Here is a 114,872-nt window from a genome sequence, read left to right as displayed (position 1 = left end):
CGGTCCCGTCGGCCAGCACGTCGCCCACGTGCCGGGTCTGGAAGAGCGTGGTCTCGGTGTCGTTGACCGCGTCGTCGTTGGTGATGCCGGTGCCGAGCGCGACCACTCGCTCGTCGAACAGGAACACCGACTTGCGGGCCCGGTGCGAGCCCTCGTACCTGGGGTGCTCGCGCAGGTCCATGGCGAACAGGCCGTGCTTGTCGTCGATGCTGCACGAACCGGCGAAACGCGAGTCGGTGAGCAGCATCTCCTCGATCGCCCCGGTGAGATCCCCGCGGAGCCGGTCGAGCGGCTTGTGGATGGTGGTGGTGCCCGGCCGCCGGTTCCAGTCGTAGCCGTTGTGCGCGTAGCCGCTGTCGAGGTTGGTCACCGGCTCGCCGCGGTGCAGCACCTGGATCTGGCCGTAGGTGTTGTAACGGCCGTACCAGTTCGCGCCGACGTAGATCTCGGTGCTCCACAGGTAGCGGTTGTGCCCGCGCACGCTGACCTGCCAGTCGCCTCGCCGGTGCACGTTCAGCGCGGCGTAGTTGAGCGTCCAGTTGCCGGTCGGCGACGCCTCCGCGGTGATGCCGCGCGCGGCCAGCCGGGCGGCCAGCGCCTTCTGCGCGCCGCTGGGGGAGGCGGGCAGCAGTCGCAGGAACGCCGCCGCCAGTTCCGGGTCGGGCTCCCCGGCGGCGTCGACGGCCAGCCACTGGTACGGCACGACGGACAGCCCGGTGGTGCCGATCGGGTTGCGCCCGCTGATCGAGATCGGCCAGTGGTTCTTGTTGGCGTAGACGCGCATGGTGAGCAGCGCCTTCTTCAGCCAGCCGTACGCCTCGGCGGACAGGGCGAAGGCGCCGCCGCTCATCACGTGCACGATCGGGGCCAGCCCGCCGAACCCGTCGCGGACGTAGTCGGGGAAGAAGCCGACGTGGTGGAAGGCCGTCCCGTCGGCCTTGAGCCCGTCCTGGATGCCGGTCGTCGGCAGCAGCGACTCGCTCAGCCAGTCGCGCAGCACCCGCAGGTAGGCCACCTGTTCGGCCTCGGTGTCGCGCAGCAGCACGGCGGCCAGCATGCCGCGCGCGGTGGTGTTGTGGATGTCCATCGTGCTGCCGTGCGCCATCCGGTGCTTCCAGCCGCGGAAGATCCGGCCCAGGCCGGTCAGCCAGTCCAGGTCGGCGCGGATCTCCTCCAGCATCCCGGCCTGGCGCAGCGCCTCGCGCATCAGGTACACCGAGTCGTAGTAGCCGCGCGCGTCGTAGCCCAGGTGATGGATGGTGCCCTGGCAGCTTCCCCTGGTCCAGCCCTGCTCGCGCAGGTGGCCGACGATCCTCAGGTAGAGCGCGGCCAGCGCGGGCCGGTCGGCGGGGCCGGCCTGGTGGGCCTGGGCGACGCTCTTCATCAGGTCGGTGCAGACGCGCAGGGTGACCGGGTTGACGAACGCCTTGAGCTCGGCGGCGATCTCCACCGGGTAGATCTGCGCCTGGTAGGAGTGCACCGGGCGGCCCATCAGCGCCTCGGTCTGCGCGGTGAGCGCGGCCACGTCCACCTTGACCGGCGCGATCAGGTAGCCGTCGTGGTAGCGGGTGTGCAGTGCCCGCAGCGAGGCGGTCTCCTCCGCCGTGGGCGGGGCCGAGTCCGGTTCCGCCTCGGACAGCAGCTTGTCGAACAGGTAGAGCGCCTGCCAGTGCTGGTTGTCGTAGTCCGGGCCCTCCTTCGCGATGTCGGGCACCTGCGCGTCGCCGCACGGCGCGTCCGGCCGCAGCGGCACGTTGAGCATCAGCTGGTCGAGGTGCAGGACGCCCGCCCGCTTGGGCGCCACGATGCGCAGCGTGTCCATGTCCCGGTGCGGGCGGCCGTGCATGTCGTAGGCGTAGCGCACCCATGCCGTCCGCCAGCCGGTGAAGCCGAGCCTGAACGCGAACCAGACGTCGGTCCGTTCGCCGCGCCCGAACTCGAAGCGGACCACGTCGTCGACGGGCGTCTCGTTGTGGATCCACACCGCGAACGCGTCCACCAGCCCCTGCCAGGCCTGGTCGTCTCCCGGCCGGTAGGGGTCGGGGGCCCAGCGCAGCGGCGCCTTCACGGTGATCGTCGAGCGCTCGCCGTACTCCCAGCGCAGGGATCGGGTGCCGCACACCGCCACCTGTTCGCTGATCGTCAGCGTCGAGCCGCGGCCCGCGGTGAAGTGCGGCGGCACGGCGGACTCCAGCAGGAACACCGGCGGCCGCATGGCCATCGCCCGCTGCTCCAGGTCGCCGTCGACCACGGCGCCCGCCCGCCCAGGCGGCAGCAGTACGGCTCCCGCGGCTCCCGCCGCCCCCGCCATGAGCGCGGTCCTACGAGTGATCTCCGGCATGCGGCCTCCCTCGGCTCGGTTGGCCGTATCCAACGGGACGACTAAGGGATGAATAAAGACGTAATCCCGAGCAGTTCCGCGGGCAGGTGGCAGCATCCGCGCAGGTCCGCAGATTCATCCCTAATTCATGGTGTTGACTCTGTAATGAACGGGCGAGCAGGATGACCGAAACCCCTCCCCACCCTCCCGGAGTGTTCGATGAACGCATCCCTGCTGAAAACCGTGACCGCGGTGGGCGCGCTCGCTCTCGGCCTCGCGGCCTGCGGCGGCTCGTCCAAGGAGGCCGCCGACGAGCTCGTCTACTGGTCCATGTGGAAGGCCGGCGAACCCCAGGCCAAGGTGCTGGAGTCGGCGATCGCCTCGTTCACCAAGGAAACGGGCGTCAAGGTCAAGGTCGAATGGAAGGGCCGCGACGTCGCCAAGCAGCTCGCCCCGACCCTCAACACCAGGAACGTGCCCGCCGACCTGGTCGACTCCGCCGACCGGTTCGTCAAGTCCACCTTCGTCGCCACCGGGCAGGGCCGCGACCTGACCGGCGTGTACGCGCGGGAGATCCCCGGGGAGACGGGCAAGAAGGTCGGGGACGTCATCGACCAGAAGTACCGGGACTACGCCACCCAGGACGGCAAGGCGTGGCTGGTGCCGTACGAGGTGCTGGCCGAGCAGATCTGGTACGACGGCAACGCCCTCAAGGACGTGGCCGCCGCGCCGCCGCAGAACTGGGCGGATTTCGTCGCCCTGCTGGACAAGCGCAAGGCCGCGCGCGGCGGAGGACCGCTGGCGCTGGACGCCGACATCGCCGACTACTCCGCCTTCTGGACCTACCACGCGGTGCTGCGCGACCTCGGGCCCGGCGCGTTCGGCGCCGCCGCCACCGACAAGACGGGCGCGAAGTTCGACGACCCCGCGTTCGTGACCGCGATCCAGAAGATCGAGCAGATCGTCAAGGGCGGCTACTTCGTCAAGGGCTACGACGGCAGCAAGTTCCCCGCCATCCAGCAGAAGTGGGCCGGCGGCGACGCCGACTTCCTGCTGCTGGGCACGTTCGCGCCGAGCGAGACCAAACCGTCGGCCAAGGAAGGCTTCGAGTACCGCTCCTTCCCCTTCCCCAAGGGCGCCACCGGGCAGCAGACCCAGGAGATCTCGCTGATCGGCTTCGCCATCCCGGCCCAGGCCCGAAACGCCGACGCGGCGGAACGGTTCATCGCCCACTTCATGAACAAGGACCGCCTGTCCAAGATCGCCTCGGAGGCGAACAACATCACCCCGCGCGCCGACATCGACGTGCCCGCCGTCCTCGCCGACGTCAAGAAGACTCTGGACACCGCCGAGACGCACGCCGCGCTCGACGGGGTGAAGATGGATCACGCCGACTGGTACACCAAGGTCTTCCAACCGGTGAACACCGACCTGATCACCGGGAAGCTCTCCGCCGCCGAGTTCGTCGCCAAGCTCAAGAGCACCTCCGTCGACTTCTGGAAGCTCAACGCCTGATGACCGTCACCGCAGTCAGGCGATCCAAGACCACCGGTCCCGCGCCCGCCGCCCCCGCCGAGCGGACCAGCCCGCTCGCCCGCCGGCGGCGCCGCCTGTTCTGGCCGTTCGTCGCGCCCGCGCTCGTCCTGTACGTCGTCTTCTACATCCTGCCCACCCTCGCCACCGCCTGGATCAGCCTGAACACCTGGGCGGGCGCGGGCCCGATGGAGTTCGCCGGGATCGACAACTACCGGCGGCTGCTGCTCGACCCGATCTTCCACGACTCCTTCCTGAACACGCTGACCATCCTGTTCGTGGTCGGCGGCGCCACCTTCGCGCTCAGCTTCCTGCTGACGATCATCCTGCGCGAGATGACGGGCCGTAAGGCGGTCCGGGCGATCATCTTCTTCCCGAACATCGTCTCCGGCGTCGTGCTGTCCATCCTGTGGGGCTTCCTGTTCCAGGCCGAAGGCGTCGTCAACCAGGCGCTGCGGGCCTTCGGCGTGGACCAGCCACCCAACTGGCTGGGCACCGAGAACCTCTTCACCGTCATCATGATCGGCCTGGTATGGGTGCAGACCGGCTTCTTCACCACGATCCTGATGGCCGCCGTCGACCGCATCCCCAAGGACCTGTACGAGGCGTGCGACCTGGAGGGCGCCAACGCCTGGCAGCGCTTCAGGCACGTGACCTTCCCGCTGATGTGGGACGTCGTCGGAGTCTGCGCGGTGCTCTGGAGCATCAGCGCGATCAAGATCTTCGAGTTCATCTACGCGTTCGCCGGAGCCGCCGGGCAACTCCCCCCGACCAAGGTCTGGAACACCGCGCTGTACGCCTACGCCGAGGCCTTCTCCAGCGGCGTACCCAAGTACGGCTCCGCCGCCGCCACCGGCATGGTCATGCTCGCCCTGGTCGGCGTGCTGGTCGTGGTCCTGCGCCGGCTGTTCCGCCGCGACACGGTCCAGTTCTGAAAGCAGGCCCCGATGAACGCACTCCGCCGGCTCCCCGGCCCGGCCAAACTGCTCGGCTCGCCCTTCGCCTGGCTGTTCGCCCTGTTCAGCGTGGCCGTAGCGATCTGGATGCTGCTGACCTCGCTCAAGTCCACCCGCGACATCTTCGCCGCCCCCTGGGCGCTGCCCACCGACCCTCACTGGGACAACTACTCGCGCGCCTGGACGGCCAGCGACTTCGGCGGCGCCACCGTCAACACGCTGCTGCTGACCGTCGGCACCGCCGTGGCCACCATCGCCCTGGCCGCCCCCGCCGCCTACGCCCTGAGCCGCATCCTGACCCGCTGGAACAGCGGCATCACCGCCTTCTTCGCCCTCGGCCTCGGCATCCCGTCCCAGGTCATCGTGCTGCCGCTGTACGTCATGATGAACCAGCTCTACCTTGTGGACAGCCTCACCGGACTCTGGATCCTCTACGTCGCCACCTCGATGCCGTTCACCGTCTTCTTCCTCACCGGCTTCTTCGGCTCGCTGCCCAAGGAACTGGAGGAGGCGGCGGCCCTCGACGGGGCCACGCCCAACCGCACGTTCTGGCAGATCATGCTGCCGCTCGCGCGCAGCGGCATCATCACCGCGATGATCCTCAACATCATTCAGCACTGGGGTGAGACCCTGTTCGGGTTGATCTTCCTGCAGAGCGAGGAGAACGCCACCCTCTCCCTCGCCCTGCTCGGCTTCCTGCAGCGCATGCAGTACAACGGAGCCGACTGGGGCGGCCTGTTCGCCGGAGTCTGCACGGTTGTGCTGCCCGTTCTCGCCTGCTACGTCTGGCTGGGCAGAAGGATCATCGAGGGCATGACCCTGGGGTCGGTGAAATGAGGACGGACGTCGTGCACATGGCTCGTGAGCTCAAGTTCCAGCGGCTGGCCGCCGAGCTGCGCGCGGAGATCCGCTCCGGCGTCTGGCCCACCGGCGCGAAACTGCCCACCGAGCAGGAGCTCGCCCGCACCCACGAGGTCAGCCTCACCACTGTCCGGCGGGCGGTCGACGAGCTCGTCGGCGAGGGTCTGGTGATCAGGCGGCAGGGCGCGGGCACCTTCGTCGTCGAGCACGCCTCCGCCGTCAGAGGCGAGGCCGCGCTGGTCGGCGTCATCGTCCCCGACACCACGCTGTACTACCCGCGCGTGCTCGAGGGCATCGAGGAGACGCTCACCGGCGCGGGCGCCAGGCTGATGCTGGCCTGTTCCCGCTACGAGCCGACCGAGGAGGAGGCGGCGCTGCGCCGCATGCTCGACTCCGGCGTCGACGGCCTGCTGGTCGTGCCCACCCTCATCGGGCGGGGCGATCCGGCGGCCGTGGTCGGCAGGCTCACCGCGCTGCCCGTGCCGGTCGTGCTGATGGAACGCGGCCTCGACGACGGCGACGACCCCAGCGAGCACGTCCGCACCGACCACGAGGCCGGCGGCCACCTGGCCGTACGCCACCTCGCCGCCCTCGGCCACACCCGCCTGGCCCTGCTCACCCGGTCGGGCAACCCGACCGCCGCCCCCGTCACCAGAGGGTTCACCACCGCGGTCGCCGCACTCGGGCTGGGCGCCGCCGAGCCGTTCGCCGCGCCGCAGAGCGAGTGGAATCCGCGCGTCGCCGACGAGCACGTGCGGCGGATCACCGCCGACGGCGTCACCGCGGTCGTATGCTTCGGCGACCGCGAGGCCACCTTCGTGGCCTCGGCCGCCCGGCGGCTTGGCCTCGACGTGCCCGGCGACCTGGCGATCGTCGCCTACGACGACGAGATCGCCGACCTGGCGGAGATCCCGCTCACCGCGGTCTCCCCGCCCAAGCGCCACCTCGGCCGCCATGCGGCCGAACTCCTGCTACGCCGCTTGCGCGAACCCGGCCTGCCCCGCCACCAGGTACGGCTTCGCCCCGGCATCGTCGTGCGCCGCTCCTGCGGCGCCTCCTCGGGGGAGACCACCATTGACTGAACTCCGTCTCGGACTGGTCGGCGCGGGCGCCGTCGGCGCTCTGCACGCCGAGGCCGCGACCGCCGTGCCCGGCGTCCGGGTGAACGCCGTCTGCGACCCGAACCTGGAGGCGGCCCACCGCCTGGCCGCCCCGCACGGCGCCCGCGTACACGCCACCCACCACGACCTGATCGCCTCCGGCGAGGTGGACGCGGTCCTCGTCAACACCCCGCACGCCCTGCACACCGCGATCGTCCGCGACGCGGCGGCGGCGGGCCTGCACGTGCTCGTCGAGAAGCCGATGGCCACCACGCTCGCCGACACCGACCTGATGATCGACGCCTGCGCCCGCGCCGGGGTACGCCTGGCCGTCGGCCACATCCAGCGCTTCCTGCCCGCCAAGGCCGCCGCCATGGCCGCCCTCGCCGAGGGCGAGATCGGCGCACCGCTGCTGCTCTCCGACCGGCGCGGCTCCGACTACCGTCCCGGCTCACGCCCCGCCTGGTTCCTCGACCCGGCCGTCTCCGGCGGCGGCGTGCTGATCAACATCGGCGCGCACTGCGTGGACCGGCTCCTCTGGCTGACCGGCCGCCGAGCCGAACAGGTCGAGGCCACCGTGCACGGCTCACCCATCGAGACCGACGCCCTGGTACGGCTCTCGCTCACCGGCGGCCTCACCGCCCAGATCACGGTGACCAGCACCGGCCCGCCCCCCGCGCACGACGAACTCACCGTCGTCGGCGAGCGCGGCTCCCTGGTCGTCTCCGCCTCGGCCGGCGCCGCCCTGCACCGCGACGGCGCCACCACCTGGCTGCACCGGACCGCCCCCGGCGACATCGCCGCCGCCTTCGCCGCCCAGCTCACCGACTTCGCGCACGCCGTACGGCACGGCGTCGAGCCCGCCGTGACCGGCGCGCACGGGCGGCACGTCGTGCAGGTCGTGCTGGCCGCCTACGCCTCGGCCGCCGAGGGCCGCCCGGTCGCCACGGAGGTGCTCGTTGGCCAGCCGTGACCCGCTCCGGCCCAATGTCCTGTTCATCCTCAGCGACGATCAGGGGCCGTGGGCGCTCGGCTGCGCGGGCAACCCGGAGATCAGCACCCCCCACCTCGACGCGCTGGCCGCCGAGGGGGTGCGGTTGCCGAACTTCTTCTGCGCCTCCCCCGTCTGCTCGCCCGCCCGCGCCTCGCTGTTCAGCGGGGAGATCCCGTCGCGGCACGGCGTGCACGACTGGATCAGCCGGGGGCACGCGGGGCCGGACGGGGTGGACTTCCTGGCCGGGCGGCGGCTGTTCACCGACGACCTGCACGAGGCCGGGTACCGTCTCGGGCTGGTCGGCAAGTGGCACCTGGGGGCCAACGACCGGCCCAGACCGGGGTTCGTGCGATGGCTGGCGCACGAGAGCGGCGGCGGGCCGTACCGCGGCGCGGTGCTCTACGACCAGGGCGTCCGGCGGGACGAGCCCGGCTACCTGACCGACGTGTTCACCGGCGAGGCGTGCGCGTTCCTGCGCGCGGAGGCGGAACAGGACGCGCCGTTCTACCTGTCGCTGCACTACACCGCTCCGCACAAGCCGTGGCAGGGGCAGCATCCCGCCGCGTTCGAGGCGCTCTACGACGGGTGCGCCTTCGAGTCGTGCCCGCAGGGGGAGCCGCACCCCTGGCAGAAGTACGGCTCCCGCGGGGCTCCCGTCGGCGGTGAGCCGGACACGCGGGCGGCGCTGACCGGCTACTTCGCGGCGGTGTCGGCGATGGACGCCGGGATCGGGCGGGTGCTGGCCACGCTGTCCTCGCTCGGCCTCACCTCCTCCACGCTGGTGGTCTTCACCAGCGACAACGGGTTCAACTGCGGGCACCACGGGATCTGGGGGAAGGGCAACGGGACGTTCCCGCAGAACATGTACGACAGCTCGGTCAAGGTGCCGGCGATCGTCAGCCAGCCGGGCAGGGTGCCAGGCGGGCGGGTGTGCGAGTCCCTGCTGTCGGCCTACGACATGCGGCCCACGCTGCTCGATCACCTCGGCCTCGGCGGCGACGATCCCGACCTGCCCGGCCGCTCGTTCGCCGGGGTACTCGCGGGTGCCCCGGGGGACCCGGACGCGTCGGTGGTGGTCTTCGACGAGTACGGCCCGGTCCGCATGATCCGGACCAGCCGCTGGAAGTACGTGCACCGCTACCCGTACGGTCCGCACGAGCTCTACGACCTGGCCGTGGACCCGGGCGAGGAGCGCAACCTGGCCGGGACGCACGCCGTACAGGACGAGCTCGCGGCGCGGATGGACGCCTGGTTCACCGCCTACGCCGACCCGGCGGCCGATGGGCGGGCGCTGCCCGTGACGGGGGCGGGGCAGACCGCCCCCGGCGCGGCGGGAACGGCGGCCTTCGAGCCGCCGCCGTTCCCGGTGGTCCCGCACTACGGGAGCGCCTAGCTCCGCAGCCTGGCGCCGTCGGTGTGGTCGAACCGCCCGAAGGCGCTGGTACTGACCGACGATCGCGTGGCCGGCCGGAACCACGTCTTGCAGCGGTGGCTTGTCGCCGCGCGGCAGTGCCGCGGCTGATCGCGTTGCGGGGGGCTGCGACGCGGCGAGAGCTCGATGGGCGGGACGTCCTGAGGCCCCTGTGTCGTGGGAGGCTGTTCATGCCAGCAATTTTAGTCTAGTCTGAAATTGCTGGCATTCTGGATGACCTAGAGGGATCGCATGGCAGGGGAGCGGACCGGGCGGACCCGCCCGGCCAGGGAGTCCATCGCGGTACTCGAGCAGGCCGATGCCAGGGGCGTCACCCAGAACCTCTGAACCCGGGGCACGCCCGGCTCTGGCCCGGCGCCGCCGGGCCACTTCTTCGGCGCGCCCGGACCCGTCCTTCACAAGGAATGACACCATGAACGATCTGATCTCGGTCGCCGGCCTCACGAAGTCCTACGGCGCGACGCGCGCACTGGACGGACTGGACCTGACCGTCCGCCCCGGCGAGGTGCACGGCTTTCTCGGCCCGAACGGCGCGGGAAAGTCCACGACCATCCGCATCCTGCTGGGCCTGGTACGCGCCGACTCCGGCCGAATACGGCTGCTCGGCGGCGACCCCTGGCAGCAGGCCTGCGAGCTGCACCAGCGCCTGGCGTACGTGCCCGGCGACGTGACCCTGTGGCCGGCCCTCACCGGCGGCGAGGTGATCGACCTGCTCGCACGCTCGGGCGGCGGCCTGAACGAGCGACGCCGCGCGGAGCTGACGGACAGGTTCGAGCTCGACCCGCGCAAGAAATGCCGGACCTACTCGAAAGGCAACAGGCAGAAGGTCGCCCTGGTCGCCGCCCTCGCCTCCAACGCCGAACTGCTCATCCTCGACGAACCCACCTCGGGCCTCGACCCCCTCATGGAGGCGGCCTTCAGCGCGTGCGTCGCGGAGGAGAAGCGGGCGGGCCGTACCGTGCTGCTGTCCAGCCACATCCTGTCCGAGGTCGAGGCCGTGTGCGACCGGGTCAGCATCATCCGCGCCGGCCGTAACGTGGAGTCGGGCACCCTGGCCGAACTGCGCGAGCTCACCCGCACGTCGGTCACGGCCGAGCTGGCCGGGCCGCCCGACGGCCTCGACCGGCTGCCGGGCGTTCACGGGGTGTCGGTGACGGACGGCCGGCTGACCTGCCTGGTCGACGCCGACGCGCTGGACGCGCTGCTCGCCAGGCTGGCGGTCATCGGCGTGCGCGGCCTGACCTGCAACCCGCCGAGCCTGGAGGAACTGTTCCTGCGCCACTACCAGAGCGCGGGAGCGGCCCGATGACCGGCACCGGCCTGCTGCTCGGGCTGGTCGTGCGCGGCGAGAGGATCCGCTCGCCGCTCTGGATCCTCGTCGTGGTCCTGCTCGCCACGGGACTGCTCACCTACATCAACGGCTACTTCCCCACGGCGCACGACGTGCGCGTCTACGCGGAGCTGATCTCCGTCAACCCGGTGTTCCTCGGACTCGGCGGGCCGGTGCCGGAGCCGTCCGCCGCGGCGATGGCGGCGTGGCGCAGCGGCGGCATGTTGTACCTGCTCACCGCCTGGATGGCGATGACCATCGTCCTCCGTCACACCAGGGCGGAGGAGGAGGACGGGCGCCAGGAACTGCTACGCGCCGGCGTGATCGGCCGCCACGCCCCGCTGACCGCCGCGCTCGTCGTCGCGGCGCTCGCCTCCCTGCTCTCCGCGACGCTCACGGCCGCCGCGCTCGTCATGAGCGGCGTCGAGGTCCAAGGCACGCTGGCCTACGGCGGGGCGATCGCGGCCGCCGGCCTGGTGTTCGCCGCCGTGGCCGCCGTGGTCGCCCAGCTCACGCAGACCATGCGGAACGCGACCGGGCTCGGCCTGCTCGTACTCGGCGTGTCGTACGTGCTCCGCTACGTCGGCGACGCCTCGGGTCTGACCTGGCTCGCCTGGCTGTCGCCGCTCGGCTGGAGCCACCTGGTCCGTGCGTACGCGGCCGACCGCTGGTGGGTGCTCGCCCTGTCCGCCGTGACCGGCGCGGTCCTGCTGGCGCTCGCCTACAGACTGGCCGCGCGCCGCGACCTGGGCGCCGGACTCCTGCTCGAACGGCCCGGCCCCGCCACCGGCCCGCGACTGAAAGGCCCGTTCAGCCTGGCCTGGCGGCTGCAGCGGGGCATGATGCTCAAGTGGGCCGCCGGCGTCGTGGTGGCCTCGGTGCTCTTCGCGAGCCTCAGCGGCGCCGCCCCGCGCCTGGCGCAGCAGCCCGCGGAGGTCCTGGCGGGCTTCCTTCAGCGGTACGGCGGGCCGTCCGCCGACCCGGTCGACGCCTATCTGTGGGTCATCGTGCTCATGCTGGCGTACACGATCGCCCTCTACCCGGTGGTGGCGACGCTCCGGCTGCACCAGGAAGAGCGCTCCGGCCGTGCCGAGGCGCTGCTGGCCACCGCGGTGAGCCGTACCCGCTGGGCCGCGGCGCATCTGGCCGTGGCCGCCGCGGGGACGCCGGCGCTGCTGGCGCTCGGCGGGCTGGTCACCGGGCTGGTCTACTCGCTGATCCTCGGCGATCCGGCCGCCGACCTGCCCCGGGTGCTGCTGGGCACGCTGGCGCACGTGCCGGCCGCCTGGCTCGTCGGGGCGGTCGCCGCGCTGGCCGTGTGCGTGCTGCCGCGGGCGTCCGTCGCGCTCTCCTGGGCGGCGTGGGGGTTGGTGGTGCTGATCGGTGACCTGCTCGGGCCGCTGATCGGCTTGTGGGGATGGAGCCGGGCCGAGCCGTTTCACCACACGGCCAACACCGTGGCGGGAGCGTCGTTCACCATCGTTTCCCCGGTGGTCATCCTGGCCCTGACGGCGGCGCTCGGCGCCGTGGCTCTGAACAGACTCAACCGCCGCGACCTCGGCTGACCACGACGAGCACCCCCGGGCCTCGCACGTCAGGGACGTCTCTTCCGACGTCCTGCCCCTCGCCCCGGACGTCGCCACGACGGGCCGATCCGCTGGCTCGCCTTCGACGTCCTCGGGCCGGCAGCCAAGATCGCTAGGCGCTCGTTCTCAAGGCTCGCGTGGTCGGTGCGTGTCCAGGCCCGGATCTGTTCAGCCGGTCAGTGAGATCGGCGAGCCGGAGATGGGGATATGCGAGGGCGCAGGCGGTCACCGCCGCGAGCCCCTGCGGGAGTCCCGCGCTCCATTCGACGAGCTTGTCCGCGGCCATGGATTCCGCCACGACTCTGTCCGCGCCGAGACGATGGTTCAGCATTTGCCGAGCCTCTTCTCTCGTGAACGGCTCCAGCAACAGCAGGTGGGCATCGGTCGCCGCCACGAGATCGATCAGCCGATTCCTGCTGGTGACCAGGGTCAGGGACCCCGGCGCGCCGGCCAGGAGTGAGCGTGTCGGTGCGGAGTCACTGGCGTCATCCAGCACGATCAGCACCTTCTTGGTCGCCAGCAGGCTGCGATACATCCCGATCTGCGCGTCGAGCTCCGCAGGTATCCGCCACGACGGCACACCCAGCGTTTGCAACAATCCGCGTACCGTGGTCGGGCTGGACGCTGCGAACGCCCGGAGGTCCAGATATATCTGACCGTCCGGAAATTCATCGCGAATCGCATGCGCCCAGTGGACGACCAGCGACGTCTTCCCGATGCCGGCGGATCCCGAAATGACGACCACCTCCGCCTGCCTTCTTCCGGCAAGCAGAGTGTTCAATCGCCGTAGCTCTGACTGGCGGCCGATGAACCTTCTGATGTTCGCCGGAAGCTGCTGAGGAATCACGGAGCCGGTTGTGTCGATCTGGGCTTTCTGTGGCATCCAGCCGTCGAAGGGCTCTCCTGCGAGCATGTTCTGATAGAGCTGCCGCAGGCGCGGGCTGGGATCGATGCCCAGCTCGTCAGCCAGTTTCCGGCGAATGTTCTCGTAGTGAAAGTACGCCTCGGCCTGGCGGCCACTGCGATAGAGCGCGAGTATCAACTGCCCGGCCAGTCGCTCATCCAATGGATGGTCGGTGATCAGGGCCAGGAGGCCGGGGAGCAGCATGATGTGCTCGCCGCGCCGCAACTGTATGTCGTGGTAGTCCAGCGCTGCCGCGAGACGTTCGGCCTGCAGTGCGTTTCTGAGCTGATTCAGCCACGTGCTGTCCAGGTTGGCGAACGCCTCACCCCGCCACAGACCGAGCGCCTGCTGATACAACAGCACCTGATCCTCTTCGCCGCTCACGGCACGGGCACGTCCGAGAAGCCCGCGAAATCTGTGCAGGTCCACTGCCATCTCTTCGACGCGTACGACATAGCCACCGGAACGGCTCTCAATGGCCCACTCCTCGGTCGGCAGCACCGCACGGAGCCGGGAAAGATAGCTACGCACCGTTGCCGCCATGTGCTCGGGCGGATCCTGACCCCAGACTCGGTCCGCAAGCTGACCCAGGGAGACCGTGTGATTGGCGTCCGCCAGGAGCGCGGCGAGCACGGATTGCTGCCGGGCCGGGCCGAGATCGACCTCTTTCCCATCCACGGACGCACAAAGCTCCCCGAGCACCCCGAATTCAATGTGCACGCTGCCCCCTCCATGTCTTCCTGCGAACATCGCGGCAGGCCCCTCTGCCGCTCCGGGTGAAAAATGGAGAACGAGATTCTGGCGCGGTGAATCACCCGGCCCGTTCGTTCAGCAGCCAGGCGCCGCCTCGGCGATCTCGTCCCGGGGGAGTGCTCGGGCCTGTCGGCAATCCAGATGCCGCTCGTGCCGGCTGCCTGCACCACACGAGCGTATTCACGGCCGATGGCACGGTCCTGTACCGCAGCCCGGCCGGAGAAATCCCAGGCCAGCCACCGGGTTCCGCCGCCTGACCGGCAGAACCCGGTGCCGCGGCGGACCAACGGCCCGGACGGAGACCCGGCCTCCCCGGAAACTGCCTCTTCCTCGGCAAAGCCCCAGGCTGAGCGATTGCAGGGCGGTACAGGAATGTGCCGGTCCATACTCATAGCCTTGGCATCGCGTGCTGGATCGTCTGCCGGTCCTCGGGGGACTAGGTGATCATGAAGACTTCATCGGGTGAAAGCCTCAGAGCTGAGCGGGTCAAGCAGAGGCTCTCCCAGCGTGAACTCGCGTCGAAGGCCGGCGTGAGCGTCCGTACGATACGTGCGATCGAGAACGGCTCGGTCGCCCATCCCCATCCGGAAACCCTGCGGAAATTGACGGCGGTACTCGGAGAGAGCGCTTCTGTGCTGTCCCAGACAGCTGAGCTCAGCATCCACATACTCGGACCTCTACGGGTGTACAGGAACGGCGAGCCGGTCGCCATCGAAGCCGAGAAACAGCGGAGGCTTCTCGGGTTGCTGGCTCTTCGGCCTGGCCGCGTCGCCACTCTCGACGGCATCGCCACGGTCCTGTGGGACGATTCCGCACCCAGATCGTGGCAGAGCCTCATTCACACCTATGTGGCCCGGCTCCGAAACGCATTGGGGTCGGAAACCGCCATCCTCACCGCCCGTGGTGGGTACGCGCTCCATGTCGACGACGAGCACATGGACGTCATGCGGTTCTCCAGGGCTTTTGACGACGCGCTGCGCTGCCGGCGCACGGGCGATCTCGAGGGCATGGCCCAACGGTTACGGCAGGCGCTGGACCTGTGGCGGGGGCAGGTGCTCGACGGATTGGCCGACCGGCTGCGTCCGCATCAAGCCGCGATCGACGAGTTGACCCACGATCGGCTGAGGGCCGCTCTGGCATTCGCGGACGCGGTCATAGCGCTGGGCCGGCCTGGGCAGGCGGTAGGCGTACTGGAAGGTTTGGCGCGGGAACAGCCTTTGCACGAAGGAGTGCACGCGCGGTTGATTCTCGCTCTGGCCGGTGACGGGCGGCAGGCCGCCGCGTCGACCACCTACGCGCACATCCATGAACGGCTGGCCGAAATGGGGCTCGAACCGGGATGGGAGCTTCGGGAGGCACGAATCCGGGTGCTGCCTCAGGATATGCCGGGGTGCGGAGTGGCCGTTCCCTTGGCGCTGGCGGAATCGCCCGCTGAGGCCGCCTCCTTCGTCGGACGTACGGCAGAGGGGGATGAGCTGTGTGAGCTGCTGGCCCACGGCGGAGTGGCCACGATCACCGGAGCCGCGGGTGTGGGAAAGACCGCGCTGGCGATCCATGTCGGACACCGGGTCGCGCGGGACTTTCCCGATGGACAGCTCTATCTGAACCTGCGGGGAGCAGTCCCGGGTAAGGCGCCGCTGACGGCGGGCGAGGCGCTGGGCGCACTCCTGCGTTCGCTCAAGGTGTCCGATTCGGCGATTCCGGTGACCGACGACGAAGCGGCGCGGCGGTTCCGGTCGCTCGTCGCCGGCAAACGGATGCTGCTCGTCCTTGACGACGCGCGCGACGCGGCGCAGGTTCGGCCGCTTCTGCCGGGAGGCGCCGGTTGCGGGGTGCTGGTCACCAGCCGCCGGACGTTGACCGCGCTGGACAGCGCCGCTCATCGCGAGCTCGACGTACTGTCCGAGGGCGAGGCCGTGAACGTCCTGGTTCGCCTGGTGGGCGCCGGCCGGGTCGAGGCCGATCCCCGGGCGGCGGCCGACCTGGTGCTGCTGTGTGGCCGGCTTCCGCTGGCGGTCCGCATCGTCGCGGCACGTCTGGCCGCTCGCCCCGCCTGGCCGCTGCGTGGCCTGGCCGACAATCTGGCGGCCGAACATTCCCGGCTCAACGTGCTACGGGTGGACGATCTCGAGGTCCGCGCCAGCTTCCTGTGCAGCTACCGCGATCTCGATGCCGAAGCGGCCGCGATGTTCCGGTCGCTGGCGTTGCTCGACGGCCCCGATGTGAGCTTGGAGGTGGCCGCGTCCCTCGCCGATCTCGATACGGACACGGCCGGCACCCTGCTTGAGGTGCTGCTGGACAGGCATCTGGTCGAAGCGCACGCGGCGGACCGCTATCGGATGCACGACCTGCTGCGGCTCTTCGCACTGGAGCGTGGGGCGGACGACGATCGCCCGCCGGCTCGGAAGGAGTCGGTACTACGGGCACTGCATCTGTATCTGGCCACGGCACGGGCGGCCAGCGAACTGGCCGGGCTCGGTCAGCCGTGGCGTCAGGAAGTCGGGCCGGCCACCCGAGGCGTACGCCGGCTCTCGCTGAAGAGCAACGCGGACGTCAACACGTGGATCAACACCGACTCCGCCAACCTCATCGCCGCCGTCGGGCAGGCCGGTCGCATGGGCGAGCATGAACTCGCTGTCGCGCTGGCCACGGCGTTGTCGTTCTCGTTCTATGACCAGGGCCGATGGCGCGATCTGCTCTCGCTGGGCGAGATCGCGCTGGACGCGGCTCTCAGGTCGGAGGACGGCCGGCTGGAGGCGTACGCACGCACCGATCTCGCCTGGGCACAGCATCGGCTCGGCCTGCTCGACGCGGCCGGGCAACACCTGACCCGCGCGTTGTCGCTGATCGGCGAGCACGACCTGGACCACTTGAAGCCGCACGCCCTGGTGGGGCTGGCCGGCGTTCATCAGAGGGTGGGACGGCTCGACGAGGCGATCGCCTGTTTTCGGCTCGCGCTCGCCCTCAACCGGGAGCAGGACGATCCGGTCGGTGAGGCCTTCAACCTCACCAATCTGGGCGCCGCCTACACCCAGCTGGGCCGGCTCGACGACGCCATCGAAACCCTGACCCGCGCCGTGGTCCTGGCCGAGGAACACGGCACTCGTGCCAGGGTGTGCGCGGTCGGCGATCTCGCCGAGGCCCATCGGCTGGCCGGCGACGCGCGGCAGGCCGCCGCCCACTTCGAGAAGGCGATCACGCTCAGCCGTCGCGAGGGGCTGGTGAACACCTACGCGGAAGCGGAGAGCCACTGGCGACTGGGCTTGGCACTGCGCGACCTCGGCCGGCAGCAGGAGGCGGAAGTCAACTGGCGCAAGTCAGCCGACATCCTCCGGCAACTGGGGCTCACCCCGATCGACTCCACCCCACCTGGCGGCCACGCTTGATGGGGTTACACAACGCCGAGCCGGGTGAAGATCTCGCGCGCTTCTTCGAGTTCGGTCCGTCCCCTGCCGACCTCTCCCTGACGCATGTGCACGTTGCCCAGGACGGTCAGCGCGCGTGCCGTGTTGAAGGCATCGCCGATTTCCCGGACGATCGCCAGACTCCGCGTGGCATGTTTGATCGCCTCGCCGTCCTCGCCGGCCAGGAAACACGTATGGGCGATCTCGAAGAGGATGTTGGACCTTCCTCGGCTCCTGCCGGTGGCGGTGTCGAAGGCCAAGGTCTTGCCGAACGCCTCCACGGCCTCGGCGTACCGGCCCTTTCTGCGCAGGAGAATTCCGTGGGCCTTGGCGAGGTTGGCCGTGATGCCGGGGTCGTCGCGCCCTTCTGTGAGGGCGTGGACCTGCTCCAAAGTGGCCCCGGCTTCGGCGCTTCGCCCGGCCTGGTCAAGAGCCTCGACGAGATCTAGAAGGGCGTTGGCCTCACCGCGAAGGCGTCCGAGCTTGGCGAACTGAGCAGCCGCTTCGCGCAAGGGGCGAATGGCCGACTGCGGACACCTCTGGACGATGAACAGCATCGCCCGCAGGTGGCGTACTTCCGCGAGCAGCGTGCCGTCCCCCGTGGCCTGCGCCAGTTTGATGGCGCGGTCGCAGTGCCTGGCGGCGGTGGGCGGCTCCGATCGGGAGTAGGCGAGTTCGCCGAGCAGGACCCTGGCCATGGCCTCGCTGCGGTGATCCCCGGTGTTCTCGCCGGCCTCAACGACCGTGTGTGCGGCGTGAGCGATCGCGTTCCAGCTGATTCCCGCCCGGATCAGCCATTGCAGACTGTAGGTGAGGTCGGCGGCGATCCCGATGGCCTCTTCCGCGATCTCCGTGGTCTGGGTGATGGCCGCCAGCACATGCGGCGCCTGTTCGTGCAGCCACGCGGTCGCCGCCGCCGAGTCCTGGAACCGGAGTCCGGGGCTGTGAGTGTTGAGAAGCTTTTCCGGCCAGCCCCAGTTGGCGTCCACCGTGTTCACCGCGTTCCTGGTGGTCGCGGCGTAGAGGTCGAGGAGCCGGCGCAACGCGGCGGCTCGCTGATCCGGCGCGTCCTCCTGGTCGGCTCGGGCACGCGCGAACAGACGCAGCAGGTCGTGGTAGCGGTATCGGCCCGGGGCGCGGGATTCGAGCAGGTTGAGGTCGACCAGGTTCTTGAGCACTTCCTCGGCCCGTTCTTCGGGCGTGTCGAGCACGACCGCGGCGGCAGCGGCGTCGATGTCGGGCGCGTCGGGCAGGGCACAGAGCCGGAAGGCGCGGGCGTGGGTGGCGTCGAGGTCGCCGTAGCTGATCCTGAACGTCACGTCCAGGTCGAGATCGCCTGCGTGAAGCTGATCGAGGCGCCGCTGGTGCAGACGCTCGACTATGGAGCTCAGGGTCCAGGCGGGGCGGGCGGCCAGCCGGGCCGCGACGATCCGTAATGCCAGCGGCAGGCCACCGCACAGCCGTACCAACTCCCGCGCCGCATCGGGTTCGGCGTCCATCCGGCCCTCGCCGAGCAGGTTGCGGAGAAGGTCGATCGCGTGGGTCTCGGCGAGCACGTCGAGGTGTTCTTGGACGGCGCCGAGGCCGGGCAGGATTCGCCGGCTGGTGATGAGCACGCCGCAGGAAGGAGCACCCGGGAGCAGGAGCCGTACCTGCTCGGCGTCGGAGGCGTTGTCGAGCAGGATGAGCAGGCGCCGCTCAGCCGCCAGAGAGCGGAAGCGGGCGGCCGCCTCCTCGGTGACGCGCGGGATGTTCTTCACGCCGAGGGAGCGAAGGAAGTAGCTGAGCGCGTCGTGCGGATCGACAGGTCTGACGTCCGGGGTGGTCCCTCGCAGGTCCATGTAGAGCTGGCCGTCAGGGAAGTGGCCGGCCAGTCGCCAGGCCACATGGACGGCCAGGGCGGACTTGCCGACTCCGCCGCCCCCACTGATCGCCGGCACCGATCCGGAGCCGCTGAGGAGCAGGTCCCGCAGCCGTGCGCTCTCATCGGCGCGGCCCACGAACCCCGCCACGTCGGCCGGCAGTTCCGCCGGTGTCACCCGGGGTGACGTCGAGGCGAGTCCGGGACGTGAGGCCGGAATCTCCTGCCGCAGCACCCGCAGATGGGCCTGCGTCAGCTCGGGGCCCGGATCTACTCCCAGATCGGCCGAGAGACGATCGCGGATCCGGGTGAACAACGCGAGTGCGTCGGCCTGTCTGCCCTGTCCCGCCATCGCCAGCATCAGGCGCGCATGGACTCCTTCGTGCAGCGGAACCGCCGCGGCCACGGGCTGGAGCGCGGACACCGCCGCCTCGAACTCGCCGCGTTCCAGGCTCACATCCGCGAGCCGCAGCGCGGCCGCCGCCCGCCGATCGCACATCCTCACCGTGGCCGGATCCTCCGACAACGCCGAAGGAAGATCCGCCAGTACGGGCCCGCGCCACAGGCTGAGCGCCTCGGTCAGCAAGGCCACCGTCTCATCCGGATCGTCGCAGGACAGACCCCGCTCGGTGAGCTCATCGAATCGCAGCGAATCCAATGCGGTGGCGGCTACGCGCAACGTATATCCATGGTGCGTATGAGTAAGGAGCGCGTCCGGCTCCACCACGCTCCGCACCCGCGCCACGTAGGTGTGCACCAGTCCCCGCCACTTGGCCGGGGCTCCGTCCTCCCACAGTGTTTCCGCGATCCTGCCGAGTCCTACCGCCTGGTTGGGGTGGATCGCCAGCAGCCCCAGCAGAAGGCGCTGCTTCAGCGAGGCCACGTTGACGGTCTCACCGCCGTTGGAGACCTCCATCGGCCCCAGCACGGCGATGGACAGGCCGGCGTGGATCGCCTGATCGCCCAGGCCCAGCACGGCGGCGATCCTCATCACCGTCTCGTGCCGGGGGCGGGCCACACGGCCCAGCTCGATCCCTCGCAGGGCACGGGGGCTCACTCCGGCGCGTGCGGCCACGTCCTTCTGCGACAGTCCCAGAGCACGTCGTCGCTGCCGGGCGACCTGGCCGAATGACATCGACTCCACTCCGTATCCCACACGTCAACCGGGACCGGCTGAACGCGAAGAGCCTCTCCCGGGATGTTATAGGGGCTGTGCTCGACATCGCCCCGGAATTGATCACGGGGCAGGCGGCCGGCCATGCCGGCGTCGAAGCCGCGCCGGATCGGTCCGTGCTCCCGGGCCGAGTCCGTCCCCCACCGGTCACCGCAATCCGCCGGGACCGGGGGCGCAACGTGGCCACAACGTTCCTACAACGCGGGTCGGCCATGCTGAGTTCGAACGGGGAAACGATCTGGAGGGTGCGCCATGTCCACACCGACGACCGAAGACATCTTCGACCTCGACATCGACCTCATCGCCGGCGAGGGTGTGCGAGCCCCGCAGGCCGGGGTGACGAACTACTGCGGTCTCAACTCCTTCGTCCTGACCTACACCTGCGCGTGGTCCTGCACCGGCCGGACCGGCGTGCCCTGCGCCTGCTGATCTCCTTGGCCCACGAACCGTACGTCGCCGGGCCGGTGTGCTTCGTGCGCGCCACCACGCTGCCGGTCGGCGAGGCCGTCCGCACCCACCTCGACGTCGAGGTCACCGATCCCGGCTCCGCCGGCCCGCTTCTCGCCCGGTTGCGCGAGTGGTGGGCGATCCCGGCGGTGCCGGAGGCGATCCTGCTGGCCAGCGCCTCGCTGTACCGGTCGATGGACCGGCTCTCGCAAGGCGGGCAGCCGGGTCACAAGGAACTGGTGCGCCTGTTCCGGTCCATGGCCGGCTACCTGCTGCGCATGAGCGGCCGGCCGACGCCGTTCGGCACCATGGCCGGTGTGGCGATGGCCCGCGTGGCCGGGCCGGGCGAGCCCGCGGCCGCCCGGTTCGGCGCGGACCATCTGCGCTGGGCCCGGCCCGACTGGGGGTGGCTCATCACCCTGCTGGCCGACTGGGAGAGCGAGCCCGACGTGCTCGAATGCCTGACGGTGGTGCGCGGTAACCTCGGCTTCCGGCGCGGGGACCGCTGGGTCAACCCCCATCCCCAGGAGTTCCACCCCGTGCCGGACTCGCATCCCGCCGAGTCGTCGGTACGGCTGACGCCCGCCCTGGCCTACGTCCTGAACCGCACCCGGACACCGATCCCCGCCACCGACCTGATCCAGGGCCTGCTCGCCGAGCTGCCCTCTGCCACGGCCGACGGCGCCAGGGCGTTCGTCGCCACGTTGCTGCGGCAGGAGTTCCTGGTCAGCGACCTGTTCCCGCCCTTCCACGAGCCGGCGATCCTCGACCACGTGCTGGCCGTACTCGACCGCCACCCAGGGGCGAAACGCCGGCGCGAACGGCTGGCCGAGCTGGCCGAGTCGCTGGCGGGCTACCCCTCGGCGCCCGCCGGGGATCGGGTGCCGCTGCTTCGGGGCGTCGAACTGCGGATGGCGGACCTGGTCGTGGTGGATCACGCGTACCTGCAGGCGGAGCTGAGACTCGACGCCGACGTCGTCATCTCGCGCGAGGTGGCGCGGGAGGCGGAACGTGCGGCCGACGCGGCCCACCGGGCGAACCCGGTGCCGCGCATGGCGGCGCACCTGCGTGGCTACTACCACGATTTCGTGGCGAGGTACGGCATGGCCACGGTCGTGCCGCTCACCATCGCGCTGGACGCGGAGCGGGGGATCGGGGCACCCGCCACCTACGAACGGCCGGTCAGCCCGCGGCGGCAGGAAGGGGAGCTGCGGCCGCAGACGGTGATCGACGCCGATGAGGCCCGTTCGCGCCATCTGCGGGCACGTCTGCAGGACGCGTGGATGTCGGGCGCTGAGGAGTTGCGCCTCACCGAAGACGATCTGCGGGCCATGCGGCCCGGGGACGCCCCTTCCGCCGGGCTGCCGTACGAGTTCGGGTTCCACCTGCTCGCGGGATCCACGGCGGCCCTGGACGAGGGTGACTTCGAGCTCATCTGGGCGCCGTACCTGGGGGCGACGCAGCTGCTGACCGGGTTCGGGCGGTTCTTCCACCTGCTGGATCGTGCGGCCGTGACGGAGACGCTCGGGCACATGGAGAGCGCGGCGCACGTCTCGTTCCATGTTCCGTCGATCCGCGCCACGAACGTCGCCCGGCACGCGGCGGTCTTCGACCGGACCATTCACGTCGGCACCTTCCACGATCCCACCGAGCCCGGGGTGGTCGATCTGGCCGGCCTCGGCGTCTGCGCCGATCATGAGAGATTGCGCCTGGTCTCGATGGAGACCGGGGACGAGGTGGTTCCGCGGGCGTACACGATGCTGAACCCGCACGCCACGAACAACGTCGTGCGGTTTCTGCGGGAGTTCGCGCCCGACCGCGAGCGGACCGTATGGAACTGGAGCTGGGGACCGTTCGAGGAGTTTCCGTACCTGCCGCGCGTTACCCACGGCCGCACCACCCTGGCCAAGGCGCAGTGGACGCCGCCCGCCGGCCTGGCGAAGGCGCCGGAGCGTGATCGGGTGATCGGCGAGTGGCGGGAGCGGATGCGGGTGCCGAGCGCGGTTCAGCTGGCGATGGGGGACCAGCGCATCGCACTGGACCTCGACGTGGCCTCGCACCGCGACCTCCTCGCCTGGCACTGCCGCCGCCCCGGCGCCCTGATCTACGAGAACCGGGAGAGCCTCGCCGAGAACCTGGGCTGGTGCGACGGCCGGGCCCACGAGATCTATCTGCCGCTGCGCCCCACGGCACCCTCGCCGTCGACCGGCCGTCCCCTGGTCACCGTGCGGCACCAGCCGGACGTGCACCGGCCCGGCGGGCACTGGTACTACGCGAAGATCTACGTCTCGGCGGATCTGCACGACTCGGTGCTGCGCGGACCGGTGCGCCACCTGATCGACGAACTGCCCGGCGAAGTCGACCGCTGGTTCTTCATCCGGTACGGCGACGCCGCCCCCCACCTGCGCCTCCGGATCCACTGCCCCGATCTCGACGGAGCGGCCGAGGTCCGCAGGCTGGCCGAGCGGCACCTGCGGGCGATGTGCGAGCACGGACAGGCCGCGCACTTCCTCGTCGACACGTACGCGCCGGAGTTCACCCGCTACGGCGGCCCCGGCCTGATGCCCGCCGCCGAGCGCCTGTTCTGCGCCGACAGCCGCGCGGTGCTCGACCTGCTGTCCGCACCCGAACGGGAACTGGGCGGCCTGACGAGGTCCGAGATCGGGGTCCTCGCCATCCTGACGATCGCCGAGCTGATCGCCCCCGGCGAGGAGGCGTCATGGCTGGTCGCGCACTTGCCGCAGGGCGCCGAGACGAAGCGGCGGCGTGAGGTCAGGAGCCGCATCGAGGCGGTTCTGCACGCGCCGCCGCCGGAGCCGGCGAGGATCCTCGGCGCGCTCCGGGCGGCCGGGCTCGACTACGGCGAGCGCGTCCGCCGGCTCGGCGATCCCCGGGTGGCGGCCGACATCGGGCTGGCGCTCGCGCACATGCACTTCAACCGCCTGGTGAACATGACGCGCAGCCGCGGCGACGAGGACGAAGGGCTGGTGCTGGCGCGCCATCTCGCCAAGCACGCCTTGGGCGCCGGCCTGAAGCTGAGGATGTCCGATGTCGCGGGCTGAGGCGGCGCGGGCGACGGCGGTGCGGCTGGCGGAACGGCTCGCCGACCCCCGGGAGGTCGCCGCGGTGGCGCGCCGGTCCCAGGGCGACGGCTTCGTGACGTGGACCGGGTTCTCTTTGGCCGGTGGTCACGCCGGTGTGGCGCTGGCGCTGGCGGGGTTCGGTGACGCGTATCTGCCCGCGGCCCGTGCGCACGTGAGTGCGGCCGCGGGCGAGCTTCGGTCGCACGGCGCGTACGGGTCGGGGCTGTACGAGGGGCTGGCCGGGCTGGGGTATGCGGCGGCGGCCATCGCCAGGCGGCCCGGTGACTGCGCTCGGGTCCTCGCGACCTGCACCGCGGACGCGGTCTCGATGGCTCGTGAACGCGCGGCCGTACTCGGAAAGCAGGATGACGAGCGCACCTTCCTGCACTACGACGTGATCGAGGGATTGTCCGGTCTGGCGCGCTTCCTCCTGGCCCGCGACGGCGCGGACGGGCCGGAGACCGTCGCGGCCGTGACCGGGCTGGCCAGGTTTCTGTGCCCGCCGGTTCCGCGCGCGGACGGCCTGCCGCCCTGGCTGGTGGGAGGAAACCCGGCGCTCCTCGACGGCGGGCACGATCCCGGCGAGAACCGGCTCCTCGATCTCGGGATGGCGCACGGGGTGGCGGGGGCGATGTCGATGCTCGCGGTCGCCAAGCTGGAGGGAGTCCGGGTTCCCCGGCTCGACGAGGCGATCGGCACGGCCGCCACGTGGCTGGCCGGCTGGCGCGGGCGAGCGGCGACGGACGGCTGGCCGACCGCCGTGTGGCCGTCGGAGGAGGCGGCCGGGCACTCCGCGATGCTCGACCGCATGGCCTGGTGCTACGGCACCCCCGGAGTCGCGGCCGCGCTCTGCGTCGCGGGGCGCGCACTGGGCCGCGACGAACTCGGCGCGCTGGGACGGCAGGCGCTCGTGCGGGCCTGCGACTCGCTGGCCGCCAAGGCAGTGACGGACATGGGCATCTGCCACGGCTGGGCGGGGATCGCCGCCATTCTGATGTCGCTGCGCGACGGCGGGCCCAGTCCGGAGATCGAGGCGCGCCTCGACGGCGTGATCGACCGGATCGTCGCGCATCAGGACGACGAACTGCCGTTCCTGTACCGCTACCCGCACGCCCCGGCGAGCCCGGACGTGGACGACGCGACCTTCCTCACGGGCGCGGCCGGCACCGCCGCGATCCTGTACGCCTACAGCCAGGGCGGGATGTCCTCGACGCCGTGGCGCGACGTGCTGATGCTGGGCTGATGGACGGCCGCGACGTGCTGTGGGAACTCGCGCGGCGCCTCCACAGCGACGAGACGCTGCGGTCGGCCTTGGACTCCTACGCCGCGACGTCGAGGTTCGCCGCGACCGTGCGGTGGACGCCCTCCGGCTGGGGTTTCGGCGGCGCGGGGCTCGCGATGCTGTGCGCGCAGGCGCACCGCGCGGGCGGCGGTGACGTCTGGGCGCGTCGCGCCCACGAGCATCTGAGGTACGGCGTGGCGGGGCTGGCCGCCGAGCGGGGCCTGGGCTTGTTCGACGGCGCCACCGGGTTCGGTTTCGTCACCGCCACCTTGGCGGAGGAGGGTTCGTACACCACGCTGGCGGCTCAGCTCGCGCGGCGGCTCGTGCCCGCCATCGGCGCGGCGGCGGCCGCCGGGGCGGGGCCGTTCGATCTGCTGTCGGGGCTGGCGGGGCACGGGGTCTACCTGAACGCCGGCGCGGGGGACAGGCAGGCCAGGCTCGCGGTGCGGGAGGCGTGCGATCGCTCCCTGCGGCTGTCCGGCGCCCACCCGCTCGCCGTCCCGGTCGCCGCCGAGGACGGTTTCCCCGCGCGCGTCGCGACCTCGGTGCGGTGCGGCATGGCCCACGGGGTGGCGGGCCTGATAGCGACGCGGGCCCGGCTGGCCTTGGCGGACGGCGAGGCCGGGCCCACGCTGGACACCCTCCGCGCCGCGACGTCCTGGCTGATGGCGCAGCGGACGGACACCCTGCTGTGGCCGAGGGCCGTGCTGTTCGACCGCGGTCACCGGGCGTGCGGTCAGGTGCCGGCCTCGTCGTTGAGCTGGTGGTGCACGGGCAGCGCGGGCATCGCGCGGTCGCTGTGGCTGGCCGGCACGGCCACCGGAACGGCGCAGCCGTGCGAGCTGGCCATGGACGTCATGGCGCGGCTGGCGGAGGACCGGTCGTCCTGGCCGTCCACCCCCGGACTGTGCCACGGAGTGGCCGGCCTGCTCGTGATCGCGCGGGAGTTCGCGCGGGACACGGGCCGGGCGGAGGTCGTTCAGCTCGCGGACGCGCTGACGGACCTGCTGGTCGAGCGGTTCGACGAGGCCGCTCCGCTGGGCTTCAGGAACGTCGAGTCGTCGGGCCTGGCCGTCGACGACCCCGGTGTGATGTACGGCACGACCGGTGTGGCGCTCGGGCTCGCGTTCTCGTCGGGCCGGTCGGGCTGGGTTCGAGCGATGGGACTGTGACACGTGACTTCGATCAAGATTTCGGCGCTCGAACTGGCCGTTGCCTGGGAGGGGCGCGACGCCGGGCAGGCGCTGCGCGCGGTCGTCGAGGACGCGAGGCGGCTCGACCGCCTGGGGGCGCACCGGTTGTGGGTGGCCGAGCACCACAGCAGCGCCGTGATCTCGTCGTCGTCCCCCGCGGTCCTGGTGAGCCGCATCGCGGCCGCGACCTCACGGATCAGGGTGGGCTCCGGCGGGGTCATGCTGAACAACCATGCGCCGCTGGCCGTGGCCGAGCAGTTCGCGACGCTTGAGGCGCTGTTCCCCGGCCGCATCGACCTGGGGATGGGACGCGCGTCCGGCACGGATCCCGACACGGCCCGGATGCTCCGGCAGGGCCGGCCACTGGACCGCGACGAGTTCGAGAGCCGGCTGGTCGAGGTCCGATCACTGCTTCGGAACTCGGCGGGCGTCACCCCGCGGCTGGACCACGCTCCGGCCATGTACGTGCTGGGCGGGAGCCCGGCGACGGCCGAGCTGGCCGGGCGGCTCGGGCTCGGCTTGGCGCTCGCCCACCACCTCGGCGGCGCGCCGCTCGAACCGGCGATCGCCAGGTATCGCGAGTGCTTCGAGCCCGGCCACGGCGAACCGCACGTGATCGCGTCGGTGACCCTGGTGCTCGCCGACACCGCGCGGGAGGGGGCGCGTCTCTACGACGCCGTGCTCCGCATGACCGTCGACGCCTCTCGCGGCGGTACGGCGGGCCTGCGCCGGCCGGTTCCGGGGATGTGCGACGACCTGACGGAAGAGGAGCGCCGCGCCGGTGCGGAATACGCGGCGGCTCAGCTCGTCGGCGGGCCGGATGAGGCACGGGAGGGTCTGCGCCGCCTGGCCGCCGCGGGTGTCGACGAGGTGATGGGGCTCGCGACGATCGTCGACGACCAGGCCAGGATGAACAGCTACGCGGTCGCGCTCGCCGCGGCCGGGCAGGGACCGCCGCCCTGATAGGACGCGAGCAACCACCCGACCTTGACCGATGGGGACGCACTCGTCCCGCGGAGCAGGGAAGATCACCAGAGTTTGGCCTGGACGGAGATCAGCGCCGCCCTTTCCCGAGCTATGCTGCCCCCGGCTCTGACCGGACCTCGCCTGATGAGCCGCCTCATCGCCGGGACCTATCGGCTGGAGATTGCCCCCGGCCAGACCGCCACCGCCACGTTCACGGCCACCGGCGACGGCGCCGCCCTCACCATCGAGCGCCCGTGCCAGGACGCCGCCTTCACCTCCGGCCCGCGTACGACGCGAGCCGGGGCGGGTGGCCGGTGCGCGCTTGTCAGGGGTGGAGCAGGGTGGTCGCGAGGATCCTGGCGAGCCATTCCTCGTACGCGGTCTCGGTCCACCCGCAGACCTCGGTCAGTTTCTCGAAGTTCTCCGTCGAGGTGAGGACGTAGATCTGCGCGGCTGCTCCGGCGGGTGTGAGGCCCGGCCGCAGGGCGCCGAGCTCGTGCAGGTGGCGGGCCGGTGCGTGGCTGCCCTTCAGCCTTTCGTGTTCGATGTCGGCGAGGACTTCCTGGAGTCCCGCGTCGGCTGGGGCGGCGGCGGCCGCCGCGCGCAGGACGCGGTGCACGGGCTGGACGCGCCGGAGGATGCCGGTGGCCATCGTGGCGTATCCGGCCAGCTTGCGCACGGGGTCCGGCTCGTCGATGATCGCCTGGATCTCGGGGCGGCCGCTCTGTGGCAGGGGGCGGGCGTCGCCGGCCAGGGTGATGTCGTAGACGAGCTTGGCCAGGGCGGGTTTGCCGCCGGGGGAGGACGTGTACAGCGTCTGGAGTGCCACGCCGGCCTCGCGGGCGACCTCGGCCATGGTCGTGTCGGCGTAGCCCTTTCCGATCATCAGTTTCCGCGCCGCGTCCGCGATCTTCCGCCGCGTGGCCTCGGCCTGCTCCTGGCGTAGGGCGCTGGTGTACGGGCGGCGCTTGCTCTGCTCAGTCATCGCGCACCATGATTCCAGAGACATATTGACTGTATAAGCATCTAATGAAAATGTGTGCGTCTAGTTAACTTGTGACAGGGGAGGGTGTGCCGTGTCCTCGGTGTACGCCGCGTCCAGGGTGATCGCGCTGCTGCTGGTCGGCCTGTACGCGGGCGGCGTGGTGTTCGTGGTGCTCGCTCCGTCCGTGGCGCGCCTGCCGGGACCCGCGTACGTCCGGTATTGGCAGGCGCTCAACACCGACTACGGCCGGGCCATGCCACCGCTGATGCTGGCCGGCATCGCTGCCCTGGTCGTCGTGGCGGCCTGGTCGTGGCGCCGCGGATGGTTCGCCTTCGGCCTCGTCGCGGCGGCCCTGATCATGGTGATCCTCGCCGTGGTCCTCACCTTGACGGGCCTGGATTCCCTCAACCGGGTCGTGGACGGCTGGGACCCCGACCTCCTGCCCGACGGCTGGGAAGAGAGCCGCCGGCGGTGGCTGGGCCTGCACCTCGTCCGTAGCGCACTCGCGTTGGCGGCGTTCGCCTGCCTGGTCATCGCCCAGACCTTCGACCGCGGCTGAGTGCCGGAGGTCCCGGCGATCGGATCAGTCGCGGCCGGGACGGGCGAGGGCGTCCACCAGAGCGCGGAGCCCGGTCAGGAAGGCGGTCTCGTGATCGAAGGCGCGGAACACGCGGTGGATGCGTTCCGGATCCTCCGCCGCGGACGCCAGCAGTTCCTCGCGAGAACCGCGTCGTTCGGGGGTGGCGGCGGGCAGGTAGCTCAGGTGGCCGAGAACGTACCACCAGAGCTGGAGGTAGGCGTCGGTGGCGCGGTGGTCGTCGAGGCCGAGGTCGCCGAACCGGTCCAGGGCCCAGGTGAACATCAAGGTGGCCCGCGGAGCGAACCATTCGCCCTGACGCAGGATCTCGACGACCCACACATGCCGCGCGAGATAGGCGTCCAGCCCGGCGAACGCGGTGACCAGGCGCTCCTGCGGCGTGCCCTCGTCGCCGGGTAGCGGCGGCAGCCCTTTCGCCACGTCGTCCAGCAGGGCGAGGATCAGTGCGCGCTTGTCCTCGACATGCCGGTATATCGCCATCGGCGCCGCGCCCAGTTCGGCGGCGACCCGGCGGATGGTCAGCCCTTCGATGCCCTCGGACTCGGCCACCCGGCGCCCGGCGGCCACCACCACCTCGCGGGTGAGGAACTGGCGGCGTCGGCTGGCACTCGAACGGGCGATCACTCCCTCCACTGTAGTGGCGCGAGCCTACTGCCGATCCTGAAGTAAGGCTACCCTTGCTTTAGTGTACTAAGTACGCAAGAGTTCGCGGAGCGAGACGCTCTAGCGCTCGAAAATGATTATCGTTACTCTCTCGCTGTCCGGCTTGATGAGAAAGGTGTGGGGATGTCCTTGATGTCAACGGCGCAGCGGGCGCCATCGGTGCTGGCTCCGGCACGCGCCACACTGATCGGCTGCGGTCTCCTGACCGCGGTCAGCGCGCTCGCCGGCATGGCGCCTCTGGTGGCCGTGGTGGAGATCAGCCGGCGCCTGCTGCGCGGGGACACGGACGTGTGGCCGATCATCGTGGTCGCGCTCGTGGCGCTGGCGGTCAAGCAGCTCGGCACCTTCGGCGCGGGCGTTCTGACACATCTGGCCGACATCCGGGTCTCCTTCGGCATCCGCCGCGCCCTGCTGGGCAAGTTGCGCAGGCTCCCCCTCGGCTGGTTCACCGATCGCAACTCCGGAACGGTGAAGAAGACCGTCGAGGACGACGTGGCGGCGCTTCACCAGCTCATTGCGCACTCCGTGGTGGAGGTCACCGCGGCTGCGGTCCCGCCGGTGGTGGCGATCGTGTACCTCGTGGTCGTCGACTGGCGCATGGCCCTGGTCGGCCTGCTGCCCATGGTGGTCGGGCTGGTCGTCTACCAGCGGGCGATGGCCGACGCGGGCACGAAGTACCCGGAGTTCATGGAGTGGCTGACCCGCCTCAACGGCGCCGCGGTCGAGTTCGTCAACGGCATCGGCGTCGTGAAGGCGTTCGGCGTGCCCGGCGCCGCCAGCAGCCGCTTCCAGGAGGTCTCGCGGAGCTTCGCGCGGTTCTTCCTGGACTGGGCCCGCTCGACGAGCTCCGCGGGCGTCATCGCGGAGATCCTCCTGTCGCCGCCCAGCGTGCTCGTCGTCATGGCGAGCGCGGGAGGCGCGCTCACCGCGGCGGGTCAGTTGCCGGTCGAGAGCTTCATCGCCTTCCTGGTGTTCGGTACGGTCACCACCGCGGGCTTGATGACGGTCATGATGTCGATCCATCCATTGGTCACGGCCATGAGCGTGGCCCGGCGCATCCGCGACGTGCTCTCCGGCCCCGAACTGCCCGTCCCGGCCCGCCCGGTCGTGCCCGACCAGGACACGCCCGGCCCCGTGGTCAGGATGCGCGGGGTCCGTTTCACCTACGGCGACACCGTGGCGCTGGACGGAGTCGACCTCGACCTCGAACGCGGCACGGTGACCGCGCTGGTCGGCCCGTCCGGATCCGGCAAGTCCACGCTGGCCAAGCTGCTGCCCCGCTTCGACGACCCGCAGGAGGGCTCGGTCGAGCTCTACGGCGTCGGCCTGCGTGACATCGACCCCGCCGAGCTGTACCGCCACGTGGCCTTCGTCTTCCAGGACGCGGCCCTGCTGCGCATGAGCATCAGGGACAACATCCGCCTGGCCCGCCCGGACGCCGACGACGCGGCCGTTCGCGCCGCCGCCGCCCAAGCACAGATTCTGGACCGCCTCGACGAACTGCCCCGCGGACTCGACTCGGTGGCCGGCGAGGACGCCGAGTTGTCCGGCGGCGAACGGCAGCGGGTGTGCATCGCCCGCGCGATCCTCGCCGACCGGCCGGTGCTGGTGCTGGACGAGGCGACCGCGAGCGCCGACCCGGAGAACGAGGCCCGCATCCAGGACGCGCTGAGCGAGGTCGCCCGCGACCGCACCGTGCTGGTCATCGCCCATCGTCTGAGCACCGTCCGCGGCGCCGACCGGATCGTCGTGCTGGACGGCGGCCGGGTGGCGGAGCGGGGACGGCACGAGGAACTGCTGGCTCTCGACGGGCTCTACGCGCGCCTGTGGGAGCACGACCAGCGCACGCGCGAGGACATCGTGGCCGGAACGGAGACGCGCTGATGATCACCATGATCCGATACCTGTCCGAGGTGCTGGACGAGAAGGGCAGACGGCATCTGCGGGTCATGCTCATGGCCCAGGCGGCGCAGGGAGTCCTGCAGGGACTGGGCTTCCTCTTCGTGGCGCCCCTCGTCGCCACCCTGACGAGCCCGCCCGTGGACTGGAGCCGGTTCTGGCTCTGGCTGGGCGCGATCGCCGCCGCGGTCGGCGTCCATCACGTGCTGCTGGCCAAGAGCACCTCGCTGGGCTACCTCGTCGGCACGGACGTGCTCACCAGCTTCCACGAGCGCATCGGCAACCACCTGGCCACGCTCCCGATCGGCTGGTTCGGCGGCGACCGTACCGGACCGGTCGGGCGCATCCTCGGCAAGGGCACCATGGACGTGGCCAACATCCCCGCCCACCTGCTGAGGCATGTCGTCGTCGGCGTGACCGCGCCCACGGTCATGATCATCGGCAGCTACCTGCTCGACTGGCGGATCGGCCTGGCCTTCACCGTCGGCGCGGTGGTGTGCGCCCTGGCGCTGCGGCTGCTCATGGTGATCGTCCGCCGTAACGACGACGACTACGAGCACGACATCGGCGCGACGTCCTCCCGCATCGTCGAGTACGCCCGCCAGCAGCCGGTCCTGCGCGCCTACGGTGTGCTCGACCGGCCGGAGATGGGCACGCTGGAGGAGTCCCTGATCCGTCAGGAAGGATCGCAGTCCCGGCTGACGATCCGCGGCGCGTGGGGGCTGATCGTGTTCTTCGGCACCCTGCAACTCGTGGTCACGGCCGTCATCGCGCTCGCGGTCGCACTCACCCTGCAGAGCACCATCGCGCTTCCGGTCATGATCGGCGTACTGATCGTCACCCTGCGCATGCTGGATCCGATCACCCAGCTCGGCGAGCTGGCCGGGCACGTACAGGTCAACGCCGACGCCATCGGGCGCGTCCGCGCGCTGCTGGCGGTGCCACCGCTGCCCGAGCCGGAGCGCCCCGCCGAGCCCGCGGGCTCCGGCATCGAGCTGAGCGGGGTCCGCTTCGGCTATGAGGACGGCCCGGTCGTCCTGGACGGCGTCGACGTGACGATCCCGCCGGGGAGCTTCACCGCCATCGTGGGGCCGTCCGGCGCGGGCAAGAGCACGCTGCTGAAGCTCATCGGCCGCTTCTTCGACGTCGACTCGGGCACGGTCGCCATCGGCGGGCGGGACGTCCGCGAGCTCGGGAGCGCGGGCGTGTCCCGGCTGACGGCACAGGTGTTCCAGGACGTCTACCTGTTCGAGGGCACCATCGCCGACAACCTCCGCATGGCCGCGCCGGACGCGAGCGACGCCGACCTCGGCCGCGTGGCCGCCATCGCGCGGCTCGACGAGGTCGTCGAACGTCTCCCCGACGGCTGGCACACCCGGGTCGGTGAGGCGGGCTCGACCCTGTCCGGCGGGGAGAAGCAGCGAGTATCGATCGCCCGCGCTCTGCTCAAGGACGCTCCCGTCGTGCTCCTGGACGAGGCCACGGCCGCCCTCGACGCGGCCAACGAGGCCGCCGTCGCCGACGCCATCACCGAACTGGCCCGCGACCGCACCGTCATCGTCGTCGCCCACCGTCTGTCCACCGTGGTCGCCGCCGACCGCATCCTCGTCCTCGACCGAGGAAAGATCACCGAGCAGGGCGACCACGACACGCTCCTCGCCGCGGGAGGCACCTACGCCCGCTTCTGGAACGAGCGGGTACGCGCCCGCGGCTGGCAACTCGCCTCGAAGGGAACACCGTGACCACGACCACTTCGCCCGAGCGCCGTCTCGACCCGCGCATGAGCCCGAGAGACCTCATCAACATCGGCGTCTTCGGCGCCCTCTACCTCGCCGTCGTGTTCGCGATCAACATGCTGGGCTTCCTCAACCCGGCCGTCATGCTGGCCGCCCTCGTCGCGAGCATCGTGGCCGCCGGAGTCCCTTTCATGCTGTTCCTCACCCGGGTACGGCACGCGGGCATGGTCACGGTCTTCGCGATCATCACCGGTGGGTTCCTCATGCTCACCGGGCATCCGCTGATCAGCTTCGTGATCACCATCGGCTGCGCGCTGGCCGCGGAGCTGATCATCTGGGTCGGCCGGTACGCCTCACGCCGCCTGAGCGTGCTCGCCTACGCCGTCTACTCCGCCTGGTACGCCGGGCCGATGATGCCCATCTTCTACGACCGCGACGCCTACTTCGCCGGCCCTTCGATGCAGGCGATGGGCGCCGACTTCGTCAGCCAGATGCGGACGCTGCTCTCCCCGCCGGTCCTGCTCGCCTTCGACGTCTCCACGATCGTCTTCGGCCTGCTCGGCGGGCTGCTCGGCCTGCGGCTGACCCGTAAGCACTTCGAGAAGGCGGGCCTGGCGTGAGCACCGGCGCCATGGCGTCGCGCGGGCGCGCCACGACGGCGGCTCGCCCGAGCCCGCTGCTGCGGCTGGACCCGCGGACCAAAGCGCTGCTCGTGCTCGCGACGAGCCTGGTGGTCATGGCCCCGCAGGGCGCCGCGTTCGTGCCCGCCGCGCTCGTCCTCGGCGTGCTACTCGCGCTCAACGAGGGTGCCTGGGTACGCGCGCTCGCCCTGCCGGCCGGTGCCGCCGCCATCGGAGCCGTCGCCCACCTGCTGCCGGTGCTCCTCCCGCATCCGGCGGTCGGCATGGTCGCGACCCTGGCCGCGTACCTGGTCCGCTTCGTCGCCATCGGCGGCGTGGCCCTGCACCTGATCTCCACGACCTCTCCCACGGAGCTGACGGCGGCGCTGCGCGCCGCCCGGGTGCCGAGGGCGATCACCGTCTCCGCGGCCGTGATGCTGCGGTTCCTGCCGACGATCTTCGCCGAGGCCCGCGCCGTGTACGACGCCATGCGGCTGCGGGGGATAGGCGGATGGCGTGGCATGCTGCGCCACCCCGTGCTCGGCATCGAACGCTTCACGGTCCCGCTCATCGCCTCGAGCCTGCGCGTGGCCGAGGACCTGTCCGCCTCGGCGCTTCTGCGCGGGCTCGGCTCGCCTTCCCGCCCCAGCTCGATGCGCCCGCCACGGCTCGCCGCCGCCGACGGCGCGGCCGTTCTCGTCGCCCTGGCGCTGGGCACGGCCACGGTCCTGTGGTGATCCGGATCGACGGGGTGCGCTGGACCTACGCCTGCGCGACAAGCCCCACGCTCGACGGCCTCACCCTGCACGTGCGGCGCGGAGAGACGGTCGTGCTGTGCGGGCCCAGCGGGTCGGGCAAGAGCACCGCGCTCAGGCTCATGAACGGCCTCGTTCCGCACTTCCACGACGGCGAGCTCGACGGCGCCGTGCACCTCGACGGGCAGGCCGTCGCCGACCTGACGCTCGACCAGCTCGGCCGCCGCACCGGCACCGTGCTCCAGCATCCCCGGCGCCAGTTCTTCACCGACGAGTGCGAGGCCGAACTCGCCTTCGCGATGGAGAACTTCGGCGAGCCCGCGGAGCGAATCGGGGAACGCGTCAGCGCGGCCGCCGCAGAACACCACCTGCGCCCTTTCGCCGGACGCAGGCTGCAGAACCTGTCAGGAGGACAGCAACAGCAGGTGGCCTGTGCCGCCGCGGCCGCCCACGGTCCGTCGTTGCTGCTGTTCGACGAGCCCACCTCGAACCTGTCCGCCGCCGCGGTCGAACGCTTCACGGCCACGCTGGCCCGGCTCCGCGCGAGCGGCGCGACCATCGTCATCGCCGAGCACCGCCTGCACTTCCTGCGCGGCGTCGCCGACCGCGTCGTCGCCCTGCGCGGGGGCCGCGTCGACGCGCAGTGGCGGGGTGCGGAGTTCGCCGCCCTCGACGACGACACCCTGGCGGCCGAAGGGTTGCGTTCCCTCGACCCCGTCCGGCGTCCGGAGGCACCCCGCGTCTTCGCCCGGGGCCCCAGCGTCGACCCGGGCACGCCTTCGGCGCGGCACTCGGGGGCAGGCGTGACCCTGCGCGGCGTCCGGTGCGCCTTCCGCGGCCGCCGGGTGCTCGACATCGAGGAGGCGTACCTGCCGGCCGGCGCGATCACCGCCGTGACCGGCCAGAACGGCGCCGGCAAGAGCACGCTCGCCCGCGTACTGACCGGCCTGCAACGACACGAGGGCGAGGTGTCGCTGGACGGGCGGCGGCTCGGCCGGGCCGAACGCCAGCGTGTGAGCGGCATCGTCATGCAGGACGTGCAACGGCAACTGTTCACCGACAGCGTGAGCGCCGAGCTCAGGCTCAGCGGGTCCGGCGCGCCGCAGGTCGGCGGCCTCCTGCGTGACCTCGACCTCGAGTCCCTGCGGGACCGGCACCCGTTGTCCCTCTCGGGCGGGCAGCAGCAACGCCTGGTCGTCGCCGCGGCCCGGCTCGGCGCTCGCCGGATCGTCGTGTTCGACGAGCCCAGCTCCGGCGTCGACCGCCGTCACCTGCACTCCGTCGCGCGGATCATGCGCGAGCTCGCGGCCGAAGGCGTCACCGTGCTCGTCATCAGCCACGACGACGATCTTCTGGCCCTCGCCGCCGACCAGGAGCTCAGGCTCAGGGCCCTCGGTGGAGCGTGAGCGAGAAAGGTGCCGATCACCTGGCCGGCCGGGCCATCCGCGTCGGTGGGGTCGGGTCGGACCCGCCATGCGCCTGTTGAGGTATGCGTTGGGCCAGCTCACGGCGAGGTTGGCCGTGCACGGCGTGCGCCGGCTCCGCCCCTCAGGAGAGGGTGCCGCTTCGCCTGGCCCATCTCGCTGCAAGCCGGCCTGACCGGGAACTTGGGGTAGGTTGCCGTAGTTATCGCGATATATCTTGACTTGGAGTGCAACGCGACATATCGTGACTTCCCGGCGATGCGTATCGACCCCTGGAGGGACGATCTCATGAACGAACTGGTGCCTGTCCTGGTTGTCCTCTTCATCGTCGTCCTCGTGCTGCTGTCGGTCTTGCAACTGGCCCTCGTGTGCGGCGCGCCATGGGGGAGCCTGGCATGGGGTGGGCGGCACCGGGTCCTACCGGGACCACTGCGGGTTGGCAGCGGTATCGCGCTGGTGCTCTATGTCGCGTTCGCAGTCGTGGTCGTGGACCGTGTCGGATGGATCGACGTGGTGGCAGACCCCGTCGCGGGTATCGGCACCTGGGCGGTGTTCGGGTTCGCCGTGCTCAGCGTCATCCCCAATGCGGTGTCCCGAAGCAAGCCGGAGCGGTATGTGGGAACATCCGCCGCGTTCATGCTCGCCGCGGCCAGCCTCGTCGTCGCGCTCAACGCGGCGTCGATTTCGTAAGCCGTCCTCGAACACTGCGGCTGCCGACAATCCCGTCCGGCCAGGTCGTGGTCTTGGAACGGCAGCTCGGCGCCGATGCGCGGGTGAGGTTCGCTCCCGAGGACCGCTTCTTCCCGGCGGAGCTCCTGACCGCACTGCCCCGCGCGGTCCTGCACAGGCTGCGGCTTGTGGTCGGCCCGGACGCCATCCTGCGCCGGCACCGCGAGTCCGTGAGGCAGCAGCATGCCCGGACCTGTCGGCCGAAGCGGCGAGGGCGCCCAGCCGCAGTCCGTCATCTCCGCCGCCACGGCCGCCCAGGCCCACGAGTTCGGGACCCGCCTGTCCGGCGGCCGGCGCCAGCGCATCGCCATCGCCCGCGCCATCCTCAAGGACGCGCCCATCCTCGTCATGGACGAAGCCGTCTCCAGCCTCGACACCGAAAGCGAGCAGGAGGTCGCCGCCGCCGTGGCCTCCGTCCGTCGCGACCGCACCACGCTGATCATCGCCCACCGGCTGTCCACCATCCTGACCGCCGACCGCATCGTGGTACGGGAATCCCGCCGCGTCGCCGAGACCGGCACCCATGAGGCTCCTGACCGGCGATGGCGCCTACACCCGCCTCATATCCGCCCAACTGACCGGATCCGTGTCATGATGGCCGGGTAAAGGCGAGCGCGGACTGAGGAAGCCGGTGTGACTCCGGCGCGGTCCCGCCACTGTGATCGGCGAGCGGATCCCCTCGACGCCACCACCCTTCCCCGGGGGTGGGAAGGCGGGGACGAGCATCGACCCGAGAGCCAGGAGACTCACGCGGTCGCCTCCTCGACGACCTGGGGCGGATTTCCCCGGAGAGGAGCAGGCCATGGCGCCTGAAGAACGATGGCGTGCCGTCGGCCGCTCGATCCCGCCGTGAGTAGTCCCTGATCTCTCCAGAAACTGCCGGATTTGCCGTCCGGCCATTTAGTCATTCCCTTTTTGAGAATGGAGCCTGGAGTTATGGAAGCGGCGTCGGAAGAGTCCGTCCGCAGCACGCTCGAGGAAATCGCCGAATTCGGTTCGTTCTTCGCTCCGCACCTTGGCGGCGACCCCGCGGGATGGCACGACGTGAGCGCCGACTACGCGCGCGGACTCACCGATCTGGTCGAGGCGACCGCCGCCAGGTACGACACCGCCGAGTTGCGCATCGGCGCCTCCATCGCCCAGCTGAGCCACGCCGCGCGCCTCTGGTCGCCTGTCGTGGGCGCCGTGCTCACCCGCGGAGTCATCCCCGACCTGACCCGGCTCGACCGCGCCGACGACGACTCACGCCTGCGGCTGCCCACGCTCGCGGGATGGCATGCAGGGACGGAAGGCCAGGTCGCCGCCCTGCTCTACGACATGGTGGTGCGCCGCCACCTCGAACCGTTCGCGCGCGGCCTGCGGGTGAAAGTCGCCCCCGGACTCCTGTATGGCAACGCCGCCTCGGCCGTCGCCGAAGCCGGACGTGCCGTGGCAACCGCCCGCCCGGAGCTCGCCCCCCGGGCCGCTCGGCTGGTGAACCTGCTGCTGGCCACTGGCGGGCTGGCCGGGAAAGGCTCCCTCACCTCTCCAGAACTCGCGTTCCGGCGCACCACGTGCTGTCTCTATTACCGGGTGCCGGACGGCGATAAATGCGGGGACTGCGCCCTGCTGGACAAATGAATTCTTGAAATCCCGGTGAGCCTGTGCCTAAACTTCTTGCGAAGAGTTCGCAACTGCATCACTTGTGCAGAATGCCGAAGGAGGACGCACATGGCGCACCACGGTTTCGCCGAACCCGATGACCCGCAGACCTGCCTGAAGTCCCACACCCCCGCGGTGGACTCGCCGTTCGAGTGGCGTGAGGACGACGACGAGTAAGACCTGATTTCCCGGTCCCGGCACACCCAGGAAGGTCTTGCTCATGATCCGCGAAGTGCGCCGGGACCGGCCACGCCACCCTGTCGTCGCCAGCATGGTCTCGTACACCGCTGTTCAAGGGACAGAGGTGACCGGTGGCGCGGCCCTCGGTGACGAAGACGCAGCTCGCCTGGCCGCGATCGGGGAGGCGATCGAGCGCCATTGCGCCAACCAGGTGCCCGGCGGCCTGACCCGAGCCGCCCACCGAGATCTGACCGAACCCGCACTCGACCCTCGGGACTTCGCCCTCTATTCTCCCGCCCAGTACGCGGCCAAGGGCTTTCCGTTCGTCCCGATGACCCGGGAACTGGAGATCACCTGGGTGCCCGCCGAGGACCTGACCTCGGGGGAGCGGGTCCTGGTGCCCGCCTCGCTGGTCTACGTCAACTACTTCACCGGCCCACGCCGCGGCGAGCCGTACACCAACTACCCGGTCCTGGCCGGTACCGCCGCCGGCCCGACGCGGGAGCAGGCGAGGCGGGCGGCCCTGCGTGAAGTGCTGGAACGTGACGCGGTCACGCTCTGGTGGGCCGGCCGCCATGAAGCCGCCCCGCTCCCGGTGCCCGAGACGGGCCCGCTGGCCACCGCGCTGGGCGAGGCGGCGACGTCCGGGCTGACGGTCACGCCGCTGGAGATTCCATCGGAATTCGGGGCGATCGTCGCCGGGGTCTTCGTCGAGGACCGCGAGCGCGGGATCGTGGGATTCGGCAGCGCCTGCCGGGAGACCGCTGAGGAGGCCGCAGCCAAGGCGTTCACCGAGGCCATCGGCACCTATGAGACCGGCCGCGTGCTGCTGCGCCTGGATCCCGGACCACCGTACCTGCCACGCCGCGCCGACCGCCGCTACCTCGACGACCTGCGGCGCGGCTGGCGTTCGGTCAACGACGTGCGCCTGCACGTCCAGCTCTACCTGGATGTACGCCTGCGGGGCGAGACGCTCGACCGCTTGCGCCACCCCGCAGGATCGCCCGCCAGGGGCGCGGCGACCTTCCGGGCCTACGCCGTGGACCTCACCGTCGCAGGCATGGACCTGCACGTCGCCCGGGTCATCGTGCCCGGCCTGTCCTGCAACGCCCCGGCCGCGTTCCCGTTCATGGGCGGGAGCCGGATCCCGCCGTCATCAGATCTGACACCGGTGCCCCTGCCCTTCGCGTGAACCCAGGAGGAGACGAAGACATGCGGCTCGGACTTGCGATGGGCTACGGCGGCGAGCCGATGGAGGAGGTGCTGCCGGCGATCCGGCACGCCGAGAGCATCGGCGTCGACTCCGTGTGGAGCGTGGAGGAGTACGGACCGGACGCCGTCAGCGTGCTCGGCTACCTGGCCGCCGTGACCGAGCGCATCGAGCTGGGCACCGCGATCATGCAGATCCCGGCCCGTACACCGGCCGCCACGGCGATGACCGCGATGACGCTGGACGTGCTGTCGCGCGGCCGGTTCCAGCTCGGCCTCGGGCTGTCGGTGCCGTGGATCGTGGAGGGCTGGCACGGCCTGCCGTACGACCGGCCGCTGCGCCGCACCCGGGAGTACGTCGAGATCGTGCGTAAGGCCATCGCGCGCGAGGAACGGGTGGAGTACGCCGGCGAGCTGTACCGCCTGCCGTACACGGGTGCGGGCTCCACGGGGCGGGCGCGGCCGATCCGCTCGGAGATGACACCGCTCCGGCCGCGCATTCCGCTGTATCTGGCGGCCATTGGGCCCGGCAACCTGTCGCTCACCGGTGAGCTCGCCGACGGGTGGCTGTCGGGGATGTACGCGCCCGAGCACGAGGCCGCGATCCTGGCTCCGCTGGACTCGGGCATCGCCGGGGCAGGTCGCGCGCCGGGGGATGTGAAGATCTGCCCCATTCTGTACGTCGCGCACGCTGACACGGTTGAGGCGGGGCGGGAGCGGTTACGCCCGCTCTACTCCCATCTGATCGGCGCGGCTTCGCCTGGCGTGCGTAACACCTATGCCGACGTGGTCGTCCAGATGGGGTACGAGGGCGCGGCTCACGACATCCGTAAGCACTTCGCCGCCGGTGACCGTGATGCCGCCACGGCCGCGGTGCCCGACCGGCTGCTCGACGAGGTGGCCTTGATCGGCCCGATCGAGGCCATGACCGAGCGGCTCGCCGTGTGGCGGGAGTCCCGGGTGGACACGGTCATCCTGCTCGACCGCGACCCGGCCTTCCTGGAGGCCGCACGGGCCGTGCTGTGAGACGGATGTGGGCGCTGACGGTGCCGTTGCTGGTGGCGGGGCTGACGCAGATCGTCGTCAACGTCGTCGACACCGTCATGCTGGCCCGATACTCCACGACCGCGCTGGCCGCCTTCGCGCTGGCCGCGCCCGTCTACCTGATCGCCCTGGTCGTGGTGCGTGGCTGGGCCACCGCCGTGCAGATCAAAGTGGCGCAGGCGCATGGCGCCGGCACACCCGCGGCGGTGATGCGAGTCGTCCGCGTGGGGTTGGGCACCTCGATCCTGGCCGGGGCCGCGATCGGCGCCGTCCTGTACGCCGTCGCCGGATCGGCGCTGACCCTGCTGGGTGCCTCCGCCGAGCTGGCGGGGCCGGGGGTGGAGTACCTGCGGGTGCTGGCGTTCGCGGTGCCGTTCGCCGCCGCCTCCTTCACCCTGCAGAGCGCCTGCTCCGGAGTCGGGGTGACGCGGGCGGCGATGTGGCACGCGCTGCTGGTCAACGCGGTGAACCTGCCGCTCGGGCTGTGGCTGATCTTCTCCGCGGGTCTCGGCGTCACCGGCGCGGCTCTGGCCACCCTGGCGGCCACCGTCGCCGGCACCGCGTTCCTGCTGGTGTACGGCCGCGCCCGGTTGCCCCGGGTGGCCGCCGACGGCCGGCCCGTGGCCGGGGAACTGTGGCGGATCGGCTGGCCGGAGATGAGCGCGATGGGCGTCGGCTACCTCAACGAGGCGCTGCTCGCAGGCTTCGCCGCCCGGATGGGCACTCTGGAGCTGGCCGCGTACCGGATCGTGGACAACCTGCTGCTCATCGTCTTCACCGTGATGGCCTCGGCCTCGGCGTCCGTAGTCATCCTGGCTGGGCAGGAGATCGGCGCGGGCCAGACGGACCGGGCGGTGCACCGGCGGCGCACCGGGACCCGGCTACTGCTGATCGTCTTCGCCGTGCCGGCCGGGTCGCTCCTGCTCGGCGGTACCACGGTCCTGTCGTGGTTCAGCGACAACCCCGAGGTCGTCGCCCTGGCCTGGCAGGTGGTGCCGCTGGCCATGCTGAGCCTGGCGCCCATGGTGCCCGCGATGGCCTCCGGCAGCTTCCTGCGCGCCCAGGGCGACACCCGCTCGGTGATGCTGGCCAACGTCGCCTGCGACTACCTTCTGCTCATCCCACTCTCCTGGCTGCTCGGCCTGACCTTCGGCCTCGGGCTGCCCGGGATCTATCTGGCGTGGAACGCCTTCGCGATCCTCCTGGCCGTGCTTCTTGGGCTGCGTGCCCGGCGCGGCTCAGTGATGTCGACCACCCATGAACGGGGAGCATGATGAGATGGGTACGTCGGATCGCCGCGTTCGGCCGGTATTCCACCAGCCCGGCCGGTGTGGACGCGACGGCGGTGAGGCGCTCGGAGAAGGCTGCGCGAGAAGCGGCCACCTGAGCACCTCCTTGGCGGAAAGCGGAGATGAGCACTCTCGGCGGCCGGCGCAGCTGTGACGAACCCAGGCCTGTCATAGGAGGTAGCGCAGCCACAAGTAAGGGGTGACCAGCGCCACGGTGACCAGGGCGACGATCAGTCCGTACTTGGTGAACTGCCAGAAGCTGATCGGGGTGCCGTTGCGGGCGGCGATGCCGATGACGACCACGTTGGCGGCAGCGCCGACGGCGGTCGCGTTGCCGCCCAGGTCGGCGCCGAAGGCCAGCGCCCACCACAACACCTGAGCGCTGTCGTTGCCGCCCGAGGCTTGGACGAGGTCGGCCACGATCGGGCTCATGGTGGCCACATAGGGGATGTTGTCCACGATGGCCGACAAGGCGGCCGAGGCCCACAGCAACACCATCGTGGCCAGCCCGAGCTGACCGGCGGTGGCGTCGACCGCCATGCGGGAGACCTGGCCGATCACCCCGGTCTCGACCAGCGCGCCGACCATGACGAACAGGCCCATGAAGAACACCAGCGTGGGCCATTCGACCTCGGCGATGGCCTGCTCCGTGGTCACCTTGGTGGCCGCCACCAGCAGACCGGCGCCCAGGACCGCTACCACCGAGGGTTCGTAGTGCAGCACCGGATGCAGCACGAACGCCGCTATCACCAGGCCCAGCACAGCCAGGCTCTGCCACAGCAGAGCGCGGTCGGCGATCGCCTCCCGCTCATTGAGCCCCATGATCTCGGCGGCGCGTTTCGGGTCGTAGACGAACACCTTGCGGAACAAGATCCTGCACAGTCCGGCGAACACCACCATGAGCACGGTGACCATCGGCGCCATATGCACGAGGAAGTCATTGAACGACAACCCGCCCCGGCTGGCGATGATGATGTTGGGCGGATCCCCGATCAGGGTGGCGGCGCCGCCGATGTTGGAGGCCATCGCTTCGGCGATCAGGTACGGCACCACCGGCAACGCCATCCGCTGGCACACCAGGAAGGTGACCGGCGCGATCAGCAGCACCGTGGTCACATTGTCCAGCAGCGCCGACGCGCACGCGGTGATCACCACCAGCAGTACCATCAGCCGGTACGGCCGGCCGCGGGCACGCTTGGCCGCCCAGATGGCCAGGTACTCGAACACGCCGGTCTGCTTGAGCACCCCGACGATCACCATCATGCCCAGCAGCAGGAAGATGACATTCCAGTCGACACCGGTCCGCTCGGAGAAGAACGCCGCTCCGGCGTCGCTGGCGTGGATCAGCAGCATCAGGCCGGCGCCGCCGAGCGCGGCGGCGACCCGGTGGATGCGTTCGGTGGCGATCAGCGCGTAGGCGCCGAGGAAGACCGCAACCGACAGCCAGGCCAGCACGGTCACCGGGCCAGCAGCCCGTCCATGAGCGCCTGCAGAGTGACCGCCCCCAGCAGACGATCCCCGCTGACGATCGCGACCAGCGGGCTGTGCGTGCGCGCCATCAGCGCGGCCAGCTCCAGCGCGGTGGCCTCCGCGTCGGTGACCGGCAGCTCGCGGGCCTGGGCGGGCAGCGCCTCGCGTACGGTCCGGCCGGTCAAGGAGGTGAGCAGGGCATCGGCGTGCGCTTCGTCCACCACCCGAGCCAGCGCGGGATCGTCCTGGCAGTAGCCGGGGACGGCCAGGCGAAGTACCTGGGTTCCGGGCAGGATGCTGGCCGGCAGGCCGGACTCGTCGACGACGATCAGGCCGGGCAGATCTTGGTCGGCCAGCAGCCGGGCGGCATCGATCACCGCGGTGTCCAAGGTGACTGTGGGGAAGTCGGTGAGCAGATCGAGAGCGCGCACGGCGGACGCCTTTCCAGGGGTAGACGGCAGAAATTGCCGACCAGACTTCCCGGCGCACCTGTAAGGAATCTATCAATCAGCGTCGAGATCGGCGAGAGCCCCGCCATGCCCGCGCCGACGGCCTTTCGGCCGAAGTGAACGACGACCTCTTTGGGGATCCCGTGCAGGCCCGCCGGATCCCGGCGTGTGATCGTTTCTGTGCACTCGATCTTCCGTTTCCCCGACTGCGACACGACCCGCGAGGTGGTGCCGAGCTGCCCGTGCTTCCCGTACACGGGCTCGTGCAGCACCATCCCTCGCGGCCCTTTCGGCAGGCGTGCCGGGTCGGCGAGCAGTGACAGGTCTACTTGTCAGCGCGCCAGCGCGCGATGTCCTCATCCGTGACCTCGACGGGACCCGCCGCCTGCTGCGTGATCCTGATGTGGTTGCCGAAGGGGTCACGCAGCGCGCAGTCGATGCCGTACGGCTGCTGCGTGGGCATCTCGGTGAATTCAACACCTTTGGCACGGAGGGCGTCGTAGGTCTTCTGGCAGTCGTCGGTGCTGAGGATCGCGGCGACGCCAAGGGCGCCCTTGGTCACCAGGTCGCGGACCTGGGCGGCGGACTCCTCGCTGAGCGACGGCGGACCCGGCTTTTCCAGGAGGATCGACCGGTCCGGATCGGACGGCAGAGCGACGAGGAGCCAGCGCATGAATCCCATATCGACGTCGGAGGTCACCTGGAAGCCCAGCTTGCCGACGTAGAAGTCCAGCGCCTCGTCCTGGTCGAGCACGTACACGGAATGAATGCTGATACGAGAGAACATGCCTCGAACCCTACGGACGGTAAGGGCGTAACGACTTATCCGAAACGACTCGGTCTGGTCCACGCCTTGATGAAGCACACCGGGACATCGACCGGTGACGTGCCTGCCCGGAACTCGGTGGGGGACATGCCGACGATGGCCCGGAACGTACGGCTGAACGTCCCCAGACTCTCGAACCCGACCTGCGCGGCGAGGTCGGTGATGCTGACCGACGTGGACCGCAGCAACGCCATCGCACGTTCGATCCGCCGCCGTTGCAGGTACCGGTGCGGTGTCTCGCCGAACGTCGCCCGGAACGACCGGGTGAAATGGGTGGGAGACATCAGGGCGATGCGCGCGAGCGCGGGTATGTCGAGGGCGTGGGCGAATTCCCGGTCCATCGCATCCCGTGCACGCAACAGCCGCCGGTTCTGGTCCTCACCCGGGCTGAGCACGAACCAAGCGTAGTCAACGCGGGCAGGCGACGGGCAGGCGACCCATCGACGTGCGGTACGGGCCGGCATCGTAGCCCGCGCGCGCCCGTGGGCTCCTGGAGCTGGGGCGGGGATGCCCGGCCTGAAACCGCACCAGCTCCACCGAGGGTGAGCGCGCCGGCGAAGATCACTGTGCCTGCTCCTGAAGGACGGACAGGGCTTGAGATGGGCACAAAGTGACGGCGTGGTGTGCCCGCGTGGCGAGCTGGTCGCTGGGCTGGTCGGTCAGCAGGGCCACGATGCCGTCGTCGTCCTGGTCGAAGACGGCCGGTTCGGTCAGGACGCATTGGCCGGAGCCGACGCAACGGCCGGTGTCGGCTTTGATCCGGATCATGTCCCGCTCACCAGGTGACCGGGAGTTCGTGGACGCCGTAGACGACGGCGTCCGTCTTGTAGGGCAGGTCCTCTGCCGGTACGGCGAGCCGCAGGGCGGGGATGCGGCGGAACAGCGTGTCGAAGACGATCTGCAGCTCCACCCGGGCCAGGTTCTGGCCGAGGCACTGGTGCGGGCCGAATCCGAAGGCGAGGTGGTGGCGGGCGCCGCGCTCGACGTCCAGGTTGCCCGGCTTCGTGAAAACCGCCGGGTCCCAGCTGGCCGACAGGCCGGAGACGATGACGCCCTCGCCGGCCTTGATGCTCACCCCGCCGATCCGCACGTCTTCGGTGGCCAGCCGGGAGGTGACGGTGTCGGCGATGGTGAAGTAGCGCAGCAGTTCCTCCACGGCCATGGCGGTCTTGTCCGGATCGGCGGTGATCAGGGCCAGTTGCTCCGGATGGGTGAGCAGCGCGACCACGCCGAGCGAGATCATGTTCGCGGTGGTCTCGTGTCCGGCGGTCAGCAGCAGGAAGGCCAGGCTCACCAGGCCCGTGTGATCGACGGCACCGTCTTCCCGGCGTTGCCGGGCGATCTGCCGGCTGAGCAGGTCGTCGCCGGGTTCGGACTCTTTGCGGGTGACCAGGTCGTCGAGGTAGGCGCGCAGTTCGATGAAGGCGCGATTGCGGTCCGCGGTCGAGGTCCGGCTCACCATCATGGTGGTGCGGCTTTGGAAGAACTCGTGGTCGGTGTACGGCACGCCGAGCAGTTCGCAGATCACCAGGGAGGGCACCGGCAGGGACAGCGCCTGCACCAGGTCCACCGGCCTCTGGCCGGCGGTGAGCATGTCGTCGATGAAATGGTCGACGATGTCCTGGATCCGCGGGCGCAGCGCGGCCAGGCGCTTCACGGTGAACTCGCTGATCACCGGGCGGCGGGCCGCGGAGTGCTCGGCGCCGTCCATACTGAGCATCACCGGCGGCTGGCTGCGCTGCAGTCGCAGGGTGGCCGCATCGAGGTTGAACAGGGGGAAGCCGTCCTTACGTTTGTCGGAGGAGAAGCGGGGGTCGGCGAGGACGGCGCGGGCTTCCTCGTGCCCGGACACCCACCACGCCTGGCCGCCGCTGGTCAGGCGTACCTTGCTGATCGGCGCCTGCTCGCGCAGCCGTTCGTAGGCGGTGGGCGGGGCGAACGGGCAGCCACGTGAGACCGGCAGCTCGAGGCCGGCGCGTTCGTCGGCAACGCTGTTCGTCATGAAGAACCTCCCAGTATGAGATCTGGCTCGTCGTTGGGGTTCATCGCAGGGTGAGCGGGGTCTCGGCGGCGATGCGGGTCAGCTTGTGTGGGTTGCGGACGTAGTACAGGCCGGTGATGCGGGCGTGCTCGACACGCGCCGCGATGACGCCGTCGATCTCGCCGTCCATGCGCAGGAGGAGCGCGGGGTTGCCGTTGACCACGGTGGGCTCGCTGGTGAGCGCGATCTGGGCCTTGTCGAGGCCGTTGACGATCATGTGGGCCACCTTGCCGGCGCCGGTGATCGGCCGCGGCACCGCCTGCTTGACGCCGCCGCCGTCGCTCACCAGGACGACCTGCGGGGCGAGCACGTCGAGCAGGCCCTGAAGGTCCCTGGTTTCCAACGCGCGCCGGAACGACTCCAGCACCGCCCGGACTTGGCTCGGGGAGACCGCCTCACGCGGCCTCCGGGCGTCGACATGCCGGCGGGCGCGGTGCGCGATCTGCCGGACGGCCGCCGAACTCTTGCCCACGGCGGCCGCGATCTCCTCGTGACTGATACCGAAGACTTCGCGCAGCACGAAGACGGCGCGTTCGGTGGGCGAGAGCGTCTCGAGTACGAGCATGAGCGCCATCGACACGCTCTCGGCGAGCTCGACGTCCTCGGCCACGTCCGGCGCGGTGAGCAGCGGCTCAGGCAGCCATGGGCCGACGTAGTCCTCCTTGAGGCGCCGCATGGTGCGCAGCCGGTCGAGCGCGCGCCGGGTGGTCACCCGCACCAGGTAGGCGCGCTGGTCGCGCACCTGCCTCCTGTCGACCTTCATCCACCGCAACCAGGTTTCCTGCAGGGCGTCCTCGGCGTCGGCGGCCGAGCCGAGCATTTCGTAGGCGACGGTGAACAGCAGATTGCGGTGGGCGAGGAACACCTCGGTCGCCTCGGCGGCGCCGTCCATCGGCTCGGCCGGGCCCGTCGTCGCGCTCCCGTGCTCGTCCATACCTGCCTCCCGCCTGGTCCCCGCGACTCTTGCTCTATGCACAAGGCGCCGGTGCCTGCCGCTGTGTGACACCTGTGATCGGTGACACACGTCACAGGGCCGCACCGTCACAAAGCCCGGGGCGCCGACGCCGCATGGTCATCAGGACACCACGCGACCGCCGCCACAGAAGGAACGGAAAAGACATCATGAGCAAGGTCTGGTTCGTCACGCGGCCTGGGCCGCGATTTCGTCGAGGCCGTCCCTGTCGCGCGGCGACCAGATGACCGCGACCGCGCGGAACACCGCAAGCCTTGACGAGTTGGCCGCCGCCTACGGCCAGGCGGTGCCGGCGCTGGAGCTGGGCGTGACCGACAAGGCCCTCCCCTGCGGATGCTCTTCGGCCACGGCTTCTACCCGATGCTCCAGCAGGTGTACGCCGACTGCCAGGACCTTTCGGCACAGGCGCGCGGCGACCTCGATCAAGGAAATCGGCGACCCAGCGGCAACAAGCCCGAAAGGAGCACCACATGAAGCACCGGATCGTCGTTCTCGGCGCCGGCTATGCCGGGGCCTACGCGGCTGGAATCCTGGCCCGCCGGCTGTCCCCGTCCGATACCGAGATCACCGTGGTCAATGCCGTGCCGGACTTCGTCCAGCGGATGCGGCTACCCCAGCTGGTGGCCGGTCAGGAGGTCGAGGCTCCGAAGCTCGCCGACATTTTCGCGGGCACGGGGATCCGGCTGCGCCTGGCCCGTGTCACCGCCATCGACCCCGAACGCCAGGTCATCACCATGTCCGACGGCGCCGGCGGACTCGGCTACGACACGCTCGTCCACGCGCTCGGCAGCCACGGCGACGTCGAGGGTGCCCCCGGCGTGGCCGAGCACGCTTTCGACGTCGCCGCCCGGCCCTCCGCGCTACGCCTGCGCGAGCGCCTGGCCAGCCTGGACAGGTGGGGCGAAGGCGGGAATGTGGTGGTCGTCGGTGACGGGCTGACCGGCATCGAGACCGCCACCGAGATCGCCGAATCCCGGCCCGGCCTGTCGGTGGCGCTCATCGCCCGCAGGCAGCTGGGCGCCCGGCTTTCGGCCGGAGCCCGCGGCCACCTGCGCCGGGCCTGCGACCGGCTGGGCGTCACCGTCCTGGAGCACACCAGCGTCCAAGCCGTCGAAGCGACGCGGGTGCTGTGCGCCGACGGAACCACCCTGGCGTCCGACGCGACCGCGTGGACGGCCGGGTTCGCGCTCGACCCCATCGCCGCCGCCGCCGGGCTAGAGGTCACCGGGAACGGCCAGATCATCGTCGATCGCACCATGCGGTCGGTCTCACACCCGAACGTGTACGCCATCGGCGACAGTGCCCACGCCATCGGCGACAACGGCCGGCCGATGCCGATGTCCTGTGCCTCCGCCGGCTACACCAGCCGGCAGGCGATCGAGGCGATCGTGGGACGCCTGACGGGCCGCACGATCCCCCACACGAAACTGATCTACACCTACAACCAGATCAGCCTCGGCAGAAGGGACGGGATCCGGCAGACGGTCGACGACCAAGGACAGGCCAAGCCGGCGTACGAGGGCGGCCGCAACGCCGCACGCGTCAAGGCGGGCATCCTCACGATGGCGCTGTGGGCCACCTCGCACCCGACCTTCGGCATGCCCAAGCGCAAGCACCGCCTGACCCCCGCACCGGACACGACCACCGAGAGAACGCCCGCGTAGCCGCCCGCGAATGCGCCGGCGACGGCTGCCGGCCTGGCACCTCGAACAGTTCCAGGCCGGCTGTCCCCGCAGTGGCCTCGCGTTCGTCGCCTGAGTATCGGCCCGAGCGAAAGCAGCCCGCATGAACGGGTTCTGTGATCGGGCGGGCCCCCGGCCTCCCGCGAGAGGAGGCGGTCCCGGCCAGCAAAAGATCTTGAGTCGCCCCACGCAATAGGGAAAGGAACGCACATGAAGGGTAAGACCGCTCTCATCGCCGGCGCCCTGTCGCTCAGCTTCCTGGGATTGGCAGGCTACGGGCCCGCCGCCCAGGCCACCGCAGCTCCCGTGGCAGCGCCCGGCGACGAAGTCTCCTACGAGGTCGTCGGGGGAGTGGCCGTGCGATCAGCCGCGTGTGCCAACAACCGCCTGTGCCTGTTCGAGCACGACGACTTCCGAGGACGGACCTATATCCAGATCAGGATGCCCGCGCCCGGTAGATGCGGGACCCTGCCGAACAGGTACAACAACTGGGCGAGCTCTCACAAGAACACATACAACCGGAAGATCCGCTTCTACGACCGCCGTAGCTGCGCCGGAGCCTCCGGATACGCCGCACGAGCCGAGAGCCAGGACAAGGACCTCACCAACAACGGCTTCGACAACAAGACCACCTCGCTGAAGCGCTGACATGACCTGCGCAGAGGCGGCGTCCACCCGGCGCAGGCGATGATCGATCCGCTCCGGCGATGGAGCATCGCCCTGGCATCGGCGCTTCTCGCCGGAGCGGTCCCGGCCTGCACGGCGGCACCACCCGCGACCCTGCCGCCCCCGTCGCACGCGGCCGCCGTCCCGGAACCCGGTGAACAGGCCCGGCGGCTCACCCTCCCCTTCGACGCCTACGACGTCAGCCCGGCCGAGAACATGACCCTGGAGGTGGCCGAGGACCTGCTGGTCGGTGACTGCCTGCGCGCACGCGGCATGCGCTGGCAGGCGCTCGACACCCCCGCCGACAGCCAGAGCGAACCACCACACCGCCGCCGCTACGGCATCATCGAGCACGCGATCGCCGATGCGTTCGGGTACCACACCCCACCAGACCACCCGGCCGTGGCCGCCCGCAAGCAGAACGATCTCGCACGAACGACACAGGCACCACCGGACGTGCGAGCGGCCGCCGAGCGATGCCTCGGCCAAGCGCGCGACCACCTGTCAGCCGGAACGCCGAAGGCCGACGCCGGCTTCTTCAACAAGATCATCTTCGCCTCCTTCGACGCCTCCCAACACGACGAGAAGGTCAAGCGGGCCTTCCGCTCCTGGAGCGCGTGCATGGAGAGCGAAGGCTTCCGCTACCCCGATCCGCTCACCGCGATCACCGACCCGCGCTGGGAGACCAGCCACCCCACCCCCCAGGAAATCCGCACCGCCCAGGCCGACCTCAGATGCAAGGGCAAGACCGACCTCGTGTCCATCTGGACGGCAGCCGAGACCCGCATCCAGAACGACGCCATCCGCAGCCACCCGAAGAAATTCCAGCAGCTACGGGCCGTCAAGATCCGGCAGCTTGAGACCGCCCGCCGAGTCATCGCCCGCAACTGACCCCAGACCGGTCAACCGCGCGAAGAACCGAAAACACGTCGAACGAGCCGCCGCCACTCGACGCCACCACCGGCTACGGGCCAGAGCCGATCACTGGACGGACCCTCGGCTCGGACAACATCATCCCCGCCTGTCATGTTCGAGCAGGTCAGGGGGCGATATGAGCCCACAAGGTGAAGCATCGGAAAGGGTCGTGATCACATCCCGGGCGGTGTGATCAGTCCATGTTCCTGAGCGAGGATCGCCGCCTGCACACGATTGGCCAGCCCGAGCCGTCCGAGGAGACGGTTGACGCGTCCTTTCACGCCGGTCTGCGTCAGGTTCAGTGCTTGGGCGATCTCGGCGTTGGAGAGCCCGCGGGCCAGCAGGTTCAGGACGTCGAGTTCGCGTGCGGTGAGGGCGGCGAGCGCCTCGGGCACGGCCTTGGGGGTGGGAGGAGGGGTCGCGGTGAAGGTGGCGATGAGGCGGCGGGTGACGGTGGGTGCCAGCATCGCCTCGCCTGCGGCGACCACGCGGACGGCTTCGGCGAGCTGGTCGGGGGTGGCGTTCTTGAGCATGAAGCCGCCGGCTCCGGCTCGCAGCGCGTCGTGGACGTACTCGTCGAGGTCGAAGGTGGTCAGGATGAGCACGCGGGGGCAGGGCTCGGGGTGTGGCCACTCGGTGAGGATGCGGCGGGTGGCGTCGACGCCGGTGAGGCCGGGCATGCGTACGTCCATGAGGATGACGTCGGGGCGCAGGTCGAGGGCGGCGGCGATCGCTTGTTCGCCGTCGCGGGCCTCGCCGACGACGGCGAAGTCGGGGCGGCGGGCGAGGGTGGCCTTGAGGATGGCGCGGATGAGTTCCTGGTCGTCGGCGATCAGCAGCCGGATCGGGGTCATGTGTCCTGCCAGGTGAGGACGGCTTCGACCCGCCAGCCGCCCTCGGGCGTCCAGTCTGCGCTGAAGGCGCCTTCGAAGAGGGCGGTGCGTTCGCGCATGCCGATCAGGCCGAGCCCGGAGCCCGGCGGGGCTGGTGGGCGGGCGGTCTGAGGCGGGCCGTTGGTGACGGTGACGGTCAGGTTTCCCGGTGCCTGGCGCAGGGTGAGGTCGACGGTGGTGGCTCCGGCGTGCTTGAGGACGTTGGTGAGCGCCTCCTGGATGATGCGATAGGCGGTGATCTGGACGGCGGCGGGGACGTCGAGGTGGCCGGGCATGGTGATCTCCACGTGGCAGCCGGCGGTCCTGGCGGGGGCGGCGAGCCGGTCGAGATGTGCCAGGGAGGGTTGCGGGCCGTCGTGGTCGTCGGTGAGCAGGCCGACCATTCTGCGCATCTCGGTCAGGGCGGTGTCGGCGGAGGTTCCGATCACGGCCAGGCCCGGTTCGCCGGGCAGGGTCTCGGCGGTGGAGCGGGCCTGCATGGCGATGACGCTGACGTGGTGGGCGATCAGGTCATGCAGGTCGCGGGCGATGCGGGCGCGTTCGGCCGCGAGGGCGCGCCTGGTGCTGCGCTCCTGCTCGGCGCGCAGGCGTACCGCGTAGAGGTGGGTACGGCGGTGCGCGAACCCCAGCGACCACGCTCCCGCGCAGACCGTGAGCAGCAGCAGAAGGGCCGTGACACTCCAGCCGGGGTCGGTGGACGGTGGCATGCCCAGCCAGGGCCGGATGAGGTCGGGCACGAGGAGGGTGGCGGCCACGAGGGGAATCGCCGCCGCGCTGAGCGGCGGGCGGGCGTGGCGGGCGACGGCGTATCCGGCGAAGGCCACGAACAGTCCGCCGGTGTGATCGTCCGGTGGGGCGGTCATGCCCTGGATCAGGGAGAAGGCGCTCACCAGCGCCAAGGCGACCCATGGGTGGGTGCGCCGCCAGATCAGCGGCGTCACCTGGGCCACGATCAGCGCGGGCCGCAGCAGGCCCTGGTCGGTGCTGTGGTCGGCCCAGATCAGCACGTCGAAGACGATCAACGTGCACACGAGCAGTAGGTCGGCCGCTCGCGGGTGCCTGGTCAGCCACCGCCGGAGCGCTGGTAGTGGGGTCGTCATGGGAGGCACCAGCCTAGACGAGCGCCGACTTAGGTGGCGTGTCCAAAGATACGCGGCCGTGTCCGCCTCCTCCTGTGGCCTGTCCTCAGGATCGCCCTCACGGCTGAATTCCCACGTCAGATCCACTTCTAGGGTCGAAGGGCATGCCAAACAGACGTGAGAAAGGGCCGACCCCATGAAGAAGACGTTGACCGCGATCCTGGCCGCAGCGGCGACCGTGACGTTGGCCGCACAGGCCGCGAGCGCGCAGGCGAGCGCGCCCGGCGACCGTAAGGCCGTGGTGCAGCGCAACCTGGACGAGCTGACCGCGCTCAGCCAGGCGGGCGCGGTCGTGCGCGTGGTCCAGGACGGGCGGACGTGGAGCGCGCGTTCGGGGACCGCGGTGTGGGGCAGGAAGACGCCGGTGCCGCTGAACGGGCACTTCCGGATCGGCAGCGTGACCAAGATGATCGTGGCCACGGCAGCGCTGCGGCTCGCCGGCGAGGGCAAGGTCCAGCTTGACGGCACGGTGGACACCTACCTGCCCGGCGTGCTCAAGGACGGCGGCAAGATCACCGTGCGGATGCTGCTGCGCCACACCAGCGGCCTGAACTCCGACGCCAGCAACACCAAGTACCTGACCGACGGCGCGCTGAAGCACCGCTACACCCACGTCGAGGTCGAGGAACTGGTCAAGCTCTCCGACGACTCGCCCCGGGACTTCCCGCCCGGCACCCGGCACTCCTACTCCAACGCCAACTACTACCTGCTCGGCATGATCATCCAGAAGGCGAGCGGCAAGCCCTGGGCCGAGGAGGCGACCAGGGGCCTCGGCCTGCGAGCCACCTTCTACCCCGGCGACAAGACGAAGCTGCCCCGCCCGCACGCCCGCGGCTACGAGTGGGTCGACGGCAAGCCCCTGGACATCACCCGGCTCAACACCACCACCGCCCACGCGGCGGGCGGGATGGTGTCCACGACCGCCGACCTGGACAGGTTCATCGAGCGCCTGCTGTCCGGCAAGGTGCTCAAGCCGGCACAGCTGCGCGAGATGCTCGACGTCACGGCCCCGCCGCCCGGTGACCAAGGCGACGGTGAACCCGGCCTGGGAATCTTCCGCTCCACCACTCCGTGCGGCAAACGCGTCTACGGGCACAGTGGCGGCATCTCCGGCTACGCCACCTATGTCGCCTCCACGCTGGACGGGCGCCACCGGGCCGTGCTCAGCCTGACGACGGCCAGCCCGAAGCTCGCCGATCCGGCACAGCTCACCAAAGTGATCAACTCGCTGTTCTGCGGCTGACCCGCCTTCGCGAAAGACAGGAACATCCTTGATTTCCGCCCTCATGGCGATCACCACGGCTCTGTCCGTGCTGTCGCCGTCCTCCTCCGCGCAGAGCGCGCCTGCCTGGTGTCCCACCGTCGCCGGCCACCGCGTGGAATGCGGCACCGAGTCGCGCCCCCTGGTGGCGGGCAAGCCGGCGCTGGGGACCATCGACGTCGCCTACGCCCTGATCCGCCGCAAGGACGAGTCGAAACCCGCCAGGAACACCATCGTCGTCAACCCGGGCGGCCCCGGCGGCGGTGCCATCGAGTCCACGAAGGGTTACACCAAGCTGACCAGATCGCTGGCCGCCGACCACGACCTGCTGCTGATCGACCCGCGCGGCACGGGCCAGTCCGGCAAGCTGACCTGCGGCCTGACCGGCCTCGCCCTGCTCACCCGGCCCGAGCTGCGCCGCGCCGCCGCCCGCTGCGCCGCCACCCTGGGCCCCCGCGCCGAGGGCTACACCTCGGCCGCGACCGCCGACGACATCGACGCGGTACGGCGCCGCCTCGGCCTCGACCAGATCGTCCTGTACGGCGTCTCCTACGGCACCTACCTGATGTCGATCTACGCCGAACGTCACCCGGAAACCGTGCGCTCCGTCTTGTTCTCCGGCGCCTACCCGGTCGGCTTCGACCCCCTGGGCGGGCCCAGCGCCAGGGCGGTCTCCCTCACCCTGCGGCGCATCTGCGAGCGCGCCGCCGCGTGTGACGGCGACGCCGTCGTCGCCGACCTGCGGACCGTCAACGCCCGGCTGCGTGCCGAGCCCCGCCCGATGACCGTCACCGTGGACGGCAAACCGCGCGCCCTCACGCTCACCGAGTCCATGCTGGCCCTCGTGCTCACGTTCCCGGCCAGCGACGCCGTGGGCAGCACACCGGGCAAGGCGTCGCTGCTCGGCCGCATGCCGGCCCGTCTCCACCACGCGGCCCGGGGCGACTTCCGCCCGCTGGTCAAGGAGATCGGCGGCGTGTTCAAGGAACTCGCCGCCGACCAGGACGACCAGGCGCTGAGCACCAGTGTGGTCTGCAACGACTACGCCAGGCCGTGGTCGGTGCACGCACCCCTGCGCGAGCGGTGGCGGCAGTTCCACCGCTCCGTGGAAAGCGCCCGCCCCGCCGAGTTCGGCACGTTCAGTCCGCGCGCCTTCGCCACCAGTCCGCTCGACGGCGGTGACCTGTGCATCGCCTGGCCTGCGAAGGGTACGGCCCGGCCGTACACGCTGACCGGGAAACTCCCCGACGTGCCCACGCTCGTGATCTCCGGCGACCTCGACAGCAACACCTCCGATGAGAACGGCCGGCGCAACGCGGCGCAGTTCCCGCGCGCCCGATTCCTGCCGGTGCCCAACACCGGGCACATACCTGAGCTCGACGCCACCGGCTGCGCGAAGGCGATCGTGACCGGCTTCATCCGCCACGAACGCCTCGGCGACACCTCCTGCCTGCGGCGCATCCCACCGATCAAGGTCAAGCCCGTCCGGTAACCTTCCGCCGGATTCGGCCGTGATGCGGGTGGTGCTCTTGTCGTGAACGCCGGCACGGTGGCCGGCCTGATCTCAGCGAAGGCGGCGGATCTCGTCGGCCAGGCCGTCCTGACCGGCCACCACGGTGAGGGCACGCCCGGTTCCTTGGTCTGAACTCCGGTCGGCGAGTACAACGGAGAACGCCTGGACGAGTGCGGTCTCACCGGCCCGTTCCGGCGCCTTCCCAAGCCGTCCCGAAGGGAATGGGCCGATGGGCCGCGGAAGGATCAGGCGTGTAGGTCCCCGGGTGGGCGAGGCCCCGCCGCGGCCATCGCGTGACAGGCCTTCGCCGTGTCGGGCCCGGTCGTCGGCGGAGACTTTGACGTTCTCTGCGGTCCGTGACTCCGGAGAGTTATCCTGCCTGGATGGCGGGGTGGTCCTCGAGGTATGACCTGCCCCAGGTGTCGAGCAGGCCGACGATGGTCTCCAGGCTCCGGCCCGTGTCCGTGAGTGAGTATTCGACCCGGGGTGGCACCTCGCGGTAGACCATGCGGGAGATGATCCCGTCCTCCTCCAGTTCCCGGAGTTGCCGGGTGAGCATGCGCGGGGTGATGCCGGGCATCTCCCGCTGGAGTTCGCCGAAGCGATGCGTGCGCTGGAGCAACTTGTAGACGATCGCCAGCTTCCAACGGCCGCCGAGGATCTCCATGGCCACCTCGACCATGCAGTTGGCAGGCTTGTCGTGCAACCTCTTCCGCACCTGTGACCTCTATTCCTATACAAATCGGCACTATGACACATCAAAGACAGTACTTGTAGAATACGCAGTATTATCCGCAGGCTGGTGCCCATGCACCAAGACGTTCACCTACCTTCGACGCCACGCAAGTGGGCGGTCCTCGCCGTCATGTGCGCGAGCCTGTTCCTGGTCGGCATCGACGTGACCGTGCTGCATGTCGCCCTGCCCAGCCTGTCCAGAGACCTGAAGCCCGGCGCGAGCGCGATGTTGTGGATCGTCGACAGCTACTCGCTCACCCTCGCGGCACTGCTGGTGACCTCCGGCACCCTGGGAGACCGGCTCGGCCGCAGGCGCATGGTACTGGCCGGGTTCGCCGTGTTCGGCGTGATTTCGGCCGCGGCAGCGATGTCCGCCACGACCGCCCAGCTCATCGGGGCAAGGGTCCTGCTCGGCGTGGGAGCGGCGATGATCATGGCGTCTACCGTGGCGATCATCAGGTCGGTCTTCCCCGACGCCCATGAGCGGACGATCGCGCTAGGAGCGTGGACGGCGGCGCACAGCGCGGGCGCGATGCTCGGCCCCGTCCTCGGCGGACTGCTCCTCGAACACTTCTGGTGGGGCTCGGTCTTCCTGGTCAACCTGCCCATCGTGGCCCTCGTGCTGATCATCGGTGCCCGGCTCATCCCCGAGTCCAAGGATCCCGCGCCGCGCCGCTGGAGACCGGCGGACGCGGCGCTGTCGGTCGCCGCTCTCGCTCTCATGGTCTACGGGCTGAAGCACCTGGCCGAGGATCCGTCGCTGGTGCCGGCGGTCGCCGGGTCGGCCGGAGTGGCGCTGGCGGTGCTGTTCGTGCTGCGCCAGCGGCGTGCCGCGGAACCGCTGCTGGATCTGTCTCTGTTCGCCGACCGCCGGGTCGGCGTCGCGACGGTGAGTGTGCTGGTCTGCTTCGGCGCCAACACGGCGCTGCTGTTCCTTCTCACCCAACGGTTCCAGCTCGTGGACGGGCTCGGTCCCTTTCAGGCCGGCTTGTCGCTCGTGCCGCTGGCCGCCGCCAACGCGGTGGGCGCGGCCGCGGCACCGTGGCCGGCGGCACGCTGGGGACGCCGCTCCAGCGTGGCGGCTGCGCTGGCCGCCCTCGGCGCGGCGCTGGCCGTTCTCCCCCTGGCCTTGGGCGGGCCTGCCGTACCCCTTGTGCTGGTCGTCGCGGGAGCGGCGGCCGGCGTGGTGATGACGCTCGGCGCGGACCTGGTGATGTCGGCGGCCAGCGAAGAGCGTGCGGGACAGGCGGCCGCCATCCAGGAGACCTCGTTCGAGCTGGGTGCGGGGCTGGGGATCGCGATCCTGGGCACGGTCGTGTCGGTCGTCTACCGTGCCGCGCTGCCAGGCCCGCCTTCCGAGGCGAGCCGATCGCTCGGCTCAGCCGTCGACAGCGCGGCGATACTCCCTCCCGCCCAGGCGGCCGACCTCCTCCACCTGGCACACGGCGCGTTCCACACCGGCCTGAGCGCTGCTCTGACCGCCGCCGCGGTCGTCCTGTGGCTGACCGCCGCGACGGCGATGGTGCTGCTGCGCGACGCACCTGTCCACGATCGCTCATGAGCCGGACCACCTGCGCCGTCGGCGCACCCGCCCCGGCCAGGCGGGGATGCGCTCCTCGATGAAAGGTCAGGAACGGGTGCTCAGGTAATGCAGGGAGAGCCGGGCGATGTCGTCGGTGCCATGCCCGGCGTCGACGACGGCCTGGGCCACAGGGCGCACGGCCCCGAGCGGACCGGGATCCATGCCGCGGTCCTGCGCGGCATGGATGATGTGATCCATCGTGGTGACGTTCGAGGCGATGCTGGACACGTCGGCGGAGAACTCGCCGTGGCCGATCTTGCCCGCCGTGTTGGTCACGGATTCGGGCAGCAGGCCGATGATTCCCTGGGCGAAGGGCGCGAAGTCCGCGGCCTTGATGCCTTCGGCCTCGGCCATGGCGAAGGCGTGGGCGAGGCCGGACATCGAGGTCCAGAAGATGTTGAGCAGCGCCAGGTCGTAGCCTGCGGCGCGGCCGGGGTCGGCGCCGAGGTGGGTGTGCGTGCCGCCGAGCGCGGACAGCGTCCCTGCGTGAGCCTGGTACGGCTGCTCGCCGCCGCTGTACAGCACGACGGCAGAAGGGGTCCCGATGGTGAAGGTGGGCGACATGATCGCTCCGTCGACGTAGTCGATGCCGTGCTCGGCGGCCCAGACGGCGGCGGCGCGGGAGCGGGCGGGCGTGTCGGCCGTGAGGTTGATCAGCGTGCGGCCCTTCAGCGAGTCGGAGATCGGCAGCAGGATCGCGTCGGAGGCGTCGTAGTCGAGCACGCAGACGATCACCAGCGGGCTGGCGGCAGCCGCCTCGGCGGGCGAGGCGGCCAGGACGGCACCGCCGGCGACGAGCGCGTCCGCCTTGCCCGCGGTCCGGTTCCAGACCGTCGTGGGATGGCCGGCGTTCACGAAGGCGGCCGCGAGGGCCGCGCCCATCGGGCCAAGGCCGATGACGGTAACGGGGGTCTTGTGCGCGGTCATGTCGGTGCCTTTCGTCGTTCGGTGCCTTCACCGTGCCCGGCAGGGCTGTCGGCCGGCTGTCGCCGCGCTGTCGGCCGGTAAGCTGCGGGAATGCGTTTCGGGGTGCTCGGCCCGCTCGAGGTGCGGACGAAGGACGACCGGCTCCTTCAGATACCCGAGGCGAAGGTCCGCGCGCTCCTGGCGGATCTGCTCGTCCATCGTGGCCGTCCCGTCTCGGCCGACCGGCTCATCGACGACCTGTGGAGCGAGAGGCTTCCCGCCGATCCCGCCGGTGCGCTGCAGCTGAAGGTGTCGCGCCTGCGACGGGCTCTCGGTGACGCCGAGTCCGTCGTCCTCGGACCCTCCGGATACCTGCTGCGGGCCGATACCGGCGCGGTGGACGCCGACCGGTTCGAGACGCGGGTGGCGCGTGCCCGCGGACTCGCGGGCGCCGGCGAACGGGCCAGGGAACTGGGCGACGCCCTGGGGCTCTGGCGGGGGGCCGCGTTCGCCGGATTCGACGACGAGGAGTTCGCCCTTCCGGAGATCCGGCGGCTGGGCGAGCTGCGGCTGGTCGCGCTGGAGGAACTGGCGCGGGCGCGGCTTGAGCTGGGCGAGCACGAGCTTGTCGCGGGTGAGCTGGCCGAGGTGGTCGCGGCCCATCCGCTGCGTGAACGGCTGCGCGCGATCCACATCCGCGCGCTGTACGGCGCCGGCAGGCAGAGCGAAGCGCTGGCCGGTTACGGCGACGCGCGTGACCGGCTCCGCGCCGAACTGGGCATCGACCCCGGCCCGGAACTCAAAGCCGTGCACACGGCCGTGCTCCGGCAGGATCCCTCGTTGCAGGCGACACGGAGCGATCCCGCCGCACGCGGGAACCTCCCGGCCCGGCTCACCGAACTGATCGGCCGGGAAGGAGCGGTCACCCAGATCGGCGCGCTGATGAGCACCGGGCGCATGGTCACGCTCACCGGACCAGGCGGAGTGGGCAAGACCCGCCTGGCGATCGAGGCTGCAGGCTCGCGAACCGAGCGCTTCCCGGACGGGACCTGGCTGGTCGAACTGGCCGGGTTGCCGCCGGGGTCCGGCCAGGAGGCCGTCGCCGACGAGGTGGGGAGAGTCCTCGGGATACGGCAGGACGGAGCGCGAGGGAGCTTCGCCGGAGCGGAGCCGGGCGCCGACTGGCTGGCGGCCGCGCTGAGCGGCCGGCGGATGTTGCTCGTACTGGACAACTGCGAGCACGTGGTGGACGCCGCAGCCGGCGTCGCCGCGGGAGTCTTGCGGGCGGCGCCTGACGTGCACGTGCTGGCGACGAGCCAGGAGCGGCTCGCGACCGCCGGTGAACTGCTGTGGACCGTGCCGCCGCTCGACGGCGACGCGGCGGTGCGGTTGTTCGCCGAACGCGCGGCGGCGGCCGAGCCGCGGTTCGCGGTGACGGCGGCGAACCGGGCATGGGTGGAGTCGATCTGCCGCCGGCTGGACGGGATACCTCTCGCGCTGGAACTGGCCGCCACCCGGGTCCGTTCGGTGGACGTGGCGGAGCTCGCCGGACGCCTCGACGACCGGTTCCGTCTCCTTTCCACGGGCAGGCGGGACGCCCCCGCGCGGCAGCGGACGCTCCGTTCGATGATCGAGTGGAGCTGGGAGCCGCTGAACGACGCCGAACGGCAGGTGCTGCGGCGGCTGGCCGTACACACCGACGGTTGCACGCTTCACGCGGCCGAGGAGCTGTGCGCCGCGGACGGCGTGCACTCCGCCGACGTCCTGGATCTGCTGGGACGTCTGGTGGACAGGTCACTGGTCGTGCACCAGAGCGGGCGCTACCGGCTGCTCGAGTCGGTCGCGGCCTACTGCGTGGAGCGGATGAGCCGGATCGGCGAGCTGGAGCCGATGCGTGACAGGCACCTCGCCCACTACCTCGATCTCGCGGAACGCGCCGACCTTCGAGGCCACGACCAGGGGACCTGGCTGGAAAGACTTGACGTCGAGTCGGGCAATCTGCGTGCGGCCCTCCAGCACGCGGGCGGCTCGGCGAGCGGGCTCCGGCTGGTGAACGCCCTGGCCTGGTACTGGTTCCTTCGCGGGCGACTCGGCGAGGCGAGGCGTTCACTGACACTCGCGCTCTCCCACCGGCAGGAAGAGGACCAGGCCGCGATCGAGGCGACCGCGTGGCTGACCGGCTTCGAGATGTTGCTCGGCGACGACGCCGACCCGGTGGAGCGTTCCCGCGAGGTGCTGGAACGGTTTGATCGTCACGGTGTGCGCGCCGTACGGCCGAAGTGGTTCATGGCCTTCGCGCAGTTCGGCCACGGGGACCAGGACGTCCGCGAGCGACGACTGCGGGAGGGACTGGCGGAATCGCGCGCGGAAGGCGACCGCTGGGGCATGGCGGCGGCGTTGGTCACCCTGGCCTCGCCCGCGCTGCTCCGCAGCGACATCGCGGCCGCGCGGAGCGCCGGGACGCGTAGCCTGGCGCTGTTCGAGGAGGTCGGGGATCGGTGGGGGCAGTTGCGAAGCACCGCCGTCCTGGGCGACCTGGCCGAGATCGCCGGCGACTACACGGAGGCCGCGCGGCTACGGCGGGGCGGGCTGCGAGACGCCGAGGAACTGGGGCTGTGGCCGGAGGTCTCCTTCCGGCTGGCGACCCTGGGCCGGCTGGCACTGCTGGCCGGGGATCTCGACGAGGCGAACGAGTTGCACGAACGGGCGCGGAGAATCGCGGCTGAGCGGTCCAGCCGGCACGAGGAGCAGTTCGCCGAGATGGGCTTGGCCCTCGCGGCGCGGCGGCAGGGCCGGCTCGACGACGCAGAACGGTATCTGCGCCGCTGGCTCGAGTGGAACCGCAGCAGGGAGGGCGAGCCGGGCACAGCGCTGATCCTGGCCGAGCTCGGGTTCGTGGCGGAACTGCGCGGCGCGCCCGAGGCCGCACTCGCCCTGCACCGCGAAGGAGAGGACTCCGCCCGAGCCACGGGCGATCCCAGGTCGATCGCACTCGCCCTGGAAGGCCTCGCCGGCGCCCATGCCCTGGCCGGATCCCACGAACAAGCCGCCGCCCTGCTCGGGACGGCCGCCTCGCTCCGCGAGTCGGTCGACACCCCCTTGCCCCCGGCCGAGCGGGGCGACGTCGACCGCATCACCACCACGGCGCGTGCGGCGCTGGGAGATCAGGCATTCGAAGCGGCCCTGAACACCGGCAGGGATCAGAGCGCCGCGCTGATCCAGAGCGTCGCCCGCCGTACCAGCCGTGGCCTTGCCAGAAGGGGTGGACGTGACCGTTCATGAACGCGGGTCACTCCCCACGTGCGCGGTGATCCGCCACATCGCACCAGGGTCGAAGGCTCCGAAGAGGACTGAATCGTCCCGGGTTCGGTGGAGACTTTGGTAGGCCCCGTGTTGTCGTAGAGGTTCTACCCACAGCTATCCGGACCGTGCTCGACCGTCGCGATGCTCACGCTCCTCGGCGCTGACCGTCTCTACCAAGCGGCCGGCTACGACGGCTTGATCTGACGGTTGACGGCCCGATCTGGTTGCTGCCACTCTCCCCGCATGGGCTTGGGGGGACGCGTTCGCTACCAGACCTCCTTTACGGACTCGGCCCGCTGGGATGGGTTCGTGTTCCGTCCCGGCGACATCGTGATCAGCACCCCGGCGAAGTGCGGCACGACCTGGCTGCAGATGGTCTGCGCCCTGGAGATCTTCAAGAGCGCGACATTCGACCGGCCGCTCGACCAGATCTCGCCGTGGCTGGACGTCCTGCTGCGCCCGCTCACCGGAGTGCTGGCCGACCTCGAGGCACAGGCGCACCGGCGGATCATCAAGACCCATACGCCCCTCGACGGATTGCCCTTCGACGACCGGGTCACCTACCTCTGCGCAAGCCGGGACCCCCGGGATGTGGCCGTGTCTTTGGACAACCATGCCGGCAACACCGACCGGGCCGTGTCCCTCGCGTTGCGGGAGGAGGCCGTGGGCGCCGTGGTCCTTGAAGAGCTGCTGGCCGCCGCTCCGTCCCTGCCAGGCGGGACCGCGCGCGAGCGCTTCTGGTCCTGGGTCAATCCGGTCGCGCCCGGGAAGGCCGTGTCCGACCTGGAGATCATGCTTCACCATCTAGACACGTTCTGGCAGGTCCGCGACCAGCCGAACATCGTGCTGCTGCGCTACGAGGACCTCCTTGATGACCTCGAAGGGCAGATGCGCTACATCGCGGCCCGGCTCGGGATCGCCATCACCGAGACAGCCTGGCCGGACCTGGTCCAGGCCGCCACGTTCGCGGTCATGAAGGGCCGGGCCGTCGAGCTCGCGCCCGAAGCCAGCCACGACGGCTTTTATCACGACCGCAGCCAGTTCTTCCATAGCGGATCAACAGGCCAGTGGCGGCAGGTCCTCAGCGAGGAGGAGCTTCCCCGGTACGCCGCCCGCGTGGCCGAATGCGCGCCCGCGGACCTTGCCGCCTGGATTCATCGGCCCGCGCTGCCGGCGGCAGGCAACCTCTAGGGCGCGGTGCGTGAGTGAAGCCGCGCTGGAGCTGACCGCGGAACTGCCGGCGGTCCGGCGTCAGCGCCACCAGGAGGTGGCCACCTGGCACACCATCCACGACGCCGCCGAACGCCGGTCACCGAGCTCTACACCAAGACCGCCGAGCAACTCGGCAGCGACGAAGCCCCGGTCCGGCCGGCTGGCCTGTACGCGCTGGAGCGACTGGCCCAGGACACCCCGGCCCTGCGGCAGACCATCGTGGACGTCATCTGTGCCTACCTCCGCATGCCGTACACGATCCCGGCCGCGGAAGCGCCCGAGCGGGAACCCGGGGTACCGCGAGCGGCGATCGGCGGCGTCGCCAGGCCCGCGCCCCGCCTACCGCGCGCACCCTGAACATGCCTTCACCGGAATCGGGCCGGCACCTACGAACTGCGGCGCCAACGCGAACAGGTCGGCCAGGCGCGGCCTTACCCAGCCGCGCCCACGTCCGACGCGGAGGGAGCCGGGCCGGCCGGGATCGAGCGGGCGGCGTCGATGCTCGGCGATAAGACTCGACAAAATAAAAATACGAAGATATGGTCACGTGCGTGCCGAGAGTTGCTGATCATGTGGAGCGTCGTCGTCAGGTGGTGGAGGCCACGCCGCAGCGCGGGCCGATCTCGCGGCGGCCATCACACAGGCGCAGGCCGACGGAGAAATCCCGGAGGGCAGCGATCCGGGCGAGGAGGCGGCGTTGCCGTGGGCCTTGGTCGACGGGCTCGCGGTGCGCGCATGCGTTGATTTCGGCGGACTCCCGCCGGCCTCGGCCGGGCGTCTGGTCGACCGGCACCTGGACCGCCTGTTCATCTGAGGCGTTTGCCCATGAGCTTTTTCTGGACCATCGTCCAGAAAAAGGAGGCATCTATGGAAGGCGTGGGCAGTGGAACACGCTCCATCACACCCACATCGGAGAGGAAACCATGATCGAGATCAAGGCCGGTGCCCCGTCGCTTCCTGCGGTGTGCGCATGACGAGCACTCGCGCGGCGGAGCTGCGCCTGGCCGCACGCCCCGACGCCGAGCTGCGCGAGGACCACTTCGAACTCGCCCGCACCGAGATCGGCCCGCCGGGCGACGGCCAGTTCTTGGTCCGTAACGACTGGATGATGCTGTCGGTCGTCATGCGTGACCTGATGGAGGCAGAGCCTCACCCCGATCTGCCGATGTCCGCCTTCGAGGTAGGCCGCCCGCCGTGGGCGCCCACCGTCGGCACCGTCGTCGCCTCTCGCAGTTCACGCTTTTCCGTGGGCGATCTGGTCCAGCATGTGTACGGCTTTCGCGACCACGTCCTGAGCGGGGAGGGCGACGAGGCGTTCACCAGGCTGGAGCCCGGCCTGCTGCCCAGCCCCGAATATCACCTCACCCAGGGCACCACCGCCTGGCGCGGCATGGTGACGCTGGCCGCGGTGGGTCCCGGTGACACCGTTTTCGTGTCGGGAGCGACCACGAGTGTGGGCTCGGTGGCCGGGCAGATCGCCCGCTGCCGCGGCGCCAAACGGGTGATCGGCAGCACCGGCAGCAAAGAGAAGATCGACTACCTGGTCAGGGAACTGGGCTTCGACGCGGCCTTCGACTACCACGAGGCCCCCATCGCCGCCCAACTGGCGGAACTGGCGCCGGACGGCATCGACGTCTTGTTCGACAACGTCGCCGGCGAGCAGTTCGAGGCCGCGCTGTCGCTGGCCGCGCCGAACGCCCGCTTTGTACTGTGCGGCTCGCTGTCGGGCCGCAATCCCACCCTCGACCTGGACCCCGCCGTCCTGCGCGACGTCACCATCCGCGGGTTCACCACGCCCTACGAAGACGATCCCGCCTGGCTGGAGCACTACAGCACGTGGGTGCGCGAGGGCCGCTTCGTCTTCCCGCACACCGTCGTCGAGGGCGGCTTGGCCGCGGTGCCCGGCGCGCTCGTCGCCCAGATGAACGGCAGGCACCGGGGAACAACGCTGGTCCGACTGTGAAGCCGAGCGGCGACGACAACCCCGTGGTCTCTCAGGGACCACGGGGTTGGAACATGATGACAGCCGTTGGCGGCAGCGGCGCCGAGCTACGCGAGCCCTCGGTGACCGGGCGGGCGATGACGCCGTCGGGATCGCTGGCCAGCGCATGCCGGGCGGTGGCGAGGAACCCTACGTGTCACGAGAGTGCTGACACGGGGATGCACGACCTGCTGCGCCTGTATGCCGGCGAACAGGCCCACCGAACTCTTGAGCCGGACGAGTTGCGGCAGGCGGTTGGCCACCTGCTGGAGCACTACCTGAATGGGGCGTGTGACGCCGACACCGCGCTGAACGCCTTGACCGGGCAGGCCACCAGGCCCGAGTTCGCCGACCGGGGCAGCGGCCCTGGCCTGGTTCGACGCCGAGCGTCCAAGCCTCGTGGCCGCCGTCGGAGCCGGCCGGCAGACCGGCCGCTACCAGCTGGCCGCTGACCTGGCCACCTACCTCGGCGACTACCTCGTGATCTCCTCAAGCCGGTTCCAACTGTAGGGGAGGACCCGCGTCGCCGGGTCTGGTGGGGTGGTCAGCGGAACAGGCCGGCGTTCTCGATGGCCCGGTCGTCGTAGGTGCGCGGCAGGCGTGCGACGATGTCGCGGACGGCGGGCTGCAGGTGGTGGGTCCATTGGGTCGGTTCGGCCAGTTCTGCGCCGTATTCCTCGAGGGCGTAGAGGGTCTTCCAGGCTTCGAAGCGTATGGAACTCGGCCGGTTCCGACAGCCGTCCAGCCCCGCACCGGTACTCGCCATCACGGGCGAACCTGAATGCCCCGACCACCGTGGTGCCTTCGCCGGGCACGCTGCTGAGCGAGAGTGTCCCGCCGATCTCCGCGAAGGCCGCCCGCATCCTGGCGATCCCGCGCCCCGCTTGCCGTTCCACGGACAGGACGTTGTGGGTGCCGAGAACTCGGCCACCCACCTTGACCTGGGAACGCTCAAGTGATGATCATTCTCGCTTGGGCGCTGACCTCAGTCGGCGACTGTGACCGGCTCGGCCGGTGCGCCGGTCACGGGGACGTGTCTCAGCTGGACGATGATGAAGATCGCCGCAACGACGAGGATGGCGACGCTGGCCCCGGCGAAGACCGTCACGCCGTCGGCGAAGGCGGCCCGAGCCGCCGAGAGCAGCTCCCGGCCGGGCCCACGCGGCAGATCGCCCGCCACGGCCACAGCGGTGGCGACGTTCTCCAACGCCGCCTCCGGTACCCCGACCGGCCCATCGGCCGCGAGCCGGGCGGCGTAAACGGCGGCGCCGAGACTTCCCATGACGGCCACGCCCAACGAGCCTCCGGCCTCGTTGGCCACCTGCGCCATCGAGGAGGACGAGCCCGCCTTCTCCGGTGGAGCGGCACTGACCACCAGGTTGGTGCCCAGCGACAGCAGCGGCCCCTCGAACAGCCCCATCAGCGCGAACCCGGTGATGAGGATCCACGGGCCGGAGCCGGCCTCCAGCCGGGTGAACCACGCGAACACCAGCGCCACGCCGAGCACCCCGAACCCGATCAGGTAGGCAGGCCTGATCCGCCGGGCGAGCAAAGGAGCGACGGTCGTGCTGACGGTGGCCGCCGCCATGCCCGGCAGCAGGCAGAACGCCACGGTCAACGGCGTCATGCCCGACACCGATTGCAGGAACTGGGTGATGAACAGCATGCTCGACGCTCCGATGAGGCCATAGAGCAGCAGGCCGACCAGCATGATGCCAAACGAGCGGTTGCGGAAAAGGCTCACGTCCAGGATCGGCTTGTCCAGACGGCGCTGCCGCCGAACGAACCCCACCCCGAGGGCGATCCCCGCCAGGCCCGCGACCACGGGTACGGGCTGCCAGCCGTACCGTGCGATCTCCTTGAGCGCGTAGATGAACGCCAGCATCGCCACGAGCGACATCAGCACGCTGAGCAGGTCCAGCGGGCTGGCGTCGGGATCCTTGGACTCCGGGACCAGGATCGGGCAGAGCACCACCAAAAGTGCCATCACCGGCACCCCAACGAGGAAGACCGACCCCCACCAGAAATGGGCGAGCATGAGGCCTCCCACGACAGGGCCGAGAATCGCGCCGAGGGTGAACCCGCCCGCCCAGATCCCGACCGCGACACCCATCTGCTGCGGGTCTCGGAACATCGAGCTGATCAGCGCGAGCGTCGAGGGCGCCAGGGTGGCGCCCGCGATGCCCAGTGCGGCACGCGCGATGATGAGCATCTCCGGGCCCGTGGCGAAGGCCGATACGACCGAGGCCACCGCGAAGCAGACCGCTCCGATGACCAGCAGCTTCCGCCGTCCGATCCGGTCACCCAGCGAGCCCATGGTGACGAGGAATCCGCCGACCATGAATCCGTAGACATCCAGGATCCACAACTGCTGGACCGCCGACGGGCGCATGTCGGCCGACAGACCTGGCAAGGCCAGCAACAGCACGAACATATCGAAGGTGATCATCAAGGTGGCGAGGGACAGGACGGCCAGCCCGCCCCATTCCCGCAGTCCGGCTCTGGTGGACACGGTCGTGACTCCTCTCGGATGGATGAGGGTTCACTCAGGCCGACGAGCGAGAATTCGGAAATCGACAGGTGTCGATTTCGGCTGGGCCGTACGTCGACATAGATGAGGACATGGTTGAGAGAGAGGATCAGCGGATGCCCCAGTACGCGATCTTGATTTACGAGCGGGAGATCCCGGTGGCCGACATCCCGGCCGAAGTCATGGAGGCCAACGGCGCCGCCGGGGCGAAAATCGAGGCCCTTGGCGCGCGCGTGGTGGATGAAACGCCGCTGCAGCCCGCCAGCATGGCGACCACCATCAGGAAGGGCGGCATCGTGACCGATGGGCCCTTCCTGGAGACCAAGGAGGCCTTCGCCGGCATCTTCGTGGTCGAGGCGAGAGATCTCGACCAGGCGATCGAGATCGGCCGGCTCCTGCCGATCATGGACGGCGGAGTCGAGATCCGGCCGCTGGTCGAGAGTTGACCATGCCGGATCCGCGCGCTGTACACAGCGCGCTCGCAGATGCGCACCGGCGCGAGTGGGCTCACGTGCTCGCCGCGACGGTGCGCATCACGCGCGAACTCGACCTGGCGGAGGAGTGCGTGCAGGAGGCGTATGTCGCGGCCCTGGACGCCTGGTCGCGTGAGGAGATCCCGGCGAACACGGGGGCGTGGCTGGTGACGACAGCGCGCAGGAAGGCGCTGGACGCGCTGCGGCGCGACCGGGTGATGAAGTCAAAGCTGCCCCTTCTCGTGGCGGACGTGGATGTGGAGGCCACACCGGTGGCCGAGGCCCCTTCATCGATCCACGACGACCGGCTGCGGCTCATCTTCATGTGCTGTCATCCTGCGCTGAATGCCTCGGCGCAGGTCGCGCTCACCCTGCGGCTGGTGTGTGGGGTCCGCACTCCTGACATCGCCAAGGCTTTCCTGGTCTCCGAACCCACCATGGCGGCGCGTCTTACCCGGGCGAAGAAGAAGATCGCCCTGGCGCACATCCCGTTCCGTGTGCCCCGCGACGCCGAGGTGCCCTCCCGGGTCGACGCCGTACTCACGGTGATCCACCTGTTGTTCACCGCCGGGCACACCGCGCCGCACGGGACCGATCTGACGCGAGCCGATCTCCAGGTACGAGCCATCGACCTGGCTCGGCTGCTGTATGCCTTGATGCCCGGCGAGCGCGAGATCGGAGGGTTGCTGGCGCTCATGCTGGTCAACCACGCCCGCCAGGCCGGCCGCACAGACGCCGATGGGCGGCTGGTGCTGCTGCAGGACCAGGACCGGTCGACCTGGGATCGTACGGCCATCGCCGAAGGTCACACGCTCATCGACGCGGCGCTGCGCAGCGGGCCGCCCGGCAGGTTCGTCCTGCAGGCGGCCATCGCGCTGCTCCACGCCACCGCACCCACCTACGACTCCACCGACTGGGTCCAGATCCTGCAGCTGTACGACACTCTGCGCAGGGTGTGGCCATCACCCGTGGTCGAGCTCAACCGGGCCGTCGCCCTAGCCATGGTGCATGGGCCGGAGGCCGCGTTGCGAGTGGTCGAACGGCTTGAGGAGGAGATGGACGGGTACCAGTACGTGCCCGCGGTGAAGGGGGAGTTGCTGCGGCGGCTCGACCGGTTCGAGGAGGCGGCCGCCGCCTATCGCCGGGCCCTGGACCTCACCGACAATGAGGCGGAACGTGCCTACCTCAACGACCAACTATCCCTGTAGTCAGTTCGCGGGTGCCGGCTAGTTGTCCTGACCACGGAGGTTAGGTGCAGGGGTTGATCGTTTTGGCATGGGGAAGGGCTTCCGGGTTTGGTGTGGATTGCGAGATCTGCACCTGAACCAGAAAGCCCTTCATGCTCTGGGCCTACCACGCCCACGGACCGGCCGGCATGAGCGGCCGCGCGCGGTGGCCGACCGGGAGCGGGCCAGACTCTCGCGCTGGGGCGAGGAGGACGTCCTCTCCGGCGTGGTCGGCATCCGCCGCCGGGTCGAGGCGCACGACGGGTCGTTCACGCTGGACAGCCCGGCCGGCGGCCCGACCGTCCTCAACGTCACCCTGCCCTGCGGAACCTGACCCCGCGAAACCACCACCAGCATCGCTCTGCTTCTCCTGGCAGGCAGGGGCGGCTTTCGCGGGCCCCTTCAGATGAGCCGGTGGTAGCGGCCCATCCAGAACGGCAGCAGGTAGGACGTGCCGTCGTGCTCGCCGTAGCCGTCGCCGCCTTGGTCGAGCTTGTACGGGTCGTGGTTCCAGTGGCTGATCACCCGTTCGTCGATCGGCAGGACGGTGCCGGCGCGGAGCAGGCCAAGCTTCTTCGGGTCGGAGTCGGGGCGGATGTGCTGGTTCAGGTTGACGATGTCGAGCCGGTGGCTGTTGGTCTGCTTCCAGTCGATCATGTTGAGCGGGAAGCGCTTGAGCGTGTCGACCGACTGCTCCAGCCACGGGCCGGTCGGATCGAGCTTGACCTCGCCGTAGGCGTCGGTCCAGGTGGCGTCCTTCAGGTAGATCCCGGCGATGAAGTTGAAGAACGGGCTCAGCTCGTACTGCTCAAGCTGCCAGTAGTCGTACAGCGAGCGCCCCCAGGTGCGCTTGAGCCCGGCATCCTTCTCGTACTTGAGCAGGTGGTAGTAGTTCATGAACGCCATCTCGTCGTCGGACTGGTTGCCGCCGCCGACGCCTGGGCTGACCTTCGGCGCGAGGGTGTTCATGGCGTAGCCGTACTCTTCGATGAGCTTCTTCCTGGCCGCCCCGTACTTCGCGTCGCCCGAGACGTGCTCGGCGATCGACAGGAAGGTGAGGATCGTCTGGCTGTTGAGCCCGCGCTCTTCGCGGCGCCACGGGTTGCCGTTGAGCTCCCTGGGGTTGAAGAAGCCCCAGCGGGTGGGCTTGCCATCGTGGTCGACGAGGTAGAGGTCATTGGCGATCATGTGGTCGGTGAGCCTGGTGACGACGGAGGCCACTTCGCGCTTCTCCGCCTCGTCCTTGGCGGCCAGGTCGTAGTAGAGGGCGTTGAAGAAGTAGTGGCCGACGAGCTCGTCGGAGCTGGCGTCGGTCTTCCAGTACCACGCGCCGTCGGCGCTCTTCGGCCAGCGCGGGACCAGGATCTTCCAGTAGGCGTCGCCCTTCCGCTTGTCGATGTCGTGCTGCTCGTTGTCGGTGAGGTTGGGGTCGGTTGCGGTGGTCTCCAGGATCGTGCGGGCGATGAAGCCGGGCGGGGCGGGGTTCGGGCCGCCCTGGGTGACGTCGCCGAGGAACTTCAGCGCCTCGAACACCTTGCGGGCGTTGGCCCTCGCCTCCGGATCCTTGGAGGCGGCGTACTTGAAGGTCTCGGCGGCGCCGTACATGGAGGTCCACAGCCCGTCGTTGTCGCTCGCGCCCTGCGCCCACTTGCTGAGGTCGCCGGGCTTGGCCAGGCCGATGCCCTCGACGAAGCCGTACGGCGTGCGCTTGTGCCTGGCCTGGATGGCCTGCTCGTAGACCTCCGCCTTCTGCTCCAGCGTGGTACGGCGGGCCTCGATCAGACCGACGGCGCCCGCGGTGCCGAAGTAGGCGTTGCCCTGCCCGTCGACGGCGATCGCGGCGACGGCGTCGTCGGGCAGCCAGCGGCGGCCCTGGCGGTACTCCCAGGTCCGGCCGTCGAAGCGGATGGCGCCGCGGGCCGTACCGAGCCAGACGTCTCCGCCCGCGCCCGGCGCCAGCGCGGTGAAGCCGAGCAGCGGCAGTCCGCGAGCCGCGTCGTACAGCTTCCCTTTGCCATCGCGGACGCCGACGCCTTGCGCGCCCGCGAACCAGAGCCGGTCCTTGCTGTCGTAGGTCAGGTGGGTGATCGCGACCGCGGCCCAGCCTCCGCCCTCGCCGACCAGGGGGACCGGCCGCCACGAGCGGCCCTGATGCTCGAAGACGCCGTCGGCGGTGGCGATCGCGAGCGTGCCCGCCTTCGAGCGGGCCAGCGCGGCGGCGGCGCCCGGCAGGCGATCCTGCCGCCAGGATCGGCCGTGGCCCTGCCGGTAGAGGCGGTCACCGTGGACGAGCACCAGTTCGGAGCCGCCGGCGAGCAGTGCGGTGGCGGGCGACACGGCATGCGGGAGCCGCTCGGACGTGGTGCGCCAGCTGCCGTCGGCGCTCCGCCTGGCGGTCAGCAGGCCGCTCGCGGTGAGGGCGGTCAGTTCGTCGCCTCGCCAGGCGACCCGGTAAGCGGCTCCCGAGGCCACCTGGGTCCAGCGGCCCGAGGCCCAGACGCTGACGCCCTTGTCGTGGGCGGCGGCGACGAGCTCCTTGGGACCGGCCGCGAGGGCGGCGACCTTGCCCGGCAGGGCGGGGAGCGTGGAGCCGACCTGGAGCGTGAAGGGTTCGACCGTGGTGGCCGCCGAGGCGGGGACGCCCGCGGTCGATAGGGGGCCAATGGCGACGGCGAGCGTAGCGGCGAATAGGAGGTTCTGCAGACGTGCCATGGGGTTCCTCCGTGGAAGGGGGCTGCGAAATACAGTAAAGAGTCTTTATTGCATTTAGGCAAGAGCCTTTACTAGAATTCGGTCCATGCCCCAGCACGCGACGCTCACGACTCTGCGTGAGATCAACGCCTCGGTCGTCCTCGACGCCATCCGCGCCGATCCCCCCATCTCCAGGGCCGAGGTGAGCCGCCGCACCGGCATGACCAAGCCCACGGTGGCCAACGCCCTCGCCCTGCTTCTGGCCGCTGACCTGGTACGGCAAGCCGCGCCACCGGGCGAGACGCATTACGGCGCCGTCTACTTCGAACCCGCGCGGGAGCTGGCCCACGTCCTCGCCCTCGACATCGGCACCAGGTTCGTCAGGGGAGCGCTCTGCGACCTCGGCGGCACGATGCTCGCCAGGCACGACGAGCGGATCGACGACTCCACCCCCGACACCGTGCTCGCGGCGGCCACGGCCGTACGCGACAACCTCGCCGGAGGCGGCCTCCCCATCGAAGTGGCCGTCGCCGGCGCGGCCGGCGTGGTCGACCCCGAGGAGGGGGTGATCAGGCAGAGCAACAGGCCCTCGCTCGAAGGCATGGCGATCAGAGCAGAGCTCAGCGCCGCGCTCGACGTGCCCGCCGAGGTGGAGAACGACGTCAACCTCGCCGCCGTCGGCGAGCACGCCGCGGGCGCGGGCCAGGGCGTCACGGACTTCGCGTTCCTGTCCATCGGCACCGGCGTGGGCGCCGGGCTGGTCCTGAACGGCCAGCCGCACCGCGGCCACAGGGGGGCCGCGGGCGAGGTCGACGACCCCGCGCCCGGCGAGGAGGAGGTGCCCGACAGCCCGTCGGCCGACGTCCTCATGAACTGGGCTCGCCAGTGGATCGCCGCCACCCCGGCGACATCCCTGCGCGCCGACGCGACCCCCGAGGCCATCTTCGCGGCCGCCGCCGAAGGAGACGAGCTCGCGGGCGCGATCCTCGACGAGGAGGCCCGCCGCATCGCCAGCCGGATCGCGACGATCTCCAGGGTGGTCGACGTCGAGCTCGTCGTGCTCGGGGGCGGCATCGGCCTGGCCTGCGAGGGGATCCTGCCGCAGGTGGGCGCCGAACTGGCGGGACTGCTCCGGCACCCGCCGCGGATCGCCGTCTCGGCCCTCGGCGACGCGCCCGTGCTGACCGGCGCGCTCGCCTACGGCGCCCGGCTGGCCCGCGCGTCCGTCGCCACCCGCCGGATCACCTCCGCGGCGCGCAGCCAATGAAGATCACCGTGATCGGGGGCGGCTCCACCTACACCCCGGAACTGGTCGAGGGGCTGGCCGCGCTGCCCATCGGCGAACTTGTGCTCATGGACCCCGATGCCGGACGGCTCGAAGTCGTCGGCAGCATGGCCCGGCGGATGTTCGCCGGGGCCGGCCATCCCGGATGGGTGCGCTGGACCACCGACCTCGACGACGCCGTCGACGGCGCGACGGCCGTACTCCTGCAGTTGCGTGTCGGCGGCCAGCGCGCCCGCCACCGCGACGAGACCTGGCCGCTGGAATGCGGCCTCGTCGGCCAGGAGACGACGGGGCCCGGCGGGCTGGCCAAGGCGCTGCGCACCGTGCCCGCCGTGCTGCGGATCGCCGAGCGGGCCCGCGCGCTCGCGCCAGGCGCGTGGATCGTCGACTTCACCAACCCCGTCGGCATCGTCACCCGGGCTCTCCTCGACGCGGGCCACCGCGCCGTCGGACTGTGCAACGTGGCGATCGGCTTCCAGCGCCTCTTCGCCGGCCTGTACGGCTGCGCGCCCGGCGAACTGGCCGTCGACCACGTCGGACTCAACCACCTGACCTGGGAGCGGGCCGCGTGGGTCGGCGGCGTCGACGTGCTCCCCGCCTTGCTGGCCGAGCACGGCCCCGCCCTCGCGGCGGAGACGGAGCTGCCGCTGGAGCTCATGCGCGGCCTCGGCGTCGTCCCTTCCTACTATCTGCGCTTCTTCTACGCGCACGACCAGGTGCTGGCCGAGCAGATCGACCGCCCGACCAGAGCGGAGGAGGTGATGGCGCTGGAGGAGAAGCTGCTGGCGATGTACCCCGGGCTCGACGCCAAACCCGCGCTGCTGGAGGAGCGCGGCGGCGCCCACTACTCGACGGCCGCGGTCGGACTGCTGGAGTCGCTGCTCGGGGATCGGGGCGACACTCAGGTGGTCAACGTGCGCAACGACGGCACCCTGCCGTTCCTGGCCGACTCAGCGGTGATCGAGGTCCCGTCGCGGATCACCGCCGCCGGTCCTGTGCCACTACCGGTCCGGCCGGTCGAGCCGCTGTTCGCCGGGCTGGTCGGGCACGTCAGCGCGTACGAGGAACTCGCCCTCGACGCGGCGCTCCGCGGCGGCAGGGCGCGGGTGGAGGCGGCGCTCTTGGCCCATCCGCTGGTCGGGCGGTACGACCTGGCGCGCGGCCTCGCAGACCGGCTCGTCGCCGCCAACCACGCCTACCTGCCGTGGGCGGCATGAACCGGCCCGGCACGGTGCTCGCCGTGGATGCGGGCAACAGCAAGACGGACGTGGCCCTCGTGTCGGCCGCGGGCGAGGTGTTGTCGTGGGTACGCGGCGGCGGCTTCCAGCCCCACGGCCCCAAGCTGCCCGAGGCGATCGGCACGGTCTCCGCCCTGGTACAGCGGGCCATGGCCGAGGCGGGCGCCCGCCTGCCCGCCGACCACGTCTCCGCATTCCTGGCCCACTGCGACCTCCCCGTCGAGCAGGAGCTCCTGCACGCGGCCATCGCGGCCGAGGGCTGGGCGCCGAGCCTGACCGTCGACAACGACACCTTCGCCCTCCTGCGCGCGGGCAGCGGCCGGCCGTACGGCGTGGCCGTGGTGTGCGGCGGCGGCATGAACTGCGTCGCCGTCTCCCCTTCCGGTCAGGTGGCCCGCTACCCCGCGCTCGGCCGCAGGTCAGGCGACTGGGGCGGCGGCCAGTTCCTCGGCGAGGAGGCACTGTGGTGGGCGGTCCGCGACGAGGACGGCCGAGGTCCGCGCACCGCGCTGCGCGAGGCCGTCACCGCGTACTTCGGGCTGCCCGACGCCACCGCCGTGTGTATTGCCTTCCACCTGGGCGAACTCCCCGAGGAGCGGCTGCACGAGCTGGTGCCGCTGCTCTTCCAGGTGGCCGGGGACGGCGACGCGGTCGCCGGGACGCTCCTGGAGCAGCTCGGCGCCGAGGTCGCCGTGATGGCGGCCGCCGCGCTGGCCCGACTCGACTGGGACGGCGTCACCGTGCCCGTCGTGCTGGGCGGCGGCGTGCTCACCACGGGCGACCAGCGGCTGCTGGCCCACATCGACAAGGGTCTGCGCGACGTGGGGGCCGATCTCGACCTCCGGGTGCTCGCCGACCCGCCCATCCTCGGTTCGGCGCTGCTCGGCCTGGATCGGCTGGCGGCCGCGGGATCCGACGTCGAGCGGCGGCTTCGAGCCGCGTTCGCCGACCCGGCAAACATGCTCACCCCCTGAATGGAGCCACCATGATGCGAAAATCCGCTGGAATCCTCGCGCTCGCGCTGCTTGCCACCGCCTGCGGGAACGGGAGCGGCACGGCCGACAACGTGCTGCGGATCGCCATGACCTCGCCCGGTGAGGCGCAGGTCAAGGTGTGGAGGGACGTGACGGCACAGTACGAGAAAGCCCATCCGGGCGCGAAGGTGGAGCTGAACTTCCAGGAGGACGAGCTCTACCAGACGATCGGGCTGCCCAGCCTGCTCAACGGCCGCAAGGCGCCGGACATCTACTTCGAGTGGGCGGGCGAGCGGCTGAAGACGCGCGTGCGGGACGGCTTCGCCGCCGACCTGGGCGCCCCGGTGACGGGCGGGCCGCTCAAGGATCTGATCCCCGACTCCGCCTACAACCACACGAAGGTCGACGGGAAGATCGTCATGGTCCCTTTCGCGTCCGACGTCACCAACGTGCTCTGGTACAACCCCAAGCTCCTCGCCACCCCGCCCAGGACGTTCGAGGAACTGCTCGCGGCCTGTGACACGCTCAACGCCAAGAACGTCACGCCGATCGCCTCGGGCAACAAGGACCTGTGGGCGGCCGGCAACTGGCTCTCCCACCTCGTCTCGCGCGTGGTCGGCGAGCAGGCGTACAGCGACGTGCTGTCCGGCAAGGCCGCCTTCGCCGGACCCGCATGGGAGCGCGCGCTCGGCTACGTCGGGCAGCTCCACGACCACAAGTGCGTGAACGACAGCGTCAACGCCACCAACGACAACGACGGCGGGCAGCTCTTCTTCCAAGGGAAGGCGGCCATGCACCCGATCGGCTCCTGGCTGGTGAGCTGGGCCATCGAGGAAGCACCCGGCCTCGACTTCGACTACGTCAACCTGCCGGCGATGCCCGGCGCGGGAGACCAGTCCAGCGTCATCGGCGTGGCCACCGGCTACGTCGTCAACGCCAAGAGCGCGAAGGTCAAGGAGTCGACGGAGTTCCTCGCACTGCTCAACTCGCCCGCCAACGTGGCCGCCTTCATCAAGGCGGGCACCGTACCGCAGGCGAAGGCGGCCACCACGCAGGCCGTCGACGCGCGGACGACCAGGCTCAACGACCTGCTGGCCAACGCGAAGACTGTCGTTTCGCCGCCCGACACCGGCTACGACCTCAAGCGGGCCGACGCGCTCTACCGCGCGCTGGCGGCGGTGCTCGGCGGGCAGAAGTCGCCCAAGGACGCACTGGCCGAGGCCGCGGCCAAGGCGAGCTGAGCATGCGCCCCAACCGCCGCATCGTTCCCTACCTGTTCGCGGCTCCGGCCCTGCTGCTGTTCGGCTTCGCGGTCCTCGCGCCCGCGCTCGCCACCGGCGCCTTCAGCCTGACCGAGTGGTCGGGGTTCGGGCCGATGGAATTCGTCGGCCTCGACAACTTCGTGCGGGCCGCGCGCGACACCGTGTTCGTCAACTCGTTCCTGCACGTCGCGGTCTACATCGCGGTCACCATCGTCCTGGAGGTGGCGGTCGGCCTGGCCCTCGCCGGGGTACTGGTGACCAGGCGCGGCGGGTCGCCGTGGTTCCGCGTGGCGCTCTTCACCCCGGTCATGCTGCCGATGGTGGTGGTCGCCGTCCTCTGGGGGTTCGTCTACAACGGCGACTTCGGCCTGGTCAACGCCGCCCTCAAGGCCATCGGGCTCGGGGACCTGAGCCGGGTGTGGCTGGGCGACCCGGCCACGGCCCTGCTGGCGGTGTGCGTGGTGTCCGGCTGGGTCTACGCGGGCTTCTACATGGCGATCTTCTACGCGGCGTTCGCCCAGATCCCCGGCGAGGTCGTCGAGGCCGCCCGGCTCGACGGGGCCGGAGAGCTGACGATCTTCCGCAGGGTCAAGGTGCCGATGATCCGCAACGCGGTCGAGGTGTGCGTGCTGCTGTGCGTGACCGGAGGGTTCCAGAGCTTCGACCTGTTCTACGTGCTCACCGGTGGCGGGCCGTACAACGTCACCGAGATCCCGACGACGTACCTCACACGCGTGGTCTTCCGTGACGGCGAGGTCGGATACGGCTCCGCGATGGCGGTGCTGATGACCGCCGTCGTCGTGCTGATCGGCCTGGCGTTCATGCGGTCGCGGTTGAGGAAAGCCTCGTGAAGCGCCTCACCACAGTCCTGCTCGGCGCGGTCGCGGTGGCGTTCTTCCTGCCGCTGATCTGGATGGTCGCGTCCAGCTTCAAGTCCAATCCGCAGATCTTCGCCAGCCCCTTCGCACTGCCCTCCTCGTTGGACTTCGGCAGGTGGGCCGAGGCGTGGGAGGTGGGCGGCATCGGTTCTTACGCGCTCAACAGCGTCATCGTCACCACCGTGACGGTGGGGCTGATCCTGTTGCTGGGCTCGGCGGCGGCATTCGCGTTCAGCCGCTTCGAGTTCCGCGGGCGCGGGCTGTTCATGGGGCTGCTCGCGCTCGGGCTGCTGTTGCCGCTGCAGTCGTACTTCATCGCGCAGAGCACCATGTTCACCGAGCTCGCGCTCAACGACACCCGGTGGGCGCTCATCGTGCCCTACACCGCCATGGGGTTGCCGCTGGCGACGTACCTGCTCAAGGTGTACCTGGACGCGCTGCCCGCCGAGCTGTTCGACGCCGCCCGGGTGGACGGCGCCGGCGACCTGCGGCTCTACCTCCTCATCGCGCTGCCGCTCCTGCGGCCCGGCCTCGCGACCGTGGCGGTGTTCTCGGCGCTGGCGTGCTGGAACGAGTTCCTGCTCGCGCTGCTCTACATCCAGGACGACTCGCTGAAGACCATCCCGACGGGGTTGCTGGCCTTCTCCAGCCGGTACGTCACCGACTACGGCCTGCTGTTCTCCGCCCTGTCGATCATCACGCTGCCGATGATCGCGGTCTACGTGGTCTTCAACCGGCAGGTGGTCAGCGGGATCACCGCGGGGAGCCTCAAGTAGCGCCCGGCTCACGGGCCAGAGGAGGGTGAAACGAGATCCTCGCCGACGTCGGCATCCAGACCTTACTCACCGGCATCCGAATGCCACGGATGAACTCCATCATGGAGCGGTGGGTGCTGACCCGCCGCCGCGAACTCCTGGACCGCTGCCTGATCTGGAACGAACACCACCTACGCCGCGCTCTGGCCGAGCACGAGAAGTTCTACGACGAGCATCGCGCCCATCAAGCCCTCGACCAGACGGCTCCACTCCGCGCCACCTCCGAACCAGCGCGCATCATCGACCTGAACGTCCGCCGATGCGACCGGCTCGGAGGAATCCTCCACGAGTACAAACACGCAGCTTGAACTGCACGGACGTAATTTTCGGCAGGCGCAAGGCTGAGAGCAGGATAATTCGGCCTCACCCTTCCTGCTGGAAGGGTGAGGCAGATGCGAGGGTGTCAGTGTGCGTAGACGTTAGGAGGAGGGGAGTTCACCTGGACGGTTCTGTAGTTGAACACCCGTGTACCGCCCTGCGTCCATGCGTTATTGAAGGAGGTGACGTTTCCGTTTTGAATGTTGACGCGCGCGTTGAAAACGATCCACGTCACTCCGGGGGTGTATGGAGGCGTCGTCAGAGATCCGGTGTACCGGTAGTGGGTGCGGTCGACCGGCAGCAGATTGGCGAGGTTGATGTCGCCGTGCGATTTCAGCTGGTCGGTCACCCTTGGTGGGTCGGTCAGGAACGCGTCGAAGGTGGTCGAAGTGAAGATGTTCGGGTCGGTCTTCGACTGCACTGCGAGAACTAAGGTCTGCCCGCCGGCCGACTCGTGCTGGAGATGCGCCTCGATGGGGGACACGGCGTCGCCGGCGAACCGATGCTCGGACAATCCGTGGAAGTGCACGTTGAGGAGTTTGTAATGCACACCGGCATAGGTGACGTAGAGGTCGGCGTTGTTGACCTTGAATTTCATCTCATCGTTGGATGACGTCTGCCCTTGGGGTGCGGCGTCGTGGAATTCGAATACTCCGCTCAGCAGGGTGCTGTAGGTGGCGGGAATGATGAGCTGGTCGGCGGTACCCGATATCGCACAGGCCCGATCGATCTCCACGGGGCTGGCGACGGCGGAGTCGGTTCCGGGTGGACATACTGCGACGCCCTGCGCGGATGCTGTCCCCGGGACGCCGACCAGGGCGATGAGGGTGAAGAAGGCGACGGCTAATCGATAGATACGTACCGGCATGCGCAAACCTTCCGCGAACGGCCCTCTTATATGCGACAAGGGCTCAAATGGTGAGCCTCATCATCAAATAAGAGGGGCATGGGGAGATGACTCCTACTGCGATTTCCGGTTCCTCGAACACCCTGCGTCTGACCTCCAGGCAGGTCGTCGGCGCGCCAGTCTCCACGGTGAAGTCGGCGGTCAGCGTGGCGAGCTTCTTCACCGTCTCGCTGGTCGTGAGCACGCCGCTGTCGATCACGATGACCTGGAGGAGCTCGCCGAAGATTTCGGCGTCCGGTCTCTGATTGATCCGGTCGCGCGGGAAGGCGCGAATGCTGGAATTCCCACGCACTGTCTGCGGATGACGTTCGCCGTCATCTGTCATTCTGTTCTCCGTGTTCTGCAGGATGCCTTTTCGTGATATCGGGCCAGCCCCCCGTACGGAAGCTTTCTGCACGAATGGCGCAGGATTTCCGCACGCTGTGACAAATCATGGCAACGACAGCGTTCTGGTGCCGTGAGGGCGGTGGTGCCGAGGCTCCGGCGCCGAGCAGCAGGGATCATCCTCGTGAACATGGTCAGGACGCTCGGGACTGTGGCCGTCACGCGCTGACCCGGAGGTGGCTGTCTACCGTGGTCAGGAGTGCGGGGATCGCCGTGACATCCCGGAGATCGGTCCGGCGTGGTGAGCATCGGGGTGCGTGCCGGATGCGAGGCTTCGTGCGAGGACTGTGTGGAATCCCCGGCACGCCGCGTCAAGGAGATGGTGACGGGCCGGAGGGCGTCCGCAGGGAGCGGCGGTAGGTGCTGGGGCTGGTGCCGAAGGTTTGGCGGAAGGCCCGGGAGAAGGACGATGGGCTGGTGAATCCCCAGCGGGCGCCGATCACCTGAACGGGCTGCCGGAGCCAGGCGGGGTCGGCCAGATCGGTCCGGCACTGTTGCAGGCGGCGTCGCCGTATGTGCGCGGCCACGCTCTCCCCACGGCTTTCGAAAAGGGAGTACAGGGTGCGGAGAGAGACGTTGTGGGAGGCCGCGATGGTTTGTGGTGCCAGATGGAGGTCGGCGAGGTTGTGGTCGATGAAGGCGTCGATACGCCGCAGCAGCACCTGTTTCCGGGTTTCGATCGGGAGACGATCCCAGGCGTCGAGCTGCTGGGCCAGCAGTCCGGAGACGAGTTCGAGTATCGACCGCTCCAATGCACGTAGTTGTGGTGTCGCGCAGTGCGCGGCGTGGGTGTCGAGGGATGTGAGGAACCGGCGGAGGATGGGACCGATGCCGTGGCGCAGGATGAACCGGCAGCCCAGCGCAGCGTCGAGCCGGTCAGCCGGGAGACTGATCATCGTGCGGGGGATGTGCACGATGATCACCCCGGTCCCTTTCTTGTCAGGGGTTCCGGCGGCGTAGGGGTGGGAGGTGTCGAATAAGACCGCGTCCCCGGCCGCCAGGTCGCTCCCGGTGCGCCGCTGGGAGATCCCCTTGCGACCGTACATGATCATCCCGAGTAGATAGTGCTCCGGATCGCTGCGGCGGATCAGCGCGGGCGTACGCCATGCCCGGTGGGCGGCATGGCTGTGCCACGAGACCTCGACCTGCCCCAGGCTCAGGACACAGGTTCGCGATCGGAACCCGGCGGGGTCATCAATGGCCAGGATATGGGGAGCCACGGTCCTGGACACCACATCCTGGTACCAGTCGGCCCTGTCCTTGGGCACAACCTCGTCCGTGGACATCCGCACCCACACGACGGTCTCCTCTCATAGAGCGCTGGACTGGGTGAGCATGCTGGTCTGGGCGTCGACGACCCAGTAGGGTGCCCGGCTTCTCGCGGGACAGAACGGCCAGAGCGATGTCGGCGGTGAGTTCGTCACACAGGCCCGGTGGTGCGCTCACCCTCGTCACGCTACGCCGCCAACCGTCCCGACACCCTTGGGCAACCAGGGCGATCCAAAGATCTACTACGCTCGACATCATCGGCCCAACGAAGCCCTAGCGATCAACCGTCGAGCTCTCCACCAAAGCCGGGGCGATTCAGTGGCGGCTGTCGCCCTGCTTGATCCGGCGAATCGTCCGCGGCGCCCTGTCTGGCTGCGCGATCCTGTCCCTTTGCCAATCTTTCGGAGGATGCAGGGCGCGGCAGTCAGACGTCGCCGAACATGCGGTTCTTGTCGCTCTCAGGAACGTCAAGAGCGCGCAGTGCCTGGTTCAGGGAGCCTTCCTCGAAGCCGAAATGAGCCTTCATCGCGGCCTTGATGTCGTTGATCTGCTGGAAGAGCTGCTGTGGTGAGGATTGCGGATCGTCGAGGCTCAGCTGGAAGTCGGTGAGCAGGCGTGCGAGGGTCTCGTGCTCGCGGCTCAGGCGGGCGATCGTAGGCTCAAGTTCGGGCATCTGCCGCAGCAAGGCCGGGAAGAAGTCGCTGTCCTCGCTGCGGTGATGGCTGCCCAGGGCGGTGCAGAAGGTGTAGCAGAAGTCGCGGAGTTCGGGTTTGAGGCTTTGGGCTCGTTCGCCGGAGCGGATGGCCCTGCGGGCGTCTTCCAGCGCCCTTTCCAGGCGGTGGTGCACGTCCTGCAACTCCCGATGCCAGGCGAAGATGCGGTTGCTCAGCATGACGGTGCTCTGCGGAAGTCGTCGGCGTGCTCGTCGGCCCACTGCGCGAAACCCCGGGCGGACAGCCCGGTGAGCTGCTCGACGGCGGGTGACACGGTGGCGGGCACTCCGGCGGTGGCGGCCCACATGGCCAGGAGCTCGTCGATGATGGAGCCGGGCATACCGTAGCGGGTCATCCGCTCACGGGCCTGGTCCGGTGTCTCCTCGACGAAGGAGAGCTCACGGCCCAGCGCGCGGGCGAGGATGGCGACCTGCTCGCGGAAGGTCAGCGACTGCGGCCCGGTGAGCGAGTAGCGCCGGCCCGCGTGTCCGCCCCTGAGAACGATCGCGGCGACGGCGGCGAGGTCGGCCTCGTGGACGGGTGCGGTCGCCGCGTCCGGGTACGGGGCACGGACCGCGCCCTGGTATCGGATCATGTCGCCCCAGTGCCGCAACGCGTTGGAGGCGTAGGCGCTGGGCCGCAGATGGGTCCATTCCAGCCCGGCGTCGGTGAGCGGCCGCTCCACGTGGGCGGGGTCGTCGTCGAGCCCGGAGACCACCACGACCCGCTTGACCCCGGCACGTCCGGCGGACGCGGCGAATCCGCCGGCCGCCCGCCCGGCGGAGAACAGGTACACCGCTTCCACGCCGGTCAGCGCCGGCGCCAGCGACGCCGGCTCGCCCAGCTCGCCGCCGGCCACCTGCACACCGGGCGGCTGGTTCGCGGTCTCTGGACGGCGGCTGAGCGCGCGCACCTCGGCGCCGTCCCTGCGCAGCGTGGTGATGAGGTGCCGCCCCACCAGACCGGTCGCTCCGGTGATCAGAATCATTCCTGCCGTCCTTCCGCTGCCGGTGTTTGGCCGCGGTTGTTCGCGGCGAGCAGTTTCGGTAGCTGTTCCAGCAGGCTCTCGTGCCAGGCGATCTCGGCCCGCAGGCGGGCCGTGATGTGATCGAAGGTCATCGGCTCCAGCCCACGCAGGTACGGCTCGGCCTGCTCGCGCTGGTGCCGCCAGGCCGTCAGCCGGGCGATCAGCGCGTCGCGCCGGCCGCCGATCACTGCCCGCAGGTCCTGTTCGGCGAGATCGTCGGCGTAGTGCAGCGCGAGATCCACCGGGTCAGGCCGCAGCCGGACCTCGCGCAGCGTCCGGTCGCGCAGCGCGATGAACTCCTCGCGCCCGGCCGCGGTGAGCGCGTACACCGTCCGCGCCGGACCCGCCGCCTGCTCGGTACGGACCACCTCGATCGCGCCCTCGGCGACCAGCCGGTGCAAGGCCCCATACAGCGAGCCCACCTTGATGTCGGTCCACAGCTCCGTGCGATCCAGTTGCGCCTGCCGGCGGATCTGATGCCCGTGCATCGGACCGCGCAGCAGGGCGCCGAGCACGAACGTGCGAATGTCACTCACCCGGCTACTCAAACACGAGTAGCTCCGGCTAGTCAAACGCGAGTAGTACAAGCGAGTCGTTGGTCAGATACGTCTCCCCTGGGGTCGCGGGATACCTGTTGTCATCTGGCAAGATAGCGATCACGAACCGGGTGCGACCTCACGTCGCAACCACGGTTTCTCCCGGTCTCCGATTCAGGTAGGCCAGCACAGCCAGCACACGGCGATGAGTGTCGTTGGTGGCCTCGATGTCGAGCTTGGCGAAGATAGCCGCGATGTGCTTGCCGACAGTGCCCTCGCTGACGAACAGCTCCCCGGCGATGGCCGCGTTCGAGCGTCCCTGCGCCATGAGCTGGAGTACGTCCCGCTCGCGCGGGGTCAGCCGGGCCACCGGGTGCCGCGGCGAGGTGCCGCCGAGCAGCTTGGCGATCACCTCTGGATCCATCGCGGTTCCGCCGGAGGCGACCCTTCGCAGGGCGTCGACGAAGTGGCCGGTGTCGAAGACGCTGTGCTTGAGGAGGTAGCCGACGCCGCCGGCGCCGTCTGCCAGCAGTTCCCTGGCGTAGATCTGCTCGACGTACTGCGACAGCACGAGCACCGGGAATCCGGGGTGGCGCCGGCGCGCCTCCAGAGCGGCCCGTACGCCCTCGTCGGTGAAGGTGGGCGGCAACCGTACGTCGACGATCGCCAGGTCAGCCCCTTGCTCGGTGACCGCGTCCAGCAAGTCCTCACCGGTGTCAACGGCGGCCACGACGGTGATGTCGTGTGCCTTCAGCAGGTGGATGAGCCCTTCTCGGAGGAGGAAGGCGTCCTCGGCGAGGACAACGCGCATGGGATCTCCAAGGTCGCTACGGTGGGCCCGCCAGGCGGGCTGACGAGCGTGAGGACGCCGTCGAATCCCTCAAGGCGGCGCCGGATGCCGTACAGGCCGCCACCAGACCCGGCTGCCGCGCCGCCTCTCCCGTCATCGGTCACGGTAGCCTTCAGGACGCCGTTGGTGTGCCGTAAGTCCACCAGGACCTTCGAAGCCTCAGCGTGCTTGGCGACGTTGGCCAGCAGTTCGCTGACCGCGAAGTAGACCGCCGCCTCGATCGGCGGAGCGACCTGGCCGCCGACGATCGCCCTCACCTCTGCGTCCAGCGGCGCATCGAGGGCGAGGGTACGTACGGCGTCCGCGAGCCCTCGGTCGGCGAGCACCGGCGGGTGGATGCCGCGGATGAGCTCGCGCAGTTCGCCGAGCGCGCTCACCGACAGGGCCTTGGCCTTGGCCACCATCTCCTTGGCGGCCTCCGGGTCTCGCGCGATGAGATCTTCGACCGCGCCCAAGGTCATGCCCACGGCGATCCATCGGGTTTGCGCGCCATCGTGCAGGTCTCGTTCGATGCGCCGCAACTCGGCGGCCTGCGCGTCGCTGAGCTGTGTCCGGCTGGTGGTCAACTCTCCGATCCGCTGGCTCATCACCGCTGCCTTGGAAGGAGCCAGGAGCAACCGGCTCAGGCGGGCATGCCAGCGCAGGACCAGGGGGGCGATGGCGATGCCCAACGCGGCGGCGGCCATACCGGCGACCGGCGCCGGCACCCCGGCCAGCGCCGGCATGGAGGCGTGGAGCAGGTCGTCAGGAGACCAGGGCACCTGCCAGCCGACTGAGCGGAGAAGGTGGATCCACACCCACAGCCAGCAGATCACGAAGCCGCCGGCGATAAGCGCGGCCGGCCCAGCAAGCACGACAGCGACGGGAAGCTCCAGCGACAGCCACGCGAGATCACGCCAAGAGGCGGGATCGCGTACGATCCACTGCCACCGTCGCGCGCGGGCAGCGGACTCCCGCGTGCGATGCACGGTGCCGAATTCTCCCCACATCGTCCGGTATGACCCGTTGTGGTCTGGCTGGGGCGGCAGCGGTTCCCCGCGGTAGGGCTCGGCGATTCGTACGCCTGTCCACGCGCCCAGTCGCACCCGGCGCCAGGATACGTAGCGGCGTCCGGCCAGCACCGCGTCCGGCCACAGCCGCGTCGCCGTCAGGACGATCGCCAGCACCTGAACCACCGCCAGCACCACCGCCATGAAGGCCAGCGCCACGCTCGCGCACAGCCGCAGACCGGTGAGCACGCGCGGTCCGAGCACCTGGCCCGCGTTGGCGCGTGCGGGCGCGAGTAGCGCTCCGGTCCAACGGGCGTGCCAGCGCAGCGCCGCCGGGCCCACGGCGATGCCGAGCAGTACGGCGGCGCCACCGAGAGCCGGACGCTGCAGCCACACCACGACGAGACCACCGCTGATCAGCGCCGGCGTCAGCAATGCCAGCGGTCCGCCGATCAGCGGATTGAGCGCCATCCACCATAGGTCGCGTGTGGTCGCGGAATCGCCGGCGATCCACCGCAGCCTCGCCAGATAGGCCGGGACGGCCGCGGAACGGTACAGATCATCGCCATCGCGATACCACCCATCGAGGTCACGCTTCGGCGAACCCGGCGCCGGATGGTAGGGGGAGGGGATCTCGACTCCGCCCCATCGCCCCGACAGCCGCCGGGCCAAAGCCGGCAGGCGACGGGCGTGCTCGAAGAAGAAGGCGGGGGACGGCAGCCCCATGTGCGCGGTCACGAACAAGACGACCAGGAGCGGCGGCCCCAGCATCGCCAGCATGACCAGGATCAGACCTCGCACGGGGGCGACGGCGTACGCACGCACCTGTGCGCATGTGCCCGCGCCGGGCCTCCACCACCCTTCCATTCGATCGATGAAACCACGCGGGTGGCCCCGACGGTATGGGTGCCAGCCCCCACCCGAGCCGGGAGCCAGGCCCATTACCCGCCCCCGCCGTCGCTCCTAGCGTGGCCACCATGACTGCCACCGCCGTGCGGCTGCACTACCTCGACCGCGTACGCGTGCTTCTGACCGTACTCGTCGTCCTGCACCATGTCGCTCTGACGTACGGAAGCTTCGCCCTGTGGTACTTCCACGAGCCGAGCATGGGAACACCGTCGCCGCCAGGTGAATGGGACCGGTTACTAGACCTTTTCCTCTTGCTCAACCAGACGTACTTCATGGGGCTGTTCTTCCTGATCTCCGCCTACCTCGTACCCGGCTCCTACGACCGCAAGGGCGGACGACGATTCCTCGCCGATCGAATGATCAGACTGGGGATCCCGCTGATCCTCGTGGTCTTCGCCGTCGTCCCGCTCGCCAAACTGCCGTTGTACCGCATGGAGAACGCCCGCGCCCCGGCCCCCTACCTCGACTTCTACCTTCGTGAACTCGAGCAGGGTCCTGGCTGGTTCCTGGTGACGCTGCTGGCCTTCGTGGCGGCCTATACCGCCATCCGGGCCCTTGGCCCGGCCCCTCGTCAACGGTCGGCCACGGCGCTACGGGCGCGCACCATCATCGGCTTCGCCGTGCTTCTCGCGGTGCTCGGCATCGCCTGGCGGGTGCTGCTGCCGGGCGTTCGCATCCCCGTACTTCAGCTTCCGGTGCCCGAATATCTCCCGCAGTACGTTTGCATGTTCACCGCCGGGTTGATCGCCTACCGCCGCGGCTGGCTGGCGACGATCCCAGCACATGCTACCGGCTGGGGATTCGCCGTCGCCGCCCTGGCGGTCGTGACGCTCTTGCCTCTCGCCCTGGGAGGCGCGGACGCGTCAGGCGATCGGCTGCTCCTCGCACGGGTGGCGCATGGGCTCTTCGACGGCGTCTACTGCGTGGGCATGTCCCTGGGAATCCTTGGGCTGTTCAGCCGGAGATTCGCCGGAGCGCCGACTCCTGTCGGCCGTTTCATGTCAGCCAACGCCTACGCCGTCTATGTCCTGCACGCGGGCGTGCTCGTGGTGGTGTCCGTCGCGATCTCCGGCCTGCCCGCCGGCGCGCTGACGAAGTTCGTACTCGCGACGGCGCTCTCGCTTCCCCTGTGCTGGGTGGTGGCGGCCATCGTCCGCACGGCACCGGTAGGTCGGCTCGTGCTCTGAGGCACGCACAGATGAATCAGTGAGAAGAGGAGGAAGTCAATCGTGAACGATGTCTCACGCCGCCGGCTCTTCGGCGGAGCGGCGGCCTGCAGCGCGGCAGCCGCTGTGGGGTTCAGCACGTCCGAAGCCTTCCCCGTGGAGGCGCCGCCCATGGGAGCGGTTCGGATACGGCCAGGCGATCCGCGCTATGAAGACCTGACCGTCCGGCGGGTGAACCAGCGCTTCGAGCCCAGACCCGAGTACTTCCACCTGGTCGGGTCCACCGACGATGTGGTCAAGGCCGTATCCGAGGCAGTCCGGGCGGGCAAGCGGGTCACCGTACGCAGCGGTGGGCACTGCTATGAGAATCTCGTCGGCGACGGCGCGCAGGTGGTGATCGACCTGTGCGAGATGTCGGAGGTGTACTTCGACGAGAGCCGAGGAGCCTTCGCGGTCGAGGCGGGGGCCACCCTGATGCAGGTCTACCGCAAGCTCTACCTGGGATGGGGGGTGACCATCCCAGGCGGCCAGTGCGGGGGCGTGGCAGCCGGAGGTCACATCGCGGGCGGTGGCTACGGTCAGCACTCTCGTCGCCTGGGGGCCGTGGTCGACTACCTGCACGCCGTCGAGGTGGTGGTCGTGGACCGCACCGGCCGATGCCGGGCGGTGATCGCCACGAGAAATCCCGAAGACCCCCATCGCGACCTGTGGTGGGCGCACACCGGAGGCGGCGGCGGGAACTTCGGGATCGTTACCCGCTATTGGATGCGTGACCCGAAGGTCGCGGGAAAAGAACCGCACACCCTGCTGCCCAAGCCTCCGCCAGCGCTCCTGGTCTGTCGGCCCGCCTGGTCGTGGGGCGACGTGTCTCGCGAATCGTTCAGCGCCCTGCTGCGTAACCACGGCGAGTGGCACGAGCGCAACAGCGATGCCGGTTCGCCTTATGCCGGGCTGTGGAGCGCCCTGCTGATCCAGAGCCGTGCCCACCGCGGCGACCCAGGCGGCATGATCCTCCCGACGATGATGGACGCCTCGGTCCCGAACGCCGAGCGCCTGCTCGGCGACTACTTCGTGAATCTGGTCCGCGGGGTGGAAGCCACCGCCCACATCCCTCAGGTGGCGCGGATGCCGTGGTACCACGCCGTCAGCAATCAAGCGCTGAACGGCGACATGGAGTCTGGGCGGTTCAAGGCGAAGTCCGCGTACCTACGTCGGCGGTTCACCGACCGACAGATCGGCGTCGCCCACGACTACCTCGGCACCCCCGGGCCTGGCGGGGTACTGGCGCTCTTCTCGTACGGCGGTCGCGTCAACGCCACGGCCTCCGACGCCACCGCCCTGGCCGAACGCGATTCCATCCTGAAAGCCCTCTACCTGGGGACGTGGACGGAAGGTGAAGGCACCCAGCATCTCCAATGGGTGCGGGCCTTCTACCAGGCGATGTACCGAAACACAGGAGGCGTGCCCGTCCCCGGCGGCGGCAATGGCGGCGCCTACGTCAACTACGCCGACACCGATCTGGCCGATCCCGCGTTGAACACCTCCGGTGTCCCCTGGTCCAGGCTCTATTACGGTGACAACTACCCGAGGCTGCAGAGGGTGAAGGCGCGATGGGACCCACTTGACATCTTCCGGCACGCGCTCTCCATCCAGCCTCATCGGTAGATGAGCACCGGATGGGGCCTGTCATCGGTGATCACCGAGATCATGGCCCGGTGGCAGGAGCGGCCAGGGCCTTGATCCGGGAGCTGTAGGCGCCGCGTTTACCGCGCCGTCGGTGACCGGCAGGTGCCGCTCGTCACGGCCGATCCAGCCGTTGCCGGGCCAGGCGGGGCGACGCTACCGGCGCGATGCGCTCGGTGGTGGTGTTCGTTCCAGATCAGGCAGCGGCCGAGAAGCTCGTGACGGCACGACTGCACCCACCGCTCCATGATCGAGTTCATCCGCGGCATCCGAATGCCGGTGAGCACCGTCTTGATGCCGCCCTCGGTGAGGATCTCGTCCGTGAGGGCCGGGAACGTCCCATCCCTGTCTCGGAGCAGAAAGCGCGCGCGGCAGCCCGCATCGTCCAGATCGCTCACCAGATTCCTGATCGCTTGGATGACCCGGCTGGCGCTCGGGTGCGCGGTGGTGCCGAGCACGCGCACCCGCCTGGTGGCGTGCTCGATGACGGCCAGGATGTACTGGCGTTGCCCGCTGAGAGTGACGGTTTCGATGAAATCGGCGGCCAGTAGGTCGTCGGCTTGCGAGCGCAGGAAGTCGGCCCACGTGGTGGACGCCCGTGATTTCGTCGGTCAGTAGCGACATCGTTTGTTGGTGAGTTTGGACAGCGGTTGGCGATCAACAGGCGCAGAAATGTTGGTGAGAAATGGCAGCACCCACCTCCGCCCGTTCTCTAGCGGAGACGGGCCAGCAAGTGGGCGTCCAGGAAGCCCCGCTCGGAGGCCGGGTCGTGGAGCAGCCGCGCGAATGTGGCGAACCCAGCCCCGGCCAGCAACTCGGCGAAGCGGTCCGCCGGCCAGCTATAGGCGGGTGTCACCTTGTGGTCGAAGCGGACCGGCTCGGGCGCGTCGGTTCCGAAGAACGAGACCAGGAGAAGGCCCCCCGGCGCCAGGACACGCGCCTGCTCGGCGAGCAGCGCGGGTAGTTCCCCAGGAGGGGTGTGAATCATCGAGTAGTGGGCCAGCACGCCGCCGAGCGCGCCGTCCTCAACGGGGAGTTCCTCCATCCGGGCCTCATCGAACTTCAGCGCCGGATGGGCCCGCCGAGCGTGGTCGACCATGGCCGGAGAGAGGTCGAGCCCGAAGGCATCCAGTTCCAGGTCGTGCAGCATGGCCGTCAGATGTCCGGGCCCGCAGCCGACATCCGCCACCCGCGAATTCCCCGTCCCACGCACCAACTCGGCGAAGGTGCCGATCATGTTCCGTGCGAACGGCTGCGTCTCCAGTCGGTTAGCGAACATCGACGCATATAACTCGACGACCCCGTCGTAGGCCGTCCTGGTCTCGTCCTGGTGCTTCGCCACGGGAAGGACGTTAACACCCCCCATTCTCAGCTGTTCTCCGGCCCCGTGCCGAATCCTGCGCCGTCGTATCGGACTCGCTCGGCTACCAGGCCAACGCCTTCTGCACCGTGCGGAACCCGACGCCGTGCTTCGTTTGCAGTGCCCGGTTGGACATGCCAGTGCGAGCATCGCGGCGGATCGCCGCGTACAGCTCAACCTTCGACATGCGAGGCACGTGGGCTCCCTCACGGTGCGTAGCACCCTGATAGTCCCACCGCAACCACTTGGGTGCTGTCAAAACTCAGCAACACAGTCCGGCGGACTACACGACCGCTGTCACGGCCGGCCAACAAACGCTGTCGCAACTCAGGTATAGAGCCACGCCCGCTCGGGCACCGGGTCAAGCCCCGCCTGTTTTGAGGATCTCCCACACCGTGGACGGCGCGACCGTGATGCCGAGTGTGGCGAGCTCGCCGTGCACCCGCCGATAGCCCCAGCCAGGGTTCTCTCGCACCAGGCGCGCCCCGCGCTCACGTGACGTCCCGGCGTAGCGTGATCAGGCGGGCGGCCGTCACGAGGGCCGCGACGTAGGCGGAGAACAGCAGGCCGCCCGCCCACCACGACAGCAACGCGCCGCCCTGCACCGGCATGCCGATGAGCGCCCTGGCCGCCCCGGCCGGCAGCCACCTGGCGACCTCCGGGATCAGATACGTCAAGAAGGCGTCGCCGTACAGGAACCAGACACAGGCGACCACGATCGCGGTGGTCTGGTTGCGCACGAGCGCGCCGAAGGCGACGCCGAACACCCCATAGAGGGTCGTGCTGAGCACCGCGCCCGTCAGCACGGCCGGTACGTCCGCGCTCATCGGCGGCAGGCCCCGCGTGGCCAGCGCGACGGAGCCGAAGGCCACCGTGGCGGCCGCGGATACCAGCGCCAGGATCAGCGCGACGATCCCGTACGCCGCCAGCTTGGCCGTCACGACCCGCTCGCGGCGCGGCGTGATCAGGAACGACCAGGTGATCGTCTGATGCCGGTATTCGCCGGTCATGCCGAGAATGCCGAGGATCAGGGCAAAGACATAAGCCTGCTGGGTCATTCCGTAGACGCTCTCCGCGCGTGGAGGCCCCGGCAGGAGCATCAGGGGCATCAGCGTCCACAGCACGCAGGTGAGCGGTGCGATGATGCCGAGCGCCCACGTGGTACGGCTGGCGCGTGCCCTGATGAGCTCGGCCGCGACGAGCCTGTTCACGCCGTCACCTTCAGGTAGAGCTCCTCCAGGTCGGCGACCGACTCCCCGCTCCAGGCGAGCCGGCCTTCGTTGATGATGACCACACGCTCGGCGACCTGCTGGATCTCGGCCAGGACGTGGGTCGACACGAGAACGGTCCCGCCACGCAGTGTGAACGCGCGCAGGAACTCGCGCAGCCAGTGCATGCCTGCGGGGTCCAGCCCGTTGGCCGGTTCGTCGAGGACGAGCGTGCGCGGGTCGCCCAGCAGCGCGCCGGCCAGCGCCAGCCGCTGCCGCATGCCGAGGGAGAAGCCGCCGGCCTTCCTGTCCGCCGCGCCGGCGAGGCCGGTGCGGGCCAACACCTGCGGCACGCGGCCGAGATCGAGCCCGGCGGCGGTGGCCAGCGCACGCAGATGCTCGGCGGCGGTCAGCCCTGGGTGGAAGGCCGCCGACTCGAGCACCGCCCCGACCTCGCTGATCGGACGGTCCAGCGCGGCGTAGGGGACGCCCGCGATCGTCGCGGTCCCGGCCATGGGCGTGACCAGGCCGAGGATCATGCGGAGTGTGGTGGTCTTTCCGGCGCCGTTGGGACCGAGGAAGGCCGTGATCGTACCCCGTTCGACGGTGAACGACAGATCGTCCACCGCGTGTACCTTCCCGAACGACTTGCTGAGGTGTTCGACCTCGATGGCTGTCATGCCCCGACCTTGCGGCAAGGCGCCCCGGGAGGGCATGCGACCGTGGGTGGAAACGGCGTTCTCCACCCTGGAGCCGATGTCTGCGTCCGGGGGTGCGGGCTAGCGTGATCGAGTGGCCCGTTTACGCAAGGCACTGATCGCGCTCGCGCTGGCGGACACCTCGTGGTGCGCGCTGGCGGCCACCGCGCACGCGGCGCAGCGGCTGGGCTGGCCCGCCGCCCTCGCCACGGCCGTGGTGGGGACGACGGGGGTGTTCTGCTTCGGGTGGGCGCTGCTCAAGGACGCGCCCGCGCGCAACGGCCGGCTGCTGGTGGTGAGCCTCGCGTGCGGGCTGGCCATCAACCTCACGGCACCGTACAGCGGGCTGGGGTTCTCCTTTCTGCTGGTCTTCGCGGCACCGTTCCGCACCGGGCTGCGCCCGGCGATCGCGATCTCGGTGCTCGGCAGCGGATGCACCTGGCTGGTGCTGCACCTGCTGAGGCTGCCGCCAGGCGCCGTGATCGGCACCGGCCTGGGGTTGATCTACTTCGCGCTGTTCGGCCATCTGACCTGGTACGCCTACTCGGGGCGCCGGCAGGCCGCCCAGGTGGCCGAGGCGCGCGCGGGCGAGGCCGTACTCCAGGAACGTGCCCGTCTGGCCAGGGAGATCCACGATGTGCTCGCGCACTCGCAGTCGGCGCAGATCGTGCACCTGCAGGGGGCGCGGCTGCTGCTCGAACGCGGTGGTCCGCCGTCCGAGGTGCTGGATCGGCTCGACCGCGCGGTACGGCTGGCGCGCGCCGGGCTGGAGGAGACCAGGCGCGCCCTGGACACGCTGCGCGGGCAGGAACTGCCGCTGCCCGAACGGCTGGAGCGGCTGGCGGTGGAGTTCCGTTCGGTCACCGGGACGCCGTGCGAGGTGTCCGTCGAGGGCGACGTGGACACCCTCCCGGCGGGCGCGCGCCTGGCCGTCGCCCGTACCGCGCAGGAGGCCCTGACGAACGCGCGCAAGCACGCCCCCGGCGCCGCGGTCTCGCTGGCCCTGCGCCGGCTCGGCCCGTGGTGCGAGCTGGAGGTCCGCGACAATGGCGCCCCACCAGGGCGACGGCGGGGCGAGGCGGAGCACGGCGGCTACGGGCTGGTCGGGATGCGGGAGCGCGCCGAGCTCATCGGCGGGTCGCTGGAGGCCGGGCCGGGGGCCGCGGGGTTCAGCGTGCGGCTGCGGGTGCCCGTATGACGGTGCGGGTGGTGGTGGCCGACGACCAGACCGTCGTGCGGGAAGGGCTGGTCCTGCTGCTCGGGCTCCTGCCGGGCATCGAGGTGGCGGGCGCGGCCGCCGACGGCGAGGAGGCGGTACGCCTGGCGCGGGACCTGGCTCCGCAGGTCGTGCTCATGGACCTGCGCATGCCGCGCATGGACGGAGTGGAGGCCACCCGGCGCATCCGTACCGAGCTGCCCGGCGTCCAGGTCGTCGTGCTGACCACCTACTCCGACGACAAGTCGATCTTCGCCGCCCTGCGCGCGGGAGCACGCGGCTACCTGACCAAGGACGCGGACCCGGAAGCGCTGGCCACCGCGATCACCACGGTCGCGGCCGGGCAGGCGGACTTCGACGCGCGCGTCCAGCTCCGGCTGGCCGAGTCGGTCACCACCCCGCGCCGGGCCGCGCCCGACGGTCTGACCAGACGCGAGGTCGAGGTGCTCACCCTGATCGCGGGCGGCCGGTCCAACGCGGAGATCGCCGCCCGCCTGTTCATCTCGGAGGCGACGGTCAAGACCCACATCAACAACCTGTTCGCCAAGGTAGGCGTGCGTGACCGGGCGCAGGCGGTCGCCTATGCCTTCCGGCACGGCATCACCGATTCGCCGTAGAAGAGCACGCCTCGGTCCGCCGGCCGGGCCCTTTGACGGCTGTTGTGCGGGTCAATGGTGCTCGCCGGCGCGGCCGAGGCCGTCGGGGTCGCGGATGATGATCTTGCGGCGGCTGGTGGTGATGATTCCGCTGGTGCGCAGCCTGCTCAGCGCCCTGACGACGGACTCGCGCGAGGCTCCGACGAGCAGCGCGAGGTCGTGCTGGGACAGGGCCAGCCCGATGAGCAAGCCCTGCGGGGCGGGCCTGCCGTAGCGCGCCGCCAGCTCTTTCAACATTCTCGCTGTACGGCAGGCCACCGGGTGGGCGGCCTGCCGTACACCATTGTCGGCGGTTCTGCGCAGCCGGTCGTTCGTGACCGCGACCAGCGTCCGGTAGATCTCAGGACGCGCGCGCAGCACCTGGCGGAAGCGGCTGGCGGCCAGTACCCGGCAGGTGACGGAGTCCACGGCGATCACGGCGGCCAGCCGTGCGCTGCCCTCGCCGGCGACGGCCGAGGCCTCGCCCACGATGTCGCCGGGGCCGCAGAGTCCGAGAACGGTGTGCGAGCCGTCGGAGAGCGTTCTGCCGACCTTCGCGGTGCCGCGCAGGATCAGCATCACGCGGGTACCGATCTCACCCTGCGCGCAGAGCGCCGAACGGGCAGGAAAGATCTGCTCGACGCCTTCGCTGAGCAACGCCTGCCGATCACCTTGCGCCAACTGCCCGATGAAACCCCTCGTTGTGGCGTCGGTCACCGAGCAAGCCTAAGCCGAGTGCGGCAGGTGACGCAGAAGGTTCCGAGCGCCCGGAGCACGCTGGAAAGCAGTCAGATCCCCTGTCTCCAAGGGAGGCTTCATGCGTGTTCGCTGGATTCCCGCTCTGCTGTCGGCCGCGCTCGTGACGGTCGCCACTCCGCCCGCCTCCGCGCTGGCAGAGGAGTTCCCGCAGACGTTCACCATCCGCCCGCACGCCGCCGACCGGTTGTGCGTGAACGCCCCTGCCGCCGGCAACGGCAGCATCGTCCTCCTGCTCGACTGCGCCGGCTCCTGGGGGGCGGGGACCAGGACCTGGACGAGCGCCAAGGTCGGCGGCATCGGGGACCTGGTCACCATCCGCAAGCGGGACACCCAGCAGTGCCTGGAGGTGGCGGGCTGGTCACGTCACAACGGAGCGAGTGTCATGACGTGGAACTGCGGCCCGCAGAGCAACCAGTACTGGCGCGTCAGCAAGAACGCCGACGGCTGGTGGCTGATCAAGAACGAGAACAGCGGCGGCTGCCTGGACGCCCGGATCCACGGGAACTGGTCGAACGTCTACCACTGGGCCTGCCACGGCGGTGGCGAGCAGCAATGGAAGGTCGTACCCGCCTGAGCGGTCAACAGCACCCGGGTAGTGGACAGGCACCCATGGGGTGCCTGTCCACTAATGATCGCTCTCATTCGGCTCGAGGCGGTCTTCCCAGGTAGGCCGTTGGAGTTGATCGTCGTACACGATGATGTCGGCGTGGTCGGTGGGGCGGGCTGTGGCGAAGTAGAGCTGTTGGGAGGGGATGTAGCGGTCGCGCCAGGACCGTTCGATCGCGGCGGTGTCGGTGGTGAATTACGTCCGTGCGGTTCAAGCCGCATGTGAGTACGCGTGGAGGATTCCGCCGAGCCGGTCTCGTCGGCGGATGGTCAAACTCGCGATCCGCTCCTGATCGATGATCGTATCCGGGACGGGACGCAGCGGGGCCGCCTGGGCAAGGGGCTTGATGGGCGCGGTGCCGGTGGTAAAACTGTTCGTACTCGTGCAGAGCGTGCCGCACGTGGCGTTCGTTCCACAGCAGACAGCGGTCGAGTAGTTCGCGACGGCAGGACCCACCGTTCCATGATCGCGTTCATCCGCGGCATCCGGATGCCGGTGAGCACGGTCTGAATGCCGGCCTCGGCGAGGATCTCGTCCATGAGCGCCGGGAACTTCCCCGTCTCGATCGCGGATCAGATAGCGGGCCCGGCAACCGGTGTCCTCCAGATCCATCACCAGGTTCCTGACGGCCTGGGCGACCCGCTTGAGGACCTCCCAGACCGTGGACGGCGCCACCTTGGTGCCGAGCGTGGTGAGCTCTCCGTGCACCCTCCGATACCCCAGGACAGGTTCTCCTGGACCAAGCGCAGGACGAGGGCGCGGATGGAACGGACGGTTGGCGGGCGCCCGCGCCTCTTCGGCACGCAGGCACGAGCATGACGCCGTTGCACGAGATCGCGGTGCCGGCGCACGACAGTGTCCGACCGGACGAGGAGCCTCAGCCGGCGAGGTACGTCGCGGAGCAGCGGTGCCAGGAGAGCGGCGAGGAAGGCCCGGTCCTCAGGCGCGAACCGCGCCCTGGCGCCGACGCCGAGCTCCCGTTCGAGGACGGCGATCTGATAACGCAGGGCGAGAATCTCGACGTCCTTGTCCCGATCTCCCATCGGCAACAACCGCAGCGCCGCGAAGGCATTTGTGACAACGAGATAGGCCAGGCGAAAGAGCACGACCGGTCATCCTTCCGCGCTGGCGCCTCTTCGGGAATCGAGCCTGCCTGCGAGAGAAGCCCTGCAAGACCGCGACCTGGACGGATGGAATTATCGGCAGGCGCAAAGTCGGCGCCGAGCCCGGCCAACGTCCCGCACCGGGATGCTGTACCGCTCGAATGGGGAGCCGGCCGTGTGATCGGCAAGCAGGCTCCTGCGGTCGTCGCACAGATATGGGGACAGGAGCCCCAGCCTTCCCACCACCCGAGACCCAGCCTGAGCCTGGCCCCGATCGACGACGTCGACTGCACCCGCCTGCCCTGGGACGATCCGCCCGCTCTCACCGCGCCGGCCGCGGATGACGGCGTCCGCCGGCTGCCGCAGGCGTGGCCGCCGAAGGTTCCGGCGCCCGGCGCTGATGGCTGGCCGGGCAGGGCGGTCGGCTGGTTGCTGGAGGCGATGCCGCCGGGCTATCGCGCTCACCGTGACGTGCTCGCCATCCATCCGCTGCTGCTGGCCCGCTCCGCGTACGAGGACACCGTCCGGGCGCGCGATGCCGTACGGGACAGCTACCGCGGCGCGGCCGTCGCCCTGCGCGATCAGCTGCCGCCCGAGGCGATCACCGCCGTACTGGAGGTGCACCGCGCCGAGCTCGCCCGCCTGAACGCGCTGGTGAGGCGATCGGGCACGTCGGCCGGGCGCCTGGTGCGTGACGGGGTTCCTTCGATCTGCCGGGGGCCGGGGTCTGTGGCCTGAGGTTGCTAGAGGCCGGCCGGTGTCTGGGTCCTGTCGGAGAACTTCACGGTCGGCATCTCCTGGTCGTGATCGGCCAGGCCGTCGTGGGTCTCTTCCATGCGCAGGGCAGCGCGAGCTGCGCGGCTGAAGATCTGGTGATCTTGCCGAGTTTCCCGTGAGCCCGCTAGGTTCGACGAATACGAATGTTTGAGGAGAGTCCGCTTGCCCTCCCGCCTTACATTGCTCATCTCTGTGGTTCTGCTGCTACCTGCCGTCTCCTCCTGCTCGAAGGGCTGGAACACCTCCGACGTCGGAACGTGCTTCACCACCAGGGGCTACGACGTCGTTGAGTGCTCGTCACCTGACGCGGGCCGCAAACTACTGAGGATCTTGGAAGGTTCGTCGCTCAGCATCGGCGATTGCCCCAACGGCACCTCCGTCATGCGGGAATACGACGGCAAGGGCTTCTGCATCGGGTCGCCGTGACGGCCTCTTAGAGCCCTGGCGGAGGCGGAGCGGGGCCTCGACTCCGGGGACCGGGAGGGGGCTGTATGACCGGTAGGTCTTTTACGGGAAGGGACAGGGCGTCATGCGTGCGACACGGGGGGCCGGGCCGTCGCGCATAGGCCCGTTCCAGACGGTGGCCGAGCTCGGGCAGGGTGCCATGGGGCGCGTCCTGCTCGCCGTCGCCCCCGACGGCCGTCTCGTCGCGGTCAAGCAGGTGCACCCCGAACTGGCCGAGGACGCCGGGTTCCGGGTCCGGTTCCGGCACGCGGTGGCGGCCTCGCGCAAGGTGTCGGGTGCTTACACCGCCGCCGTACTGGACGCTGACACGGAGGCCGAAGCGCCCTGGCTGGCCTCGGTGTTCGTGCCCGGTCCCTCGCTGGGCCAGGTCCTGGCCGCCGCGGGCCCGTTGCCCGAGGAAGCGGTCAGGCCGCTCGCGGAGGGTCTCGCGCAGGCACTGGTCGACGTGCACCGGGCGGGTCTGGTCCACGGCGACCTCAAGCCGTCCAACGTGCTGCTCGCCAAGGACGGCGTACGCGTCACCGACTTCGGTATCGCACGGGCCGCAGAGGGGCACCCGAAGCTCACCCACGCCGGCGCCATGGTGGGCTCGCCGCCTTTCATGGCGCCGGAACAGGTACAGGACCTGCCGCGGACCGGCGCCGCCGACGTGTTCTCGCTCGGCTCGACCCTCGTGATGGCGTGCACGGGCAAGCCGCCATTCGCGGGTACGTCGGTGCCGGGCGTGCTCTACCACCTCGCGCACCGGGCACCGGACCTGGACGCGGTACCGCTGGCACTACGGTCGTTCATCGAGGTGTGCCTGGCCAAGGACCCGGCGCAGCGCCCGTCGCCACTGGAACTCCTCACCGCGATCGGCACGGTGACGTCCGCGTGGCGGCCTTGGCCCGAGGCGGTGCATCGGCTCGCGGCCGAACAGCAGGCTGAGATCGATCGGCTGGTCGTTGGACCGGTCGCCTCCAGTGTCCCTACGCTCGCCGCCCCCGTCAGGATCCCGGCCCCGCCTGTCGTGTCCTCGCCGCCGTTCCCGCCCAGGCCGCCTGCCGCCGCGCCCCGTCGTAAGCGCACCTGGTGGCCGGCGGGGGGTGCCGCGGCCGTGGTGGTGGCCGCGGCGGCGGTCTTGACCTTCGTTTCCCTGGACGGCAACGGCGGCGACCCGTCGAGCCCGCTCCCCGGGAAACCGGACGCCCAGGAGCCCAGCAGCAGCGAGACCGTCCCGGCCCCCGGAACGACACTCTTGTCGAAGGTCCCCGACAAGTACACGCAGCGGGTCCCCACGTGCAAGGAGGCCACGGGCATGGTGGAGGTGCCCGCGGGCTACGGAAAGCCGAGCGGCAACCTGGATGCAGTCGGTGAAACGCCGAAGCAGTCCAACCAGTGCTTCTGGAGCAACCAGAACGGAGACAGGATCGTCGTCTCCTGGGATCATCACCTCTCCCAAGGCGGCAAGACCGGAGCGGAGCTGGCAGACGAGCGCTTCGAGAGCGGCTACGCCTCCGCCCACGGGTCGTACGAGCGCACCGCCGCCGGAGTCGGTGAGGAGGCGTACTGGCAACGGGGCATAGCCAATCTGTACGCCCGAGACGTCAACATGAGGCTCAACGTCATCGTGGAGAGCCGGCGATACTCCCCCGACGAGGCCAGGAACATCGCCCAGGCCGCCGCGAAGTCGGCCGTGAAGCTGGCGGAGTCTCGGTGATGATGACCACCGCGGTCCGCCATCGGCGGGGAGGGCGAGGCGCGCGCCTGCACGCATGGGGCCACACACGCGCAGAGACGAGACAGCGTGCACAAACCGTGGAACATCACGGTCGGTGATGACAGGCGGATTTCGACAGTGCGATGGCCGCGCCGACTCGCCTCAGGGCGGCTCCTGGAGGGCGGTTACGCGTTTCGCCCCCTTGTTTCCTTTGCGCGGTCACAATGGGATGGGCCCGGAGGCGATCACGATGACGGCGGGAGATCCGTATGCCGCTTCTTGCTGAGGTCATGGCGCTGACTGTCGCCCTCGGTCTGTACCTGTCAGGGCCGATCCCGCCCGGCGAGCCTCCTCCGTCCAAGATCGAACCGTGGTTCAGTTCGGCAGAGGCCCGCAGCGCGGACGGTCCCGTCTTCGTCCAGTCCTCACCGGTCAGGGTGCCCGCGGGTGGCACCGCCGAAGCCATCGCCACCTGCCCGGCCGGGACGCAGGTGTTCGGCGGCGGCGAAAGCAACCCCGTCTCCGGGACCGTTGTCCTCACCCGCTCGATCCCATGGCGCGGCACGTGGGAGACCACCGTGCGCAACAACGGTACGAGCGAGGCCTATGTCACCGGTTACGCGGTCTGCGGCAGCGGCCTCACCGCGTACCGGCAGGTCTTTGGAAGCGCGGTCAGCGTCACCCCGAACGGCGGCCAGGAGTCGGCCTCCGTGGACTGCCCGGCGGGGATGCGGATCCTCGGCGGCGGGCAGTGGATCAGCGGCCCGCTCAACGTCTCCGTCGACGCTTCGCTTCCGGGGAGCGACTCGGTCGGTGATGACTGGTTCATCCGCGTCCGCAACCACAACACCGAGATCATCGGCATCCAGCCCATCGCCATCTGCGGCAGCGGTCCGACGATCCAGATCGTCTCGGGAGGGAGTGCGGTCGTCGCCCCGGGCGAGTACAAACCGGCCACCGCGACCTGCCCGGCGGGGACCACGCTCCTCGGCGGAGGCGGGGGCGGCGTCTGGTACGACACCTACCAGGGGGTGGCGCTCACCGACTCCTACCGCTCGGGGGAGGGCTCATGGACGGTCTACGCCCGCGCGCACCCCACCAGCACCGGCCCGAGAGGCATCACCTCGCGCGCCATTTGCGGAACGTGAGTCCGTCGACGACGCCGAGCACCTGCCCGCCGGTGAGCTGGCCGCGGTCATGGGCTTGTCTGCGATCACGCCAGACGTTCCATGCTCTGCCCATGGCGCGGCGGATCAGGTCGTGGCCGGGCTACGGGTGCGGCTCCTTGCGCCGGCGGGCAGGCCCACCGGGAGACGATCTCCGACACCTACGCCAGTCCCGGCCTGGAGATCGAGCCGCAGGAGGCGGTGCAGTATCCGTACTCGGTGGGTGAGATCGTCACGGCGGCGGCGGAGGCGGGGTTGACGGTGACGCGCCTCGGCGAGCACGTAGCCGTCGATCTGGACCCCCGTTCCCTGCTGTCACGTGGTGAGGACGGACTGTTCCGGCTTCCGTTCGGGGACTCCCACCTGCCGATGCTGTACTCATTGCGGGCGCACCTGCCCGGATGAGGTAACGAGGGCGCCCCTCGGCCGGTTGCCGGCCATCGGTGCCCCCTCACCAAGCGCATCCGCCCGGGCCCTATGGCTCTGAACGCCGTGCGGCCGGTCGGCGGCCGCCCCTGGGACGATCACACTTCGTGACAGGTCGGGCAGGGGCGGCGGGCCGCTCGGGTGGCCGGGTGCGGCCAGGTTGTGCCGAAGGCCCAGGTTGCGGGGCTGTAGGGCTGCTGGTCGGCGAAGAGCTTCAGCGCGGTGTTCTTCGCCGACTCCACCGGGACCGGGCTGCCGGATTTGCTGATCTGCCCGAGTGTCTGCTCATCGGCGCCGAGCGCCCGCAGTACCGAGCGGTGTTCCTGCGCGGTGAGTTTGCCGTCCTCATCTCGGTCGGCGGCGGCGATGAGGGCGGCCACCCAGGGTGCGGCCGCGTCGGCCAGGGCCTTGCCCTGCTGCGAGGTCGCGGCCAGGCCGAACGCGGCCAGCGCCCGGCCGGTCACCAGGTCGAGGTCGGCGCGGGTGATCACGCCCTCCTGGTCATGATCGAAGCTGGCCAGGCGGGACTGCACCTTGCGCTGTAGAAGTCGTGGCGTCGCTCATGAGCGGTGTCCGGTGCCAGAAATGATGCAGAGGGTCTGACCTGGTCTTCTAGGCTCGGTTCTCGTGCTGTTCCGTCTTGTGTATCTGCTGGTGGTTCGGGTGTTCGGTTGGCTGGTGCTGCTCGCTCGGGGTTGTGCTTCCAAGGAGGTGGAGATCTTGGTGTTGCGGCATGAGGTCGCGGTGCTGCGTCGCCAGGTCGCTCGGCCCCGGCCGGACTGGGCCGATCGGGCGTTGCCGGCCGCGCTGGCCAGGCTGTTACCCGCTCGCCTTCGGCTGCATCGCATCGTGACGCCTGGCACGCTGCTTTGCTTGCACCGCAGGCTGGTCAAGAAGAAATGGACCTTCCCCGCCGAGCACGGCCGGCCCCCAATCTCTGAGGAGATCCGTGATTTGATCGTCCGGTTGGCGCGGGAGAATCCACGATGGGGGCATCGGCGCATCCGGGGCGAGTTACTTGGTCTTGGGTATCGGGTGGGGGAGGGACGGTCCGCCGGGTCCTGGCGGCGGCGAGGCTTGGGCCCGCGCCGCGTCGGGCTTCACCGACCTGGCGCCAGTTCCTCACCTCTCAAGCCTCCGGCATCCTGGCGTGCGACCTTCTCCACGTCGATACGGTGTTCCTCAAACGCCTGTACGTGCTGTTCGTCCATGGAGGTCGAAACGCGGCGCGTGCATATCCTCGGTGTCGCGGCTCATCCGACCGGTGCCTGGACGGCACAGCAGGCGCGCAACCTGCTGATGGAACTGGGCGAGCGAGCCGACGGGTTCCGGTTCCTGATCCGAGCCAGGGATGGCAAGTTCGGCGGAGGATTTGACGATGTACTCGCCGGGGCGTGCGTGCGTGCCCTCAAGATCCCGCCGCGGGCGAATGCGTTCGCCGAGCGGTTCGTCGGCACGCTCCGGCGCGAATGCCTCGATCACCTTCTGGTTCACGGTGAGCGGCATTTGCGACGGGTCCTGGCCAAGTACGAGCGCCACTACAACCAGCATCGACCGCATCAGGCCCTGTCGCTACGCGGGCCCCTTCACGATCCTGCCGAGGTGGTCGATCTCACGGCTCGAATAGAGCGACGAAGCGCTGTCTGCGGCCTGATCCACGAGTATCGCAGAGCCGCTTGACGCCGCGTGAAACCGCAGGCCAGCGCTATGAGCGAGTTTTGGCACCGAGCGCGATGGTTAGCAGGATGGAGAACTCGTGCGCGCCTACAGACAGCCTCACGTTGTCGATGGCGCCGCCGGGCAGCCTGCAACACAACCTCGTGCACTGCGACCCACTCGACCATGCCCGCCTGCGCCGCCTGGTGAACAAGACCTTCACCCGGGCCGCGACCGCCGCCGCCGCAACGCCAACGGTGACCGCCTTCTCGTGAGCTTGTACGTACGTGGGAAAGCGCGAGCCGAGCCTGACCACCACCGTCGGCACGCCCCGGGCCCCGAGGTGGCCGCCTTTGCCATCTGCGTCGCACTTACTGATCGTGTGCCGGGGGCGGGCCGGTGGGCAGGTCGCGTTCGGAGAACATGTCGATCAGGCGGCGTACGGGCAGGTCGGCTTCGGTGGGGTAGCGCAGGTGCTGGTCGGTGTTGAGGGTGTAGTGGTTGTGGCGTCCGATGCGCTGGCGGGTGAGGTAGTCGGCTTCGTGCAGGTCGTTGACGATCGTTTGCACGGTGCGTTCGGTGATGCCGATGGTGGTGGCGATGTCGCGTAGCCGTACTTCGGGGTTGCGGGCGATTTCCAGCAGCACGCGGGCGTGGTGGGTCAGGAAGGTCCAGGCGGGGATCTGCTGGCCGGGCTGCATGGTGCTCCCCCGTTCGGCCCTGGTGGTGACGGGTGGTGTCGAGATGGTGACTATGACCAAGTTTATCCTGAAAGGTCTTTCATGTAAGAGTGTTCAGGGGTTACGGTCGAGGAAGCCAGGAAACCTCCGCAGCACCCACCGACGCTACACCGCCGTCAAGAACCGGACGCGCGGCCGGCGTCCACGACGAGGACCTGGCCGGAGACGAGGCCGACGTGACACCGCTGCACCTGACCAGCAGGGCTCTGATCGGTGGCACCCTGATCGAGGTGGCCGGTGAGCTGGACATCGTCACCGCCGCGCAACTGACCGCTTTTATCGAACGCGAGCATCCGCGGCCCGAGTTGCCGCTGGTGCTGGAGCTGTCCGCGCTGACCTTCATGGACAGCTCCGGCCTGCACCTGGCCGCGCCGCACGAACGCGTCACCCGAGCCCTGGAGATCACCGGCGTCTGCCGGCTGCTGCGCACCCACGCCACGCTCGGTCAGGCGATCACGGCCGCCGACCTGATCGACCCGCACGCAGTGCTTCACAACGGAGCTTGAACCCGCACCGCGTGGCGTTTCTCGCTACCTTGGGCCGCCTTCCGGCTCTGTCATGGGGGTCGGGGAAGTCATAGGCCCGTTTGCGTGAGCGGGCGGCTGTTCGGGGTCGGTGGTCAGGTCGCCGCTCTCCGCACGGGTCAGCGAGGCCATCGCCTGGTCCCGGCTGTAGGTACCCGGCCGCCAGGACAGCACCCATCCCCCTCGGGTTCGGCTTTCGCCACCTGCTTGCAGCTGTCGCTGGTGATCCACTCGCCATCGAACCGCAGTGTCATCGCCCAAGCGTAAACAACCCCGATGCCGCAACGATCAAGGTTCGCGTGCCTGGTGGTGGTCTCGATGGTGCCAGATCTTCGGCGCAGGCGACCCCGACATCGTCGGCGACACCTACGCCGCGGACCTGCCGCCCGCTGAGCTGGAGGGCTATACCGCCTGCGCCCACCGCTGGGCGCAGCGAAACGGCAGAGAGCTCTCTCGAGCTCGGTCCTCGCCCGCTCGTCAAGAGGTTGTGTCGAGCCACCCCTTGATCCGGGCTTGTGAGGGTGGCCCATCGACGATTCGGCCTAAAAGGGAGGATGCGTGTCCAGTGGGGCTGGTTGCCTGATAAGCGAGAATGCCGGTCGGCAGGTGAGGTGGCGATGTGGTGAGTGCGCGTGTGCCTTCGAGGGACTCGGGTAGCGCCCGGTCATGACCGAGGACCGTAGCGTGGCGGGGGAGATCAGCGTCCCTGACCGGCCGACTGATTTGTCCGGACGTTCGCTGGCAGGTGCTGAAGCGCACGGTGCGGGAGTTCCAGGATGACCATGTCGTGGATTGGGCTGCCGCCCTGACCTACTACGCGGTCTTGTCAATCTTTCCGGCTTTGTTGGCGGTCGTGTCGCTCCTCGGTCTGTTCGGGCAGTCGGCGACGGAGTCGATCTCTGACATCTCCGTGCGATTGCTCCCGGGCCGGCCAGGCAGATCATCGATCAGGTCCTGCAGTCACTGCAGAGCAGCCAGGGGGTGGCCGGTACCGCGACGGTCATCGGGATCGCCGTTGAGCTGTGGTCGGCGTCGGGGTACGTGGCGGCGTTCATGCGGGCCGCGAACATCATGTACGAGATGCCGGAGGGGCGGCCGATCTGGAAGACACTGCCGCTGCGGCTGGCGATCACGCTCGTCCTCGTGGCCATGATGGCCGCGGGGGCGATCGGGGTGGTGTTCACCGGCAGCCTCGCGGAGCAGGCGGGCAGGGTGCTCGGGATCGGCGAGACCGGTGTGACGGTCTGGAACGTCGCCAAGTGGCCGGTGCTGGTCATCATGATGATCGTGGTGCTGGCGCTGTTGTACTGGTTCGCGCCCAATGTCGAGCATCCCGGATTTCGCTGGATCACTCCCGGCGGCGCTCGTGGCCGTGCCATCGCCGCCGGGTATCCGGCCTCCCATGAGCCCTATCTCGAGCCGCGTGACGTACGGAAGATGAACGAGGACGAGAAGCCACGACGGTGGACGAGTGTTTTGTCCCTTTTGTGGTAGCTGGGTGGCATGTTCTTGCTGAGGCCGCCGGGCGTGTACCGGCCGCAGGGTGATACCCATCTTCTCGCCGCCGCGCTCGCCGCGAACGTGCTTCCGGTGGGTGCGCGGGTGCTCGATCTGTGTACGGGCACCGGGATGCTCGCGCTGTGCGCGGCGCGTGGCGGCCTGGCCCGGGTGACGGCGGTGGACTTGTCCTGGCGTGCGGTGCTGGCGGCGCGCGTCAACGCGATGGCGTGTGGGCTGCGGGTGCGGGTGCGGGTGATGCGGGGGAGCCTGTTCGCGCCGATCGGGCAGGAGATGTTCGATCTCATCACGGCGAATCCGCCGTACGTGATCGGTCTGTCGCAGCTGCCGGGCGCGCATAGCAGGGCCCGCGCGTGGGAGGCGGGTCTGGACGGGCGGCGGGTACTGGATGAGATCTGCGCCGGGGCGGCGGCGCATCTGGCTCCGGGTGGGCGGCTGCTGATCGTGCAGTCGGCGCTGAGCGGCGTGGCCGCCACCTTGTCCCGGTTGCGGGCTCAGGGGCTGTGTGCGCGGGTGGCGGTACGCAAGCGGGTGCCGTTCGGACCGGTCATGAACGGGCGGGCGGCATGGCTGGAGGAACGCGGGCTGATCCTGCCGGGCCAGCGCTATGAGGAACTCGTGGTGATCCGCGCGGAACATCTCCCGGTGCCCGCGACGACCTCGGGCGGGCCTGATCCGGCCGTGGCCGTTGCCGCCAGGCCAAAGGACGATCTGGTGTGACCAGGTCCTTGGCGGTGCTGAACGCGCCAGGGCGGTGAGGACGAACAGGACCGCGAGGGTGGTTCCGGCCCATGGTTTCCACGCGCTCAGCGGGGACTGATGCTCGGCCTCGAAGTCCAGGTTTGCTCGACGGCTTCGCATGCTTTCGGGCTGGCGGCCGCTGTTCTCGCAGACTGCGCGGCGTGGGCTGGTCATGGTGTGGCGAGGCTCGCTGGGGATTCGTCAGCGGTTGTGGCAGGTGTGGTGAGGCGGGTCAGCAGGGCGAGGATGCGCTCGGCGTCGGTGAGCAGGCTGCCGCTGGCAGCCCAGCCCTGGGGGCGCTCCACCTCGCCGGCGCGGATCTCCGCGGTCATCTGCCGATGGATGGCTTCGATCTTCTCGCGAGCGCGCGAGAGCAGTTCGGCGGTTTCGCGGTCGTCTGGCTCGGGCGGGATGACCCGGACCAGTGCGGCCGCCAGCGTGTCCAGCAGTTCGGCGTAGTCGCGGGCGAAGTGCACGCTGATCCAGCCGGTGGCGGTATCCACGCCCGGCTGCTGCTCGATGTGGGCCAGTGCGCGCACGATGGCGTGCACGTGTACGCCGGCCTGGCTCATCGCGCTCAGCAACACCGCATGATCCCCCTCGGCAGGGTGGCGGGAACGGCGCAGGTTGTAGCGGCGGCTTTCGACGCCGTCGGTGATCGCCTCCCGGGTTTGGACGAGGCGGGCATCCAGTTCTGCGGCCCGCGTCTCCCACTCGGGAAGACGTGACAGGTCACAGCGCTCCTTCAAGCCTGCCGCCATGCTCTCCAGCAGTGCCGCGGCCTCCCGGCTCTGCCCGCGCAGCGCCCGGAAAGGGCGACGCAGATACAGTGGCGGCCAGATCAGCGCGTTCACCCCCGCTCCGCATAACGCCCCGATCACGGTCGCCACCAGGTACCCGGCCAGATAGCGCTCCTGGGAGGCGGCGCCGAACGACAACATCAGCACGGCCGTGGTGGCCACGTCCGAACCGTGCCGTCCCATCCGATGCCAGCGCGCCGCGATCAACGCGGGTGGCACGACCAGGACCAGGCTGAGTGCGTTCAGGCCGAGAAGATGGCCGATGCTGCCGGCCAGGAAGACCCCGGCGGCCACCGCGCCGACCCGCCGCAGCCCGTTGGTCACCGTGCGATACACGGTCGCGTGAACCATGATCACCGCGGTGGCCGGGGCGAACCACACCGTCTCCCGCGCCAGCAACCGATCAGCGATCAACCACGCCAGCACCGCGGCCGCGGTCGCCTTGGCGATCTGCCGCAGTTCCAGACGCTGAGAGGAACTCTGCTCGCCCAGTCCTGTCACCTGCTGACGCACATAGCGCAACTCCCGCCGCGCCGCCCCCGCCAGCCGTACCCCCCAACGCTCACTCACACGATCCCCCTGTCACCGCATTCACCGAACTTTCCCAGGAGCCAGGCGCGGCCCCGGCAGCCCGATCACTTGTGGCCTTTGCCGGGCGAGTGGAGTTTGTGCCCGTGTTTGACCTTGCCGCCGCCGTCACCGGTGAGCTTCTTCGCCTGCCCCGGCGGCATGGAGTCCACCGCTGGGACGCGGGCGGGCCCTACGGTCTGGTGCCGGCCACGTCTGGTGGACCCGGGCTTCAGTTGCAGGAGCGCGGCGGGTGAGGTGGGTGCCGTGGTGGCAGGCGTGCCGGGGGAGGGACGCCCGGCGGTGCGAGTGTCCGTCGGTCCGTCCGGCCAGTTGGCGGCCGCCAGCACACCGGCGGCCAGGACGGACACCGCTGCCGCGTACATGATCCAAGGCGCCCGCGCAGCCGGATCGGCGGCGTGGCGCGCGGGTGCCGGAGCGCGGACTGCGGTGGGACGGGGGCCGGTCGGATGGGTCCGCGGCGGGGTGGGCTCGGTCGCGGACGGTGCCGCGACGGCGGGCGAGGCGGTCGCGGACGGTGCCGCGACGGCGGGCGAGGCGGGCGGGGCGGTGATGTGGCGCAGGCGCCGGCGGGCGTCGTCGACGCCGGTACGGCGGGCCGGGTCCTTGACCAGCAAACCGGTCAGGAGGGGCGCCAGCGGACCTGCGCGTACGAAAGGGACCGGATCCGCTGTGAGGACGGCGCTGATGGTCGCCAGAGGGCTGCCCTGCTCGAACGGGCAGCGGCCCTCGACCGCGGTGAACAAGGTGACGCCCAGCGACCACAGGTCGCTCTCGGCGGTCGGGGCCGCGCCGCGGGCGCGCTCCGGGGAGATGTAGGCGGGGGTGCCGACCACGATGTCGGCCTGGGTGAGGCCGCTTTGGGCGGGCTGCATCAGAGTGGTGGCCAGGCCGAAGTCGGTCAGCACCGCGTGCCGGCCGGCGTCGGCCAGGAGGATGTTGGCCGGTTTGACGTCGCGGTGCACGATGCCTGCGGCGTGTGCCGCCTGTAACGCCTCCAGCACCTGAAGGCCGATGCCGGCGACGTCGGCGGGCGGCAGCGGGCCTCGCTCGGCCAGCACATCGGCCAGCGTGGGGGCGGGAATCAGTTGCAGCACGATCCACGGCCGCCCGTCGGCCTCCACCACGTCGTACACGGCGGCGATGTGCGGATGCGACAACCTGGCAGCCAGACGGGCCTCGCTCATGGTACGGCCCAGCAGCGCGGCACGATCGCCTGGCGGCCGCCGATCCAGAATGACCTCCTTGACCGCGACGGCGCGGTCGAGCAGCTCGTCGTGGCCGCGCCAGACCCTGCCCATGCCGCCCCGGCCGAGCTCGGCCTGCAGCCGGTAGCGGCCGCCCAGCAACCAATCCTCAAACCCCTGCGAACCCGGCATAGCGCACGACCTACCCGATCAACGCTCACCCATTCGGCGACGAGCATTCGAGACCGGTCAAGCACGACGCCATACCCTTCTACAGCAGGCTGCCGGCCCACTGCAGCCGGGTGATCGTCCCAAAGAAGCCGTCCGGAGTCACCCTCCAGCAGCGTGATCAGTCTTTGGAAGCGCACGCGGACAGCCATCATGGCCCGCTTTCGCTGGGCCGCGGAGATGACGACGTGTGATCGCTCCGCGGTGAGCTCGGGTGAGTGCGTCCTGCTGACCGCATGTCTGCTGCTATGGGTCGGCCCTGTCCCTGGGCAGGGGCGTTGCTTTACCCGACGGCGGGCAGGGCCCGTAGCGCATTTCCACGCAGTTCAAGGAGGACTCGCACATGGACAACGACTTCTTCCAGCGCAAAGTGCAGGCACGACTCGCCGGATTCGATCACGACAAGGACGGCGTGATCACGCAGGCCGACGTCGACACGGTGACCGAGCGGGCGATGGGCGCCTACGGCCTGGCGGCGACTTCGCCCCAGGCCAAGGCCCTCAAGGCCGCGGCCGGGACGTTCTGGCGGCAAGTGGCCGCGAACGCTGACGGTGACCGCGACGGCAAGATCAACCAGGACGAGTTCTTCCTCGCCGCGGCAGGATTTCAGCAGGCGGTGCAACCCTGGGTGAGGGCGCTGGTCTCGGCGGCGGACACCGACGATGACGGTTGGCTCACCGACCGGGAGTACCGGTCCCTCCTGCAGGCGCTCGGCGCCGACGCAACGACGCTTGACCAAGCCGCCCAGCACACTGCTTCAGATGGCTCCATCGCCGTTGCCAACGTACAGAAGACCGCGCTGGAGCTGTTCGCCGACCACAAGCCCTACGCCCCCGCCACCTGGTCATTCGGGACGTTCTAACCGACGCGGGCCTAGACCGGCCTAGATCACGATGAGACGGCCAACCGCGGGTGCGGGCACGGCGCCAGACCCGCGTCCTGCACCACCACGAACAGGTCCGGCTTGGCCAGGACGCGGCGGACGCGGGCCAGGTCGGGCAGCGACACCGCCGGGTTCGTGGCGACGATCCACAACATCGTGATCTCGCCCTGTTCGGCGAGCTGGAAGATCTCCAGCGCGGGGGTGGGCGGCCCGCTGTGCGGGATGGTGGCCGGGTCGACGTTCCACCGGCGTGCCAGGTCCTCGACGTGCGCGGGGTTGGCCCAGTTGCGGAAGCCCGGCGGGTCACCGTCGGCACCCGTCTCGCGGGTGTTCTGCGCCGTCGGCTGGCCGTTCATCTGGCACAGTCCCGCTCCGGTACGGCCCAGCATGCCGCGCACCAGGTGCAGGTTGTTGACCTGGCAGGCGGCGGCGGTGGCCTGATGGGACTGGTAGAAGCCCTGCAGGACGGTCGAGAACAGGTTCCTGGCCGAGCCGAGAATCTCGGCCGCCCGCTCGATGAGCACCGCCGGAACGCCGCACACCCCGGCCGCCCACGCCGGCGTGCACGGCTCGACCACTCGGCACAACCGATCGAACCCGACGGTGTGGGCGTCGATGTAGTCCGGCTCGTGCCAGCCCTTGGCGATGATCTGGTGCAGCAGCGCGTTCATCAGGGCCAGGTTCGTGCCGGGCCGTACCGCCAGATGTACGTCGGCCTCGGCCGCGACGGCGGTGTCGCGCGGATCCACGGCGATCATCATCGGCGCGTCCGCGCCACGGCGGCGATCCAGCATGCGCTCCCACAGCACGATCTGGGTTTCGGCCGCGTTGTGGCCCCACAGGGCGAGCGTGTCGCAGTGGTCGACGTCCTCGTAGGAGCCCGGCTGGCCGTCGGTGCCGAAGTTCGCCTTCAGCGCGGCGGCGGAGGTGGCGGTGCACAGGCGGGTGTTGCCGTCCATGTGCGGCGTGCGCAGGCCTGCCTTGCCGATCACCGCCAGCGTGTAGCTCTCCTCCAGGAACAGCTGGCCGGAGGTGTAGAAGCCGATCTGGTGCGGCAGACGCTTCCGTGATCTGGCCGCGATCAGGTCCAGGGCCTCGTCCCAGCCGGTCTCCCGGCCGTCCACCAGCGGCCTGACCAGGCGGTCCTGGTGATGATTGGCCTGCCAGCCGTACCGGTCCTTGGGGTCGAGGCGGCCGCGGTTGACCCGGTCGGCCGCGCGCCCGCGCACCCCCACGATCCTCTCGTCGCGCACGGCGATGTCCATCGCGTCGCCGTTGGAGTGCAGCAGCGACGCCGACGGCACCCACCGCTCGACATCACGCACCCGCACCCCGTCCGCCAGGCTGACGTCCACCCGCTCGGGCCACGTTCTCCTGGTCCGTACGGCATGCGTTCACCAGACATACGACTTCCGCTACCCGGTTTCGGCCGATCTACCGCAAGGGTTCCTGAGCGAGCAATCCGCGTAGGCGCATTCTCACGGTGGGTGACGGGGATGGCGGAGGGGTAAGGGGCTCCGTATGAGAGCGCGTACAGGGGCCGTCGGGCTACTGACCGTGATCCTGATCTTGGGGGTGACGGGCTGTTCCTCCACTGCGCAGAAGGCGCAAGTCTTGGCGGCGGTGGAAGATTTCTACGTTGCGATCAACGCTGGGCGGGCAGAGCAGGCCTGTACCCTGCTCTCTCCTCGGGCCAGGGAAGGCATGGAGAGCGGCGGCCAGACGTGCGCCTCCTCGATCGCCGAGCTGCGCCTGCCCGGCGGGCGGGCGTTGGAGACCCACGTCTGGGGAGATGAAGCGCAGGTACGGCTGAGCGCCGACACCGTGTTCCTGCACCGGTTCGCCAAAGGCTGGCTGGTGAGGGCGGCGGGATGCGCTGCGCGAGAGGCCCAGCCGTACCGGTGCGAGGTGGAGGGCTGAGATGCGGGTCATGTTCGCCACGACGCTGGCCATCATCGTGATCGGCCTGGCGTACATGCTTGTCGTCGGTTTGCTGGGCCGTTAAGGGGGATCGGTGGGACGTTTCGTCAAGGACAACGCCCTCAGCCTGTTCTTCCTGCTGGCCTTCGTGGCCGCCCTTGTCGGTCAGTCGATCGCGGGTACGGCCGACTACAACGCCACCCAGTTGAGCGGCGGGGGTGAACCCGTCTCCTGGCAGGCCTATGTCACCTCCTCCGACTTCGCCGTCGACGTGGCGGAGAACTGGCAGTCGGAGTACCTGCAGTTCCTGCTGTTCATCATGGTCACCGTATGGCTGGTGCAGCGGGGCTCGCCGGAGTCGAAGAAGCCCGGTGAAGAAGGCGGGCAGAGCGACCAGGAGCAGAAGGTCGGCCCGCATGCACGGTCCGACAGCCCGGCGTGGGCCGCGACGCGGGGGTTGCGCCAGAGCCTGTTCAGCAACTCGCTCGGCTTGGTGATGGGGCTGGTTTTCGTGCTGTCGTGGCTGGCCCAGTCGGTGGCGGGCACCGCCGCCTACAACAACCGGCAACTGGCTCAGCTGCAAGATCCGGTGAGCTGGGGCGGGTACGTGGCCTCGGCCGACTTCTGGAGCCGCACCTTGCAGAACTGGCAGTCGGAGTTCCTGGCCGTTCTGTCGATGATCGTCCTGTCGGTCTACCTGCGCCAGCGTGGATCACCCGAATCCAAACCCGTGGGCGCGCCCCACACCACGACGGGTGAGGAGAACTGACGGTCTGCCCAGTCCTTCCGGTGGAGGATAAAGCAGTGATCAGAGGCGTGATCAATGCTCCCGGGGTAGGGGTGAGGAGATGTCCACCTGTTGAGGGGCGATATGACCGGGACCATTGGCGTGGAAGAGTGCTCTCCGCGGTTGGCGGGCATCCGTGGCGGCACTCGGGCGGCGGCTTCCATCAGGAGCTCTTCCAGACGCAGGTCGAGGCCGCCACCGGTGTCTGCACCACTCTCGGTCTTCAGGACACGCGTTTCCTGTTGGCCGCGGCAGCGCGGCAAGAGGGCCTGGGCCTGGTATCGGTTGGAACGCCCGTGCTCGCCGCGTCATCGCCCCGCCCGTCTTCGGGTGAACGGTTCACCCGCATCATGGGGATGTACCAGGGCGTCGTCGCCGACTATCAGAGTTCCGGGTGCCACGTGCACGTCGGGGTGAAGGATCGTGAAACAGCCGTTGCCGTGATCAACCATTTGCGCCCCTGGCTGCCCGCCTTGCTGGCGCTGTCGGCCAACTCCCCGTTCGACCGTGGCCGAGATTCGGGCTACGCCAGTTGGCGAATGGTATAGCAGTCGCGGTTCCCCGACGGGGGCGTCCCGCCCTGGTTCGATCCCGTCGCCGCCTACGACCGGGAGGCGGAGCGCCTGGCCGCGTGCGGGGTGCTGGTGGACGATGCGATGTCGTTCTGGCTGGCCAGGCCGGGGATCGGGGTGCCGACCGTGGAGGTTCGGGCCGCCGACGCCGTCGGTACGGCCGACGAGGCGGTACTGCAGGCGGCACTCACCAGGGCTCTGGTCGCAACGGCGGAATCGGCGCTGGCCGGGGGACGGCAGGCGTCGAAGGTGAGCGATCAGGTGTGCTCGGCGGCGGTGTGGAACGCGGCGCGACACGGGCTCGACGGCCCCGGGATCGACCCCTTCGAGGAACGTTCTGTGCCTGCGCTGGAGGCCCAGGTCCAGCTTGTCCTGCACGTCAGCCAGGCCCTGACCGACAGCGGCGACCTACCCGCGGTGAGCTCGCTGCTGACGCGGGTGAAACGAGCCGGTACGGGCGCGGCGTTGCGGGACAAGACCGCCGGTGGGCAGGACGTGGCGGGCGAACTCGGGAACCTGCTCGTCGAGTCCATCGATGGTGACGGCCTGTCCTACCACCTGCGCGAGGACGGGGAACGCTGGCAGTTGCGGGAGTACGTGGCGCATCGCTCGATTTACCACCTCAAGGAGGCCGACCCTCACGTGTGGGTCATCCCCAGGCTGCAGGGACGATCCAAGGTCGCCCTGGTCGCGGTGGAGTTCGACGAGTTCGGCGGTGGGCGGGCGGAACGGATGCACGCTCGGCTGTTCGCCGATCTCATGGAGGAACTGGGCCTGGACGCCGCCTACGGGGCCTGTCTGAACGCGGCGCCCGCCGAGATGCTGGCGGCCGCCAACATGATGTCGATGTTCGGCCTGCACCGCAGTCTCCGCGGCGCCATGGTCGGACATTTCGCCGCAGCCGAGATCACCACCCCGCCCAGCACCAAGCGGATCGACCAGGGACTGCGCCGCCTGGGCGTGGGGCCGCGCGGCACTCTGTTCTTCA

General features: G+C 69.9%; 100 protein-coding genes, 3 pseudogenes and 1 riboswitch (2 of these 104 cut by a window edge). Of the genes and pseudogenes, 65 read left to right on the top strand and 38 right to left on the bottom strand.

The features are described 5' to 3' along the window. Window positions 1-2,341: the 5' portion of a chondroitinase family polysaccharide lyase gene (locus tag ACIBHY_RS40170; RefSeq protein ID WP_397309463.1), read on the bottom strand. Its footprint begins 722 nt before the window's first position; the window shows 2,341 of its 3,063 coding nt (coding positions 1-2,341); its start codon is at window positions 2,339-2,341; its stop codon lies beyond the left edge, outside the window. A 198-nt stretch (window positions 2,342-2,539) separates the two neighbouring features. Between ACIBHY_RS40170 and ACIBHY_RS40165 the strand changes: the two genes are divergently transcribed. From ACIBHY_RS40165 to ACIBHY_RS40130, 8 genes are all read left to right on the top strand, one after another. Further along, complete coding sequence (locus ACIBHY_RS40165; protein WP_397309462.1) at window positions 2,540-3,835, top strand: ABC transporter substrate-binding protein; 1,296 nt, start codon at window positions 2,540-2,542, stop codon at window positions 3,833-3,835. Then, the gene (locus tag ACIBHY_RS40160) at window positions 3,835-4,788 is read left to right on the top strand and encodes a carbohydrate ABC transporter permease (protein WP_397254030.1); all 954 of its coding nucleotides are present in this window, start codon (window positions 3,835-3,837) and stop codon (window positions 4,786-4,788) included. The genes ACIBHY_RS40165 and ACIBHY_RS40160 overlap by 1 nt, the downstream gene beginning before the upstream one ends. Window positions 4,789-4,800: 12 nt before the next feature. Continuing rightward, window positions 4,801-5,646 carry a carbohydrate ABC transporter permease gene (locus ACIBHY_RS40155; protein WP_397254028.1) on the top strand — a complete coding sequence of 282 codons (846 nt, stop codon included), beginning with the start codon at window positions 4,801-4,803 and terminating at the stop codon, window positions 5,644-5,646. Beyond that, complete coding sequence (locus ACIBHY_RS40150; protein WP_397254026.1) at window positions 5,643-6,752, top strand: substrate-binding domain-containing protein; 1,110 nt, start codon at window positions 5,643-5,645, stop codon at window positions 6,750-6,752. Before ACIBHY_RS40155 ends, ACIBHY_RS40150 begins: the two co-directional genes overlap by 4 nt. Next, window positions 6,745-7,743 carry a Gfo/Idh/MocA family protein gene (locus tag ACIBHY_RS40145; RefSeq protein WP_397254024.1) on the top strand — a complete coding sequence of 333 codons (999 nt, stop codon included), beginning with the start codon at window positions 6,745-6,747 and terminating at the stop codon, window positions 7,741-7,743. Before ACIBHY_RS40150 ends, ACIBHY_RS40145 begins: the two co-directional genes overlap by 8 nt. Next, window positions 7,730-9,157 carry a sulfatase-like hydrolase/transferase gene (locus ACIBHY_RS40140; protein WP_397254022.1) on the top strand — a complete coding sequence of 476 codons (1,428 nt, stop codon included), beginning with the start codon at window positions 7,730-7,732 and terminating at the stop codon, window positions 9,155-9,157. Before ACIBHY_RS40145 ends, ACIBHY_RS40140 begins: the two co-directional genes overlap by 14 nt. A gap of 451 nt (window positions 9,158-9,608) precedes the next feature. Further along, window positions 9,609-10,505: an ABC transporter ATP-binding protein gene (locus ACIBHY_RS40135; RefSeq protein ID WP_397309461.1), complete on the top strand. Its 897-nt coding sequence runs from the start codon at window positions 9,609-9,611 to the stop codon at window positions 10,503-10,505. Continuing rightward, complete coding sequence (locus ACIBHY_RS40130; protein WP_397309460.1) at window positions 10,502-12,091, top strand: ABC transporter permease; 1,590 nt, start codon at window positions 10,502-10,504, stop codon at window positions 12,089-12,091. Before ACIBHY_RS40135 ends, ACIBHY_RS40130 begins: the two co-directional genes overlap by 4 nt. A 133-nt stretch (window positions 12,092-12,224) precedes the next feature. Here ACIBHY_RS40130 and ACIBHY_RS40125 read toward each other — a convergent pair whose 3' ends face one another. Next, window positions 12,225-13,736 carry a BTAD domain-containing putative transcriptional regulator gene (locus tag ACIBHY_RS40125; RefSeq protein ID WP_397309459.1) on the bottom strand — a complete coding sequence of 504 codons (1,512 nt, stop codon included), beginning with the start codon at window positions 13,734-13,736 and terminating at the stop codon, window positions 12,225-12,227. A 479-nt stretch (window positions 13,737-14,215) separates the two neighbouring features. On the opposite strand from ACIBHY_RS40125, the gene ACIBHY_RS40120 reads away from it, so the two are divergent. Continuing rightward, window positions 14,216-17,155: a BTAD domain-containing putative transcriptional regulator gene (locus tag ACIBHY_RS40120; RefSeq protein ID WP_397309458.1), complete on the top strand. Its 2,940-nt coding sequence runs from the start codon at window positions 14,216-14,218 to the stop codon at window positions 17,153-17,155. Window positions 17,156-17,160: 5 nt separating this feature from the next. Here the strand turns inward: ACIBHY_RS40120 and ACIBHY_RS40115 are convergent, their stop codons facing one another. Further along, window positions 17,161-20,169 (bottom strand): BTAD domain-containing putative transcriptional regulator, encoded by a 3,009-nt coding sequence (locus ACIBHY_RS40115; protein WP_397309457.1) that lies wholly within the window; start codon window positions 20,167-20,169, stop codon window positions 17,161-17,163. A gap of 291 nt (window positions 20,170-20,460) precedes the next feature. On the opposite strand from ACIBHY_RS40115, the gene ACIBHY_RS40110 reads away from it, so the two are divergent. The 5 genes from ACIBHY_RS40110 to ACIBHY_RS40090 are packed head-to-tail and all read left to right on the top strand — an operon-like array spanning window position 20,461 to window position 27,176. Then, entirely contained in the window at window positions 20,461-20,637 is a 177-nt protein-coding gene (locus ACIBHY_RS40110) for a hypothetical protein (protein ID WP_397185248.1), read from the top strand. Then, window positions 20,595-23,717 (top strand): lantibiotic dehydratase, encoded by a 3,123-nt coding sequence (locus tag ACIBHY_RS40105; RefSeq protein ID WP_397309456.1) that lies wholly within the window; start codon window positions 20,595-20,597, stop codon window positions 23,715-23,717. The genes ACIBHY_RS40110 and ACIBHY_RS40105 overlap by 43 nt, the downstream gene beginning before the upstream one ends. Beyond that, the gene (locus ACIBHY_RS40100; protein ID WP_397254012.1) at window positions 23,704-24,981 is read left to right on the top strand and encodes a lanthionine synthetase C family protein; all 1,278 of its coding nucleotides are present in this window, start codon (window positions 23,704-23,706) and stop codon (window positions 24,979-24,981) included. Before ACIBHY_RS40105 ends, ACIBHY_RS40100 begins: the two co-directional genes overlap by 14 nt. After that, the gene (locus tag ACIBHY_RS40095; RefSeq protein ID WP_397254010.1) at window positions 24,981-26,192 is read left to right on the top strand and encodes a lanthionine synthetase LanC family protein; all 1,212 of its coding nucleotides are present in this window, start codon (window positions 24,981-24,983) and stop codon (window positions 26,190-26,192) included. The genes ACIBHY_RS40100 and ACIBHY_RS40095 overlap by 1 nt, the downstream gene beginning before the upstream one ends. Before the next feature lie 3 nt (window positions 26,193-26,195). After that, window positions 26,196-27,176, top strand: coding sequence for an MsnO8 family LLM class oxidoreductase (locus tag ACIBHY_RS40090; protein WP_397309455.1), 981 nt, complete (start codon window positions 26,196-26,198; stop codon window positions 27,174-27,176). Between the two features lie 328 nt (window positions 27,177-27,504). On the opposite strand, the gene ACIBHY_RS40085 is transcribed toward ACIBHY_RS40090, so the two are convergent. Next, a complete protein-coding gene (locus ACIBHY_RS40085) occupies window positions 27,505-28,164 on the bottom strand; it encodes a TetR/AcrR family transcriptional regulator (protein ID WP_397254006.1) in 660 nt (219 codons plus the stop codon). A 91-nt stretch (window positions 28,165-28,255) separates the two neighbouring features. Between ACIBHY_RS40085 and ACIBHY_RS40080 the strand changes: the two genes are divergently transcribed. Continuing rightward, complete coding sequence (locus tag ACIBHY_RS40080) at window positions 28,256-28,723, top strand: DUF1772 domain-containing protein (protein ID WP_397309454.1); 468 nt, start codon at window positions 28,256-28,258, stop codon at window positions 28,721-28,723. A gap of 24 nt (window positions 28,724-28,747) precedes the next feature. Here ACIBHY_RS40080 and ACIBHY_RS40075 read toward each other — a convergent pair whose 3' ends face one another. Then, window positions 28,748-29,386: a TetR/AcrR family transcriptional regulator gene (locus tag ACIBHY_RS40075; protein ID WP_397309453.1), complete on the bottom strand. Its 639-nt coding sequence runs from the start codon at window positions 29,384-29,386 to the stop codon at window positions 28,748-28,750. Between the two features lie 162 nt (window positions 29,387-29,548). Here ACIBHY_RS40075 and ACIBHY_RS40070 point away from each other — a divergent pair, with 162 nt between their 5' ends. The 11 genes from ACIBHY_RS40070 to ACIBHY_RS40020 all read left to right on the top strand — a co-directional run bounded on the left by ACIBHY_RS40070 (window position 29,549) and on the right by ACIBHY_RS40020 (window position 41,936). Next, window positions 29,549-31,309 (top strand): ABC transporter ATP-binding protein, encoded by a 1,761-nt coding sequence (locus ACIBHY_RS40070; protein WP_397309452.1) that lies wholly within the window; start codon window positions 29,549-29,551, stop codon window positions 31,307-31,309. Beyond that, window positions 31,309-33,066 (top strand): ABC transporter ATP-binding protein, encoded by a 1,758-nt coding sequence (locus ACIBHY_RS40065; RefSeq protein ID WP_397309451.1) that lies wholly within the window; start codon window positions 31,309-31,311, stop codon window positions 33,064-33,066. Before ACIBHY_RS40070 ends, ACIBHY_RS40065 begins: the two co-directional genes overlap by 1 nt. After that, window positions 33,063-33,680: an MptD family putative ECF transporter S component gene (locus tag ACIBHY_RS40060; RefSeq protein WP_397253998.1), complete on the top strand. Its 618-nt coding sequence runs from the start codon at window positions 33,063-33,065 to the stop codon at window positions 33,678-33,680. The genes ACIBHY_RS40065 and ACIBHY_RS40060 overlap by 4 nt, the downstream gene beginning before the upstream one ends. After that, window positions 33,677-34,417: an energy-coupling factor transporter transmembrane component T family protein gene (locus ACIBHY_RS40055; protein WP_397309450.1), complete on the top strand. Its 741-nt coding sequence runs from the start codon at window positions 33,677-33,679 to the stop codon at window positions 34,415-34,417. The genes ACIBHY_RS40060 and ACIBHY_RS40055 overlap by 4 nt, the downstream gene beginning before the upstream one ends. Continuing rightward, window positions 34,414-35,841, top strand: a complete 1,428-nt coding sequence (locus ACIBHY_RS40050) for an ABC transporter ATP-binding protein (protein WP_397309449.1) — start codon at window positions 34,414-34,416, stop codon at window positions 35,839-35,841. The genes ACIBHY_RS40055 and ACIBHY_RS40050 overlap by 4 nt, the downstream gene beginning before the upstream one ends. A 306-nt stretch (window positions 35,842-36,147) precedes the next feature. Further along, window positions 36,148-36,549, top strand: a complete 402-nt coding sequence (locus ACIBHY_RS40045) for a hypothetical protein (protein ID WP_397309448.1) — start codon at window positions 36,148-36,150, stop codon at window positions 36,547-36,549. Between the two features lie 222 nt (window positions 36,550-36,771). Next, on the top strand, window positions 36,772-37,194 hold the full coding sequence (locus ACIBHY_RS40040) for an ATP-binding cassette domain-containing protein (protein ID WP_397309447.1): 423 nt from the start codon (window positions 36,772-36,774) through the stop codon (window positions 37,192-37,194). Beyond that, a riboswitch (cobalamin riboswitch) is annotated at window positions 37,158-37,357 on the top strand. Its footprint overlaps the gene before it by 37 nt. 167 nt (window positions 37,358-37,524) lie before the next feature. Then, window positions 37,525-38,208: a (2Fe-2S)-binding protein gene (locus tag ACIBHY_RS40035; protein WP_397309446.1), complete on the top strand. Its 684-nt coding sequence runs from the start codon at window positions 37,525-37,527 to the stop codon at window positions 38,206-38,208. A gap of 241 nt (window positions 38,209-38,449) precedes the next feature. Next, window positions 38,450-39,601: a YcaO-like family protein gene (locus tag ACIBHY_RS40030; RefSeq protein ID WP_397309445.1), complete on the top strand. Its 1,152-nt coding sequence runs from the start codon at window positions 38,450-38,452 to the stop codon at window positions 39,599-39,601. A gap of 20 nt (window positions 39,602-39,621) precedes the next feature. Further along, window positions 39,622-40,644 (top strand): LLM class F420-dependent oxidoreductase, encoded by a 1,023-nt coding sequence (locus ACIBHY_RS40025; RefSeq protein ID WP_397309444.1) that lies wholly within the window; start codon window positions 39,622-39,624, stop codon window positions 40,642-40,644. Between the two features lie 5 nt (window positions 40,645-40,649). Beyond that, window positions 40,650-41,936 (top strand): MATE family efflux transporter, encoded by a 1,287-nt coding sequence (locus ACIBHY_RS40020; protein ID WP_397254292.1) that lies wholly within the window; start codon window positions 40,650-40,652, stop codon window positions 41,934-41,936. Between the two features lie 183 nt (window positions 41,937-42,119). On the opposite strand, the gene ACIBHY_RS40015 is transcribed toward ACIBHY_RS40020, so the two are convergent. The 7 genes from ACIBHY_RS40015 to ACIBHY_RS39985 all read right to left on the bottom strand — a co-directional run bounded on the left by ACIBHY_RS40015 (window position 42,120) and on the right by ACIBHY_RS39985 (window position 47,671). Continuing rightward, complete coding sequence (locus ACIBHY_RS40015; RefSeq protein WP_397309443.1) at window positions 42,120-43,412, bottom strand: ArsB/NhaD family transporter; 1,293 nt, start codon at window positions 43,410-43,412, stop codon at window positions 42,120-42,122. Continuing rightward, complete coding sequence (locus ACIBHY_RS40010) at window positions 43,409-43,852, bottom strand: CBS domain-containing protein (RefSeq protein ID WP_397253982.1); 444 nt, start codon at window positions 43,850-43,852, stop codon at window positions 43,409-43,411. The genes ACIBHY_RS40015 and ACIBHY_RS40010 overlap by 4 nt, the downstream gene beginning before the upstream one ends. A 343-nt stretch (window positions 43,853-44,195) precedes the next feature. Beyond that, window positions 44,196-44,657 carry a VOC family protein gene (locus tag ACIBHY_RS40005; RefSeq protein WP_397309442.1) on the bottom strand — a complete coding sequence of 154 codons (462 nt, stop codon included), beginning with the start codon at window positions 44,655-44,657 and terminating at the stop codon, window positions 44,196-44,198. Between the two features lie 35 nt (window positions 44,658-44,692). Next, window positions 44,693-45,091, bottom strand: coding sequence for a helix-turn-helix domain-containing protein (locus ACIBHY_RS40000; RefSeq protein WP_397309441.1), 399 nt, complete (start codon window positions 45,089-45,091; stop codon window positions 44,693-44,695). Between the two features lie 166 nt (window positions 45,092-45,257). Next, a complete protein-coding gene (locus ACIBHY_RS39995) occupies window positions 45,258-45,464 on the bottom strand; it encodes a ferredoxin (RefSeq protein ID WP_397253978.1) in 207 nt (68 codons plus the stop codon). A gap of 7 nt (window positions 45,465-45,471) precedes the next feature. Beyond that, on the bottom strand, window positions 45,472-46,698 hold the full coding sequence (locus ACIBHY_RS39990) for a cytochrome P450 (protein WP_397309440.1): 1,227 nt from the start codon (window positions 46,696-46,698) through the stop codon (window positions 45,472-45,474). A 40-nt stretch (window positions 46,699-46,738) separates the two neighbouring features. Then, window positions 46,739-47,671, bottom strand: a complete 933-nt coding sequence (locus ACIBHY_RS39985) for an RNA polymerase sigma-70 factor (protein WP_397309439.1) — start codon at window positions 47,669-47,671, stop codon at window positions 46,739-46,741. Between the two features lie 509 nt (window positions 47,672-48,180). Between ACIBHY_RS39985 and ACIBHY_RS39980 the strand changes: the two genes are divergently transcribed. From ACIBHY_RS39980 to ACIBHY_RS39970, 3 genes are all read left to right on the top strand, one after another. Continuing rightward, window positions 48,181-49,374: an NAD(P)/FAD-dependent oxidoreductase gene (locus tag ACIBHY_RS39980; RefSeq protein WP_397309438.1), complete on the top strand. Its 1,194-nt coding sequence runs from the start codon at window positions 48,181-48,183 to the stop codon at window positions 49,372-49,374. Window positions 49,375-49,602: 228 nt separating this feature from the next. Next, window positions 49,603-50,040, top strand: a complete 438-nt coding sequence (locus tag ACIBHY_RS39975) for a peptidase inhibitor family I36 protein (RefSeq protein ID WP_397253971.1) — start codon at window positions 49,603-49,605, stop codon at window positions 50,038-50,040. Window positions 50,041-50,079: 39 nt separating this feature from the next. After that, on the top strand, window positions 50,080-50,949 hold the full coding sequence (locus tag ACIBHY_RS39970; RefSeq protein WP_397309437.1) for a hypothetical protein: 870 nt from the start codon (window positions 50,080-50,082) through the stop codon (window positions 50,947-50,949). 197 nt (window positions 50,950-51,146) lie between these two features. Here the strand turns inward: ACIBHY_RS39970 and ACIBHY_RS39965 are convergent, their stop codons facing one another. Together ACIBHY_RS39965 and ACIBHY_RS39960 are read right to left on the bottom strand one after the other, a co-directional pair. Then, a complete protein-coding gene (locus ACIBHY_RS39965; protein ID WP_397309436.1) occupies window positions 51,147-51,827 on the bottom strand; it encodes a response regulator in 681 nt (226 codons plus the stop codon). Continuing rightward, window positions 51,824-52,966 carry a sensor histidine kinase gene (locus ACIBHY_RS39960; protein ID WP_397309435.1) on the bottom strand — a complete coding sequence of 381 codons (1,143 nt, stop codon included), beginning with the start codon at window positions 52,964-52,966 and terminating at the stop codon, window positions 51,824-51,826. The genes ACIBHY_RS39965 and ACIBHY_RS39960 overlap by 4 nt, the downstream gene beginning before the upstream one ends. Window positions 52,967-53,141: 175 nt before the next feature. Here ACIBHY_RS39960 and ACIBHY_RS39955 point away from each other — a divergent pair, with 175 nt between their 5' ends. Beyond that, a complete protein-coding gene (locus tag ACIBHY_RS39955; RefSeq protein WP_397309434.1) occupies window positions 53,142-54,248 on the top strand; it encodes a serine hydrolase domain-containing protein in 1,107 nt (368 codons plus the stop codon). Window positions 54,249-54,276: 28 nt separating this feature from the next. Beyond that, on the top strand, window positions 54,277-55,758 hold the full coding sequence (locus ACIBHY_RS39950) for an alpha/beta fold hydrolase (protein ID WP_397309433.1): 1,482 nt from the start codon (window positions 54,277-54,279) through the stop codon (window positions 55,756-55,758). Between the two features lie 391 nt (window positions 55,759-56,149). Here the strand turns inward: ACIBHY_RS39950 and ACIBHY_RS39945 are convergent, their stop codons facing one another. Further along, window positions 56,150-56,497 carry a winged helix-turn-helix transcriptional regulator gene (locus ACIBHY_RS39945; RefSeq protein ID WP_397309432.1) on the bottom strand — a complete coding sequence of 116 codons (348 nt, stop codon included), beginning with the start codon at window positions 56,495-56,497 and terminating at the stop codon, window positions 56,150-56,152. Window positions 56,498-56,587: 90 nt separating this feature from the next. Here ACIBHY_RS39945 and ACIBHY_RS39940 point away from each other — a divergent pair, with 90 nt between their 5' ends. Then, window positions 56,588-58,075: an MFS transporter gene (locus ACIBHY_RS39940; RefSeq protein ID WP_397309431.1), complete on the top strand. Its 1,488-nt coding sequence runs from the start codon at window positions 56,588-56,590 to the stop codon at window positions 58,073-58,075. A gap of 66 nt (window positions 58,076-58,141) precedes the next feature. On the opposite strand, the gene ACIBHY_RS39935 is transcribed toward ACIBHY_RS39940, so the two are convergent. After that, the gene (locus ACIBHY_RS39935) at window positions 58,142-59,023 is read right to left on the bottom strand and encodes an NAD(P)-dependent oxidoreductase (protein WP_397309430.1); all 882 of its coding nucleotides are present in this window, start codon (window positions 59,021-59,023) and stop codon (window positions 58,142-58,144) included. Window positions 59,024-59,113: 90 nt separating this feature from the next. Between ACIBHY_RS39935 and ACIBHY_RS39930 the strand changes: the two genes are divergently transcribed. The 4 genes and pseudogenes from ACIBHY_RS39930 (at window position 59,114) to ACIBHY_RS39915 (ending at window position 65,480) form a co-directional block, all read left to right on the top strand. Then, window positions 59,114-62,284, top strand: a complete 3,171-nt coding sequence (locus tag ACIBHY_RS39930) for a BTAD domain-containing putative transcriptional regulator (RefSeq protein ID WP_397309429.1) — start codon at window positions 59,114-59,116, stop codon at window positions 62,282-62,284. Between the two features lie 264 nt (window positions 62,285-62,548). Then, complete coding sequence (locus ACIBHY_RS39925; RefSeq protein ID WP_397309428.1) at window positions 62,549-63,496, top strand: sulfotransferase domain-containing protein; 948 nt, start codon at window positions 62,549-62,551, stop codon at window positions 63,494-63,496. Window positions 63,497-64,130: 634 nt separating this feature from the next. Further along, window positions 64,131-64,331, top strand: a pseudogene (locus tag ACIBHY_RS39920) (TetR family transcriptional regulator C-terminal domain-containing protein); the annotation flags it as partial. Between the two features lie 156 nt (window positions 64,332-64,487). Then, window positions 64,488-65,480, top strand: coding sequence for a zinc-binding dehydrogenase (locus ACIBHY_RS39915; RefSeq protein WP_397253954.1), 993 nt, complete (start codon window positions 64,488-64,490; stop codon window positions 65,478-65,480). A gap of 562 nt (window positions 65,481-66,042) precedes the next feature. Here the strand turns inward: ACIBHY_RS39915 and ACIBHY_RS39910 are convergent. Continuing rightward, a complete protein-coding gene (locus ACIBHY_RS39910; protein WP_397253952.1) occupies window positions 66,043-66,267 on the bottom strand; it encodes a hypothetical protein in 225 nt (74 codons plus the stop codon). Window positions 66,268-66,483: 216 nt separating this feature from the next. Continuing rightward, complete coding sequence (locus ACIBHY_RS39905) at window positions 66,484-68,010, bottom strand: MFS transporter (protein ID WP_397309427.1); 1,527 nt, start codon at window positions 68,008-68,010, stop codon at window positions 66,484-66,486. A gap of 134 nt (window positions 68,011-68,144) precedes the next feature. On the opposite strand from ACIBHY_RS39905, the gene ACIBHY_RS39900 reads away from it, so the two are divergent. The 3 genes from ACIBHY_RS39900 (at window position 68,145) to ACIBHY_RS39890 (ending at window position 70,061) form a co-directional block, all read left to right on the top strand. Further along, complete coding sequence (locus tag ACIBHY_RS39900; protein ID WP_397253949.1) at window positions 68,145-68,474, top strand: YciI family protein; 330 nt, start codon at window positions 68,145-68,147, stop codon at window positions 68,472-68,474. 65 nt (window positions 68,475-68,539) lie between these two features. Further along, window positions 68,540-69,709: an RNA polymerase sigma factor gene (locus tag ACIBHY_RS39895; RefSeq protein WP_397309426.1), complete on the top strand. Its 1,170-nt coding sequence runs from the start codon at window positions 68,540-68,542 to the stop codon at window positions 69,707-69,709. A 184-nt stretch (window positions 69,710-69,893) separates the two neighbouring features. Further along, entirely contained in the window at window positions 69,894-70,061 is a 168-nt protein-coding gene (locus ACIBHY_RS39890; RefSeq protein WP_397309425.1) for a hypothetical protein, read from the top strand. A 68-nt stretch (window positions 70,062-70,129) separates the two neighbouring features. Here ACIBHY_RS39890 and ACIBHY_RS39885 read toward each other — a convergent pair whose 3' ends face one another. Then, window positions 70,130-72,439, bottom strand: coding sequence for a hypothetical protein (locus ACIBHY_RS39885; RefSeq protein ID WP_397309424.1), 2,310 nt, complete (start codon window positions 72,437-72,439; stop codon window positions 70,130-70,132). Window positions 72,440-72,524: 85 nt separating this feature from the next. Here ACIBHY_RS39885 and ACIBHY_RS39880 point away from each other — a divergent pair, with 85 nt between their 5' ends. Genes ACIBHY_RS39880 through ACIBHY_RS39850 form a run of 7 tightly spaced genes read left to right on the top strand, consistent with a single transcriptional unit; the run spans window position 72,525 to window position 79,178 of the window. Next, complete coding sequence (locus tag ACIBHY_RS39880) at window positions 72,525-73,685, top strand: ROK family protein (protein WP_397253942.1); 1,161 nt, start codon at window positions 72,525-72,527, stop codon at window positions 73,683-73,685. After that, the gene (locus ACIBHY_RS39875; protein WP_397309423.1) at window positions 73,682-74,920 is read left to right on the top strand and encodes a 6-phospho-beta-glucosidase; all 1,239 of its coding nucleotides are present in this window, start codon (window positions 73,682-73,684) and stop codon (window positions 74,918-74,920) included. Before ACIBHY_RS39880 ends, ACIBHY_RS39875 begins: the two co-directional genes overlap by 4 nt. Beyond that, window positions 74,917-75,915, top strand: a complete 999-nt coding sequence (locus ACIBHY_RS39870) for an N-acetylglucosamine kinase (RefSeq protein ID WP_397253939.1) — start codon at window positions 74,917-74,919, stop codon at window positions 75,913-75,915. The genes ACIBHY_RS39875 and ACIBHY_RS39870 overlap by 4 nt, the downstream gene beginning before the upstream one ends. Window positions 75,916-75,926: 11 nt before the next feature. After that, on the top strand, window positions 75,927-77,156 hold the full coding sequence (locus tag ACIBHY_RS39865; protein WP_397253937.1) for an ABC transporter substrate-binding protein: 1,230 nt from the start codon (window positions 75,927-75,929) through the stop codon (window positions 77,154-77,156). Window positions 77,157-77,158: 2 nt separating this feature from the next. Beyond that, a complete protein-coding gene (locus ACIBHY_RS39860) occupies window positions 77,159-78,028 on the top strand; it encodes a carbohydrate ABC transporter permease (RefSeq protein WP_397309422.1) in 870 nt (289 codons plus the stop codon). After that, window positions 78,025-78,831: a carbohydrate ABC transporter permease gene (locus ACIBHY_RS39855; RefSeq protein ID WP_397253934.1), complete on the top strand. Its 807-nt coding sequence runs from the start codon at window positions 78,025-78,027 to the stop codon at window positions 78,829-78,831. Before ACIBHY_RS39860 ends, ACIBHY_RS39855 begins: the two co-directional genes overlap by 4 nt. A 35-nt stretch (window positions 78,832-78,866) precedes the next feature. Continuing rightward, the gene (locus tag ACIBHY_RS39850) at window positions 78,867-79,178 is read left to right on the top strand and encodes an integrase core domain-containing protein (RefSeq protein WP_397309547.1); all 312 of its coding nucleotides are present in this window, start codon (window positions 78,867-78,869) and stop codon (window positions 79,176-79,178) included. A gap of 95 nt (window positions 79,179-79,273) precedes the next feature. On the opposite strand, the gene ACIBHY_RS39845 is transcribed toward ACIBHY_RS39850, so the two are convergent. The 8 genes from ACIBHY_RS39845 to ACIBHY_RS39810 all read right to left on the bottom strand — a co-directional run bounded on the left by ACIBHY_RS39845 (window position 79,274) and on the right by ACIBHY_RS39810 (window position 86,643). Then, on the bottom strand, window positions 79,274-80,056 hold the full coding sequence (locus tag ACIBHY_RS39845; protein WP_397309421.1) for a carbonic anhydrase family protein: 783 nt from the start codon (window positions 80,054-80,056) through the stop codon (window positions 79,274-79,276). Between the two features lie 43 nt (window positions 80,057-80,099). Beyond that, on the bottom strand, window positions 80,100-80,420 hold the full coding sequence (locus ACIBHY_RS39840) for a hypothetical protein (protein WP_397309420.1): 321 nt from the start codon (window positions 80,418-80,420) through the stop codon (window positions 80,100-80,102). Between the two features lie 370 nt (window positions 80,421-80,790). Beyond that, window positions 80,791-81,777: a helix-turn-helix domain-containing protein gene (locus ACIBHY_RS39835; RefSeq protein WP_397309419.1), complete on the bottom strand. Its 987-nt coding sequence runs from the start codon at window positions 81,775-81,777 to the stop codon at window positions 80,791-80,793. Window positions 81,778-82,172: 395 nt separating this feature from the next. Beyond that, complete coding sequence (locus ACIBHY_RS39830; protein ID WP_397309418.1) at window positions 82,173-82,640, bottom strand: hemerythrin domain-containing protein; 468 nt, start codon at window positions 82,638-82,640, stop codon at window positions 82,173-82,175. Beyond that, window positions 82,634-83,449 (bottom strand): NAD(P)H-binding protein, encoded by an 816-nt coding sequence (locus ACIBHY_RS39825; RefSeq protein ID WP_397309417.1) that lies wholly within the window; start codon window positions 83,447-83,449, stop codon window positions 82,634-82,636. The genes ACIBHY_RS39830 and ACIBHY_RS39825 overlap by 7 nt, the downstream gene beginning before the upstream one ends. Beyond that, complete coding sequence (locus ACIBHY_RS39820; protein WP_397309416.1) at window positions 83,446-84,024, bottom strand: PadR family transcriptional regulator; 579 nt, start codon at window positions 84,022-84,024, stop codon at window positions 83,446-83,448. Before ACIBHY_RS39820 ends, ACIBHY_RS39825 begins: the two co-directional genes overlap by 4 nt. A gap of 139 nt (window positions 84,025-84,163) precedes the next feature. Beyond that, window positions 84,164-84,835 carry a LuxR C-terminal-related transcriptional regulator gene (locus tag ACIBHY_RS39815; protein WP_397309415.1) on the bottom strand — a complete coding sequence of 224 codons (672 nt, stop codon included), beginning with the start codon at window positions 84,833-84,835 and terminating at the stop codon, window positions 84,164-84,166. Next, window positions 84,775-86,643: a sensor histidine kinase gene (locus tag ACIBHY_RS39810; protein WP_397309414.1), complete on the bottom strand. Its 1,869-nt coding sequence runs from the start codon at window positions 86,641-86,643 to the stop codon at window positions 84,775-84,777. Before ACIBHY_RS39810 ends, ACIBHY_RS39815 begins: the two co-directional genes overlap by 61 nt. 197 nt (window positions 86,644-86,840) lie before the next feature. Between ACIBHY_RS39810 and ACIBHY_RS39805 the strand changes: the two genes are divergently transcribed. Together ACIBHY_RS39805 and ACIBHY_RS39800 are read left to right on the top strand one after the other, a co-directional pair. Continuing rightward, window positions 86,841-87,959, top strand: a complete 1,119-nt coding sequence (locus ACIBHY_RS39805) for an acyltransferase (RefSeq protein WP_397309413.1) — start codon at window positions 86,841-86,843, stop codon at window positions 87,957-87,959. 42 nt (window positions 87,960-88,001) lie between these two features. Further along, window positions 88,002-89,603, top strand: coding sequence for an FAD-dependent oxidoreductase (locus tag ACIBHY_RS39800; protein WP_397309412.1), 1,602 nt, complete (start codon window positions 88,002-88,004; stop codon window positions 89,601-89,603). Window positions 89,604-89,701: 98 nt separating this feature from the next. Here the strand turns inward: ACIBHY_RS39800 and ACIBHY_RS39795 are convergent, their stop codons facing one another. The 4 genes from ACIBHY_RS39795 to ACIBHY_RS39780 all read right to left on the bottom strand — a co-directional run bounded on the left by ACIBHY_RS39795 (window position 89,702) and on the right by ACIBHY_RS39780 (window position 92,869). Continuing rightward, window positions 89,702-90,079: a hypothetical protein gene (locus tag ACIBHY_RS39795; RefSeq protein ID WP_397309411.1), complete on the bottom strand. Its 378-nt coding sequence runs from the start codon at window positions 90,077-90,079 to the stop codon at window positions 89,702-89,704. A gap of 254 nt (window positions 90,080-90,333) precedes the next feature. Further along, the gene (locus ACIBHY_RS39790) at window positions 90,334-90,963 is read right to left on the bottom strand and encodes a class I SAM-dependent methyltransferase (RefSeq protein WP_139635863.1); all 630 of its coding nucleotides are present in this window, start codon (window positions 90,961-90,963) and stop codon (window positions 90,334-90,336) included. 509 nt (window positions 90,964-91,472) lie between these two features. Continuing rightward, window positions 91,473-92,192, bottom strand: coding sequence for a hypothetical protein (locus ACIBHY_RS39785; RefSeq protein WP_397309410.1), 720 nt, complete (start codon window positions 92,190-92,192; stop codon window positions 91,473-91,475). Next, window positions 92,189-92,869, bottom strand: a complete 681-nt coding sequence (locus ACIBHY_RS39780) for an ABC transporter ATP-binding protein (RefSeq protein WP_397309409.1) — start codon at window positions 92,867-92,869, stop codon at window positions 92,189-92,191. The genes ACIBHY_RS39785 and ACIBHY_RS39780 overlap by 4 nt, the downstream gene beginning before the upstream one ends. A gap of 112 nt (window positions 92,870-92,981) precedes the next feature. Here ACIBHY_RS39780 and ACIBHY_RS39775 point away from each other — a divergent pair, with 112 nt between their 5' ends. Continuing rightward, the gene (locus tag ACIBHY_RS39775) at window positions 92,982-94,085 is read left to right on the top strand and encodes a sensor histidine kinase (protein WP_397309408.1); all 1,104 of its coding nucleotides are present in this window, start codon (window positions 92,982-92,984) and stop codon (window positions 94,083-94,085) included. After that, window positions 94,082-94,720, top strand: coding sequence for a response regulator (locus tag ACIBHY_RS39770; protein WP_397309407.1), 639 nt, complete (start codon window positions 94,082-94,084; stop codon window positions 94,718-94,720). The genes ACIBHY_RS39775 and ACIBHY_RS39770 overlap by 4 nt, the downstream gene beginning before the upstream one ends. A 51-nt stretch (window positions 94,721-94,771) precedes the next feature. On the opposite strand, the gene ACIBHY_RS39765 is transcribed toward ACIBHY_RS39770, so the two are convergent. Next, the gene (locus ACIBHY_RS39765) at window positions 94,772-95,455 is read right to left on the bottom strand and encodes a Crp/Fnr family transcriptional regulator (RefSeq protein WP_397309406.1); all 684 of its coding nucleotides are present in this window, start codon (window positions 95,453-95,455) and stop codon (window positions 94,772-94,774) included. 100 nt (window positions 95,456-95,555) lie between these two features. Here ACIBHY_RS39765 and ACIBHY_RS39760 point away from each other — a divergent pair, with 100 nt between their 5' ends. Then, on the top strand, window positions 95,556-96,071 hold the full coding sequence (locus tag ACIBHY_RS39760; protein WP_397309405.1) for an RICIN domain-containing protein: 516 nt from the start codon (window positions 95,556-95,558) through the stop codon (window positions 96,069-96,071). Between the two features lie 243 nt (window positions 96,072-96,314). Here the strand turns inward: ACIBHY_RS39760 and ACIBHY_RS39755 are convergent, their stop codons facing one another. Beyond that, window positions 96,315-96,812, bottom strand: a complete 498-nt coding sequence (locus tag ACIBHY_RS39755) for a hypothetical protein (protein WP_397309404.1) — start codon at window positions 96,810-96,812, stop codon at window positions 96,315-96,317. A 572-nt stretch (window positions 96,813-97,384) separates the two neighbouring features. Here ACIBHY_RS39755 and ACIBHY_RS39750 point away from each other — a divergent pair. The 4 genes from ACIBHY_RS39750 (at window position 97,385) to ACIBHY_RS39735 (ending at window position 101,719) form a co-directional block, all read left to right on the top strand. Beyond that, window positions 97,385-97,945 carry a hypothetical protein gene (locus ACIBHY_RS39750; RefSeq protein WP_397309402.1) on the top strand — a complete coding sequence of 187 codons (561 nt, stop codon included), beginning with the start codon at window positions 97,385-97,387 and terminating at the stop codon, window positions 97,943-97,945. 568 nt (window positions 97,946-98,513) lie between these two features. Continuing rightward, window positions 98,514-100,148 carry a serine/threonine-protein kinase gene (locus ACIBHY_RS39745; protein WP_397309401.1) on the top strand — a complete coding sequence of 545 codons (1,635 nt, stop codon included), beginning with the start codon at window positions 98,514-98,516 and terminating at the stop codon, window positions 100,146-100,148. 269 nt (window positions 100,149-100,417) lie between these two features. Beyond that, window positions 100,418-101,296 (top strand): hypothetical protein, encoded by an 879-nt coding sequence (locus ACIBHY_RS39740; protein ID WP_397309400.1) that lies wholly within the window; start codon window positions 100,418-100,420, stop codon window positions 101,294-101,296. A gap of 81 nt (window positions 101,297-101,377) precedes the next feature. After that, on the top strand, window positions 101,378-101,719 hold the full coding sequence (locus ACIBHY_RS39735; RefSeq protein ID WP_397253883.1) for a hypothetical protein: 342 nt from the start codon (window positions 101,378-101,380) through the stop codon (window positions 101,717-101,719). Window positions 101,720-101,838: 119 nt separating this feature from the next. Here the strand turns inward: ACIBHY_RS39735 and ACIBHY_RS39730 are convergent, their stop codons facing one another. Then, complete coding sequence (locus tag ACIBHY_RS39730; protein WP_397309399.1) at window positions 101,839-102,273, bottom strand: hypothetical protein; 435 nt, start codon at window positions 102,271-102,273, stop codon at window positions 101,839-101,841. Between the two features lie 676 nt (window positions 102,274-102,949). On the opposite strand from ACIBHY_RS39730, the gene ACIBHY_RS39725 reads away from it, so the two are divergent. Then, window positions 102,950-103,420 (top strand): integrase core domain-containing protein, encoded by a 471-nt coding sequence (locus ACIBHY_RS39725; protein WP_397309398.1) that lies wholly within the window; start codon window positions 102,950-102,952, stop codon window positions 103,418-103,420. A gap of 65 nt (window positions 103,421-103,485) precedes the next feature. Further along, window positions 103,486-103,671, top strand: a complete 186-nt coding sequence (locus tag ACIBHY_RS39720; RefSeq protein WP_397309397.1) for a hypothetical protein — start codon at window positions 103,486-103,488, stop codon at window positions 103,669-103,671. A 96-nt stretch (window positions 103,672-103,767) separates the two neighbouring features. Here ACIBHY_RS39720 and ACIBHY_RS39715 read toward each other — a convergent pair whose 3' ends face one another. Further along, window positions 103,768-104,157 (bottom strand): helix-turn-helix transcriptional regulator, encoded by a 390-nt coding sequence (locus tag ACIBHY_RS39715; protein ID WP_397253873.1) that lies wholly within the window; start codon window positions 104,155-104,157, stop codon window positions 103,768-103,770. A gap of 155 nt (window positions 104,158-104,312) precedes the next feature. Between ACIBHY_RS39715 and ACIBHY_RS39710 the strand changes: the two genes are divergently transcribed. The 3 genes and pseudogenes from ACIBHY_RS39710 (at window position 104,313) to ACIBHY_RS39700 (ending at window position 106,898) form a co-directional block, all read left to right on the top strand. Next, the gene (locus tag ACIBHY_RS39710; RefSeq protein ID WP_397309396.1) at window positions 104,313-104,642 is read left to right on the top strand and encodes an STAS domain-containing protein; all 330 of its coding nucleotides are present in this window, start codon (window positions 104,313-104,315) and stop codon (window positions 104,640-104,642) included. A gap of 763 nt (window positions 104,643-105,405) precedes the next feature. Continuing rightward, window positions 105,406-106,154, top strand: a pseudogene (locus ACIBHY_RS39705) (YihY/virulence factor BrkB family protein). A 9-nt stretch (window positions 106,155-106,163) separates the two neighbouring features. Further along, window positions 106,164-106,898 carry a HemK2/MTQ2 family protein methyltransferase gene (locus ACIBHY_RS39700; protein WP_397309395.1) on the top strand — a complete coding sequence of 245 codons (735 nt, stop codon included), beginning with the start codon at window positions 106,164-106,166 and terminating at the stop codon, window positions 106,896-106,898. A 191-nt stretch (window positions 106,899-107,089) separates the two neighbouring features. Here the strand turns inward: ACIBHY_RS39700 and ACIBHY_RS39695 are convergent, their stop codons facing one another. Then, a complete protein-coding gene (locus ACIBHY_RS39695) occupies window positions 107,090-108,289 on the bottom strand; it encodes an aromatic acid exporter family protein (protein ID WP_397253864.1) in 1,200 nt (399 codons plus the stop codon). A 65-nt stretch (window positions 108,290-108,354) separates the two neighbouring features. Next, entirely contained in the window at window positions 108,355-109,686 is a 1,332-nt protein-coding gene (locus ACIBHY_RS39690) for a serine/threonine-protein kinase (protein ID WP_397253862.1), read from the bottom strand. A gap of 379 nt (window positions 109,687-110,065) precedes the next feature. On the opposite strand from ACIBHY_RS39690, the gene ACIBHY_RS39685 reads away from it, so the two are divergent. Then, complete coding sequence (locus ACIBHY_RS39685; RefSeq protein ID WP_397253860.1) at window positions 110,066-110,584, top strand: EF-hand domain-containing protein; 519 nt, start codon at window positions 110,066-110,068, stop codon at window positions 110,582-110,584. Between the two features lie 26 nt (window positions 110,585-110,610). On the opposite strand, the gene ACIBHY_RS39680 is transcribed toward ACIBHY_RS39685, so the two are convergent. Next, on the bottom strand, window positions 110,611-111,960 hold the full coding sequence (locus ACIBHY_RS39680) for a molybdopterin-dependent oxidoreductase (protein ID WP_397309394.1): 1,350 nt from the start codon (window positions 111,958-111,960) through the stop codon (window positions 110,611-110,613). Between the two features lie 268 nt (window positions 111,961-112,228). Here ACIBHY_RS39680 and ACIBHY_RS39675 point away from each other — a divergent pair, with 268 nt between their 5' ends. The 4 genes and pseudogenes from ACIBHY_RS39675 to ACIBHY_RS39660 all read left to right on the top strand — a co-directional run. Beyond that, window positions 112,229-112,525: a hypothetical protein gene (locus ACIBHY_RS39675; protein WP_397253857.1), complete on the top strand. Its 297-nt coding sequence runs from the start codon at window positions 112,229-112,231 to the stop codon at window positions 112,523-112,525. 94 nt (window positions 112,526-112,619) lie between these two features. Further along, window positions 112,620-113,294 carry a DUF6766 family protein gene (locus tag ACIBHY_RS39670; protein WP_397309393.1) on the top strand — a complete coding sequence of 225 codons (675 nt, stop codon included), beginning with the start codon at window positions 112,620-112,622 and terminating at the stop codon, window positions 113,292-113,294. Between the two features lie 20 nt (window positions 113,295-113,314). After that, a pseudogene (locus ACIBHY_RS39665) lies at window positions 113,315-114,127 on the top strand (YbdK family carboxylate-amine ligase); the annotation flags it as partial. 6 nt (window positions 114,128-114,133) lie between these two features. Further along, window positions 114,134-114,872, top strand: the 5' portion of a protein-coding gene (locus ACIBHY_RS39660; RefSeq protein ID WP_397309546.1) for an iron-containing redox enzyme family protein. The gene runs 86 nt beyond the window's last position; the window shows 739 of its 825 coding nt (coding positions 1-739); the start codon lies at window positions 114,134-114,136; its stop codon lies beyond the right edge, outside the window.

The organism is Nonomuraea sp. NPDC050547 (genome assembly GCF_044457345.1).
Classification (GTDB): domain Bacteria; phylum Actinomycetota; class Actinomycetes; order Streptosporangiales; family Streptosporangiaceae; genus Nonomuraea.
The sequence above is the reverse complement of the archived record's forward strand: the minus strand, read 5'-3'. Positions and strand labels throughout refer to the sequence as shown.

Coding starts and splice junctions, on each gene's coding strand:
- ACIBHY_RS39875 (WP_397309423.1), top strand. CDS start 73,682: ATGAAGATCACCGTGATCGGGGGCGGCTCCACCTACACCCCGGAACTG.
- ACIBHY_RS39740 (WP_397309400.1), top strand. CDS start 100,418: ATGCCGCTTCTTGCTGAGGTCATGGCGCTGACTGTCGCCCTCGGTCTG.
- ACIBHY_RS40095 (WP_397254010.1), top strand. CDS start 24,981: ATGGACGGCCGCGACGTGCTGTGGGAACTCGCGCGGCGCCTCCACAGC.
- ACIBHY_RS39780 (WP_397309409.1), bottom strand. CDS start 92,869: ATGACAGCCATCGAGGTCGAACACCTCAGCAAGTCGTTCGGGAAGGTA.
- ACIBHY_RS39810 (WP_397309414.1), bottom strand. CDS start 86,643: ATGCTGGCGATGCTGGGGCCGCCGCTCCTGGTCGTCTTGTTCGTGACC.
- ACIBHY_RS39930 (WP_397309429.1), top strand. CDS start 59,114: ATGCGTTTCGGGGTGCTCGGCCCGCTCGAGGTGCGGACGAAGGACGAC.
- ACIBHY_RS39975 (WP_397253971.1), top strand. CDS start 49,603: ATGAAGGGTAAGACCGCTCTCATCGCCGGCGCCCTGTCGCTCAGCTTC.
- ACIBHY_RS40085 (WP_397254006.1), bottom strand. CDS start 28,164: ATGACTGAGCAGAGCAAGCGCCGCCCGTACACCAGCGCCCTACGCCAG.
- ACIBHY_RS39685 (WP_397253860.1), top strand. CDS start 110,066: ATGGACAACGACTTCTTCCAGCGCAAAGTGCAGGCACGACTCGCCGGA.
- ACIBHY_RS39770 (WP_397309407.1), top strand. CDS start 94,082: ATGACGGTGCGGGTGGTGGTGGCCGACGACCAGACCGTCGTGCGGGAA.
- ACIBHY_RS39985 (WP_397309439.1), bottom strand. CDS start 47,671: ATGGACGAGCACGGGAGCGCGACGACGGGCCCGGCCGAGCCGATGGAC.
- ACIBHY_RS39900 (WP_397253949.1), top strand. CDS start 68,145: ATGCCCCAGTACGCGATCTTGATTTACGAGCGGGAGATCCCGGTGGCC.
- ACIBHY_RS39840 (WP_397309420.1), bottom strand. CDS start 80,420: ATGACAGATGACGGCGAACGTCATCCGCAGACAGTGCGTGGGAATTCC.
- ACIBHY_RS39845 (WP_397309421.1), bottom strand. CDS start 80,056: ATGCCGGTACGTATCTATCGATTAGCCGTCGCCTTCTTCACCCTCATC.
- ACIBHY_RS39860 (WP_397309422.1), top strand. CDS start 77,159: ATGCGCCCCAACCGCCGCATCGTTCCCTACCTGTTCGCGGCTCCGGCC.
- ACIBHY_RS40115 (WP_397309457.1), bottom strand. CDS start 20,169: ATGTCATTCGGCCAGGTCGCCCGGCAGCGACGACGTGCTCTGGGACTG.
- ACIBHY_RS39915 (WP_397253954.1), top strand. CDS start 64,488: ATGACGAGCACTCGCGCGGCGGAGCTGCGCCTGGCCGCACGCCCCGAC.
- ACIBHY_RS39885 (WP_397309424.1), bottom strand. CDS start 72,439: ATGGCACGTCTGCAGAACCTCCTATTCGCCGCTACGCTCGCCGTCGCC.
- ACIBHY_RS40005 (WP_397309442.1), bottom strand. CDS start 44,657: ATGTTCTCTCGTATCAGCATTCATTCCGTGTACGTGCTCGACCAGGAC.
- ACIBHY_RS40110 (WP_397185248.1), top strand. CDS start 20,461: ATGTCCACACCGACGACCGAAGACATCTTCGACCTCGACATCGACCTC.
- ACIBHY_RS40100 (WP_397254012.1), top strand. CDS start 23,704: ATGTCGCGGGCTGAGGCGGCGCGGGCGACGGCGGTGCGGCTGGCGGAA.
- ACIBHY_RS39805 (WP_397309413.1), top strand. CDS start 86,841: ATGACTGCCACCGCCGTGCGGCTGCACTACCTCGACCGCGTACGCGTG.
- ACIBHY_RS39830 (WP_397309418.1), bottom strand. CDS start 82,640: ATGCTGAGCAACCGCATCTTCGCCTGGCATCGGGAGTTGCAGGACGTG.
- ACIBHY_RS39970 (WP_397309437.1), top strand. CDS start 50,080: ATGATCGATCCGCTCCGGCGATGGAGCATCGCCCTGGCATCGGCGCTT.
- ACIBHY_RS40160 (WP_397254030.1), top strand. CDS start 3,835: ATGACCGTCACCGCAGTCAGGCGATCCAAGACCACCGGTCCCGCGCCC.
- ACIBHY_RS39690 (WP_397253862.1), bottom strand. CDS start 109,686: ATGCCGGGTTCGCAGGGGTTTGAGGATTGGTTGCTGGGCGGCCGCTAC.
- ACIBHY_RS39995 (WP_397253978.1), bottom strand. CDS start 45,464: ATGATCCGGATCAAAGCCGACACCGGCCGTTGCGTCGGCTCCGGCCAA.
- ACIBHY_RS40130 (WP_397309460.1), top strand. CDS start 10,502: ATGACCGGCACCGGCCTGCTGCTCGGGCTGGTCGTGCGCGGCGAGAGG.
- ACIBHY_RS39725 (WP_397309398.1), top strand. CDS start 102,950: ATGGAGGTCGAAACGCGGCGCGTGCATATCCTCGGTGTCGCGGCTCAT.
- ACIBHY_RS40070 (WP_397309452.1), top strand. CDS start 29,549: ATGTCCTTGATGTCAACGGCGCAGCGGGCGCCATCGGTGCTGGCTCCG.
- ACIBHY_RS40030 (WP_397309445.1), top strand. CDS start 38,450: ATGATCCGCGAAGTGCGCCGGGACCGGCCACGCCACCCTGTCGTCGCC.
- ACIBHY_RS40025 (WP_397309444.1), top strand. CDS start 39,622: ATGCGGCTCGGACTTGCGATGGGCTACGGCGGCGAGCCGATGGAGGAG.
- ACIBHY_RS40020 (WP_397254292.1), top strand. CDS start 40,650: ATGTGGGCGCTGACGGTGCCGTTGCTGGTGGCGGGGCTGACGCAGATC.
- ACIBHY_RS40040 (WP_397309447.1), top strand. CDS start 36,772: ATGCCCGGACCTGTCGGCCGAAGCGGCGAGGGCGCCCAGCCGCAGTCC.
- ACIBHY_RS39745 (WP_397309401.1), top strand. CDS start 98,514: ATGCGTGCGACACGGGGGGCCGGGCCGTCGCGCATAGGCCCGTTCCAG.
- ACIBHY_RS39980 (WP_397309438.1), top strand. CDS start 48,181: ATGAAGCACCGGATCGTCGTTCTCGGCGCCGGCTATGCCGGGGCCTAC.
- ACIBHY_RS40165 (WP_397309462.1), top strand. CDS start 2,540: ATGAACGCATCCCTGCTGAAAACCGTGACCGCGGTGGGCGCGCTCGCT.
- ACIBHY_RS39825 (WP_397309417.1), bottom strand. CDS start 83,449: ATGATTCTGATCACCGGAGCGACCGGTCTGGTGGGGCGGCACCTCATC.
- ACIBHY_RS39925 (WP_397309428.1), top strand. CDS start 62,549: ATGGGCTTGGGGGGACGCGTTCGCTACCAGACCTCCTTTACGGACTCG.
- ACIBHY_RS39865 (WP_397253937.1), top strand. CDS start 75,927: ATGATGCGAAAATCCGCTGGAATCCTCGCGCTCGCGCTGCTTGCCACC.
- ACIBHY_RS39960 (WP_397309435.1), bottom strand. CDS start 52,966: ATGACGACCCCACTACCAGCGCTCCGGCGGTGGCTGACCAGGCACCCG.
- ACIBHY_RS39990 (WP_397309440.1), bottom strand. CDS start 46,698: ATGACGAACAGCGTTGCCGACGAACGCGCCGGCCTCGAGCTGCCGGTC.
- ACIBHY_RS39935 (WP_397309430.1), bottom strand. CDS start 59,023: ATGACCGCGCACAAGACCCCCGTTACCGTCATCGGCCTTGGCCCGATG.
- ACIBHY_RS40135 (WP_397309461.1), top strand. CDS start 9,609: ATGAACGATCTGATCTCGGTCGCCGGCCTCACGAAGTCCTACGGCGCG.
- ACIBHY_RS39870 (WP_397253939.1), top strand. CDS start 74,917: ATGAACCGGCCCGGCACGGTGCTCGCCGTGGATGCGGGCAACAGCAAG.
- ACIBHY_RS40120 (WP_397309458.1), top strand. CDS start 14,216: ATGAAGACTTCATCGGGTGAAAGCCTCAGAGCTGAGCGGGTCAAGCAG.
- ACIBHY_RS39760 (WP_397309405.1), top strand. CDS start 95,556: ATGCGTGTTCGCTGGATTCCCGCTCTGCTGTCGGCCGCGCTCGTGACG.
- ACIBHY_RS40155 (WP_397254028.1), top strand. CDS start 4,801: ATGAACGCACTCCGCCGGCTCCCCGGCCCGGCCAAACTGCTCGGCTCG.
- ACIBHY_RS39815 (WP_397309415.1), bottom strand. CDS start 84,835: ATGCGCGTTGTCCTCGCCGAGGACGCCTTCCTCCTCCGAGAAGGGCTC.
- ACIBHY_RS39880 (WP_397253942.1), top strand. CDS start 72,525: ATGCCCCAGCACGCGACGCTCACGACTCTGCGTGAGATCAACGCCTCG.
- ACIBHY_RS39720 (WP_397309397.1), top strand. CDS start 103,486: ATGGAGAACTCGTGCGCGCCTACAGACAGCCTCACGTTGTCGATGGCG.
- ACIBHY_RS39965 (WP_397309436.1), bottom strand. CDS start 51,827: ATGACCCCGATCCGGCTGCTGATCGCCGACGACCAGGAACTCATCCGC.
- ACIBHY_RS39735 (WP_397253883.1), top strand. CDS start 101,378: ATGCTCTGCCCATGGCGCGGCGGATCAGGTCGTGGCCGGGCTACGGGT.
- ACIBHY_RS39940 (WP_397309431.1), top strand. CDS start 56,588: ATGCACCAAGACGTTCACCTACCTTCGACGCCACGCAAGTGGGCGGTC.
- ACIBHY_RS40045 (WP_397309448.1), top strand. CDS start 36,148: ATGAACGAACTGGTGCCTGTCCTGGTTGTCCTCTTCATCGTCGTCCTC.
- ACIBHY_RS39955 (WP_397309434.1), top strand. CDS start 53,142: ATGAAGAAGACGTTGACCGCGATCCTGGCCGCAGCGGCGACCGTGACG.
- ACIBHY_RS40065 (WP_397309451.1), top strand. CDS start 31,309: ATGATCACCATGATCCGATACCTGTCCGAGGTGCTGGACGAGAAGGGC.
- ACIBHY_RS40035 (WP_397309446.1), top strand. CDS start 37,525: ATGGAAGCGGCGTCGGAAGAGTCCGTCCGCAGCACGCTCGAGGAAATC.
- ACIBHY_RS40150 (WP_397254026.1), top strand. CDS start 5,643: ATGAGGACGGACGTCGTGCACATGGCTCGTGAGCTCAAGTTCCAGCGG.
- ACIBHY_RS39700 (WP_397309395.1), top strand. CDS start 106,164: ATGTTCTTGCTGAGGCCGCCGGGCGTGTACCGGCCGCAGGGTGATACC.